Source organism: Streptomyces sp. NPDC050704 (genome assembly GCF_040654355.1).
Lineage (GTDB): Bacteria > Actinomycetota > Actinomycetes > Streptomycetales > Streptomycetaceae > Streptomyces.
On record NZ_JBFAHW010000006.1, the window covers coordinates 1 to 115,343 of the forward strand.

Here is a 115,343-nt window from a genome sequence, read left to right on the forward strand (position 1 = left end):
CGCTCATCGGCCTGAACGGCCTCGTCCTCAAACGCCGGACGGGCTGAGTGGGCCGGGACGGGCTGGGGAGGTGCGCGGGCGGGCTGGGGGTTCCTGGACGGGCTGGGTGCGCGGGCGGGCGGGTGCATGGACGGTTGGGTGCCCGAGCGGACGGGCTGGTGAGTGCGCGGGCGGGTGCCTGGACGGGTGGATACCTGGACGGGCGGGTGCGTGGACGGGCCGAGTGCACGGGCTGGCGGGTGCGCGGACGGGCGGGGGGCCTGGACGGGTGGGTGCCCGGGCGGACTGGCGGGCTGGAGGGCAGGGCGCAGCCCGCCCTCCAGGGGCGCGGGGAACTGCGCGACCAGCCACAACCCATCCGCACCCGACGACGCACCCCCTCGGGGTCTGGGGCGGAGCCCCAGGGGAAGGGCAGGAACACCGCTCCGGGGTGCGGGCACAGGCGTGCCCGCACCCCGGACACGGTCGCCATGAACCCCGCTCGGGTCCACGGCTACCGACCGAGGGCCGTCCCCCTCAGCCGGAGCTCTTCACCTGCTCAGGCCAGCGCAGCGAGGCGCTGAGCCTCATCCCGCGTGGAGCGGGCGATGGCGTCCTCGTCGGCGCGCAGCAGCCGGCCGTTCTCGACGATCTGCTCGCCGCCCACGAAGGACGCGGTGACCGGCGCCGCGGCGCCGAAGACGAGGGCGGTGACCGGGTCGGCGATCGACGCGTGGGCCAGGGTGTCCAACTTCCACAGCACCAGGTCGGCGAGCTTGCCCGGCTCAAGGGAGCCGATCTCGCTTGCCCGGCCCAGGACTTGGGCACCGCCGTACGTACCGAGCCGCAGCGCCTGACGGGCGTTCAGCGCGGCCTCGCGATGGGCGCCGAGTCGGTTGATGAGCAGGGCGTTGCGCAGCTCGGTGTGCAGCTCGCCCGACTCGTTCGACGCCGTGCCGTCGACGCCGAGGCCGACCGGGACGCCGGCCGCGAGCATGTCGGGGACGCGCGCGATCCCGGCCGCCAGGCGGGCGTTGGAGGACGGACAGTGGGCCACCCCCGTCTTCGTACGGGCGAACGCGGCGATGTCGGAGTCGTTCATGTGCACGCAGTGCGCCATCCACACGTCCTCGCCGAGCCAGCCGGTCGACTCGAAGTAGTCGGTCGGGCCCATCCCGAACAGCTCCTTGCAGAACTGCTCCTCCTCCACGGTCTCCGAGCCGTGCGTGTGCAGCCGTACGCCCTTGCGGCGGGCCAACTCGGCACCCTGCTTCATCAGTTCGGTCGACACCGAGAAGGGTGAGCAGGGGGCCACGGCCACCTGCGTCATGGCACCGAAGGACGGGTCGTGGTGCTCGTCGACGGTCGCCTCGGTGGCGGCGAGCGCGCCTTCGAGGGTCTCGACGGCGAAGTCCGGCGGCAGCCCGCCGTCCTTCTCGCTGCGGTCCATGGAACCGCGGGCGAGCGTGAAGCGGACGCCCATCTCACGCGCGGCCCGGATGATCGAACCCGACAGGTCGCCGGTGCCCTTCGGGAAGACGTAGTGGTGGTCCATGGCGGTGGTGACACCCCCGCGGGCCATCATGCCGAGGGAGCCCTGGGCCGCCGCGTACGTCATGCGCTCGTCGATGCGCGCCCAGGTCGGGTAGAGCGCGACCAGCCAGTTGAACAGGTTGTGGTCCGTGGCGAGGCCGCGGGTGATCCACTGGTAGAAGTGGTGGTGGGTGTTGACCAGGCCGGGGGTCACCAGATGACCGGTCGCGTCGATACGGCGTACGACGTTCGCCAGGCCCTCCGGGGCCCGGCCCGCACCCAGGGACTCGACGCGGTTGTCCGCCACGACCACGTGACCCGACGCGTACTCGGTGTCGTCGGCGTCCACGGTCGCGATCGCACAGTTCTCGATGACGATGCGCTGAGTCACCGTTGCCATCGTTCGTCCTCTACTTTCCATATCCTCGACGGTGATCAGAGATTGGTGAGGTCCACCGGGATGTGCGGCTCGCAGCCGTCCCGCAGGACGGTGGCCTCGATCAGGCCGTACGGGCGGTCGGCGGCGAAGTACACGGCTCCGTCGGCGGTCTCGTTCTTGAGGCCGAACGGCTCCAGATCCACGAGGAAGTGGTGTTTGTTCGGCAGGGAGAAGCGGACCTCGTCGATCTCGTCGCGGTGGTCGATGATCCGCGACCCCATCTGGTACAGCGTCTGCTGGAGCGACAGCGAGTACGTCTCCGCGAAGGCCTGGAGCATGTGCTTCCTGACCTGCTCGTAGGAGTCCTCCCAGTCGGGCATCCGCTGCTCGTCGTCGGTCCAGTTGAACCGCCAGCGCGCGGAGACGGAGGTCGCGAGGATGCGGTCGTAGGCCTCCGGAAGGGTCGTGTACTTGTCCTTCACATAGCCCCAGAACTCGGAGTCGGTCGAGTTCAGCACGGTCAGGTCCGTGAGGCCGGAGACGACCTCCCACGACGAGCCGTCGTACGTGACCTGGGTCAGCCGGGTCTCCTGCCCCTTGCGGACGAAGGAGTGCGCGCCCGCACCGGCGTTCTCGATCCGCTCCCAGGCGTACTCCTCGATGCGGATACGCGCCGTGCCGATCGGCTCCTGCGAGGTCACGAAGTGCCGGGCGAGGTGGATGCCGAACTGCTCGGCGGACTCGATGCCGTGCTCCTTGGCGAAGGCGTACACCGTGTTCTTGGTGGTGTCCGTCGGCAGGACGTTCGCGTTGGAGCCCGAGTAGTGGACGTCGTCCATGTCGCCGCTCAGCGACACGGAGACGTTGAGGTCCTTGATGTGGTGGGTGGCGCCGTCCCGCGTGATCTTGACGACTCGGTTCTCGGCCTTGCCGTACTGGTTCTGGCCGAGAAGGGCCGGGCGGCCGGGACGGGAAGTGGGGGTCATGTCTGCTAGCTCCCTCGGTAAACGGAGTAGCCGAACGGGTTGAGCAGCAGCGGTACGTGGTAGTGCTCGCCGGGCCGGACGGCGAACGTGATCGCCACCTCCGGGAAGAACACCCCAGGACCGCTGTCCCGATGCGCGGGGGCGTCCTGCTGCGGATCGGCTTGCTTCTTCTCGAAGTCCTGCTTCTTCTCGAAGTACGGCTCCACGGCGAAGTCGAGCCGTACGTGTGCGGTGCCCTCCGGCAGCGCCGGCAGGTCCTTGCACCGCCCGTCCGCGTCGGTCGCGGAACCCCCGAGCGGCTGCCAGTCCGCATCGCGCCCGGAGCGGGCGGACAGCTGGACGGCGACTCCTTCGGCGGGGCGGCCGACGGAGGTGTCCAGGATGTGCGTGGACACCGAGGCGGTGGTGCTGGTGCTCATGCTCGGGCTTCCTCTTCGACGAGTCGGGCCAGCCGGATGCGGTTGATCTTGCCCAACTCTGTGCGCACGATCGCGCGTTCCTGCTCGGGCGAGTTGCCGATCCGCTCCTTGACCGCGTCACGCATCTGCTCACCGGTGCGGCCGGTCGCGCAGATCAGGAAGACGTGGCCGAACCTCTCCTGGTACGCCAGGTTCAGTTCGAGCATCTCCGACCTGAGTCGGTCGGAGGCACCGGCCATGCCGCGCTGCTCGCGCGAGGAGGTCGGATCGCCGGGCTTCGGGCGCCCGATCGGCGGGTGCCCGGCCATCGCCTCCGCCAGGTCGGCAGAGGTCAGCCCGGCCATGGCCGTGTCGCTCGCGGCGAACAGGTCGTCGGTCGTGGCGTACGGGCGATGGGCGAGCAGCCTCCGCGCCCATGCCGAGGAGGCGCACACCTCGTGGAGGGCGGCATAGGCCGCGTGCTCCTCCAGGGCGTTGAACCGGGCGAGGCCCGGCGGCGTGGAAGTCGAAGTCACGGGAGCCTCCGTGGCCTTGTCACTGATCTGGCTGCGACCAGCTAACGCCCTCGAAAACATCGCGTCAACAGTTTGTTGAAAATTCCGGGTACCGGAAGCCGCCGCCCGGTGCTGGGCGGCGGCGCGTCAGACGGGACCCGAGAGGGCGCGTTTCCCCTGGTCAGGAGCTCTTCTCGCGGTTCAGGTAGTTGTAGACCGTGAACCGGCTGACGCCGAGCGCGCTCGCCACGGTCTCCACGCCATGGCGCACGGAGAAGGCCCCGCGCGCCTCGAGTATCCGTACGACCTCCTGCTTCGCCTTGCGGTCGAGCTCCGCGAGGGGCTTGCCGCGCTTGCGCTCCAGGGCGGCGAGGATGTGGTCCAGCGAGTCGGCGAGCTGCGGCAGGCGTACGGCGACGACGTCGGCGCCCGCCCAGGAGAGCACGACGTCGTCGGGGCCGGCCTGATCGGGCGGGAGCATCTCGCCGCCCATGGCGTCGACCAGCGGCTTGACGGCCGTGACGAAGGGGTCGTCCCCGAAAGCGGTCACTTATCCGCCTCCCCGATCACGTTGACCTGGAGCGACACCCGGGTGGCGCCCGCCTCCAGCGCCTTGCGCAACAGGGCGTCGACCGCGGTGAGCACCGAGTCCGCGCCGCCCTCCGCGGTGTTGCCGAACGGACCGACGTCCACGGCGTCCAACTCGGCCCCTTCGATGACCTCGCGGGCGACCAGCGCGTGCGGCGGTGCCTCGTCGAGGTCGAAGGGCTCCGTCGTGAACTCGACTCTCAATCGCACTGTGCCCCCATGGCATCGGCTCCGACCTGTGCGTTTCCCCGGCCCACCGGAAACGAGGGCGGCTCGGGCGCTCAAGCGACCCTAGCCCGGACCCTAGCCCACCGGTCCTCGACCCTGTGAGGAACGGCCGGCCGAACAGCCGGATCGAATATCCGGGCGACCCGTGGGACACACGTTCGGCCGCGTGGGCGCGCGCGGACGGTCGGCAGCGCATAACGATTCGTCCATGAACATCCGCACACGCACCCTTGTGCCGCTGACCGCCCTCGCGGCGTCAGCCCTGGTGCCACTGATGCCGGCGACGGCTTCGGCACGCACCATGCCCACCACGACCATGGTCAAGCTCCCCGCGGGCTACTGCTGTCACGAGATCGCCCCGGCGGGCGACAGCCACATCGCGCCGGTGCTCGATCACGCGCGGCTCAGCGTCCCGTCGGACGTCTCCGTCGGCATCGGCTGCCATCGGCACAACTTCACCCCCGAGGAGCACGTCGACGAGTGCGACGGCGGTGTCGCCCTGGAGTGCGTGTCCGACTCCGAGGCCGGCCGGTGGGGCCTGATCGCGCTGGGCTGCGTCCCCGCGGGCTCCTCGCACACCATCGACCCCCACCACCTGCGGAAGGGACGGTGAAGGGCGCCATGAGGCGACTTCGTCCGCTGCTCGGTGCCGCCCTCGCACTGGCCGCCGCGTTGAACACCGTCACCCTGGTCGCCGGGCCCTCTCCGGCCGCGGCCGCCGACTGGCCGGCCGCCAAGCGCGTTCAGAAGGTGACCGCCACCATCAAGGTCACCGGCACCAGGAACTACGACTTCACCCGCTTCGTGGGTGCCGGCGCCCTCGGCGGCGGTGACCAGGCCGAGAACCAGCCGCCCGTCCTGGAACTCGCCGACGGCGCCACGGTCTCCAACGTCATCATCGGCGCCCCGGCCGCCGACGGCATCCACTGCCGGGGCACCTGCACGCTGAAGAACGTGTGGTGGGAGGACGTCGGCGAGGACGCGGCCACCTTCAAGGGCACCCGCGGCTCGCAGACGATGACGATCGACGGCGGCGGCGCCCGCAAGGCGGCCGACAAGGTGTTCCAGCACAACGGCCCCGGCACGTTCGTCATCCGCAACGTCCAGGTGGAGGGCTTCGGCAAGCTCTACCGCTCCTGCGGCGTCTGCAAGACCCAGTACCAGCGCCATGTCGTCCTGGACAACGTCACCGTGAAGTCCCCCGGGCACGACGTCGTCGGCATCAACCCCACGCCGTACGGGGACACCGCGCGGCTGACGCGGATCACCGTCCTGGGCGACCCGGGGCGCAAGATCGTGATCTGCCAGAAGTTCCGCGGAGTGACCGTCGGGGAGCCCACCAAGACCGGTTCCGGGCCGGACGGCAGGAACTGCCTCTACCGGACGTCGGACATCACCTACAGGTAAGACCCACAGGTAAGGGAGAGACACCGTGGTCCCCACCGGAAGCCGACGCCGGCTCCGCACCCCGCTCACCGCACTGGTGGGCGCGACCGCCCTGGCGGTCCCCCTGCTCCTCGCCCCGGAGGCCGCGGCCCGCGCCGCGGACACCTGCGCCGCCTTCAGCACGGTCAGCATCTCGCCGTACTACCTCAACAACAACGTCTGGGGGGCGAAGAACGCCAGCGGCAAGCAGTGCACCTGGCTCAACTCCTACCGGGGCGGCAAGGCCAACTGGGAGACGTCCTTCGACTGGACCGGCGACAGGACCAGCGTCAAGGCGTACGGCAGCGTCGTCCTCGGCTGGCACTGGGGCTGGAAGGAGAAGAACACCAGGCTCCCGGTCCGGCTCAACAGCGGCCGCAAGGTGACGTCGAGCTGGAACTTCAACATCACCCAGAACACGCCGACGGTCATGAACGTCTCGTACGACCTCTGGTTCCACCAGAAACCCAACCCCGACTGGAAGGACCAGCCCCACGACGAGGTGATGGTCTGGCTCAACCGCCAGAACGGCGCCGGACCCCTGGGCACCAAGCGCGAGCGCCTGACGGTCGCGGGCACGGCCTGGGACCTGTACGTCGGCAAGATCGTCAACAAGGACAGCGGCGGCCGGGTGACGAGCAGCTGGAACGTCTACTCGTACGTCCGTGCCGTCAACACCAACGCGGCGACCACCGACCTCACGGCACTGACGAACGCCCTGGTACAGCGGCGCCTCCTCGCGTCCACCTCCTATCTGACCAGCGTCGAGGCGGGCACCGAGGTGTTCACGGGCAAGGGCAAGCTGAGCACCAGCAGTTACTCCGTGAACGTCGGCTGACCACCATCACGGCGAAGGCTCCGGGCGATTCCGCCCGGAGCCTTCCGCGTGCCCGGCGCATTTCGGGCGGCACCCCTTGACAAGGTCCGCCGACGCGGGCAGCCTTTCCATAAAGCAGAAAGAAGATTCCACAATACGGAACTTGATAGGGAAGGGAGCGCCGACACCCATGCCGGGTTTCTCGATGGACGCAGCCGCGGACCAGCGCTTCAACGTCAACCTGTCGATCCTCTTCACGGAACTCCCGCTCCTGGAGCGCCCGGCGGCCGCCGCCGCGGCGGGCTTCACCGCGGTCGAGCTGTGGTGGCCCTGGATCGACTCCCCCACTCCTGAGGGCGCCGAGCTCGACGCGCTGAAGAAGGCGATCGAGGACGCCGGGGTCCGGCTGACGGGCCTGAACCTCTACGCCGGGCAACTGCCGGGCCCGGACCGGGGCGCACTGTCGATTCCCGGTGCGGAGTCCCAGCGGTTCCGCGCGAACATCGACGTGGCGGCGGACTTCGCGCAGTCGCTGGGCTGCGGGGCCCTGAACGCCCTGTACGGCAACCGCGTCGAGGGCGTGGAGCCGGCCGAGCAGGACGAACTCGCCCTGGAGAACCTGGTGTTGGCGGCCCGCGCGGCCGACCGCATCGGCGCGGTTCTGCTGATCGAGACGCTCAACAAGCCGGAGTCACCGCGCTATCCGCTGGTGTCCGCCCCGGCCGGTGTCGCCGTCGTCGACAGGATCAACGCGGCTACCGGCCTGGGCAACGCCAAGTTCCTGATGGACCTGTACCACCTGTCCATGAACGGCGAGGACCTGCCGTCGGTGATCGAGCGGTACGCCGCGAAGACCGGCCACGTACAGATCGCCGACAACCCTGGCCGCGGCGCCCCGGGCACGGGCACGCTCCCGCTGGAGGACCTCCTCATCCAGCTGAGGAAGGCCGGCTACGACGGCTGGGTCGGCCTGGAGTACAAGCCGGGCGACCGTCCGAGTGACGAGTCCTTCGACTGGCTGCCCGCCGAGGCGCGCGCGGCACGCTGAGCGCCAACTCATCGACGTATCAAGGCTTTTGGACAGTAAGGCTTTCAGAGAGGCACCCTCATGAGCAGCACACTCAGCAATTCCTCCCGCCCAACCCGACCGGCGGTCGCCTGGATCGGGCTCGGCATCATGGGCTCTCCCATGTCCGAGAACCTGATCAAGGCCGGATACGACGTCACCGGCTTCACCCTGGAACAGGACAAGCTGGACCGGCTGACCGCCGCGGGCGGCACGGCGGCGGGCTCGATCGCCGAGGCCGTCCGGGACGCCGACGTCGTGATCACGATGGTGCCCGCCTCCCCGCAGGTCGCGGCCATCGCGTACGGCCCCGACGGCATCCTGGAGAACGCCAGGTCCGGCGCCCTGCTGATCGACATGTCCTCCATCACCCCGCAGACCTCCGTGGACCTGGCGAAGGCGGCGCGGGACAAGGGCATACGCGTCCTGGACGCCCCGGTGTCCGGCGGCGAGGCCGGGGCCGTCGAGGCCGTGCTGTCCATCATGGTCGGCGGCGAGCAGGCCGACTTCGACGCGGCCGAGCCGATCTTCGAGGCGCTGGGCAAGACCATCGTGCTGTGCGGGCCGCACGGCTCCGGCCAGACCGTGAAGGCCGCGAACCAGCTGATCGTCGCCGTGAACATCCAGGCGTGCGCCGAGGCCGTGGTCTTCCTGGAGAAGTCGGGCGTCGACCTCAAGGCGGCCCTCGACGTCCTGAACGGCGGCCTGGCCGGCTCCACCGTGCTGACGCGCAAGAAGGACAACTTCCTGAACCGCGACTTCAGGCCGGGCTTCCGCATCGACCTGCACCACAAGGACATGGGCATCGTCACGGACGCCGCCCGCAACGTCGGCGCGGCGCTGCCGGTCGGCGCCGTGGTAGCCCAACTCGTCGCCTCCCTGCGTACGCAGGGCGACGGCGGCCTGGACCACTCCGCGCTGCTGCGCGCCGTCGAGCGCCTTTCCGGCGCGCAACTCTGAACCCGGGCCCGCGACGCCGGGCCCGCACAGACCTCCGGGCGGCGCCGCCGCTGACAATTGTCCTGTCGCGCCCAAGCGGCGGCGCCGCCCGGAACCGAACGGGACCGCGGTGGTGTGCGAGCCAGTGCGGTGGTGAAGGTCCCGAGGCCCCCTTCTCGACCTGAGGGAACGGGCTGCCCCGGGTCCGTCGCGGCCACCGCGGTCCCAGCCTGAACCACCTGAACCAAGAGCGCCGAGTACGGACGGTCCCGTACTCGGCGCTCTTGGTTCAGGAGAGACCGCGTACATGCGGCGTACGCATCCGGGCGTACCCCGGCTACGGAACCCTCAAATCAACCTCTGAACATGGCCCCGGGGGCTTCAACTCACTGTGCTTCAGGGCACATTCTCAGCATGTGAGGCCCGCCGGCACGGGGGCGGCGGGCCTCATAACGGGGAAACAGCGGGCTTGGCCGGAATCGGAGGTGAGACGCATGAGCGGTGTGATGACCACACCTCGGCGCGAGCAGTTCGCGGAGGCGCTGCTCCACGGCGTCGCCAGCTCCGGCCGGTCCGGCACGGTACTGCGGACGTCGGGGGTGTCCGCGGTTCGGGGGAAGCACGGGGGCGTCGGGTTCGGTCCGGACTGCGGGGGTTGCTCGGACTGAACGCGCCGCGAGGCCCCCGTCCTGGTCCTCAGGACGGGGGCCTCGGCTTGCCCTTCAGTACCTGGCCGGTCAGACCTTCAAGGGTTTGACGGACGTCGGTGCGTGGGCCGGCTCCGTCGCGATCTCCTCGAACTCCACGACGTTGCCGATGTCGTTGGTCGTGGACATCGAGATGTTGGTGACGCGCTCCAGGACGGCCTCGACGACGACCGGCACCTGGAACTCGGCCGCGAGCTTCTTCGCCTGTTCGAAGGCCGCGCCCAGCTCCCTGGGGTCGGTGACGCGGATCGCCTTGCAGCCGAGTCCCTCGACGACCTTGACATGGTCGACTCCGTAGACGCCCAGCTCGGGAGAGTTGAGGTTCTCGAACTCCAGATTGACCTGGAAGTCGATGTCGAACGCCCGCTGGGCCTGCCGGATCAGACCCAGGTAGGCGTTGTTCACCAGGACGTGCACGTACGGGATCCGGTGCTGGGCCCCGACGGCCAGCTCCTCGATCATGAACTGGAAGTCGTAGTCACCGGACAGCGCGACCACCTGCGCCTGAGGGGCGGCCTTGGCGACTCCGAGTGCGGCGGGGACGGTCCAGCCGAGGGGGCCCGCCTGACCGCAGTTGATCCAGTGGCGCGGCCGGTAGACGTGCAGCATCTGGGCGCCGGCGATCTGTGAGAGGCCGATGGTGGTGACGTACCGGGTCTCGGGGCCGAAGGCCCTGTTCATCTCCTCGTAGACGCGCTGCGGCTTGATGGGGATGTCGTCGAAGTGCGTACGGCGCTGGAGTGTCGCCTTCTTCTCCTGGGCCGCCTGCGCCCACCCGGACCGGTCCGGCAGGGCGCCCCGCCCCTTGAGTTCGCGCGCCACCTCGACGAACAGCTTCAGCGCGGCCTTCGCGTCGGACGCGATCCCGTAGTCCGGGGCGAAGATCCTGCCGATCTGGGTGGGCTCGATGTCCACGTGCACGAACTTCCGGCCGGCCGTGTACACGTCCAGCTTGCCGGTGTGACGGTTGGCCCAGCGGTTGCCGATACCGAGGACGAAGTCGGACTCCAGGAAGGTCGCGTTGCCGTAGCGGTGCGAGGTCTGGAGGCCCACCATGCCGGCGTTCAGCTCGTGGTCGTCGGGCAGGATGCCCCAGCCCATCAGGGTCGGGACGACCGGAACACCCGTCAACTCGGCGAATTCCACCAGGAGTTCGGAGGCGTCGGCGTTGATGACACCGCCACCGGCGACGATCAGCGGCCGCTCCGACTCACCCAGGAGCCCGATGGCCTTCTCGATCTGGGCACGGGTCGCGGAGGGTTTGTAGACCGGCAGCGGCTCGTACGTCTCCGGGTCGAACTCGATCTCCGTCAGCTGGACGTCGATGGGCAGGTCGATGAGGACGGGTCCCGGACGGGCCGAGCGCATCAGGTGGAAGGCCTGCTGGAAGACGCCCGGGACCTGGGCGGCTTCGAGGACGGTGACGGCCATTTTCGCCACCGGCCTGGCGATCGAGGCGATGTCGACGGCCTGGAAGTCCTCCTTGTGGATCACCGCGGTCGGGGCCTGCCCGGTGATGCACAGGATCGGGATCGAGTCGCCGGTCGCCGAGTACAGGCCGGTGATCATGTCGGTACCGGCGGGGCCCGACGTACCGATGCAGACACCGATGTTGCCGGCGGCGGTACGGGTGTACCCCTCCGCCATGTGCGAGGCGCCCTCGACGTGCCGGGCCAGGGTGTGGCTGATGCCGCCGGACGCCCTGAGGGCCGCGTAGAACGGGTTGATCGCCGCGCCCGGAACACCGAACGCATCGGTGACGCCCTCACGCTTGAGGATCTCAACTGCCGCGCGGGCAGCGGTCATACGAGCCATTGCGTACTCCTGCTTCGGCCGTCGGATTCGGGCTCCCGTCGCGCCCCGCGGAGAGCTTCAAATTCCGTAATACGGAAAGTAACTTCTACTATCTGGAAGCAATGTATGCGGGGGTCCGTGCAGCGTCAAGGGAGGGCGGACGGCTCGGCGATGGCCGGAATCCCCGGGCGTCCGATCGTTTCGCTGTCGGAGGGCGGGGTTCCGGAGGACGATGGAGTGGCTGTCCCGATGTGGTGTTCTGGAGTGGTTCATGGCCGAGAGCGTGCCGGTACGGTGTCCGGCCTGTCGGCGCGAGCATGTCTATGCGGCGCCGTCGTATCCGTGTGCGTGCGGTACGCCCGTGGCGCCCGTGCTCGACCGGCGCGCGCACCCGGAGCCCGTCACGCACCACACCTGGGACGGCGGCTGGGTGACGGTGCGCTGCGCGGCCTGCGGGCGTGCGGACCAGTGGCCGCGGCCTGAACTGGGGTGCTCCTGCGGGACGGTGCTGCGGATACCGGTGGTGAACGCGGGGACGGAAGCAGCGTTGGGCGCCGGTCCCCATACCGACGCGCACATAGCAGGCGCAGCGGCAGACCCAGACGAAGACCAAGACGAAAACGACGGTTTCAAAACGCGCGCGGGCTCCCACAACAAGCCGAACTCGGACGCGGACGCCGGGCTGACTACGGAGACGGGCGCGGACGACGGTCCGAGCTCGGGCCACGAGCCGGATACGGGCCCGGGCGACGGACCGGAAGCCAACCCGGGCGGCGAGTCCGAGGCCCCGCGCACCGACACCGGCACCGGCACCGGCACCGGCACCCAGCACCCGACGCCGGCCCCGCCCCCGACCTCACCCCACGGCTCCGGCCGCCCCGCCCGCATCCCCCTTCCCCGCACCGCCCCGGCCCCGCGTCCCGCGTTCCAGCCGGTGGCCATCCGTACGGCCCGGGACGCCGTCACCGCCGCCGCCCTCTACCTGCGCTGGCTCGGCTACCGGGACATCCGGCGGGCCGACCAGCGGCCGCCCTCCGGGATAGGCCTGGCGGCCCGCGGGATCGTCGCCCAGGTCGACCCGACCGTGCGCCCCGCGTCCCTGCGTGACGTGGAGTGCCTGTGGCTCACGGCGATGACGGAGTCGGCCGGCTGCGTCTACTTCTCGCTGGCCGGGTACGACGAGGACGCCCGCTCCCGTGCCGACTCCCTCGGCGTCCCGCTCTTCGTGCTGGACCTCACCGGCACCCCGCAACCGGTGAACAGCCTCGCCGACGAACTCATCGCCACCGGAGCCTGACCACCCCCGACTCCCCAACTGCCGGATGCGGTCACATACTTGACCCATGACCATCAGACCCGCGACCGCCACCGACCTCCCGCTGCTCCAGGACATCGAACGCGCCGCGGGCGAACCCTTCCGGGCCCTCGGCATGCCGGAGGTCGCCGACGACGAGCCGCCCGCGCTCGACCTGCTGGAGCGCTTCCGCGAGGCGGGCCACGCCTGGGTCGCCGAGACCGAGGAGGACGGCCGGGTCATCGCGTACCTGATCGGCGAGCCCCTGGACGCCGCGTTCCACATCGAGCAGGTCTCGGTCCACCCGGACGCCGCCCGCCGTGGCGTGGGCCGGGACCTGATCGCGTACGCTGCCGACCGCGCACGCGACCAGGGTCTGGCCGGTCTCACCCTGACCACCTTCGCGGAGGTCCCCTGGAACGCGCCCTATTACGAGCGCCTCGGCTTCCACGTGCTGGCCGAGCCCGAACTCACCCCGGGCCTGCGGAAGATCCGCGCGGCGGAGGCCGACCACGGCCTCGACCGCTGGCCCCGGGTGTGCATGTACAGGGCCACCACCGACCCCGCCCAGGGCCTGGACCCAGGGCGCTAGACGGCGTATTTCTCCCGCAGCTCGATCTTCCGCACCTTCCCCGACACCGTCATCGGAAAGGCCTCCATGATCCGCAACCGGCTGGGCACCTTGTAGTGCGCCAACCGCCCATCGCAGAAGGCCCGTAGCTCCTCCAGCGTCAGCGGGTCGCCGGCGTCGCGCGGGATGACACAGGCGAGTACCTCCTCGCCGTACCGCTCATGGGGTACACCCACCACCTGCACGTCGGCGATCTTCGGGTGTGCGTACAGGAACTCCTCGATCTCGCGGGGGTAGATGTTCTCGCCGCCCCGGATGATCATGTCCTTGATCCGGCCGACGATCTGTACGTATCCGTCGTCGAGCATCACGGCCAGGTCCCCGGTGTGCATCCAGCGCCCGGCGTCGACGGCCTCCGCGGTCTTCTCGGCCTCGTCCCAGTAGCCGAGCATCACGCAGTAACCGCGGGTGCACAGCTCCCCCGCCGAGCCGCGGGGCACCGTCACCCCGGTCGCCGGGTCGACGACCTTGACCTCGATGTGCGGCAGGACGCGGCCGACCGTGCCGGTGCGGTGTTCCAGGTCGTCGTCGCGGCGGGTCTGGAGGGACACCGGCGAGGTCTCGGTCATGCCGTAGCAGATGGAGACCTCTTCCATGTGCATCTCGGCGACCACCCGTTTCATGACCTCGACGGGGCAGGGCGAGCCCGCCATGATGCCGGTCCGCAGGGAGGAGAGGTCGTACGTGGCGAAGTCCGGGAGGTTCAACTCCGCGATGAACATGGTCGGTACGCCGTAGAGAGACGTACACCGCTCCCGCTCGACCGCCTGCAGTGTCGCCGCCGGGTCGAAGGACGGAGCGGGGATGACCACGCACGCGCCGTGCGAGGTGGCCGCGAGGTTGCCCATCACCATGCCGAAGCAGTGGTAGAAGGGCACCGGGACGCAGATCCGGTCCTGCTCGCTGTAGGCGATCAACTCACCGACGAAATAGCCGTTGTTGAGGATGTTGTGGTGCGAGAGGGTCGCGCCCTTGGGGAACCCCGTCGTGCCCGAGGTGTACTGGATGTTGATCGGGTCGTCGCAGGACAACTCGCCACCGCGCGACCGGAACTCCTCGCGCAGATCGGGTGTCCCGCGCCTGACCAGCGCGTCCCAGGTGGGATCGCCGATGTACACGGTCTCCCGCAACTGCGGGCATTTTCCCCGTACTTGCTCGACCATCGCCCGGTAGTCGCTCGACTTGTGGCTGATCGAGGCGAACAGCACGGAGATCCCGGCCTGCTTGAAGACGTACTCGGCCTCGTGGGTGCGGTAGGCCGGGTTGATGTTCACCATGATCGCGCCGATGCGGGCGGTGGCGTACTGGACGAGCACCCACTCGGGGCAGTTGACCGCCCAGATGCCCACCCGGTCACCCTTCGCGACCCCGGTGGCGAGCAGCGCGCACGCCAACTGTTCGACGTCCGCGGCGAATTGGGCGTACGTCCAGCGCCTCCTGGACGGTACGTCGACGAGCGCCTCCCGGTCCGGCCAGGCCGCGACGGCCCGGTCCAGGTTGGCTCCGATCGTGTCTCCGAGCAGGACCGTGCGGCTCGTCCCGTGCGTGTACGACAGTTCGGTCGACAGTTCGGTCGATTCAGACGATTCGGTCACCGGAAGTCCTCCTCGCGGTACTCGGCGGCCGAGCCCGCGGCCGTGGCCTCGCGCAGCTCGATCCGCCGGATCTTCCCCGACACGGTCTTGGGCAGCTCGCCGAACTCCAGGCGGCGGATGCGCTTGTACGGGGCGAGGACGCTGCGCGAGTGCTCGAAGAGCACCTTCGCGGTGTCCGGTCCGGGCTCCCACCCCTCGGCCGGCACGACGTACGCCTTCGGGACCGCGAGCCGCAGCTCGTCCGGGGCGGGCACGACGGCCGCCTCCGCGACGGCCTCGTGTTCCAGCAGCGCGCTCTCCAGCTCGAACGGCGAGATCTTGTAGTCGGACGCCTTGAAGACATCATCGGCGCGCCCGACGTAAGTGATGTATCCGTCGTCATCCCGCGAACCGATGTCACCCGTCCGGTAGTAGCCGTCCGCCATCGCCTCGGCCGTGCGGGCGGCGTCGCCGTGGTAGCCGGTCATCAGGCCCACCGGGTGTGCCGACAGGTCGAGTGCGATCTCGCCCTCCGCCGCGCCCGGCGCGCCCGACACCGGGTCGAGCAGTTCGACCCGGAAACCCGGGCTCGGCCGCCCCATGGACCCGGTCTTCAGCTGCTGACCTGGGCTGTTGGACACCTGCACAGCCGTCTCGGTCTGCCCGAAGCCGTCCCGGACCGTGACACCCCAGGCCCGCCGCACCTGCTCGATGACCTCGGGGTTCAGCGGCTCTCCGGCGGCGACGGCCTCACGCGGCGGCGTCCTCAGCCGGCTCAGGTCGGACTGGATGAGCATGCGCCACACGGTGGGCGGAGCGCAGAACGTCGTCACTCCCGCCCGGTCCATCTCCGCCATCAGCCGGCCCGCGTCGAAGCGCGTGTAGTTGTGGAGGAAGACGGTCGCCTCGGCGTTCCAGGGCGCGAAGAGGTTCGACCAGGCGTGCTTGGCCCAGCCGGGCGAGGAGATGTTCAGGTGTACGTCGCCGGGCTTGAGACCGATCCAGTACATGGTCGCCAAGTGGCCGACCGGGTACGACACATGGGTGTGCTCGACGAGCTTGGGGCGGGCGGTGGTGCCCGAGGTGAAGTACAGCATCAGCGGGTCGTCGGCCCGGGTCGGGCCGTCCGGCCGGAAGCCCGCGGAGGAGGTGCGGCGGTACACGTCCTCGTACGACTGCCAGCCCCGGTGCTCACCGCCGACGGCGATACGTGTGTAGTCGCCGGGCACCTCGTCGAACTTGCCGGTGTCCTCGGCGCGCACGAGCACGTGCCGGACCCGGCCCCGGTCGACGCGGTCCCGCAGGTCGGCGGGGCCCAGCAGCGGGGTGGCCGGGATGACCACGGCGCGCAGCTTCATCGCGGCGAGCGCCGTCACCCACAGCTCGGCCTGGTTGCCGAGCATGACCAGGATCCGGTCCCCGGCCCGGACGCCGAGCTCGCGCAGCCACTCCGCGACCTGGTCGGAGCGCACGGACAGCTCGCCGAAGGACAGGCGGGTCTCGCGGCCGTCCTCCTCGACGATGTGCAGTGCGGTCCGGCCGTTGCCGTCCGCGATCACGTCGAACCAGTCGAGCGCCCAGTTGAAAAACTGCGGGCGGGGCCAGCTGAAACCCCCGTAGGCCGTGGCATAGTCCTCGCGATGCTCCAGCAGGAAGTCCCGCGCGCTGCGGAAGCGCTCCGTCGACGTCATCGTCGTCGTCATCTGTCCTCCTCGGCTCCGGCACCATTGCCGGGTGGCTCAATGACATCGTGTAATCCGTGATGCGGGTCTCACCACCCCCGGACGGGGGTGCGTGGCGGCGAAGGGACGGTCACGTGGCGACAGGCGCAGCCGAAGCGGTGGAGATGCGCGGCGCGCTGATGCGGCTGCGCCGGACGACGGGGCTGCCGGTCGCCTTCGGCGGGCTGGTCGAGCCGGGCCGGCAGCAGGTCCGTATCAGCGAGCTGAACGGCACGGCGACGGCGGCGCTCAGCGCGCTCGCGGTGTCGTCGGGCAACGGACTCGGCGGCAAGGCGGTCGCCCTGGCCAGGCCGTGCGCCGTCACGGACTACTCCGCCTCGCGGCGGATCAGCCACGAGTACGACGCGGCGGTCGCCGCGGAGGGCCTGCGGTCCGTGCTCGCGGTGCCGGTCGTCGTACGCCGCCAGGTGCGCGGTGTCCTGTACGGCGCGCTGCGCACGGCCCAGCCGCTGGGTGACCGGACGCTGGCCGCGGCGGTCGAGGCGGCGCGGGACGTCGAGCAGTCGCTGGTCGTACGGGACGAGGCGCACGGCCTGCTGGCGGTGGCGCACGAGTCGGAGCCGACCGCGGGCGTGCCGTCGGGACGGGTGTGGGAGCAGGTCCGGGAGGCGCACGAGGCACTGCGGGCGCTGGCACCGCGCGTCGTGGACCCGGCGCTGCGGGCGGAGCTCCTCGCGGTCTGCGACACGCTGGCCACGGCACCCGCCCCGCCGCCGACGGCCCGGCGGGTCCGGCTCACCCCGCGTGAGCTGGACGTTCTGACCTGTGTGGCGGCCGGCCGGACCAACGCGGCCGCCGCGGACCGGCTCGGACTGCGGCCCGAGACGGTGAAGGCCTATCTGCGTTCGGCGATGCGCAAGCTGGGCGCGCACACGAGGCTGGAGGCGGTGGTGGCGGCACGGAGGGCGGGGCTGCTGCCCTGAGACCCGTCCCGTCCGTCACGTTTCCATTCATGCGCGAGCACTCTGAAACCGCCTATACCAAGACTCTGTTATTTCCCTCACGGCGCAACCCTCATAAATTCAGAGGCTCTTTGCTTAATATTGAACCGGACACGACATGAGAGGAGCGGTGCGCGTGCGACGGGATTTCGAAGAGCCTGTCAGACCCCGTTCCGACCAGGTCGTCGGGCGGGACGAACTGCTCGGACGAGCAGGTGAGCAGCTCGTCCGAGGGAGCAGCGTTCTCCTGCACGGTCCGCCCGGAATAGGAAAGTCGACCGTCCTGCGGGCACTGGCCGCGGAATATGCCGAATCGGCCCGAACCGTGTTGCGCTGCTCGGCCACCGAGTCGGAATCCCATCTCCCCTTCCTCGCCCTGGTCGATCTGCTCGGCCTGGTCGCCGACGAGGTCGCGGACACGCTGCCCGCCCCCCAGCAGGCCGCGCTCGAAGCCGCGCTCACCGGCCGTGCCGAATCGTCCCTGACCCGGGACGCGCTGGCCCTGCGTCTCGCGGTGCTGTCGGTGCTGCGCGCGCTGGCGGCCAAGGGTCCCGTCCTCCTCGTCGCCGACGACCTGCAGTGGCTGGACGCGCCCAGCGCCGAGCTGCTCGGCTTCGCGGCCCGCAGGCTCGGCGGGATGCCGGTACGGATGCTCGGCGCGGTGCGTACCGGCACCGAACCGAAGGAGCAGGAGCACGACCCGTATCTACGCGCGTATCCACCGGAGGCGCTTGCCCTGCGGCTGACTCCGCTGACCCGGCCGCAGGTGTCCGAGCTGCTCGCCGCCCGCGGTTACACCGGGCTGCGCCGCTCGACGTTGCGGGACATCCACCACACCAGCGGCGGCAACCCGCTGTTCGCGCTGGAGCTCGGCCGCGCCCTGGCCGAGAGCCCGACACCGCCCCGCCCCGGCGAACCGCTGCCGGTGCCGACCTCGCTACGGGCCCTCGTCCTCAGCCGTCTCGAACTGCTGTGCGCCGACGCCCGGCAGACCCTGCTCGTCGCGAGCGCGGGAGCCCGCCCCACTCTGGCGCTGCTGCACGCCGCGGGCCGTACGAACGCGGAGTCGGAGACGGCGCTCGCGGCCTCGCTCGGCCTGTTGGCGTCGCACGGCCCCGACGCCCAGGGGCCTGACGGCCAGGAGGGCGCCGTGCGTTTCGCGCATCCGCTCGTCTCGGCCGCGCTGTACGCCCAGGCGACACCCCAGGAGCGGCGGGCCGCCCATGCCGCGCTGTCCACGGCGGCCTCGGACCCGATCGAGCGGGCCCGGCATCTCGCGCTGGCCACCAGCGGCACGGACGAGCGGGTGGCGGCACGGCTCTCCGAGGCCGCGGCGCTGGCCCGGGACCGCGGCGCACCCTCGGTGGCGGCCCACCTCGGCCTGCTCGCCGCCCGGCACACTCCCCCGGACGGCGGACCCGGCGCGGACGAACGGCGGTTGCGGTCCGCCGAGGACGCGCTCACCTCCGGTGAGATCGACCTCGCCCGCGAGGTGGCCCGCGACGTCCTGGACCGGGCGACCGACGCGGCGGTCCGGGTACGCGCCTGGATGGTCGTGATCGACTCGGCGGGGCAGGCGATGGCCGAGGTCGACTCCGTCTTCCCGCAGGCCCTCGCGGACGCGGGCGACGATCCGCGGCTGCTCGCGCTGGTCCGCTACCAACTGGCGTGGCGGGCGCTGCTCGTGGGGGGCGAGATGGAGAAGGGCCGCGAGGAGGCGGCCGAGGCCGCACGGCTCGCCGCCACGGCCGCCGACCGGAGCACCGAGTTGCTGGCGCTGTCCTTCCAGGCCCAGATGGAGACGCTGATGGGTCACCCGGAGGCCCCGGCGACCCTCGAACGGGCGCTGCGGGAACCGCAGGACCCGAAGGTGGCCTGCGACCACAACGGTGCGGGCGCCACCCGCTTCCGCTGGCAGATCATGAGCGACCAGCTCACCGACGCACGCGCGACGATCACCCGGCTCCTCGGCGAGGTGCGCCGGCGCGGCATGGTCGAGAGCGAGGTGCACTTCCTGCGCGGGCTCGCCGACACCGAACTGCGTTCCGGGCACTGCGGCCGGGCGCTCGACCTCGCCCACGAGAGCCTGCGGCTCGCCCGGGACACCGGCATCGGCGAGGCCGCGGGCAACATGTTCACCTCGCTCGCCGAGGCCGCGGGCGGCGATGTGCACCGGGCGCTCGTGCTGGCCGACGACGCGGTGCGGCGGGCCGAGGACGACGGCGACCTGATCTACCTCTCGCGTGCGCTGGGCGCGCTCGGGCATGCCCAGCTGGTGGGCGGGGACGCGGCCGGGACCGTCCGGTCACTGCGCCGGGCAAGGGAGTTGGAGCAGGGCCTCGGCATCTTCGACCCCGCGCGCGGCCGTTGGCACGGCGACCTCGCCGAGGCGCTCGTACAGGTCGGTGAACCGGCGGAGGCGCAGGACGTCATCACCGCCACGCCTGAGCACGCGGTACGGCTCCGGCGGGCGAGCGTCCTCGCCGTACTGGACCGCGCGGAGGCCCTCGTGAAGGCGGCGGGCGGCCAACACGACGCGGCCGCAGAGCAGTTGACCTCGGCTCAGGACCAACTGGCCCGTCTCGGCTACGGACTCGAAGAGGCCCGGGCGGCCCTCGCGCTGGCCCGGCTGCGGGCGGAGCGGCCGGGGCGGGCCGCGCGGGGCTCGTACGACGAGGCCGCGCGGCTGTTCCGGCGCTGCAAGGCCGTGCCCTGGCTGCGCCAGCTGGACGCGTTCGCCGCGGCCGTGCCCTCGGCGACCGCCGCGCCGGCCTCCGTCTCCGCTCCGGCGGTCGCCGAGTCGGCCCTGTCCCAACTCGACCGGCTGGCCGCGACGGAACGCCAGGTCGCGGCGCTCGTCCTGGAGGGCGCCACGAACCGCGAGATCGCCGCACGCCTGTTCATCAGCGTGAAAACGGTCGAGGCAACGCTGACACGCGTGTACCGCAAGCTGGGAATCCGGTCGCGGGTCGACATCGTCCGGTTGGCGGCGGGGCAGCAACGGGCGGAGTGAGCCGAGGGGGACCGAGCCGAGGGGGACCGAGCCGAGGGCGGTGAGCGGGGACGAGGGACGGCACCCCGGGCGGTCGGTGGGGCCGGTGCTCGGTGGGTCCGACGCTCGGCGAACGGTGCTCTGCCGGCGGGTGACGCACGGCCGGAAGCCAGAAGCCGGTGCCGGTCGAGGGCTGGGGATCGGAGGCCGAAGGGCGGGGTGAGCCCGAGCGGGGCCGGTGCTCGTGTCCGCCCGGAGGCCCCGCCGCAGGGACCGAGGGTTATCCCTCGTCAACTCCCGCAGGGAGTTCCCTCATTGGGGAAAGGGTCGGTCCGCTTCTAGCGTGGGACCCGCCCCGCAGGCTGTCGTTCCACCCCCACAGTGCACCCCCCACCGGCACACCTGAGGAGAACCATGTTCGGGCTCACCTTTGCCAAGAAGGCCGCCGCCGTGACCGCGGCGATCGCCGCCGCCGCGACGACCTGCCTGCTCGGCACGTCCACCGCGAGTGCCGCTCCGCAGCCCATCGTCGGTGGTTCGACGACCACGGCGGCCGCGTACCCGTACGTCATGCAGATCACCAACGCCTCGCAGTCCCAGTTCTGCGGCGGCACCCTGGTGTCGGCCACGAAGGTCGTCACGGCCGCCCACTGCATGGTCGGGAGAACCACGAGCAGTACCCGTGTGGTCGGCGGCCGCACCTACCGCAACGGCACCAACGGCACCGTCAGCCAGGTCAGCAAGATATGGATCCACCCCGACTACTCGGACGCCGAGAACGGTGACGACATCGCCGTCCTGACCCTGTCGACCGCCATGCCGTACACGCCCATCGGCTACGTCTCCGCCTCCGAGACCAGCGTGTACGCGGCCGGCACCACCGCCCGCATCACCGGCTGGGGCACCACCAGCTCGGGCGGTTCGTCCTCCAACCAGCTGCGTACGGCCACGGTCCCGACCGTGTCGAACGCCACCTGCTCCTCGTCGTACGGCTCGTCGTACATCTCCTCCGACATGGTCTGTGCGGGCTTCGCCTCCGGCGGCGTGGACACCTGCCAGGGCGACAGCGGCGGCCCGTTCGTCATCGGCGGCAAGCTCGCCGGCATCACGTCGTGGGGCTACGGCTGCGCGGACGCCGCGTACCCGGGCGTCTACACCCGGCTGACCACGTTCTCCAGCCTCGTGACGACGCAGGTCAACTCCTAGTACGCAGGTCAACTCCTAGTACGTCCTGCAGTACGTCCCGTCCCAAGACTTCCTGAGCACGACTCAGGTAGTGCCAGGGGGCGTTGCGGGCCTCCACGAGCGGCCCGCAACGCCCCCTTTCCATCTGCCGTGACATGCCTGGGCGCATTGTCAGTGCCGCCTGTTTCAATGGATTCTGGTGCGGGTGATGGATTCCGGTGCGGGTGATGGGCTGAACTACGGGGGGTGACGGCATGGTGTCGACAGACCGGTTCCTGGCCTTCGCGGCGATGTCGCTGCTGGTGGTCATGATCCCGGGTCCGAGCGTGCTGTTCGTGATCGGCCGGGCGCTCGCCCACGGCCGGCGCACGGCGGTGGCGACGGCGGTCGGGAACGTCTTCGGCTCGTATCTGCTGGTCGTGGCGGTCGCGGTGGGGCTCGGCTCGATAGTGGAGCGCTCGGTCGTCGTCTACATGACGGTGAAGCTGGCGGGAGCCGCGTATCTGGTCTTCCTCGGCGTGCAGGCGGTCCGGCACCGCAAGGACGTGCGGGCGTCGGCCATCGAGCGGCACACCGACCGGTCGCCCGCCCGCAGCGATCTGCGAACGGTCCTGGACGGCGCCCTGGTCGGTGTCACGAACCCGAAGGGCATCGTCTTCTTCGCCGCCGTGCTCCCCCAGTTCGTGGACCACTCCGCCGGTCAACTCCCGCTGCAGATGCTCGTGTTGGGCCTGATCCCGATATCCATCGGCCTGGTCACGGACACCCTGTGGGGCCTGACGGCGGCCACGGCCCGCGGCTGGTTCGCCCGCTCGGACCGGCGGCTGTCGCTGATCGGCGGCGCGGGCGGCTTCACGATGATCGGGCTCGGCGTGACGGTGGCGGCGACGGGCCGGGCGGACTGAGCGCCGCGCTCCAGTCCTGCCCCCTTGCCGGGCCGACCGACCGCCGCTCTCCAGTCCCGCCCCCTTGTCCGTCGGCTGCCATCAGCTTGTCGTCGGCCGCTGTCAGCCTCGTACGACGGTCCCGAACCGAATGTCGTTCGAGGACGCCTCACTCAGCACCGACAGCATCCGTTGCCCTTCCTCGACCACCTCGTCGCGCTGCCCCTTGGTGAGCGTGCTGAACGGCTCGACCGTGAGCACGGCCTGGTCGCGGGACTCCTCCAGCTGCCATACGCCCCGGAGGAAGCCGTCGACGAGCAGCGTGCGGTAGGCCTGGTTGCCCTGCCAGCTGCGCCCCCGGTACTCGGCTGGGACGACCCGGGAGCGGTCGGCGTGTGAGAGGAGCAGGTTGTCGAACTCGGGGAGCAGGCGCGGCGGAGCCGGGGTGTCCGCGTCCGGGCGGGACGCGTCCGGCAGATCGAAGAGCTCGACTCCGCGCTCGTCCTGGAAGGTGATCAGCTGGGGCCGGAGCCGCTCGAAGGCCTCGCGCAGCCGGGTCAGGCCCGCCCAGGCCTGCATGTCCCTGACGGAGGCGGGGCCGAACGCGGCGAGATAGCGCAGGACGGTGGCGTCCGGGGCCGGGGCCGGCTCTGCCGGGCGGCCGAGCCAGTGCTCGGCGGTAGTGAGAGCGACCTGGCCGCTCCTGCCCCACAGGCCGCGCGGGGTGACCTGGACGAGGGGCAGCCGGCAACGGGCCGCGACGGAGAGCGCGAGCGGGTCGGCGTCCGGCCACTCGGTGAGCAGCGCCTCGCGGAGCTGCTTCATGGTGCGCGGCTCGGCCTCGACCAGCTCCCGGCTGATCTCGGTGAGCCGGTCGAGATCCACGCCGACGAGCCCTTTGCGGAAGCCGTGCAGCTCCCGCTCGCGCGCGTCCTGCACGAGCGGCCGCAGGGTGAGGCAGTCGTCGGCGGTGTGGGTGTGGATGGTGGACCGCATGGTCACGATGCGGACGACCTCGCGGGCCTCCATCGCGGCCGACAACTCCTGCGGCACGAAGCCTTCCAGGCGGGCGGCGAGCGCGTAGTACGGGGGCTTCACGTTCTGTGCCTGGAGGCCGACGAGGTGTTCGACGGCGTCCGTCGCGGACCGGGCGGCCCGGCGCAGGAGCAACTGCCGGTCGAGGGTCGCACGGTTCAGCGCGCGGGCGCTCAGCACGGGGGCGGTCGAGGTCTTCGTCATGCTCCGCACGCTAGCGGGCCTTGCGGACACCTTCTGTCCGCAACCCTTGACGATCTCCTACCCACCCCGCGCACTCACGCCATTTGACCCGTATATCCTGCTCCGTGATCAGAAAGACAGCTGTTCGACACGGGAGGCAGCCGCGATGCCGGAGCGCCGAGTCCGCCCCGTACCCGCTTCGAAGGCCGATGCGAAGGGCAACGCGAAGCCGGTCACGAAGGGCAACCGGAAGTCGATGTGGCGACGCGCCATGACCTCGACGGCGCCACCGCCCACGGAACCCCCGGAGCCCAGCCCGGCCCCCGCCGAGACCACTCCCCCGGAGCCCGGCAGCGTCGTACAGGCAGCCCTCTACCGCGACGGCGTGCGCGTCGCGGCCCCCGCCTCCCTCGCGGACACCTTCCGCGAGCTGCGCGACCAGCCGGACGGCATGGCCTGGATCGGCCTGGCCCGCCCGACGGAGGACGAAATCCTCTCCCTGGCCGCCGAGTTCGACCTCCACCCGCTCGCCATCGAGGACGCGATGGAGGCCCACCAGCGCCCGAAGCTGGAGCGCTACGGCGACACGCTCTTCGTCGTCCTGAGCGCCGCCCGCTACCTCGACGCGCCCGAGGAGGTCGACTTCGGCGAACTGCACGTCTTCATCGGCCCCGACTTCCTGATCACGGTCCGGCACGGCGCCGCACCGGACCTCACCGCCGTGCGCCGACGCATGGAGGAAACCCCGGAGCTGCTGAAACTCGGACCCGAGGCGGTCCTCTACGCCATTCTCGACGCGGTGGTGGACGGTTACGCCCCGGTCGTCGCCGGCGTCCAGAACGACATCGACGAGATCGAGACCGAGGTCTTCCGCGGCGACCCCAAGGTCTCCCGCCGCATCTACGAACTCTCCCGCGAAATGGTCGAGTTCCAGCGCGCCACCCGCCCCTTGGTCGGCATGCTGCACGGCCTGATGGCCGGCTTCGCCAAGTACGGCACCGACGAGGAACTCCAGCGCTACCTCCGCGACGTCGCCGACCACGTCACCCACACCAGCGAACGCGTGGACGGCTTCCGCCAGGCCCTCGCGGACATCCTCACGGTCAACGCGACCCTGGTCACCCAACAGCAGAACGCCGAGATGCGCGCCCTCGCCGAGGCGGGCTTCGAACAGAACGAGGAAATCAAGAAGATCTCGTCATGGGCGGCGATTCTCTTCGCTCCCACACTCGTCGGGACGATCTACGGCATGAACTTCGACGACATGCCGGAGCTGGGCTGGCACTTCGGATACCCCTTCGCGATCGGCCTGATGGGGATTGTCTGCGCCAGTTTGTACGTGATCTTCAAGCGGCGGGACTGGCTCTGAACACCTCGCATGACCTGGCCTTTTGGGTGTCGGCGAGCGCCTGGGAGGACCCAGGGAGAAACGATTGACATCCATGCGGCACCCGGAAGGAGACAGGTCGGGCATTCGACGACTACTGGCAGGCCACGCACTGAGCAGGATGCGGCCCTGAACTCCCAGGATGTACTCAAGCCTTGTCCACCGCGAGGACGTCCGACACGAGGGACTTCAGCAACTCGCCACAGGCCGCGCCGCGCCCCCAGAACGGGCAACAGGGCAGGTTCCTTCTCGAGCGAGCAGTTCCGTACCCGGCTCGGTCACGTCAGCGGCCACAAGGTGTAAAGCACTCGCCGAACGGGCGCTGTCTGCACGAAGACGCCGGAGCGAGAGAGAAGACCGGCCTCTTGCGGTGAACCCGCGCCGGCCGCCCGCGCTCCAGTGCGGGCCTCACCCTCTGTCAGCGCGCGGTACGGCCCCCTCCCGGCAGCGGCAAGCCCGCGCGGCAGAAGGGTCACCCGGCGCTACGAGGTTCACGGCGCCGGTAGGGCACCGATCTGCTGCATCACCCCGAGGAGATCAGGCTGGCCCCGTTCGCCGACGATCCGGCCGTCGGCCAGGTAGTAGAAGTTCATGGCCTGCACCGAGATCTTGTTGCCGCTCGCCGGGATCCCGAAGAATTCACCGTCGTGGGTTCCCCGCATGGTGAACCGCGCTGCCACGGTGTCGCCTTCGGAGACCGTCTCCTCCAGCGTCCACTGGACGTCCGGGAAGCCGCCGCGCATCATCCCGATGACTTCCATGTACCCATCGGGTCCCCGCAGTGGTTCCGGGTGGCTTGGTGCGTGGAACACCGCGTCCGGAGAAATGACCTCGCGGGCGATGTCCTCGTTGCCCGTGTTGATGAACTCGACGAAGCGGTTCATCACTGACTCGGTGGACTGCGATGGCATCTTGCTGTGCCTCTCCAGAGACGTTTGGGCGGGTACCTACGAGCGTAACATCGAATCGATGTTCACATCGATCCGATGCTCGCGTGGGAGGATAGACTCATGCTGGAACTCGCGATACTCGGCTTCCTCGCCGAGGGGCCCCTGCCCGGACACGAACTGCGCCGCCGCGTCTCACAGCTGACCGGCTATACGCGGCCGGTCAGTGACGGCAGCCTGTATCCGGCGATCAACCGTCTGACCAGGGCGGGCCTGATCGAGCGGCGCGCCGACCCGGCCGCGGGGGCGGCCCGGTACGTGCTCAGCCTGACCGCGGCCGGACGGGCCGACATGCTTCAGCGCCTGCGCAAGCCCGCCGACCACGAGATCACCGACTTCACACGGTTCTACGTCGTCCTGGCATTCCTCTCCCACCTGCCCGACCTGGCCGAACGGCACGCGGTGCTGCGCAGACGGCTGGAGTTCCTGGAAGAACCGGCGAGTTTCTTCTACGACAACGAGCGACCCCTGCGTGCCGAGGAGGTCGCCGACCCCTACCGGCGGGGCATGCTGTTCACCGCCCGCGCCACCAGCCGCGCCGAACGGACCTGGCTGCGCGAGACCCTCGGGGAGGAACCGCCCGCATTCGACACCGCATGCACCGACAGCGATCCGCATGCGCCCGCCGCTCCCCCGAGCTGACCACCCACGGAGGTACCCCCATGCTTGCTTCCTGGTACGACGCCCAGGGACCCGCCGCCGATGTCCTGCACGTCGGTGAACTCCCTGATCCCGTCCCCGGCCCCGGCGAGGTCCGCGTCCGCGTCACCGTCTCGGGCGTCAACCCCGGCGACACCAAGAAACGGCGCGGCTGGCTCGGCTCGTCCATGCCCTTCCCACGGGTGATCCCGCACAGCGACGCCGCCGGAGTCATCGACGCCGTGGGCGCCCAAGTCGACGCCCGCCGCGTCGGACAGCGGGTCTGGGTATACGGCGCCCAGTCCTACCGCCCCTTCGGCACCGCCGCCCAGTACACCGTCGTACCCGACCACCAGGCCCCACCCCTGCCCGACCACCTCAGTGACGAGCTGGGCGCGAGCCTCGGCATCCCCGGCATCACCGCCCACCGCACCGTCTTCGCCGACGGCCCGGTCGACGGCCAACTGGTCCTGGTCCACGGAGTTCTCGGCGGCGTCGGCTCCCTGGCCGCCCAGCTCGCCCACTGGGCCGGCGCGACTGTGATCGCGACCGTCCGCCGCACCGCGGACCTCGACCGCGTCGACCCTGCCGTCGTCTCCCACGCCGTCGCCCTGGACACCGGCGACCCCGCTGCGGCCATCCGCTCGTACGCGCCACGGGGCGTCGACCGGATCATCGAGGTCGCGCTGTCCGACAACGCCGATCTCGACAACGCCGTCGCCGCCAACAACGCCGTCATCGCCGCCTACGCCACCCGCACGGACCGCACCGAGATCCCCTTCTGGCCGCTGTTGTTCAACAACGTGACCCTGCGGCTGCTCGGCAGCGACGACTTCACCGCCGAGGCCAAGCGCCAGGCCGCCCGCGACCTCACCTCCGCCGCCGCCGTCGGCACCCTCACCGTCGCCGTCGGCGACCGTCACCCGCTGGACGACATCGCCAAGGCCCACGACCACGTCGACGCCGGCGGTGGCCACGGCCGAATCCTGCTCACCATCCCCCAATAGCGCGGACTCGGAACACTGCCCCTGCTCAACTGCCCAGCGCTACGGGGCGGCCCGTCGCGCTGCCAAGTAATCGGACCAGTTCCCGCAGGCGAGGGTGGCCCAGCGTTCGGCTGTCTTGGGGGGATGCCGAGCTGGCAAGCGATGACCATGGGCGGCGGGTCCGGTGGCACCTCGACCGCATGGTGCGATGCCGGCGCGACCGTGTCGAGTGAACATTTCGACGAGGATCGAACTCATGGCCGCCCCAACAGGCGTGTGCCACTGTCCTTGCGACCGCTGAACGAACAGGGCGGAACGCATGAGACATGCCATCAAGGACTGACCGACTCTGAATAAGCACAAGCCAACAACCACGGCCGGCTGACGGCCCGTCCGTCCGGGACGTCTGTGCAGCGGGTGCTTTCGCGCCGGCACGACGAGCGAAGGAGCTCCAGATGCTCAACATCGAACCGCAACAGGCCGCCGGCAAGGTCCTCCTTCACTTCAGCATGTCGCTGGACGGGTTCGTGGCGGGGCCGAACCACACCATGGACTGGCTGACCGGGGTCACCGGCCGCGACGGCGTGGAAGAGGAGTACATCGAGACAACCGGCGCGGTCCTGGGCGGGCGGAACGGCTGGGACCACGACCCGAGCGCCCGGCCCTACAGCGAGGACTGGAAGGGCCGGATCTTCGTCCTCACCCACCACCCCGAAGACGCCACGCCCGCCGACGGTGTCACGTTCCTGAACTGCGACGTGGCCGAGGCGGTACGCATCGGCCTGGAGGCCGCCGACGGCAAGAACCTCGAAGTCCTCTCCCCGACGATCGGCCGCCAACTGCTCGAACGCGGCCTGATCGACGAAATCAACCTGCACATCGCACCCGTCCTGCTCGGTGACGGCATCCGGCTCTTCGACAATCCCGGCGGCCGGCCGATCCGGCTGCGACATGCCCACGGCTCACAGCCCTTTGCCGAAGTCGATGTGCGCTACCACCCCGTCGCGGAAGCGTAGGAACCGCGGCGGCCCCGTCCGGGCCGTTCAGGTTCGGACGCCGCCGGGCCGCCTCCACCGTGTGTCGAGCGTGCCGGTCACAGCCACTCGTTTCGGACGCCAAGGCATCAGGAGGTGAGGCCCGCGTCGCGGGCCGCCAGGGCGGCCTGGACGCGGTTGGTGACTTCCAGTGCGGTCAGGACTCGGCTGACGTGGGCTTTGACGGTGCTCTCGCGCATGGCGAGGCGGGTGGCGATGTCGGCGTTGGTGTCGCCGTGGGCGAGCAGGGTGAGCACGTCGCGTTCGCGCGGGGTGAGCCGGTCCAGCCGGGCCTTGGCAGCGGTTGCTTCGGGCTGGTTGGCCGCGTGGTAGCGGTCGATGAGACGGCGGGCCGCGGTGGGGTGGAGCATGGCCGAGCCGGCGGCCACCAGGTGGACGGCGCGCAGTATTTCGGCGGGGTCGGTGTCCTTGAGCAGGAAGCCGTCGGCTCCGGCGGCGAGCGCGTTGTAGACGTACTCGTCGAGGTCGAAGGTGGTCAGGGTGATCACCTTCGGCGGGTGCGGGAGGGCTCGTAGTCGGGCGGTGGCGGTGATGCCGTCCATGCGGGGCATGCGTACGTCGACGAGGGCGACGTCGATGCGGTGGGCGGTGGCCTGTTCGATGGCCTTCAGGCCGTCGGGGGCCTGGGCGACGACCTCGATGCCGGGGTCGCCGTCCAGGAGGTCGGTCAGGCCGAGGCGTACCAGGGCGTCGTCGTCCACGATCATGGTGCGGATCATGTGCGGGTGCCGTTCTGTTCGATGCCGGCGGGGTGGGGGATGCGGGCGACCAGTCGCCAGGCGCCCGCGCCGGCCGGTCCGGCGTTCAGGTGGCCGCCGAGGGCGGTGACGCGTTCGCGCAGGCCGACGAGGCCGTAGCCGCTGCCGACGGTGTCCGTGCGGGGAGTGCCGGGGGCGTTCGTGACCTCGACGAGGGTGGCGGGCGGCCCGTAGTCGATGCGTACGGTCACCTGGGCTCCGTCGGCGTGCTTGCGGGCGTTGGTCAGCGCTTCCTGGACGATGCGGTACACCGCCAGCCGGTGGGTGGTGGGAGCCCGGTCGGGACGCCCCTCGACGGTCAGCTCGATGCGTTGACCGGCGGCACGAGCCTCCTCGACCAGTTCACCCGCTTCCCTCATCACCGGCGTGAGCGCGGCGCCGGCCGGCGTGGCGTCGGGGTCGGCGTCGGGGTCGCGCAGCACACCGAGGACGTCGCGCAGATCGGTGAGGGCTTCGACGGACGCCGTGCGCAGCAGACCGAGGCGTTCGGCGACCGGTGCGGGCAATGTGTCGTTCTTGGTGGTCAGGACACCGGTGTGCAGGGCGATCAGGCTCAGACGGTGGGCCAGGACGTCGTGCATCTCGGCGGCGATACGGGACCGTTCCGCGATGCGGGCCGCCTCCTCGCGCAGCCGCGCCTCGATACGCAGATGTTCCATGTCGGCGGTCAGCGCCTGAAGCAGACGTCGGCGGTTGCCGAGCCACAGTCCGACGATGACGGCGAAGAGCAGGAAGAACAGCGCGGACACATACCGCTGTTCCACCCACACGCGGGTTGCCGGGTAGCCGAGCAGGTTGGCGCCCAGCGCAACGGCGGCGCAGCCCACCGCCGGCCGCACCCGGCGGGCCACGGCCAGATCGAACACGACGATCCCCAGCAAGGGCACCGTGAGCCATCCCCACCATGCCGTGACGGCGGTGACGACAAAGGGGGCGAGAGGCCATCGCAGCCGCGGCACAAGCAGGCTCACAGCGCACAGAACCGCCGACAGGACAACCGGGATCAGATACGGGAAACCGCTGGTCGAGGCACCGTTCATCACAACGACCAGCGCGAGAAACGCCACCAGCCCCGCACGCCCGAAGGCCGCTGCCCACTTCGGGGCCCTCCGCCTGATCACCTTTGTGATCCTACGCAGACCCGATTCCCCTGCCGTCCGACGATCGACGATGTCCACCCCCTACTTTCGTAGGGGAACGCCGTCGCAGAACGGCTGATCCGATGCCGGTCGCGGCTTTCTAACGTCAATTCCATGAACGACTGGACCACCTCCCACGACCGTGTCCTGGCTCAGCGCAACGCCGAAGGCTGGATGTTCCTGATCGAGGCAGCCCGTGATCTGCGTGCCACGGGTGCCATAGCCCCCAGCGGCAAGGCCCTGGCCCGCGCTCTGACCGATCCCGTACGGGTTCACGCGCCCCGTCCGCTGGCGGTCCTGGAAGCCGGTGCCGGGACCGGCGCGGTCACCCGCACCCTGATACCCGAACTGCCCCGAGCCAGCCGCCTGGACATTGTCGAGGCGAACCCGCGTTTCGCCGCGCGACTGCGCCATCTCGTCAGCACGCATCCAGACCTGGCTGCCAGGCCCGTGCAGGTGAACGTGCACCAGACCTACGTCGAGCGGCTCGACACCGACCAGCGCTACGACGTCATCGTCTCGGGGCTGCCGCTGACCAACTTCACGCCTGCGCAGGTCGAGCGCATCATGGCCCGCTACCTGGAGCTGCTCCACCCCGGCGGCACGCTGACCTACTTCGCCTACCTCGGCACGCGCAGGGCCCGGGCCCTGACGGCATCCCGAGCCGAAGCCCGCCGTCACGCCGCCGTGGACGAGATCATGGCCACCTATCAGCGCACCTGTGCCACGGGCCGCTGGACGGTGTGGGCCAACGTTCCCCCCGCCTACGTCTGGCACCTGCGACGCCCCCTCGTCTCCGCGGAAACGGACCACCCCGAGCAGCGGTCCGTCGAGGCGCGGTCCGTCGAGGCGCGGCGGTGAACGCGCTCTCCGACATCCTCGGCCACATCTCCCCGGCCGCGGCGTACGCGGTGGTGGCCGCCGCGGTCCTGGCCGAGTCGATCCTTCTCGTCGGGGCCTTCATCCCCACGCTCACCCTGCTCCTGACCGCCGGCGCGCTGGCCCGCACCGGCCACATCAGCCTTCCCCTCGTGATCGCCGCCGCGGCCGGAGCCGTGGTGGCGGGTGACCTCCTCGCCCATCGCACCGGCAGACTCCTCGGTGATCAGCTGCGCGCAGGCCGCATAGGCCGTCGGATACCGGGTGCCGCCTGGCACCAGGCCGAGACGCTGATGACTCGCCACGGCGGCCGGGCGGTCTTCCTGACCCGTTTCCTGCCGGTGGTACGCACCCTCGCCCCGCACTTCGCGGGCGCCACCCGCCTGCCCTACCGGCGCATCGCTCCGTACAGCGTCGTCGCCGCCTGTGTGTGGGCCACCGCGGAAGCGGGTGTCGGATACGCCGCCGCGACCTCTCTCCGGCGGGTCCTCACGCTGGGCGGCCCTGCCCTCGCCCTGGTCGCTCTGACGGCGATCGGGGGCGCGCTGCTGTGGCGAAGAAGGCACCGCCCCTCTCCTCCGGCCCTGGAACCGGAGCCCGAGCCCGCCACGAAGTCCGCCGGCCATGCTCAGGCAGGCCTGACGAGGCCGGCGTCGTAGGCGAAGATCACGGCTTGGACCCGGTCCCGGACCCCGATCTTGGTGAGGATGCTGCCCACGTGGGACTTGACGGTGGACTCGGCGAGGGAGAGGCGTTCGGCGATCTCGGTGTTGCTCCAGCCGGTCGCGATGGCGGTGAGTACTTCACGTTCGCGGTTGGTGAGGCGGGCCAGCTGCCGTTGCTGTTCGGGCGTGTGGCCCGGCAGACGGCTGCTGAAGGCGTCGATGAGCTTGCGGGTCAGACCGGGCGAGATGACAGCGTCTCCGGCGGCCACCGCGCGGATGCCGGCGACGAGTTCGTCGGGCAGGGCGTCTTTGAGCAGGAACCCGGACGCTCCGGCGCGCAGGGCGTCGTAGGCGTATTCGTCGAGGTCGAAGGTGGTCAGGACCAGGATGCGGGAGCGGCCGCCGGACTTGATGATGCGTCTGGTGGCCTCGATGCCGTCCATGCCGGGCATGCGGACGTCCATGAGGACGACGTCGGGCTTCAGCTCGGCGGCCTTGCGGACGGCTTCGGCGCCGTGGGTGGCTTCACCGATGAGGGTGAGGTCGGGGTGCTGTTCCAGGAGCATGCTGAAGCCGAGGCGTTGCAGGGCCTGGTCGTCGACGATGAGCACGGTGGTCATGTGCGGGGGTTTTCCGTTCTGGTCGTGGACGCGGGTACGTCCCTGCTCAGGGGTGGATCGGAGAGCCAGGAGGAGGGCAGGGTGGTCAGGAGACGGGCGTGGACGCTCCAGCCGCCTTCGCGGTTGGGTCCGGCGGTGACCTGGCCCTGGTAGATGGCCGCGCGCTCGCGCATGCCGATCAGACCGCGGCCGTTTCCGGTGCTCCGCCTCCGGGAGCGGGGTGCGCGGAGGGGGCCGGTGTCCTCGACGTCGACGTGGACCGTGCCCGGCCCGACGGTTACCCGGACGCTGCTGGAGGTGTCGGCGGCGGCGTACTTGAGGGTGTTGGTGAGGGCTTCCTGGACGATGCGGTACACGGCGAGCTGAAGGCCGGGGGCCAGCGCGGTGAGGTCGCCGTCGGTGTCGAGGGTGACGCTCGGGCCCGCGGCGCGGACGCGTTCGATCAGCGGATCGAGGTCGGCCAGGCCGGGCTGCGGGGTGAGCGGGGCATGGTCCGGCCGATCGTTGTCGTCGCCGATGACGGCGAGCAGGCGGCGCAGTTCGGCGAGGGCGCCGCGGCCGCTGTCAGCGATGATCCGTAGGGTCTCGGCACCGCGCTTGGGCTTCGTCTCGGTCAGGCCCGCGGCGCCGTCGGCGAGGCCGACGATGACGGCGAGGGTGTGGCCGAGGATGTCGTGCATCTCCTTGGAGACGCGGGCACGTTCCTGGGCGACGGCGAGGCGGGCCTGCTGGTCCTTCTCCTTCTGCAGGGCGGCGATGACGACGTTCACCAGGCGGGTGGCGAGGCCGAGGCCGGCGATGGCCGTCACCGTCACCACCCCCAGCAACAGGAGGATTTCCGGCCGTCTCGCGTACTCCAGCCGACCGTCGCTCCACAGCCTGGCGGCCCAGGCGACCAGCTGCGTCAGGGAGATGGTGACGGCGATGAGCAGCTGGCGGGGGGTGCCGAAGCGGCCGACGTTGAACAGGGCCACGGTGCGGGCGACGTCCGCACTGGCGTTGGCATCACGGAGGGACCCTGTGGAGGCCATCAGCACGGCGGCGGCAGTGACGAGCACGAAGACCAGCATGGGCCTGCGCTCCCGCCACAGCAGCGGAACGGCCACGGCGACGGGGAGGACCAGCGCTTCGGCGACCCCGGTTTCGCCGGCGGGGTTGAGTATGGACGGCAGTCCCAGGACGACACAGAGCAGCGGTACGCCCCACCGCCGGACCCAGGGGTGGGTCCGGTCCGCCCACCGCCAGGAAGACAGCCGAGCGATGATCGACACAATCACACGTTGCTCGGCGTCGTTCGTCAGTGCCTCGGGCAGCTCGGGTCGGCCGGGGACGTGTCGACCGGGCCGGGAATCCTGTGGGGGCGTGGGGGTCAAGGTCTGGGCCCTTCGCGGTGCAGGCGATCCGCTCGCCGGTCCCGGGGGAACGGACGGGCGAGGGGCGACTCGGGAAGAACGCCGACCGGGGCCGACCGCTCTTCCGCGATCGTACGGCTGACAACGGCTCGCGGTCTGCGTCCTCCTGGCCTGGTCAGCGCCCGCGCCGCCGGGCGCGACTTCTCACCCTCGAACACGGCAAAGGGGAGGCGGAGTCCGTTGCCACGGCGGGTCTCAGGGCGAGCGTGGGCATGTGCGGGTCCAGGGGTGAGGGGAAGGCCGGCAGAAGCAGCATCGTGGCCGGTCCGGCCGCCACGAGTGAGTGAAACGCCGGCCGACTCGAGTCGGTGCAGGATGGTGGCCACGGATTTGGTCCCGCCAGTAAAGAGGTCTGTGCACGGACGGGCCTGACCAGACCCGGGTTTCAACCTAGAAGCGGTATCGACCGGCGCCACGGCACTGTGGGCGGGAATACGGCGACGCCGGCTGGTACCGGGGTACTAGGGCCCCCTCCTCGCGACCGCGGACCGCCTCGGCACCGCCGGCCGCACCGTCGGCCGCCTCACCGACCGGGCTCAGGTCCGGCTCGGAAGCCGGCAGGAGGCGGTAGCAGAGGGGTCGCAGCTCCTGGTCGTTGACGATGAGAACGGTGGGCATGCTGCCTGGGTTCTTCCTGTGGGTGGGACCATGCCGGCGACGAGGGCGGTGCGGCGGGGTGGACCGGACGGGCCGGTCGCCGGCGGCTGGAAGTCCCCTGTTTTCTGCGGGCGTTCAGCCTTCTGCGGGCGTTCAGTCGCCGATCGCGCGGAGCACGGCGTCGGCCATGCCTTTCTCGCCTTGCGCGTTCGGGTGGACGGCGGCGGCCGGGCTGCTGGGCCGCAGGGGCTCGATCCAGCGCGTGTTCTCGGCGGAGCAGGCGTCGTGGCCGACGGACGGGGAGTAGGTGTCGACGTACGTCGCTCCGGCGGCCTCGGCCTGCCCGCGCAGCATGGTGTTGAGCTGCTTCCCCTTGTCGTGCAGGTAGGTCGCGTCACCGGGCGCGAGGGGGAGTTCCCTCCCGCAGCCTTTGCCCTCGGCGGGCAGGATCGACGGATAGCCGACGACGTAGACCCGGGCCTTCGGCGCACGCCGTTCGATCTCGGCCAGCGCCGCGGACAGCTGTCGGCCGGTCGCCCGGATCTTCTGTGCCACTTCGTCGGTGCCGCCGTCGGCGTACTGCTTCTTGCAGGGCGCATCGTCGGAGAAGAGGCGGTCGCTGCCGATCGCACCGTACATCGCGCCCATCGTGACGCATTTCGTGACCGTCGAGCCGAAGCCGATGTCGTTGCCGCCGATGCCAAGGGTCACCAGCCGCGTCCGCGTCGAGAGGGCCGAAAGCTGGGCGGGGTTGGTGCCGTTGGACGTCTTCTGCGGCGCGGTGAGGTCGGTGATGGTGGCACCACTGCAGCTGACATCACGGAAGTCGGCAGCCGTGACGCCGAGTTGGCGTGCCACCACCGCGGGATAGTTGCGGTCGGAACGGTCGCAGCCGGCCGGTGTCCCGGACTGTCGGGGGATCTTCGGGCCGGAGGTGTAGGAGTCGCCGAGAGCGACGTAGGGCCCCGGCCGCGGTCGCTCGTTCTTGGCGTTGTCGTTGGCGTTGGCGTTGGCGCCGGTGCCGTCCGGCCGCCCGATGAGGACGGCGGTGAGCAGAACGCCGCAGCTCACGATCCCGGCCAGACCTGTGCGTGCGTACGGTCCCATGGGTTTCTCCTGTCGTCGTCACGGATGGCCAACTGCTGGGCGGGCACCGCGGCACGGGCGGCTGCGTGTGTGACCCTGCCGTCGAACCAGGCGGGGAAACGCGCACGTCATCGGCACCGCGGGACCGAATACGGCGGTGCCGGTCGGACGTGGGTCGGGGCGATGTCGAGCCGGGAGACGACCGAGACGATCACCCGGGTCGCCCGCTGCTCGGGATCGCTCGTCGGGGGCTGAAGGAACTGGCGCTCGTCCGGGTGTGTAGGAGCGGGAGCGGGGGCGCTCGGTACGGGCACGGGATGGACCCCTCGCGATGTCAGGCCGCCCGCCGGCCCCGGGGGAATGGGCCGACGGGCGGGGCAGGGGAGACGGCCGGTGAGAGTCGGCCGCCAGGTCAGGAGGCAGTGTGGAAGCCGGTGCTGCGGCTCGCTCTCGTCAACGCCTGCGCCTCGGGTTCTTCAGCAGCTTCCTGCGTACCGGTGCCTTCGACTCGGTGGTGTCGGCGGGGACGGTGGCGTCACCGCCCCGTGCCAGGCGCTGCTTGAGCCTGGACAGTCCTCGTGTCTTCGCCGGGGCCTGCGGGGCAGGTGTCGGCGCGTCCGTGACACCGGAAGCGTGGACGCCGGTGAGGACGTGGGTGGCACTGTGGTCGTCCGAGCCCGCATAGGCTCCGGCGGCGACACCGGCGAGTACGGGCTCGGGCATGGGGTCCGTCGGTTCGGCTTCCTGCTCGGCTTCGAGCGCGTGGCGCAGCTTCTCGCCCTCGACGTCCACGTTCGGCAGGATGCGGTCCAGCCACTGCGGCAGGGTCCAGGAGCGGTGGCCGAGCAGGGCCATCACCGCGGGGACGATGGTCATCCGGACGACGAAGGCGTCCAGGAACACGGCGGCGGCGAGCCCCAGGCCGATCGATTTGATCAGAGCCGCGTCGTCGAGGAGGAATCCGGAGAAGACCGAGACCATGATGACCGCGGCCGCGGTGACCACCCGGCCGCTGTGCCGGAAGCCCTCCACGACGGCCTGCGTGGGTTCGGCGCCGTGGACGTACTCCTCCCGCATCCGGGAGACGAGGAAGACCTCGTAGTCCATGGCGAGTCCGAACACCACGCCGATCAGCAGGATGGGCAGCAGGCTGACGATGGGTCCGGTCTGGTCGACGCCGAAGAGATCCTTCAGCCAGCCCCACTGGAAGACCGCGACCAGGACCCCGAGGGTGGAGACCACGCTGAGCAGGAAGCCCAGGGCGGCCTTGAGCGGGATCACGATCGACCGGAAGACCAGCAGGAGCAGGACCAGCGCCAGGCCCACGACGATGGCCAGGTAGGGGATGAGTGCGTCGGAGAGCTTGGTGCTGACGTCGATGTTGACGGCGGTCAGGCCGGTGACCATCAGGTCGGCGCCGGTGTCCTGGTGCAGGGCGCCGCCGTGGCCGCGGATCTCGCCCACCAGGTCCTTGGTGGCCTCACTGGTGGCGGCGCTCTTGGGGACGGCGCCGATCAGGGCCACGTCGCCCGCCTCGTTGAAGGAGGGAGGACGGACGGCCGCGACATCGTCCAGCTCGCCCAGCATGGTGTACGCGTCCTCGGCGGCTGCCTTCGGATTCTCGCTGTCCCGGGCGTCGACGACCACGGTGAGCGGGCCGTTGAAGCCCGGCCCGAAGCCCTTGCTGAGGGTGTCGTAGGCGATGCGCTGGGTGCTGCCGGGAGGCTTTCCGGAGTCGTCGTTCAGGGCCATCTTCAGGGACATCGTGGGGATGGCCAGCAGGGCCAGGCCGGCCACCGAGACCGCGAGCACCTTGACCGGGTTGCGGGTGACGAACCTCGCCCAGCGCACGCCCATCGACTCGCCCTCGCCGCGCTCCAGCGCCTTCATACGGCGGGTGAGCAGCTTGTCCTTCATGATCCGCGTACCGGCGAAGCCGAGCATGGCGGGCAGCAGGGTCAGCGCGATGACCACGGCGACGGCCACGGCGAAGGCGGAGGCCAGGCCCATGGAGGTGAGCATGCCGATACCGATGACGCTCAGGCCGCTCAGCGCGACGATCACGGTCAGCCCGGCGAAGACGACCGCCGACCCGGCGGTGCCGAGGGCGCGTCCGCACGCTTCCTCGGGTTCGTGGCCGTCGCGGATCTCGTTGCGGTAGCGGGAGACGATGAACAGGGCGTAGTCGATGGCCACGGCCAGGCCCAGCATCAGTGCCAGGGTCGTGGCGGACGAGGCCAGGTCGAAGAAGTGCGTGGCGAGCATGACCGACAGGACGGCCGCGGCCACCCCGAGGATCGCGGTGAGCAGCGGCAGTCCGGCCGCGATCATCGAGCCGAAGGTGATCACCAGGACGACGGCGGCGACCCCGACGCCGATCAGCTCGGCCGCCTTGCTCGCGGCCTTGTCCTTGACGGCGTTGCCGCCCAGGCTCACCTTCAGGCCGGCCTTCTCGCCCTGCTGGACGACGTCGGTCTGGACGGCGTGGGCCGCGCCGCTGACGTCGGCCTGGGCGACCTTGTAGGACACCTGGGCGTAGGCGATGGTGCCGGACTCGCTGACCAGGCCGCTGGTGAAGGGATCGGAGACGCCCGACACCTGCGGCGACTTCTCCAGCTTCGCCACCAGGGACTCGACCTCGGCCTTGTTGGCGGCGGAGGTGAGCCGCTGCCCGCTGGGCGCCTCGAACACCACACGCGCGGTGGCGCCGTCGGCGGACGCCTGCGGGAACTCCTTCTGCAGCAGGTCGATCGCCCGCTGCGACTGCGTACCCGGAACGCTCAGGGCCCCCGAGGAGGTGCCGGGCGCACTCATGGCGCCGATGCCGATGGCGGCCAGTACGGCGACCCACAGCATCACGACGATGCGTCGTCGCCGGAACGACAGCCGGCCGAGCCGATAGAGGAAGGTGGCCACGGAATTACTCCCACCAGGAGAAGAGATCATTGGGTGAGGGGTGAGCCGGTCCTGACTGACCCGTGATCTCAACGTAGGAGCGGTACCGGGCGACCATCACGTACCGCGGAACCGAATCCGGCGGGGCCCGCTAGTACCCCAGTACCAATGCCTGTCCTTCGCCCGAGCGCTCACCGGTCCTGATGGCCGGAGGGGTAACCGGTGGGCGCGGCGTTTTCGGTGGCGGCCCAGGTGGCGAGGAGCCGCAGGGCGTCGTGCTCGGGTGTGCCGGGGGCAGCGCTGTAGGCGGTGAGGGTCAGACCGGGCTGGGCCGGCAGTTCCATGGCGTCGAAGTCGAGGGTGAGAACGCCGACGGCCGGGTGCCGGAATGCCTTGCGGCCGGTGTGGTGCAGGCGCACGTTGTGCCTGGCCCAGGCGGTGCGGAACTCCTCGCTGCGGGTGACGAGTTCGCCGATGAGTCCGGTCAGCCCGCCGTCGTGCGGAGCGCGGCCGGCCTCGGTGCGCAGCAGGGCGACGGTGGTGTTCACCGACTGGTCCCAGTCGGGGAAGAAGTCGCGGCCGTTCGGATCGAGGAACTGGAAGCGGGCGATGTTGGCCGTCGCGGTGGTGGGGTCGGGGAAGAGCGGGGAGTACAGGGCGCGGCCGAGGCGGTTGGCGGCGAGGATGTCCAGGCGGCCGTTGCGGATGAAGGCCGGGGAGTCGGTCATGGCGTGCAGGACGCGCAGGACGCTGTCGGGCAGCGGGCCGGTCGCCGGCTTGCGCCGGGCGGGGCGTTTGGCGGCGGCGCGGGCCAGGTCGTAGAGGTGGGCGCGTTCGGCGTCGTCGAGTTGGAGGGCGTTCGCGACGCCGTCGAGGACTTCCTCCGAGGCACCCGCGAGGTTCCCGCGCTCCAGGCGTACGTAGTAGTCGACACTGACGCCGGAGAGCATGGCGACCTCTTCGCGGCGCAGGCCCGGCACGCGCCGGTTGCCGCCGTAAGCGGGCAGGCCGGCCTGCTGGGGGGTGATCCTGGCGCGGCGGGAGCCCAGGAACTCGCGGATGTCGCGCTCGGTACTCACGCGATCCAGGCTAAGCCGGACGCCACAGGCGTGGGGGGTCCTGTCAGTACCTGTGACGACAGGCCCTTCTTCACTTCACCGAGCTGCGGTTTCATCGAATGGCGGCGGCCGGGGACGCCGGACACCGTCGCCGCCGCCCTGTTGAAGGTCGCATGCCTGCGCCGGCCCCCGCTGCGGTTCGTCGCCGGTGATGACTGCCTTTCCGCTGTCGGGGCCAGGGCCGAGGAACTCCTCGCGCGGGTCGACGCCTCCCGCGCGCCGGGCTCGGGCCTCGCCCACCCGACGCCGCCTGACACACCCCGCACACACGTACAGCCCAGACCAGACAGCCCGCACACACGTACAGCTGAGAGAGACACCATGGAATTCGTCAAGCAGCAGGCCACCACCAAGGCTCCCGCGGACTGGTTCACCGGCGACGTCTGGTTCGACGTGCTCTACGCGGGCCAGGAGCCGTCCCGGATGCGTGCCAACCTGGTCCGCTTCTCCCCCGGTGCCCGTACCCACTGGCATTCCCATGTGCTGGGCCAGACGCTGCACGTCGTCTCCGGCATCGCCCTGATCGGCACCCGCGACGGCACCGTCTTCGAGGCGCACCCCGGTGAGACGGTCACCTGCCCGCCGGACGAGGAGCACTGGCACGGCGCCACCCCCGATCGCTTCATGGAGCACATCGCCATGTGGGAGGGCAAGGGTGACGGCAGCACCGAAACCACCTGGAACGAGCCGGTCACCGACGAGCAGTACAACCGCGCCCGCAGCCGCTGACAACACAACGGTCCCCGCTTCAGCACGAGTTCGAGCGACTGTGCCCGCGGACCGACGAAAGGACTTCGATGACCGACCAGCCCCAGCAGACCGGCGGTGGACGCCGCATGATCGGCGACTTCGCTCCGAAGCTCGCCGAGCTGACCGACGACGTCCTGTTCGAGGACGTGTGGAATCGCACCGAACTGGCCGCCCGCGACCGCAGCCTGATCACCGTGGCCGTCCTCATAGCGGGCGGCGACACCGACCAACTGCGCTTCCACCTCGGACGAGCCAAGGAGAACGGCGTCACCGAGACCGAACTCACCGAGGCCATCACCCACCTCGCCTTCTACGCCGGCTGGCCCAAGGCCATGACGGCGATCACGGTCGCGAAGCAGGTCTTCTCGGCCTGAGCACCGGGGAGGAGCCGTCGAGCCCGTCCCGTCGTCTCCCCCTGCGCGGCTCACTTCAGCCCCCTGCGCGGCTCACTTCAGCCAGGAATCGACCAGCGTCCTGTTCTCGCCGATCCACTCCTTCGCGGCCTCCTGCTCATGGCCCGAGCCCTTCTTCTGGAGCAGCAGTTCGAGGCTGCCCAGCTGGGCCGAGGTGAGCTTGAAGTTCTTGAGCCAGCCGGCCAGTTCGGGGTGGTCCGCGGCGAAGCCCTTGGGGGCGATGGCCTGGACCTTGTCGGGGGCTCCGTATGCGCCCTTGGGGTCCTTGAGGACCTTCAACGGCAGCTTGGCGTACGCCCAGTGGGGGCGCCACAGGGTGACCACGACCGGCTTCTTCTTCGCGATCGCGCTCTGCAGTGCGGAGAGCATGGCGGAGCTGCTGCTCTCGGTGAGCTCGTAGTCGTCCTTGAGACCGTAGGCGGGTATGACGCTCTCTCGCGTGAGCCGCATCAGGCCGGAGCCCGCCTCGATGCCGACGATCCGGCCGCCGAACTCGGAGGCGTGCGTCTTGAGGTCGGCGAGCGAGTCGACGTCCTTGACGTACGTGGGGACGGACAGGTTGAGGTCGGCCGGTTCGTACCAGGTGGAGGTGACCTCCAGCTTGGAGCCGAGCTTCTTCCAGTACGACTCGTGGGTGCTGGGCAGCCAGGCGTCGAGGTAGAGGTCGACCTGTTTGTTCGCGACGCCGGTGAAGGTGCTGGCGATGTCCAGCGACTGAACGTCGACCTTGTAGCCGCGGTCTTCGAGGATCTCCTTCCACAGGTAGGTGGCGGAGGTGCCCTCGTCCCAGCCCTCGACGACGGCGATCCTCACCGATTTCGAGTCTCCGTTCCCTCCGCCGGAGCCGGGGTCCACACTCGCCGTCTCGCCGCTGCACGCGGTGGTGACCAGGGTGAGTACGGCGGCGGTACAGCCGAGGAGAAGCGCGCCGCGGGAACGGCGTGAGGTGCGGTTCATGAGCGGTTTCCTGTTCTTGGGCGGTCTTCACGCCGAAGCGGCGACGGCGGGTTCGGGGGCGGCGACGGGAGCGGATGCGGTGTCGGCGGCCGGGGTGGGCCGGGTCCCGTTCTTGCGGCGTCGGCGTCGCTTCGGCGTGGCCAGGGCGCCGGTGACGCGGTCGAGGAAGATGGCGAGGAAGACGACGGCGAGTCCGCCCTGGAAGCCGACGCCCACGTCGAGTTGGCTGATGCCGCGGACGACGACGGTGCCGAGGCCGGCGGCGCCGACCATGCCGGCGATGACCACCATGGACAGTGCCAGCATGATCACCTGGTTGACGCCGGCCATGATCGAGGGCAGGGCGAGCGGGAGTTGGACCTCGCGCAGGATCTGGCGGGGCTTGGCGCCGAAGGCGTGCGCGGCCTCGACGACCTCCTTGTCGACCTGCCGGATGCCCAGTTCGGTGAGGCGGACGGCGGGCGGGACGGCGAAGACGGTGGTCGCGACGACTCCGGGGACGAGGCCGATACCGAAGAAGGAGACGGCCGGGATGAGGTAGACGAACACCGGCAGGGTCTGCATGAAGTCGAGCACGGGGCGGACCACGGCGCTGGCCAGCTGGTCACGGGCGGCCCGGACGCCGATCGGCACTCCGATGGCCACGGCCAGGACGGAGGCGACGAGTACGACTGCCAGTGACTGCATCGCCTCGGTCCACAGGCCCATGCCCTGGATGAGGAGGAAGGCGACGGCGGTGAAGGCGGCGAAGCCCCACTTGCGGGCGAGGAACGCGAGTGCCGTGAACACCGCTGTCACGACGAGCGGATGCGGTGCGGTGAGGACGAAGAGCACGGCGTTGACCAGCTCGGTCATCACCGAGGAGATGGCGTCGAAGACGCCGCCCAGATGCTGGGTGAGCCAGTCGACGGCGGAACTGACCGGCGTACCGAGGTCGACGGTGAACAAGGGGCTAGACATGGGCCGTCTCCTTCCGGGGGTCGGTCGCGTCCGGCTTCCGGGGATCGGACAGCGCCGCGAGGAGTGCCGCACGGGGGACGACGCCGAGGAGCCGGCCGTCGTCGTCGGTGACGGCAAGGGGCACGGCGTGCCGTCCGACCCGCGGGCACAGGTCGACGAGCAGGGTGTCGGGGCCGGTCCGTTCGTACGCGTCGACCAGGCATTCGCGCAAGGAGGTACGGCCGTCCCGGACCGCCTGGGCGAGCAGGTCGTCGCGCGCCACGCCGACGATGTGCCCGTCGGAGTCCCGTACGTAGACCGCCGCGGCCTCGATGTCCGACAGCCTCCGCAGGACGTCCTGGGGATCGTCGTCCGCGCTCGCCGTCATGAGCGGCTCGCGCATGACGGCGCTCGCGGTCAGCACGCGTGAACGGTCGACGTCGGAGACGAAGTCGCGGACGTAGTCGTCGGCGGGCGAGTGGAGGATGTCGGTCGCGGTTCCGAGCTGTACGACGCGTCCGTCCCGCATGACCATGATCCGGTCGCCCAGCCGCATCGCCTCGTTGAGGTCGTGGGTGACGAAGACGATCGTGCGGCGCAGGTCCCGCTGCAGTGTCAGCAGCAGGTCCTGCATGTCGCGGCGGATCAGGGGGTCGAGCGCGCTGAACGGCTCGTCCATCAGCAGGATCTCGGCGTCCGTGGCCAGCGCGCGGGCCAGCCCCACACGCTGGCGCTGACCACCGGACAGTTCACCCGGATAGGCGTCGCTTCGGTCGCCGAGGCCTACGGTCCGCAGCGCCCAGTCGGCGCGATCGAACCGCTCGGACTCGGCGACTCCCCGTAGCCGCATGCCGTAGGCGGCGTTCTCGCGGACCGTGCGGTGCGGGAACAGCGCGAAGTGCTGGAAGACCATGTTGACCTTGCGGTTGCGCAGTTCCCGAAGGTCCGCGTCGCCCATCGTCAGCACATCGCGTCCTTCGACGCGCAGTTCACCGGAGGTCGGCTCCACCAGCCGGTTGAGCATGCGGAGCAGGGTCGACTTGCCGGAACCCGACAGCCCCATGACCACGAAAAGCTCTCCCGGCGCCACGTCGAACGTCACGCCGTCGACCGCGCGCACTCCGTCGGATGCCGAGCCGTACACCTTTTTCAGCCGAGCTGCCTCAATCACCGTGCCCCACCTCCGGGGGTCCGCGCAGGGCGGAAAGGTCGAGGTTCTTGTTTCGCAATACGAAACAGCTGTGCAATGCGGTACGAACGATGTCCCCGCGTCGGCCGACCCGTCAAGGCCCCTGAAGGAAGGAAACGGCGAATTAACCCCGGACGACCGTCACGGGAAGGCGCACCACGCGGCCGCGACTCCGGGGTGAAACCAGGCGGCCGGGAGCTCGCCGGCAGGATCTGCCGCTCGACTACTCTTCCGCCATGACCAGCAACGGCAGCCGCCCACGTGATCACTCGGTGCAGTCCGTCGACCGGGCGGTGTCGATCCTGCAGGTGCTGGCCAAGCGGGGCCCCAGCGGCGTGACCGAGATCGCCGAGGAACTGGCCATCCACAAGTCGACCGTGTTCCGGCTGCTGGCGACCCTGGAGTCGCGGGGCATGGTCGAGCAGGACACCGAGCGCGGGCGGTACCGCATCGGGTACACGATGGTCGAACTCGCGGGCGGCGCGAGCAAGGTGAACGACCTGGCCGTGCTGAGCCACCCCGTCTGCCAGGAGCTGGCCGCGGCCGTGGGCGACACCGTGAACGTCGCGATCCGGGACGGCGACGACGTGATCAGCGTCGACCAGGCGATCGGTTCGGCGATCATGAGCATCGACTGGGTCGGTCAGCGCTCCCCGATGCACGCCACGACGGCGGGCAAGCTCTTCATGGCACAGATGACGCCCGACGAGATCGCGGAGATCTTCGCGAAGCGGCCGACGCGATACACCCCCCACACCATCGTCGACCCGGTGCGTCTCGCGGCGGAGCTCGAAGCGGTGCGCGAGCGCGGTTACGCCACCACCAGCGAGGAGCACGAGATCGGCCTTGCCGCCATCGGCGCCCCTATCCACTCCCTGAACGGCCAGGTCATCGCGGCCGTGACGCTGTCCGGGCCGACCTTCCGGATCAACGAGGACACCATTCCCGACCTCGCGGAACAGGTGATGAAGGCCGGCGCGAAGATCTCCTGGCGCCGGGGGTCCGTGAAGCGCGGCTGAACCCGGCACCGATCCGGCCAAGCAGCGAGACGGACAAGAGGGCCGACAGGGACCCCTTGACGGCCAGGGATTCCCAGCTTCACTATCTGTCTCGTATCACGGTTTAGTTTCGCATAGCGAAACCGCCGTCCGGCGCGTCCCTGAGGAGCGGCTGTGCCCTCAACCACCCTGGATCCCCTGCTCCAGCCCTTCCAGCTCAAGCACCTCACCCTGCGCAACCGCGTGGTCAGCACCTCCCACGAGCCCGCGTTCGGCGAAGAGGGCATGCCCAAGGACCGCTACCGCGCCTACCACCTGGAGAAGGCGCGGGGCGGGGTCGGCCTGACGATGATCGGCGGCTCGGCGGTGGTCTCCCCCGACAGCCCGCCCGCGTTCGGCAATCTGCTCCTGTACCGCGACGACATCGTGCCGTGGCTGCGCCTGCTCGCCGACGACGTGCACGAAGCAGGGGCGGCGGTGATGTGCCAGGTCACCCATCTCGGCCGCCGCACCAGCAACTTCACCGGTGACTGGCTGCCGGTGGTGTCCGCCTCACCGCTGCGCGAGCCCGCGCACCGTGCCTTCCCGAAAGCCGCCGAGGCCTGGGACCTGGACCGGATCGTCGCCGACTACGCCGCCGCGGCGGTGCGCTGCCGGGAGGGCGGCCTCGACGGCATCGAGCTGATGGCGTACGGCCACTTCCTGGACAGCTTCCTGTCCCCCGCGACCAACCACCGCGACGACGAGTGGGGCGGCAGCCTGGCGAACCGCATGGCGTTCCCGCGCCGGGTGATCAGGGCCGTCCGCGATGCCGTCGGCCCGGACTTCGTCGTCGGCATCCGGATGTCGCTCGACGAGGCGCACCCCGGCGGCCTCCCCGGTCTCACCTTCGACGAGGCACTCACCGCCGCCGAGCGGTACGCCGCCGACGGCATCGACTTCATCAGTGCCATCCACGGCTCCCTCGAAAGCGACGCCTCCCTGGCGAAGACCATCCCGTCCATCGGCACCCCGCTCGGGCCGTACCTGGACTTCACCGGCGAGGTCAGGCGCCGGCTCACCGTCCCCGTGATGCACGCGGCGCGCATCGCGGACGTCGCCACCGCGCGACACGCCCTGCGCGAAGGGCTGCTCGACCTGGTCGGCATGACCCGCGCTCAGATCGCCGACCCGTACCTGGTCGCCAAGGTGAAGGCCGGCCAGGAGGACCGCATCCGGCCCTGCGTCGGGGCGAGTTACTGCCTCGACGCGATCTACGACTCCGGCGACACCAAGTGCGTTCACAACCCGGCCGCCGGCCGCGAACTCCACGTACCGCACCTCATCTCCCCGACAATCGGCCGCCGTAGAAAGGCAGTTGTCGTCGGTGGCGGTCCGGCCGGTCTCGAAGCGGCCCGCGTGCTGGGTGAACGCGGCCACGACGTCGTCCTGTTCGAGGCGAGCGACCAGCCCGGCGGGCAGCTCAGGCTCGCCGCGTCGAACCCGCGCCGGGGCGACCTGATCCAGATCGTCGACTGGCGCCTCGCCGAGTGCAAACACCTCGGCGTCGACCTGCGCCTGGCGACGTACGCCGAGGCCGACGACGTCCTCGCCGAACACCCCGACCTCGTGATCGTCGCCACCGGCGGCATGCCCGACCGCAGCTTCCTCGGCAAGGGCGAGGGCCTGGTCGCCGACACCTGGGACGTGATGACGGGCTCACTGCGGCGCCCGCGGGGCGACATCCTCGTCTACGACGACCACGGCGGCTACCCGGCCATGGACGCCGTGGAGGTCCTCACCGCCTCGCCCGGCGTCCGGATCGAGTACGTCACCCCGGAGCGCACCCTCGCCCCCGACGTCGGCAGCATGAACTCCCCTGCCTACCTACGGGTGTTCGCCGAGCACGGCGTCACCACCACACTCGCCCGGCGGCTGCGCTCCGTACGCCGGACCGGGGACGGACGGCTCGCCGCGACCCTCTACAGCGAGTACACCGAGGCCGAGACCGAACGGATCGTGGACCACGTGATCGTGGAGCACGGCACGCTTCCCATGGACGAGCTGTACTTCGAGCTCCTCCCCGACTCGACCAACCTCGGCGAGGTCGACCACCGCGCCCTGCTGGCACACGAGGGACAAGCGGTGGTCCGCAACGAGGCGGGCCGCTATCAGCTGTTCCGCATCGGTGACGCCGTCGCCGGCCGCAACATCCACGCCGCGATCTACGACGCGCTGCGGCTGTGCCTGCCGGTCTGACCTCCCCGGCCCCATGACTGCACGTCAACTTCCCTGTCCTGTCGGAGAGATGAGATGAACCCAGTGACATCCGCCGCCGAGGTGCGCTCCCCCGCCGACCTCGTTGCCAGGCGTACTGCCGGACAGAGCCTCGAAGCCCCGTTCTACGTCGGCGAGGAGTTCTTCGGCCTCGACATGGAAGCGGTCTTCGCCCGGCACTGGCTGTTCGTCGCCGCCGAGGCGGAGCTTCCCGAGCCCGGCGACTACGTGACCATCACCATCGGGCCGTACTCGGTCATCGTCGTCCGCGACGACGACGAGGACGTACGGGCCTTCCACAACGTCTGCCGCCACCGCGGCGCGCGCATCCTGAACGAGGAGCGCGGCTCGGTGGGCAACATCGTCTGCGGGTACCACCGGTGGACGTACGGCGTGGACGGCAGACTGCTGCACGCCGAGTCCCAGGCGCCCGGCTTCGACCCGAAATGCTTCTCGCTGCGGTCCGTGCACGCGCGCACGGTGGCCGGGCTGGTCTTCATCTGCCTGGCCGAGACGCCACCCGACGACTTCGACGAGGTCGCCGCCCGCGTCGAGCCGTACCTCGCACCGCACAACCTGGCCAGGGCGAAGGTCGCCACGCAGATCGACCTGGTGGAGAACGGCAACTGGAAGCTGACCCTGGAGAACAACCGGGAGTGCTACCACTGCGTCGGCGGCCACCCCGAACTCCAGGCCTGCTACTTCCCCACCTACGGCTACCAGGAGCAGGACATCACTCCCGCGCTGCGCCCTGCCTACGAGCGCTTCCAGCGGGCCGACGCCGAGGCCCGCAGGACCTACGAATCCCTCGGCCTCCCCTACGCCGAGATCGAGGAACTGGACACCCGCACCACGGGTTTCCGTATCCAGCGCGAACCCCTCGACCTGGCCGGGGAGTCCTACACCCCGGACGGCACGGCCGCGTGCGGGCGCCTGCTGGCGGACTTCCCCACGGCCCGCCTGGGCCGGCTGTCCATGCACCTGCAGCCCAACTCCTGGTTCCACCTCATGGCCGACCACGCGGTCACGTTCACCGCGATCCCGCTGGCCCCGGACCGCACCCTCGTCCGCACCACCTGGCTCGTGCACGCCGACGCCGTCGAGGGGATCGACTACGACCTCGACACGCTGACGAAGGTGTGGAAGGCCACGAACGACCAGGACGCGGTGTTCGTCGCCCGCGCCCACCAGGGCATCAGCAGCCCCGCCTACCTGCCGGGCCCGTACAGCCCGACGGAGGAACAGGTGGAGGCGTTCGTCAACTGGTACGTGACCCGGCTCAAGGCACACCTGCCATACCTGTCACACCTGTCACACGGGGAGCCGCAGCGATGACCGAGTCCGAAGAACTGCTGGTGTGCCGTCAGGTTCACCCGCTCACGCACGACGTCACCACGTTCGTGTTCGAGTACGCCGAACCCCGGCTGTTCCGGCACGAGCCGGGCCAGTTCCTGACCCTGGCCCTCGACATCGACGGCCGGCCGGTGCAGCGCTGCTACACCATCTCCTCACCGCCCACCCGCCCCTTCCTGCTCTCGATCACGGTGAAGCGCGTACCGGGCGGCCTCGTGTCGAACTGGCTGCACGACCACCTCAAGCCCGGTGACACCGTGCGGGCGCACGGACCGCTCGGCGAGTTCTCCACGGCCCGGTATCCCGCGCCCAAGTACCTGTTCCTGTCCGGGGGCGTCGGAGTGACGCCGTCGATGGCGATGACCAGGACGCTGTACGACCTGGCCGACCCCGCCGACGTGGTGTTCGTGCACAGCGCCCGCACCCCGGCGGACATCGTCTTCCGCCATGAACTCGACCTCATCGCCGCGACAGCGCCGAACATCCGGGTGGTCCACATCTGCGAGGAGGACCGCCCGTACGCACCCTGGGGCGGATACCGCGGCCGGCTGACGATCGAGACGCTCCGGCAGGTCGCGCCGGACCTCCTCGAACGGGAGGTCTTCACCTGCGGACCCGCCCCCTACATGGCCGCCGTACGGAACATGCTGTCGGACGCCGGCCTCGACATGGACCGCTACCACGAGGAGAGCTTCACCTTCGAGGCGCCGACCGCGGCGGCCGACGCCTCGCCCGCCGCCGACACGAGTGCCGGTTTCAAGGTCGAGTTCACCCGCAGCGGACGCACCATCGAGTGCGACGCCGACACCTCGCTCCTCGCCGCCGCGTCCCGGGCCGGCCTCAGCCTGCCGGCCTCGTGCGCGCAGGGCATGTGCGGCACCTGCAAGACGACCCTGCTCTCCGGCTCCGTCGACATGCAGCACAACGGAGGCATCCGGCCACGCGAGATCACCCAGAACAAGATCCTGCTCTGCTGCTCAAAACCGCTGGAAGACCTCGCGATCGACGCGTGAGGACAACACGACGCCGCGCGGATCGACTCGCGAGTTCACCGATACCAAGGAGGAGCGATGCGGATCGGAGAGGTCGCCGAACAGGCGGGGGTGAGTGTTCGGGCGCTGCGTTACTACGAGGAGCAGCGGCTGCTCGGTTCCACCCGTACCGGTGGAGGGCAGCGGCAGTACCAGGACGGCGCGGTCGAGCGGGTCAGGATGATCCAGAAGCTGTACGCCGCCGGTCTGTCGAGCAGGCTGGTTCGCGAGGTTCTGCCGCGGTGCATGAACGAGGGCGATGTGCCCTACGGGTTCACCGAGAGCCTCGTCACCGAACGGGCCCGGATCGATCGCCGGATCAACGACCTGACGGCAGTGCGCGCCCGCCTCGACGAGATCATCGCGGTGTCGACGGACCCCAGCCACCCCCAGTACTGCCACCCCGTACGCGCCGGCCTTCCCGGTACCGCCTGAGTCGGCCCTGCCACAGCGGCCGACCCCACCCTCGCCCCGGTGGGGTCGGTGCGCGTGGTACCTCGTCCGCCTACGTGCACGGCCTCGCGCTCACTCCATGGTGAGGACGATGCGCCCCTGGAACCCACCCCTGGTCATGTGCGCGTAGGCCTGCGTGACCTCCTGCAGCGGGTAGGTCTTGGCCACGCGCAACGCCAGGTCCCCCGCCGCGGCCAGATCGGACAGCGTCGTGAGCATTGCCGCGTCCGGGCCGACCTGCGTCAGCAGCACCCGGATGTCCCGCTCGGCCTGGGGCAGGGCGTCGATCCGTGTGGTCACGAACCTGCCGCCGTCCGCCACCGCCCCGATGACTGTCTGCCCCAGCCGGGCCGTGTCCAGAACGGCGTCGACCCCTTCGGGACGCACCTTGCGGACGGTCTCGACGAGCGGCTGCGAGGCCGGTACGTACACGTCGGCCCCTGCCACCTTGATCGCGAACTCGCCCTCGGGCGACAGGTCGGTCGCGATGACCACAGCTCCCCGCCGCTTGGCCAGCTGCACCGCGTAACCGCCGACCGCCCCCTCCGCACCGGTGATGAGCACGGTCTGGCCCGCCTGGATGCCGAGCAGTTCGACGGACTGGGCCGCGGTCAGGCCGTTGAGAGGGATGGTGGCGGCGTGGACCGGGTCGACACCCGCGGGCGCCGCGGCGATCGCCTGGGAAGGAACCACGATGTACTCGGCCTGCCCCCGGTTCAGCCCCAGGGGCACGCCGTGACTGAACGCGATGACCGGCTGCCCGGGCTTCCAGTGGATCCCCGGGCCGACGGCGTCGACAATGCCGGCGACATCCCAGCCGAGGCCATAGGCGACCCCCTCCGGCGGAGCCGGGAAGAAGCCCGCGCCCCAGGCCGCCGCGTCCGCCGGATTGAGCGCGGCCGCCTGGACCTTGATACGAATCTCGCTCAAGCCCGGAACCGGCTTGTCGACCTCGGCGACCTCGACGACGTCCGGGCCGCCGAGCGAACGGTAAACAGCTGCGCGCATGAGTACTCCTGCTGTCGGTCGCACCTGCTCACAGCAGACGCGGAAGATCTTTGACGTAGGGAGGCGATGTCCGCGGGAAGCCGCGGAGCGCCAACGGCAGCCACGCTAAAACCTGACGCTAACGTCAGATGCAAGTCGAGCGGGCCTGCCGCCCGGTCCGGCTCCCGGTCGAATGGAGCACCCCGACAACCATTTTATTCGACACCTGTCGGCAAAACGACATGCGTCGTTTAGGGTAAAGTGAAGTCCATGGTCACGACACGACAGAGCACCCCGACGGGCGACCGGCGCGTGCGTCGTACGCACGCGGCCCTGCAGGGAGCGCTGATCAAGCTCGTCGAGGAACAGGAACTGGGGCAGATCAGCGTCGCGGACGTGGCCGAACAGGCCGGGGTGAACCGCACGACGTTCTACGACCACTACCGGGACGTGCACGAACTGGCCGAAGCCGCCTGCACCTCGACGATCGACACCCTGATCGAGTCGCTCCCCGTCCTCGACTCCACCTCGGCCGAGTCGGACGCGGAACCCGCCCGATCACTCGTCGCGTTCTTCGAGAACCTCGCCGACCACGCCGGCCTCTACCGCAGCCTCCTGGGACCGCAGGGCAGCGCCCGCGTCATCGACCACATCCGCAGCCGCATCGCCGCCAACGTCCACGTCACCGTGCGCCTGAACGCCGGCGCCGCCCCGGACAGCGTCTCGTCGACCGACATCCCCCACGACGTACCCGCCACGTTCACCGCCGGCGCGCTCCTCGGTGTGGCCACCGACTGGCTCCAACGCGACCGCCCCCGTACGCCGGTCGAGATGGCCGAACTCACCTGGCCGCTCCTTGTCGCCCACCACGCCGCCGACGCCGGGCCCGCCGACATGTGAGGCAGCCTCCCACCCGAGTCGCACGGCGAGGATCGCCCCACGTGAACACCGCCCAGGATTCGGTAGCTGAGAGTGCCGCTGCTCCTCGCTGTGCGCCGCCATGACCGGTAGTGGTCCGCTCCAGAGGTGCACACGCCCCGTGGCCGCTCCGAGCCATCGGCGCAGGCGGCAGGTCAGTCGGTCACAGGATCTTCCTGAGGATCCGTGCGTTGCGCCGGGGGTCCAGGGACTCCGTCCAGGACGGCGGTGCCAGGCGGGCGGTCGTGGGCGCGAATCCGTACCGGAGGAACAGGCCGCCACCGCCCGTCGTCGCCGTGAACAGGGCACCGAGCGACTGGGCGCGCGCCCTGGCCAGCACGGCGCGCAGGAGCCCCGCTCCCACGCCGCGTCCCTGCCGGTGCCCGGCCACGCAGAAGTTGTACACGACGCCTGCGAGTCCGCGGCCCTGGCCCAAGTCGTCCGGGTGCACGCACAGGCCCACGCAACCGTCGAGAGTGCCGTCGGGGGCCTCCGCCACGAGGAACTCGGGCGCCCGGGTGGCGTAGAGGGAGACGGGCCGCTCCCGCAGTGCCCCCGTGCGCACGAAGCGCTGGGACAGGTCGGCTATCGCGGCCGCGTCCTCCTGGCGGGCCGTACGCACGTAGGCCGACGGCGCGAGAAGCGCATGCTGCGGCGGGGCAGGGCGCGGCGTAGCCGTGATCAAGGCTTTCCTTCCTCGGTTCCACGGTGGAAGAACGGCTCGTCGCCGTGTCACCCCGATGAAAACAACGAAGTAAGGCTAGCCTTACCTAATCCACAAGTCCAGCGGGCCCTATCCCGCGAGGGACCGAGGGCGCAGATCCGTCCAGTGGGCCTCGATGAAGTCCAGGCATGCCCCGCGGGTGTTCTCGTCGAAGGCGATCGTCCACCCTCCGGGCACCTCTGCGAAGGACGGCCAGAGCGAGTGCTGGCCCTCGTCGTTCACCAGGACCAGGAAACGGCCTTCGGTGTCGTCGAAGGGGTTGGTGCTCATGCTCAGTGGCTCCTCGGGTCGGTCGGCGGTCCGCGCGTGATGCTCACACAGGAGGCGGATCAGGGATGGAAGAGAGTGCCGCGATTAGGTTAGGCTCGCCTAATTAACGTGAGCTTAGCCTCTCCCCTTTCCCTCTCACAAGGAGACGTGCATGCGCCGGGTGATCGAACGGGTCCGCGCCCAGGACGGCAGTCGGCCATGACCGATCCCGTCTCCGGCCTCGCAGCCGACAGCACCGACAGGGTCGACAGCACCGACACAGCTGAAAGGGCCGATACGGAGAACGTCTTCACCGCGTTCGGGCTTCCCGGCGAGCCCGGCACCGACGAGTTCTGGGCTGCGGCGGGGACACCCGCGTCGGTACCGGCCGACGATGGCGGCGGCGGTTGGGTGACCTTGTTCCTGTGGCGTGGATCCCCGGCGAGCATCGGCTTCGAGAGCTGGTCGGAGCCGGTGCCCCTGCGCCGATGGGGCGATACGGACTGCTGGTACGCCGAGGTGCGCATGCCCGCGCGGCTCCGGGTGAGCTACCAGTTCCTCGCGGACGACGCGGCGTACGCCGACCCGTTCAACCCGGTCGGTGCGGGCGGTGACCGGTCCATCGCCGCGACCCCGGACGCCCCGGACCAGCCCCACTGGCCTGTCCTCGGCGTCGGCACAGACCTGGTACTGCCCGTCCCGCGCACCCGGATCCGCTGGAACAGCGAACGGCTCGGCGGGCGGCGCACTGTGCGGGTCCATCCGTCGGGCGGCGGTGGGCCGGTGGTCCTGCTGCTCGACGGGGACGACTGGCTGTACCTGCACCCGGCCATGACCGCGTTCGACTCGTCCGTCGCCAGTGGCGAGATGCCGCCGGTCACCCTCGTCTTCCTGCCGGCCAAGGACCGGGAGGCCGAGTTCGCGTGCCGGCCCGAGCTGTGGGAGGCGATCCGGGACGAGCTGCTGCCGCTGGTGGCGGAGTCCGGCGTGGCCGCCGACCCGGACCGGCTGGTGGTCGCCGGGCAGAGTCTCGGGGGGCTGAGTGCGGTGTACGCGGCGCTGGAGTTCCCGGAGCTGGTGTCCCGCGTCGCCTGCCAGTCGGGGTCGTTCTGGTGGACGCCGGACGCCTTGGACCTGGCGGACCCCTTGGGCGGCCCGGCCGGTGGGGCCGTCGCCGCGCGGCTGCGGGCCCGTACGCCCGACCTGTCCGGACTGCGCGTCGCGTTCGACGTGGGGGAGCACGAGACGCGGATGCTGCCCCACTGTGAGCCGGTCGAGGCCCTGTCCGAGCAGGCCGGTGCGACTGTGCGGGTTTCGCGGTCGGCATCCGGCCACGACCGGGCGGGGTGGCGGCAGGCCCTGCTCAGGGATGTGGCCTGGGCCCTCGCGTAGCGCTCCGCGGGGGCCAGGTGATTGTCTGCGGGTCCGGTGGGGGCTGGTCGCGCCCCCGCGGCGGAGCCGCAAATCGACACAGCCCCGCGCCCCTAAAAGATTGCGCCGTTCCCCGCGCCCTCCAAGAAGGCCGCGGGGTCCCCCGCGCCCCCAAGAAGATCGCGGCGTCCCCGCACCCGCTCAAAAGACTGCGTCGCCCGGCGCCCCCAAGAAAACCGCGGTGTCCCGGCGCCCACTCCAAAGACTCCGTCGCCCCCGCGCCCCAAAAAGCCACGGCAGTCGCCCTCGCCCGCGAGAAGCCCCCGGGGGGTCCCGGAGCCCCCTCAAAAAGACTCCGTCGCCCCCCGTGCCCCTAAGAAGGCCACGGCAGTCACCCTCCCCTTCAAGAAGACCGCGGGGGCCCAGGCGTCTTCTCGACGAAGGGGCGCGTCAGCGCGCCACCGCTGCGCAGTAGGCCTCGTCCGTGGCGAGGAGGTTGCGGTGGGTGTCCTCGGCTGTGATTACGCCGTCGTCGACTACGAGGACGCGGTCGGCGGCGTCCAGGAGGGCCGGGCTGCTGGTGATCACGATGGTGGTGCGGCCGCGGCGCAGCTTCGCGATGTTGCGGGCGATGAGCTGTTCGGTGACCGCGTCGACGGCTGTGGTCGGGTCGCGCAGGACGAGGACGTCGGTGTCGGCGGCGAGGGCGCGGGCCAGGGACAGCCGTTGGCGCTGCCCGCCGGAGAGGTTCGCGCCTCGGTCGCGGACGGTGTAGTCGAGCCCTTCGCGGTGCAGGGCCACGACGTCCGTCAGCATGGAGGCCTCGACGGCCTCGGGGATCGTCCGGCTGGTGCCCGACGGGTCGATGTTCGTGCGGAGGGTACCCGCGAAGATCTCCCCGTCGTACGGGTTCACCAGCATGTGCTCGCGCACCGCCTCGACCGACAGGTCCGCGATCTCCTGCCCGCTGACCCGCACCACTCCCTCGTACGCGCCGGGCGGGACGTTCACCGCCAGGATCGACGCGAGGTCGGCCGCCGCGCGCGGCTGGTAGGCGGCGACCGCCACGAACTCGCCGGCCGGGACGTGGAACTTCAGCTCGCGCAGGGACCCGTACCGGACGCCGTCGATCTCGAGGTCCCCGCCCGCGGCCGGGCGCTCCGGGCCCGGGGTCGTCACCGGCGGCGCGGTCAGCACCAGCGCCATCCGCTCGGCCGACGCGCGCGCCATCATCACGTACTTCGGCATGTCCGAGAACAGCTTGAGCGGCTCCATGATGAACTGCGCGAGGCCTACGGCCATGACGAGTTCGCCGATGTTGATCTGGCCGTCGAACGCCAGCCAGCCGGCCGTCAGGGTCACGGCGGCGGCGAGCACGGCGTTGAGGGCAAGCGCGGTGCCCGCGTACACGCCGTTCACCCTGGCGACGGTGATCGCCTGGTGTTTCGCCTCCGTGCTGACCGTCCGGTAGGACCGGAACGCGGCGTGGTTGCCGCCGAAACCGTGCAGCGGGCGCAGGCCGATGATCAGGTCGGCGACCTTCGCGCCCGCCCTCGCCACCCGGGCCTGCTGTTCGCGGGTGCTGGCGCCGATCCGCTTGGACATCACGCTCAGGATCGACAGGATCGCGACGGTTCCCACCATCACCAGCAGGCCGAGCCGGATGTCGGCCAGGCCCAGCGCGACCGCCGCGATCACCACCGCGACCAGCGAGCTGATCAGCAGCGGGACCACTTCGATGATGTCGGCGGTCTGGTCGGCGTCCTCGGTGGCGATGGTCAGCACCTCGCCGGACTTGAGGTCGACGTCCATGGCCACCGGCTGGAGTCCGCGGGCCGCGACCCGCACCCGCCAGCGGTGCGCCTCGGTCGTGTTGGCCTTCTGCAGGGTGCGCATCCCGAACCGCCACGACAGCGACACGGTCGTGATGATCACGGCCAGCGCGGCGATCGACAGGCCGAGCGAACCGAGGCTCCGGTCCTGCATCGTGTGCTCGACGATCAGGCCGAGCGCGATGGGGAAGGCCGTCTCACCGGCCTGGTACAGGCCCATGAGGACGGTGCCCCAGACCATGGCGCCGACATTGCGGCGCAGTGCGGTCCGGAGGATGTCGGACCCCGGGTGGGGCCGCTTCGGGTCAGGAGTTGTCATCGAGGTGGTCATCGAGGTGGCGGGCTATCGCTTCCGGGGTTCGCAGGGTGAACAGATCACGGATCGTGATCACAGGACCGTACTCTCGGCGGAGCAGCCCGTTCAGCCGCACCGCCAGCATGGAGTGTCCCCCGAGGGACACGAAGTCGCTCACCGCGCTCACCTCGTCGTCGTCCAGGTCCAGTGCCTCGGCGAAGAACTCGCACACCGTGGTCTCGGTCTCGGTCTCCGGGCCGCGCTCGACCGCCGTGGTCAGCGCGCCCAGCGGCTTGGGCTCGGGCAGTGCCTTCGTGTCAGCCTTCCCGTTCACCGTCAGCGGGATGCCGTCGACCTGGGCGTAGTGCGTCGGGCGCAGGAAGTCCGGCAGCCCGGCGCCCACTTCGGCGGCGACCGCCGCCAGGTCGGCCGAACCGTCGAGGACGAGATAGGCGGCCAGCCGGTACGCACCGTCCACCTGCGGGTCGGGCTGGGCGACCGCGGCGACGAACCGCACCGCCGGGTGCGCCGCGAACACCGCCTCGACTTCGCCCAGTTCGACCCGGTGCCCCCGGATCTTGACCTGCTGGTCGGTGCGGCCCAGGTACGTCAGATTGCCGTCGGGCCGCCGGACCACCAGGTCCCCGGTGCGGTACATGCGTTCGCCGGGTTCGCCGAACGGGCACGCCACGAACCGGTGCGCGGTCTGGGCGGGCTGTCCGAGATAGCCGCGCGCGATGCCGATGCCGGACACGTACAGCTCGCCGGGAACGCCGTCCGGCAACGGCCGCAGCCATGGGTCCAGTACGTACACGTCGGTGTTGTCGATCGCCACACCCACCACCGGGTCCTGGCACTCGAAGGTGCCGACGCCGAGGGTGTTGATGGTGTACTCGGTGGGTCCGTACAGGTTGTAGCCGACCGTGCCCTCGGTCTCGGCGAGCCGCTGCCACAGCGTCGGGGTGACGGCCTCGCCGCCGAGCAGCACCAGTGCCGGGCGCCGTGCCGGGTTGTCCAACAGCCCCTCGGCGACCAGCTGTTGCGCGTACGTCGGAGTCACGTTGATGACGTCGATGCCGTGTTCGAGGCAGTACTCGACCAACCGGGGCGCGTCGCGCCGCAGTTCCTCGTCGCAGATGTGCACCTCGTGGCCGTCGGCGAGCCACAGCAGCTCCTCCCACGACATGTCGAAGGCGAACGACACGGTGTGCGCGATCCGGAAGACCCGGTGCTCGTGCTCCGCCAACACCGGCTCGAAGATGCGTCGCTGATGGTTGATCAGCATGTTGGTGAGCCCGGCGTACTCGGTCACCACACCCTTGGGCTTCCCGGTCGATCCGGAGGTGTAGATCGTGTACGCGGGGTGCCGCAGCCGGTCCGGGTCGTCCGGCGCGAACGTCACGAACGGCTCGGCCTCCGGCAGCGGGCGGTCCAGCTCGATCAGATCGGTCAGGCCGCCGGTCAGCCGGGGCGATACGGCGCTCACGGTGAGGACGACCGCTGGACGGGCGTCCGCGACGATGGCGGCGATCCGCTCGTCCGGGTGGTCCAGCTCCAGCGGCACGTACGCGGCGCCGACGCGCAGCACCGCGAACAGCGCCACGATCGAGTCGAGGGAGCGGGGAATCGCGAGGCCCACGGTCGTCTCGGGGCCGATACCGCGCCCGGCGAGCACACCCGCCACCGCGCGGCTGCGGTCCCGGAGCCCCGCGAAGGTCATGGTCTCGCCGTCGGCCACGAGCGCGACCCGCTGCGGGTCACGGTCCGCCGCCTGGTCGAACCGGTCGACGACGGTGTCCGTGCCGACGTCCGTACGTTCGGCGAGCTCGGGCTCCGGCGCCAGGCCGCTCAGCGCGCCCACCGGCCCGGTCGACCGGGCCACGTCTTCGAGTACGCGCAGGTAGTCGTCGAGGAGGCGGCGGGCGCTCTCGGTGTCGCCGTCGCGGTGCTCCAGCTTGACCGTGAGCCGGTCGCCGGGCGTGACGACCCAGGTGAACGGGTAGTGGGTGGAGTCGTCGGCCTTCACCGATGTGATGCCGTGCCTGGTGTTCATCTCGGCGAACGCGTCCATGTCCAGGAAGTTCTGGAGCACGAACAGGTTGTCGAAGAGCGTGTCGTGCCCGCTGGCCCGCTGGATCTCGCCGAGGCCGAGGTGCTCGTGCTCCATCGCCTCGACCCGGGCCGCCTGCACGGCAGACAGGTAGTCGCGAACCGTGTCGGCCGGCCGTGCCCGCGTCCACATGGGCACGGTGTTGAGCAGTACGCCGACGACGTCGCCGAGGCCCTCGCCCTCACGACCGGAGACCGTCACACCGAACACGGCGTCACCGCGCCCCGTGTGTGCGCCGAGCAGGAGGCCGAACGCGCCGGTCAGCACCGAGTTCAGTGTGACACCGTGCACCCTGGCCGCTTCCCGCAGCAGGTCCGACTGCTCGGCGGACATGGTGTGCACGAGCGCGCTCGGCAGATCGTCCGAAAGGGCCGGCGCCGGTCCGGCGAGCAGGGTCGGGCCAGGGAGTCCTGCCAGGTGCTCGGCCCAGAAGCGTTCCGATACGGCGGAGTCCTTGGCGTCGAGCGCCCTGGCGTAGTCCTCGAAGCTCGGCGTGGCCGGGGCCGGGGCGGGCAACTCGCCCGCGAGAACGGCCTGGTAGGCGTCGAACAGGTCCCGCAGCACGATCTCGCGGGACCAGCCGTCCCACAGCAGCAGGTGGTAGCTCAGCAGCAGGCCGTCGCGGTCGCCGGGCAGCCGCACCACGGTCAGCCGGATCAGCGGCGGCTCCCCCGGGTCGAAGCCGGTGTCGCGGTCCCGGGCGCGCAGCGCCTCGACCTCCGCCTCTGCCGTCGCCTCCGTTGCCAACTCGACCGTACGGACGGTGACTTGACGCCCCGCGCTGAGGACCTGGACCGGGTTTCCGTCGTCGTCGGTGGTGAAGCCGGCGCCCACGACCGGGTGCCGGGCGATCACGTACGCCATCGCCTCGGCCAGCGCGCCGGTGTCCAGCCGCCGGTCGAAGGTGAACCAGCTCTGTGCGACGTAGTGTCCGGCCGTGCCCGCCATCTGGGCCTGGAAGAACAGGCCGCGCTGGAGCGGGGTGACCGGTGCCGTGCGCTCGGCCGTCGCGGAGGTGTCCGCGATGCCTTCCAGTGCGCTCAGCCAGTGCTCGGCGATCTCGTCGGGGACGCCCTCGGCGAGGGTGAAGGCCGCGTGCAGGCTTCCGGTGGCCGCGTCGGTCCACGCGTTGACCTCGACTGCGTACGGGCTGTCCTGATCGCCGCCCGTGATGTGCACGGCCTGGGACTCGCTGCCCCGGCCGAGGTAGTTGAACAGCACCTGGGGGTGGGCGGTCAGCAGCGGGGCCGTCTGCGGGTTGAGGTACCGGAGTCGGCCGTAGGCGACGTGCCCGGCCTCGTCCGGCTGGCGTTCGGCGACCTCGCGCGCGGCCGCGACGGGGTCGGTGTGCGCCGAGAGCCGTACGGGTGCGATGGAGGTGAACCAGCCGACCGTGCGGGTGTAGTCGTGGTGTTCGAGGGCCGGGACCCGGCCGTGCCGCTCCAGCTCGATCGCGAGATCGGTGGGCGACGGCTGGATGTGTGTCAGCGCGGTGCGCAGTGCGCCGCACAGCAACTCGGTGAGTCCGACGCCGAATGCGGCAGGCGCGGTACGCGTGACGCGGTCGCTCGCTTCGGGGGCGAGCACGACGGTGGTCTCGCGCAACCTCTGGGTCGCAGGCGGCCCCTCGGCCACAGACGGCTCTTCGAGCGCGGGCAGCAGTGCGGGGGCCTGGAGCGTGGTGATCCAGTGGTCGAGGTCGTCGAGGGCGTGGGCGGACTGGTTCGCCAGTGCTTCGGCGTACTCGGCGTACGACGTGGTCGGCGGCGCCAGGGCCTCGCCGCGCAGGGCGGTGGCCAGGTCGTCCAGCAGGACCAGCCAGGACACCGAGTCGACAGCGAGGTGGTGCACGGTGACCACCAGGGTCCGGCTCGCCGCCAGCCACGAGAACGCGATGACGTCCCCGGACTCGGGGTCGAGCCGTCCGGCGGCCTCGTTCGCCTCGGCTGTCGCGTCGAACGCGTCGGTCGTGTCCGGCTGTACGACGGTGATCTCGCGGGCGGGTTCGGTACGCAGTGCCCACACCCCGTGCTCGACGCGCAGCCGCAGTCGGAGGGCCGGGTGCGCGGCCACGACGGCGTTCGCGGCGCGCTCGACGTCGGCGAACCCGGTGCCCTCGGGGGCCACCAGCGTCCTGGCCTGGGCGAACCGGGCGAGCGAGCCGCCCAGTTCGCGCTGGCGCAGGATGATCGGGGTCGGCGTCAGCGGGCCGTCCTCGTGGCGGGCGGGCGCGGACGGTGCGGTCGCCTGCGGCGTGCTCGTCGCCAGGTGTTCGGCGAGTGCGCGCGGTGTCTTGAACAGGAACACGTCACGGGGCGCGATCGGCAGGCCGAGTGCCCTCGCCCGGTTGATCACGGTGATGGCGACGATGCTGTCGCCTCCGGCGTGGAAGAAGTCGGTGTCGGCGTTCACTTCGGTGCCGGGGAGTGCTTCCGCGAAGATGCCGGTCAGCTCGGCGAGCGTGGAATCGTTGACGCGGTCCGTGGGAAGTGCGTCAGCGGTGGCGTATTCGACTGCGGGTGCGTTGTGGCTGGTCGCGCCGTTCCCCGCGCCCCTTTGGGGCGCGCCTGCCCGCTCGGCAAGTGCCTTGCGGTCCAGTTTGCCGTTTACCGTCAGCGGGAGGGCGGCGACCGGCAGGACCCGGCTCGGCACCATGTGTACGGGGAGCTTCGCCGAGAGCTGCTCGGTGAAGTCGTCGGGCACCTGTCCCACCACGTGTGCGATCAGGTGGTCGCCGCTGTCCGCCACGGTGACGGCCACGTCGATCACACCGTCGAGTTCCCTGACCGCGGACTCGACCTCGCCCAACTCGATCCGGAAGCCCTTGAGTTGGACCTGGTCGTCGGCGCGCCCCGCGAACTCCAGCTCGCCGTCGAGCGTGCGGCGGGCGAGGTCGCCCGTGTGGTACATGCGGGAGCCGTCGCCGGTGAACGGGTTCGCCACGAAGCGGCCCGCGGTGAGCCCCGGCCTGCCCAGGTAGCCGAGCGACACCTGGTCGCCGGCGACGTAGATGGCGCCCACCCGGCCCGGCGGCACCGGCCGGAGCCGGTCGTCGAGCAGGTAGGTGGCCAGGCCGGGTATCGGGCCGCCGATCGGGCTGACGTCGTCGGCGGCGTCGAAGTCCTCGTCGGTCAGCACCCGGTGGGTGACATGGACGGTGGTCTCGGTGATGCCGTACATGTTGACCAGCTCGGGCGAGCCGGTGCCGTGCCGCTCGACCCAGCCGCGCAGCCGCCCGAGATCCAGCGCCTCGCCGCCGAAGATGATCCGGCGCAGTGCGGTGGCGGGCTCGCCGGCATGCCGGTCGGCCTCGATGAACTGGTAGAACGCCGACGGGGTCTGGTTGAGCACGGTCACCCCGCGCTCGCGGACCAGCCGGTGGAAGTCGACCGGCGAGCGGCTCAGCCCGTACTCGGGGACGAGGAGTTCGCCGCCATGGGCCAACGCCCCCCACAGCTCCCAGACCGCGAAGTCGAAGGAGAAGGAGTGGAACTGGACCCACACGTCCTGCGGGCCGAAGTCCATGTCGGGCCGGGTGTTCGCGAGCAGCGCCACCACGCTGGAGTGCGGGACGACGACACCCTTGGGCCGGCCGGTCGAGCCGGACGTGTAGATCACGTACGCGGGGTCGTGCCAACTCGCCTCGGGTCCAGGGATGTTGGCGGTCGACGGCGGTTCGTCCCCCTGCACAAGCACGCGGGCCGAGACACCCGCCCGGGCCAGCAGTTCCGTGAAGCGGTCCCGCTGCTCGCGGTCCACGAGAACGACCTGCGGAGCGGCGTCGGCGAGGATGTACTCCAACCGTTCGTCCGGGTACGCCAGGTCCAGCGGTACGTACGCGCCGCCCGCGGTGACGATCGCGACCAGGGCGACGACCTGTTCGAGGGAGCGCGGGACGGCGACGGCGACCCGCTTGCCCGGTCCGACCCCGGCCGCTCGCAGGGACGAGGCCAACTCGTCCTTCGCGTCCGCCAGTTCGCCGTACGTCAGGGACCGGGTACCGCCGTCGAGAGCGCACTGGGTGACGGCGGTGGCGGCCGGGTCGCGGTGCGCGGCGGCGTCGAAGAGTCCGCCCAGGGTCGTCGGAGTGATCCGCGCGGGACGCCTCTCGCTCTCGGGCGCCAGGTCGTCGACCAGGGCGTCCGGCCGGGTGAGCAGGCCGGTGACGGTCCGGGTGAACGTATCCAGGATGTCCTGGGCGCTCGCCTCCCGGATCAGCTCGCCGTCGTAGATCAGGTTGAAGCGCGGGCGTCCGTCGAGCGCGCGCTCCACCACCAGCGTCAACGGGTAGTGCGGGGCGCCCTCGTTGACGATGTCGGTGATGACCAGCTGGTCGTCGGGTCCCCGCAGAGCGTCCACATCGGTCGCCACGTCGAACACCACCAGGGTGTCGAACAGGGAGCCGGCGCCGGCCAGGCGGCCGATCCTCGCCAGCGAGACATGCTGGTGCGGCAGTACCGCGCTCTGGTGTTCCCGCATGGCGGCGAGCAGGTCGTGCGCCGTGGCCGTACCGGCCCAACGGGCGCGCACGGGGATCGTGTTGATGAACAGACCCACCATGTTCTCGATGCCGGGGACATCGGCGTCGCGGCCGGACACCGTGGAGCCGAACACCACGTCCCCGCCGGACCCGCTGTTCACGCCGTTCCCGCCGTGCAGGAGGGCGCCCAATGTCACCGCCCAGGCGCTGTGCACGGCCACGCTCAGCGGCACACCGGCGGACCGGGCGGCCGAGTCGATGTCGTCCGCCGGTTCCACCGCGGTGTCGGCGAACCGGTCGGACGGGGTGTGCCCCTCGGCGACCAGCGAGGCGCCGGGCAACTCGGCGAGCTCCTCGCGCCACACCCGGTCGCTCTCGTCGTCGTCGCGTTCGGCGAGCCAGCGTACGTAGTCGGGGAAGCCGCCGATCGCGTACACGGTCCCCGGCGCGTGGTACTCGGCCAGCAGCGCGCGGAGCATCGGCGGCACCGACCAGCCGTCGGCGATGATGTGGTGCACGGTCTGCACGAGGACGTTCCGGCCGGAGCCCGCGCGGATGAGCGTGTAGCGCATCAACGGTCCGGTGGCCAGGTCGAATCCGGCGCGGCGGTCCCGCTCGGCGTGCTCGCGTATCTCGTCGTCGGTGATGCCTGGGCGGTCCAGCGTGGTGAAGGGCGCCTCAACGCCACTCTCCAGTACGGAGACCACTCGGCCGTCGGCCAGGGCCGTGAACCGGGCGGCCAGGTTCGGGTACAGCGCGAGCAGGCGAGTGGCGGCCGCCGCGAGCCGGTCGGCGTCCACCTCGCCCTCCAGCGTGAGCAGTTGCTGCTCGACGTAGCTGCCCGCCGAGTCGTCGTCGAAGACCGAGTGGAAGTACAGGCCCTCCTGCAGCGGGGTCAGCGGCAGGATGTCCCGCAGCGTCGGTCCGTCCAGGTCGTCGACGTCGGCCTGCGTGAGCGGCACCAGGGGGAAGTCGCTGGGAGAGTGGCCGCCCTGGTCGAGCGCGGCCAGTCCGGCCAACGCCACCCGGAAGTACTCGCCGAGGGTCGTGATGTCCTCGTCGGTGAACATTCCGTCGGGCCAGGAGATGGTGGTGACCAGCTCGTACTCGCCGCCGGTGGAGGCGGGTTCGGCGATGGCGTTGAACTCCAGGGCGCGCGGCAGCCGCATCCTCGGGTCGCGCTTCTCGCCCAACTGGCCGGTGGTGTGCGCGAGTTGCCAGTCCCCGGACGCGCCCGCGTCGAAGCGGCCCAGGTAGTTGAGGAGCACCTGCGGTGCGGGTGCGTCGAACTCGGTGTGGGTCAGGTAGCGCAGGGCGCCGTAGGAGACGCCGTTGTCCGGTACCCGGGCGAGGTCTTCCTTGACCGCCTTGAGTGCGGCTGCCAGGTACTCGGGTGCGGTGGGATCGGCCGTCGCGCCGGGGTCCACGGTCACCGGGAACAGGGTGGTGAACCAGCCCACGGTCCGCGACAGTTCCGGCTCGAAGCCGGCGCTGCCCGCCACGAACTGCCCTTCGCGGCCGTGGCCTTCGAGTTCGATGTGCGCGAACGTCTGGTCCTGCCCGAGGTCGCGGCGCCACCGGGCGAGGGTGACGGCGAGCGCGGTCAGCAGTACGTCGTTGACGCCCGCGTGGAACTTCGCGGGTATCTCGCCCAGTAGGGCGGCCGTGACCTCGGGACCGACCGAGACGGTCTTGAGCCGCTCCCCCGCGACGGTGTCGGCTTCGGACAGCGCGCGCCTGCCCACCGGCTGGTCCGCTCCCGGCAGCGGACGCCAGAAGTAGGAGCTGTCCGCGTCGAACGCCGCGCGCTCCAGCAACTGCGTCCAGCGCCGGAACGACGTGCCCACCGGGGGCAGTTCGATCGGGGCGCCCGAGGTGAACTGCCGCCAGGCGGTGGCCAGGTCCTCCATCAGGACCCGCCAGGACACGCCGTCGATCACCACGTGATGGGCGACCACGACCAGCTGCCGTGCCTCGCGGCGCCAGACGGCACGCAGCATGACACCGGCCGCCGGGTCGAGCCCGTCGGTGGCGAGCGCGACGCACTCGTCGAGCGGCCGGTCGCTCTCCTGCCACCCCACGACGGCCTGCCCCGCGCCTGCTCGGTCCGCGGCTGCCTGGTCCGCGGCTGCCTGGTCCGCGGCTGCCTGGTCCGTCTCCGGGATGTCGAAGCTCCAGCCGTCGCCGCGCACCAGCTTGGCGCGCAGCATGTCGTGCCGCCCCGCCACGGCCGCGAGGATCTCGTCGAGGGCGTCGGCGGTCAGGTCCGCGGGGGTGTTCAGCACGACCGACTGTACGAAGCCGTCGATCGCGTCCGTGGTCTCACCGAGCCACTGCACGATGGGCGATCCGACGATCGAACCGGTCGCGACATCGCCGTGGTCCACGGTGGAGACGTCCTCGCGGCTCGCCACGGCGGCCAGCGCCCCCACGGTGCTGTTGCCGAAGATCTGCCGTGCCGTGACGTAGAGACCCGCGTCGCGCAGCGCGCTGAGCAGCGAGATCGCCAGGATGCTGTCGCCGCCGAGCTGGAAGAAGTCCTGGTCGACACCGACCTCATCGAGCTGAAGCAGCGCCGCGACCGCCGCGCACACCGCGCGCTCGTTGTCGGTGGTGGGCGCTATGAGCGAGCCCGTCCCGACCGTGGGCTCGGGCAGCGCGTTCCGGTCGAGCTTGCCGTTCGCGGTGAGCGGGAACTCCGTCAGCACGACGAGGTGGGCGGGCACCATGTACTCCACCATGTGCTCGACGGCCCACGCCTTGACCTCGTCTGCCCGCAGGTCCTCGCTACCGGCGGCCGGGACCACGTACCCCACGAGGTAGGTGCCGCCGGCCGCGTTCTTCTTCGCGACGACGCAGGTGTGCCGTACGCCGGGGTGCTCGGCGAGACCGACCTCGACGTCCTCGATCTCCAGCCGCATACCGCGGATCTTGATCTGGTTGTCGGCGCGGCCGAGGAAGTCCAGCGATCCGTCCGGGGCGAACCGCGCGAGGTCGCCGGTCCGGTACAGCCGGGAGCCGTCCGCGGCGAAGGGGTTCGCCACGAACCGGGACGCCGTCAGGCCGGGCGCGTTGACGTACCCGCGCCCCAGGAGGAAGCCGCCGACGTACAGTTCGCCGCCGACGCCGACCGGGACCGGGCGCAACTCGTCATCGAGGACGTACAGCTGGGTGTTCGGGTTGGCCTTGCCGATCGACGTCGACAGGCGTTCCGCCTCGCCCCGGTAGATGACGTGCGAGACGCCGATCGTCGTCTCGGCGGGGCCGTAGCCGTGGTACATGGGGATGTCGAGCCGGGTGCGGAACCGCTCGTACAGCTCCGGGGTCAGCACCTCGCCGCCGCACCACACGTGCCGCAGGCTGTCGAGGCGGCCGGAGTCGCCGGCGATCTCGAGGAGTACGTCCAGCATCGACGACACCAAGTAGGTGAAGGTGACGCGGTGTTCGGCGATGACGCTCAGCAGGTGGTGCGGGTCGCGTTCGCCGCCGGGCCGCAGGACCACCAGCCTGCCGCCGCACACCAGCGGCAGGAAGATCTCGTTGATGGAGATGTCGAAGGACAGCGGCGCCTTGAACAGCGACGCGTCGTCGTCGCCGAAGCCCAGGATCTCGTCGACCTGCCACAGCAGACGCTCGCTGATCGCCTCGTGCCGGATCATCGCGCCCTTGGGCCGCCCGGTCGAACCGGACGTGAAGATCACGTACGCCAGGGCGTTGCCGGGGACGGTGACCCCGGTCCCCTCGGCGGGGAGGGAACCGAACCGCCAGTCGCCGAGGTCGACGGCAACGGCTTCCGGTTCGCTCGGGTCGTACTCGCCCGAGTCGTTGAGCTGCACCACGACCCGGGCGTCGTCGATGACGACGGCTCGGCGCGCGGCGGGCCACTGCGGATCGAGCGGCACGAAGGCGCAGCCCGCCTGGAGCACGCCGAGCAACCCGATCACCATGTCGGCGGAGCGGCCGAGCGAGATGCCGACGACCTGCTCGGCGGTGAGCCCGCGTCCGATCAGATGGTGGGCCAACTGGCTGGACAGCTCGGCTGCCTGACGGTACGTCAGCGACCGGTGCTTGTCGACGATGGCAACGGCGTCCGGCCTGGTCCGCGCCTGCTCGCGGAACATCTCCACGATGGTCGGGCGGACCCGGTCGGCGTCGGTGTCGTTCCACTCGGCCAGGGCCGCGAGCCTCGCCGCCACACTGGACGGGGCGATGGTGGCGATGGGCCGGTCCGGGAAGTCGGCCAGGTCGTCCAGCGCGAGCTGCGCGTCGACCCGCATGACGCCGTCCGGGACGGCGATGCCCCAGCCGTCCGCGCCGGCCTCCCGGGCCGCCCAACCGCCGGGCCCCTCCCCGCCGTTGTCGACCCACCCGAGGACGTCGGCGAACAGCGTGCCCGGGGTGAGGTCGATGCCGTCGGGACTCCGGCCCGTCGCCCAGTACGACAGCCCGATGGCACACGCTTCGGCGATGGTCCGGTCGGAGAAGTCACCGGTCCGCCGGCGTACGTCCGCCAGGCGTGCGGGAGAAAGCAGTACGAGACGAGCGCTCGGTTCCAACATCGACGACTCAACGCCCCTTCAAAGGTAATGAAGTTAGCCTAACCTAAATTAGGGTTACCTAACTGCCTTCTCGCCAGGCCCTCCAGAGCCGTGCGTAACGGCCGCCCAGAGCCACCAGCTCCGCGTGCGTTCCCTGCTCCACCACGCGTCCCGCGTCCAGTACGGCGATCCGGTCCGCCGCCATCGCCTGGGTCAGCCGGTGCGCCACGAACAACGTGGTCCGGCCCGCACATGCGGCCAGCACGGCCCGCTCCAGTTCGGCGGCGCCCTCGCTGCCCGCCTCGGCGGTCGACTCGTCGAGCACCACGACCGGCGCCCTGCCCAGCACCAGCCGGGCCAGCGCGATCTGGGCGACCTTGGTGACGTCCAGGCGCTCGCCGCCCTCGCCGACCATGGTGTTCAGCCCGTCGGGCAGCGCGTCGACCCATCCGTCGGCCCCGACCGTGCGCAACGCGTCCGCCAGTTCGGCGTCGGTCGCCTCCGGCGCGGCCAGCCGCAGGTCGTCGGCGAGCGGACCGGAGAACACGTGCGTCTCCTGCGTCAGGATGCTCACCAAGGCCCGCGCCCCGGCCTCGTCCAGACCGGCGAGGTCGGTCGACCCGACACGTACCGACCCGGCTTGCGGGGTGCCGATGCCCGCGATCAGCGCGGCCAGGGTCGTCTTGCCAGCACCCGTCGCCCCGACCAGCGCGAGCGAGCCGCCGGCCGGGATCGTCAGGTGGACGTCCCGCAGGACCGGCTCCTCGGTGTCGGGATAGCTGAACGTCAGTCCCTCCACCGTCACCGGGTACGGCGCGGTGTCCGCCGGCGCGACGGCCTCGTCGCCCACCAGCCGGTCCTCCGCCTCCTCCGCCAGCACCCCGACCAGCCGGGTCAGGCTCGCACCCGACTTCTGCGCCTCGTCGAAGGTGAACATGATGGCGCCCAGCGGGGTGAACAGCCGGTGGAACATCAGCGGGGCCGCCGAGACCTCGCCCAGGCTGGCGGCGTCGGCCTCCAGCAGGGCGTATCCCACGACGAGGATCAGGACCAGGCCGATGAACTCGGCGCGGTTCTCCCTGCCGACGAACCGGCCGAAGAACCGGAACACCTCGATGCCTAGATCGCGCACCCGCCACGACTCGGTGGTGACGTTCTCGCGGACGGCGCCCTCAAGGCGGTACGCCCGGACCGTGTCGATGCCGTTCAAACCACTGATCAGCGCCTGCGCGCGGTCGGCCTGGGCCACCCGCTGCTTCCGGTAGAGCGGGGCGGACCTGGGCAGATACCAGCGCAGGGCCAGCGCGTACGCGGGCAGGGCGCAGGCGCCGGCCAGGCCGAGCCGCCAGTCGAGGCCGAACATGCCGGCCGTGGCGATGGCGACCAGCACGCCCGCCGAGAACACCGTGGGGACCGCTGTCCGGATGCCCTTGGAGATCACGGCCACGTCGTCGCCGACCCGGGAGAGCACGTCTCCCCGGCCGACCTGCTCGATCCGTGCGCTGGGCATGCCCAGCACCGCGCGGACGGCGCCTTCCCGCAGCCGGGCGAGCAGATCCGCGCCCAGCCGTCCGATCAGGTAGGTCGACACCGCGGTGGCCGCCGCGCCGAGCAGCGCGGCGGCCACCATCACCACCCCGAGCGTGACCAGGATCGAGCGCGATTCGCCCTCGACCACCCCGTCGACCACCCGGCCGAGCAGGAGCACCGGGAGTACCTGGAGCGCCGCCCCGGCCACCGTGGTGAGCACGGTGGCGACCGTCAGCCAGGGCACTTCGCGGCAGTGCGCCGCGACCCATCGGGTGGCCTCGCGTCCGGTCGCCGTGCGCAGGGTCGCCGGGGCGACGCGCGTGTCCGTAGTGCTCACACCGGGACCTGGGCGGACCGGGGACGGGAAGTGTTGATCGACATCTTTAGCCGGCCGCCGACTTCACGAGCTCGTCGATCGCGTACGGCATGGACAGCAGGGTGCCCTGGGAGATGGCCGCGCCGATCGCCGGGCCCTCACTGTCCAGCAGGTACTCCACCTTTCCGCCCTTCACGGCGTCCAGGTTGGTGAACAGCTTGAACTTCTTCAGCGCGTCCGTGTCCGCCTTGTCGTTGATGACGAAGACGCGGTCGACGTCGACCAGGTCGGTGCGCTCGGGGGACAGCGCGGTGGAGAAGCCGCCGTCCGCGATCTTGTCGATCTCGGTCTGGTACTGGAAGCCGAGGCCCGTCAGCAGCTGTCCGCGCACGTCGGTGGAGGTGAAGGGGTTGATCGCGTCCTTGTACCAGGAGAGCGCGACGGCCTTCTGGTCCGCGAACTCCGGGTGCTCCTTCTTGGCGGTGTCCAGCTGGGCCTGGATGTCCGCCACCATCTTCTCGCCCTCGTCGGCCTTGCCGACGGCCTTGGCGATCTGGAGGGTGTTGTCCTGCCACGGAGCGCTGAACGGCTCCTTCTCGGCCTTGGTACGGCCCACCGTCGGGGCGATCTTGGAGAGCTTGTCGTAGGCGGCCTTGTCGACCTCGGAGTAGACCGCGATGATCAGGTCGGGCCGCAGGGCCGCGATCTTCTCGTAGTTCGGGCCGGAGTCACCGTTCTTCATGATGACCTCGGGCTTGGTGTCGCCCCACTTGTCCTTCACCCAGGGCCACTGGGTGTTGATGTCGGGGGACTGGCCCGCCGGGTTCGGGTACTGGTCGACCATGCCGACCGGCTTGATGCCGAACGCCAGGACACTCTGGTCGTCCGTGTAGCCGACGGTGACCACCCGCTTGGGGGCCTCCTCGACCTTCGTGGATCCGAACGCGTGCTCCACGGTGACCGGGAACGCACCGGTGGCGGCCGCCGGGGTGTTGTCGCTCGGCTCGTCCGACGAGTCGTCGGAGCCGCATCCCGCGAGGAGGCCGACACCGATGGTCGTCGCGGACAAGACCGCCGCCACCCGCCGCCAGGGCTTCATGACCGTCGTTCGATGGAGGAGCATCCGAGATCCCTTGCTTTCGCGCTGTCCGCTTCACCCCCGTATAAGGGCAGGCAAACCTTATCCTGTTGAAGTGAGGTTAGCCTAGCCTAACTTCTTCACTTTTATCGGCATCCGGCCGGAGCCGGCGATCCCGGTCGGGCCGGACCTGGGTGCGGCCGATCGGCACGATGAGCGGCCGGTCCCCCACCGGGTCGTCGATCACCATCGCGCGCAGCCCGAACGCCTCCTGCAGCAGCTCGGCGGTGATCACGTCACGCGGGTGCCCCTGCGCCAGGATCGACCCCTCCCTCATCACGATGAGGTTGTCGCTGTACCGCGCGGCCAGGTTGAGGTCGTGCAGCACCATGACCACGGTGCACCCGGACTCGTGCAGGTCGTCCACCAGGTCGAGTACGTCGATCGCGTGCGCCAGGTCCAGGTAGGTGGTCGGCTCGTCGAGGAGCAGCAGGTCGGTGCCCTGGGCCAGGGTCATCGAGATCCAGACGCGCTGACGCTGTCCGCCGGACAGCGAGTCGACGGGACGGTCGGCGAGGTCGGACACCTCGGTCATGGCCAGCGCGCGCTCCACGACGGCGGCGTCGTCCGACGACCACTGCCGCAGCCAGCTCTGGTGCGGGTGCCGGCCCCTGGCGACCAGGTCGGACACCGTAAGACCCTCCGGCGCGACCGGTGACTGCGGCAGCAGGCCGAGCTTCTTCGCCACGTCCCTGGTCCTGAGCCTGCCGATGTCGTCGCCGTCGAGCACGACCGTCCCCCTGGTCGGCTTGAGCAGCCGCGACAGGGTTCGCAACAGGGTGGACTTCCCGCAGCCGTTGGGGCCGATGACCGTGGTGATCACCCCTGGCGGTATCGCCACGTCGAGCTCGTCGATGACGATCCGGTCGCCGTACCCGACCGTGACGCCCCTGGCTGCCAGCCGCGAGGCGTCCTTGACCCCGGTCTTGATCTCGGTGATGGACTTAGCGACCACGAGGCCCCCTCTGCTTAGGTTTGCCTAACCTTTTGTACCAGCTACTTGAGGTTCGCCCGCACCAGCAGGTAGACGAGGAAGGGGCCGCCGATCGCGGCGGTGACCACGCCGACCGGGAGAGTGATCGGCAGTGCCGTACGGGCGACCAGGTCCGAGCCGATCAGCAGCAGCGCTCCCACCAGGGCGGAGGCCACCATCGGCGGTGTCGGGCACCTCACCAGACGCATCGCCACCTGCGGCGCCACCAGCGCGACGAACGGGACCGGGCCGGCCGCGCTCACCGCCACCGCGGCCAGCAGGACCGCGCACAGCAGCAGGACGGCCCGCACCACCGAGTACCGGACGCCCAGGCCCGCGGCGACCTCGTCGCCGAAGTGCATCGGCTTGAACTGGAACGCGACGCACGACACGACGACCAGGAGGCCGAGCGTGCCCCAGAGCGCGATCCAGACCTCGTCCCACGACCGGTTGTCCAGCGAGCCGACCAGCCACGCCTGGGCCCGGGCCACGTCCCGGATGTCGGCCGTGACCAGCAGCCAGGTCGTGATCGCCTCCATCACGGCGCTCACCGAGATGCCGATGAGGATGAGCCGGAAGCCGTCGATCCCGCGCCGCCAGGCCATGAAGTACACCAGCAGACCCGTGCCGAGACCGCCGACGAGCGCCGCCACGGACAGGCCCACGGAGTTGACGATCGCCGCGGAGGTTCCGCCCGACACCGTCACCAGGAACACCGAGACGGCGCTGGCACCTCCGGTGACCCCCAGAATGTCCGGGCTGGCCAGCGGGTTGCGCGCGATGGACTGCGTGATCGCGCCGGACACCCCCAGTGCGATCCCCACGACGAGACCGGCCAGGGCGCGCGGCATCCGCAGGTCCATGATCACGAACTCGTCGACCCGCTCACCCCCGCCGAAGAGCGTGGCGATCACCCGGGAGAGGCCGATGGGGAAGTCCCCGACGGCGATGGACAGGCAGAACACCAGGAAGGTCGCCGCCGCGAGGAGCAGCGTGACGAACACCATCCAGGGCCGCCATACGAACGACACCCGGCCGAGCCGCACGCCCGGTGTCATCGATGGCTTCGTGTCTGTCCCGTCCGGCTTCACGTCTGTCCCGTTCATGTGTTCTTGAACTTTCCGCGCCACACCAGAACCGCGAAGAACGGGGCGCCGAGGAGAGCCACGACGACACCCGTCTCCAGCTCGCCCGGCCGCACCACCAGGCGCCCCACGATGTCACAGACCAGCAGGACGACGGCTCCGAGCAGACCCGCGTACGGCACCAGCCAGCGGTAGTCGGGACCGGTCAGATACCGGGCCACGTGGGCCACCATGAGCCCGAGGAACGCGATGGGGCCGCATGCCGCCGTGGCCGCGCCCGCGAGCAGCGTGATCGCGATGATGCCGACGGTCCGGCTCAGCGCGATGTTCACTCCGAGTCCCCGCGCCACGTCGTCACCGAGGTTGAGCAGGTTGAGCGAGGGCAGCATGGACAGCGCCAGCACGAGACCGACCGCGATGAACGCGGTCACCGGCCAGATGACGTCGAATCCGACACCGGCCACGGAGCCCGCGTTCCAGAACCGCAGCGCGTTCAGCGACTCCTTGTCCGACAGCGCGACCGCCGTGGTCATCGCCATGAGGAACACCGTGATCCCCTGCCCGGCCAGTGCGAGCGTCAGGGGGTTGCCGGCCCCCCTGCCGATGCTCGCGAGACCGAACACGACGACACCGGCGACCGCCGCCCCCAGGAAGGCGAACCAGACGTACTGGAGCGGGCTGGAGAACCCGAACACGGCGACCACCGACACCACCGCGAACGAGGCGCCGGTGTTGATCCCCAGCAGGCCCGTGTCGGCGATCGGGTTGCGCGTGTACCCCTGGATCAGCGCCCCGGCGACCCCCAGGGCCATCCCCGCCACGATCCCGAGCACCGTTCGGGGCACCCGCACGGTCTCCACGATGAGCCTGATCTCGGTGAGCCGCTGGTCGGAGTCCGGCGCCGCGAACAACCCGTGCCACACCTCGGCGGGGGTCAACGCGCGCGCACCGACGGCCAACGACACCGCCGCCGTGACCACGAGGACCACCACAAGCGTGCCCAGACCCACAACCCGCCGCCGACGGGCCTCCGTTACGCCCTTGACGGCGGGACGCTCAACCACAGTCGTGCCCATGTCGATGTACGTTATCCCTTTGCTTTCACGGGGTTGCACGCTGCTGCGGTGCCGGCGGCGGCGCGGGGACTCGTGCCCCGTAAGGGGCGCGGGGCTGTGACATTGTGCGGCTCCGCCGCGTGGGCGCGACCAGCCACGTACGGCCCGCAGCTTCAGTACCGCATCTCCAGCGGAGCGGCCTCGGCGGAGTTAAGGCCCTGGTCGAGAACCGAGTCCAGGATCTCGCCAACCCTGATCGCGGTGTTGGACAGCAGGGACGACGTGATGCCGTGCGTGTGCTCCGTGCCGCCCTGCAGGTAGATGCCGCAGCGCAGTGCGGGGTCCGTCGCTATGCGGTAGTCGCGCTCGACGCGGACGCGTCCCTCGTCGTCGCGCAGGCAGCTGTCCGCGACCTCGCCGAGGAGGGCGAGCGGGTCGACGGGGCTGTAGCCGGTGGCGCAGACCACGACATCCGCGTCCAGCGGGGTCTCCTCGCCGGTGACGAGGGACTTCACGGTGGCGCGGGCCTTGTCCGGGGTCTCCTCGACGTCGGTGAGCCGGGACACGTTGAGGAAGCGCAGCCGCTCGGTGCCGAGCACCTTCTCCTGGTACATCTGCCCGTACAGGTCGTCGATCAGGTCGATGTCCACCACGGAGTAGTTGGTGTTGCCGTGGTAGTCCATCAGCCGGCGCTTGACCTCCTCGGGCGCGGCGTAGTACTCGTCGACCGCCGCGGGATCGAAGATCCGGTTGGCGAAGCTGCTGTCGTCGGCGGGGCTGTAGCCGTAGCGGGAGAAGACCGCGCAGACCTCGGCCTGGGGGAAGCGCCGGTGCAGGTAGGCGACGTTCTCGGCGGCGCTCTGCCCGGCGCCCACGACGACGAACCGGGAGGGCGAGGTGCCCTCCAACTCATCGACCTTCGCGAGCAGTTCGGAGTTGTGCCAGACGCGGTCGCCGCGCTCCACGCCTTCCGGCATGAGGGGCCGCAGCCCGGTACCGATGACGAGGTTGCGGGCCCGGTGGACCGAGAGGCCCTCCGCCGACCGGACCGTCACGTCCAGGTACTCCACGGCTCCGTCGCGGACGACGGGTGCGACGCCGACGACCTCGTGGCCGTAGGAGACCCCGTCCTCGACCTTGGCGGCGGCCCACTCGAAGTAGTCGTGGAACTCCACCCGCAGCGGGAAGAGGTTCTTGTGGTTGAGGAAGTCGATCAGCCGTCCCTTGCTCTTCAGGTAGCAGAGGAAGCTGAACTCGCTGGCCGGGTTCCGGAGCGTCACCAGGTCCTTGAGGAAGGACACCTGCATGGTCGCGTCGTCGATCAACATGCCACGGTGCCAGCCGAAGCGCGGCTGCTGCTCGAAGAAGTGAGCGGTGACCGCCTCCTGCCCGCCGACGCGTGCGTTGTGCTCGCTGAGTGCGATCGCCATGGCCACATTGGACGGCCCGAAGCCGATACCGATGAGGTCGTGGACCGGTGATGCGTCACCAGGAAGGACCTGTGACATGTCACTCCTATCGTGCGGGGCAGCCGCCTGTCAGGCGTGGGGGAAAGGTGGGGCACATACAAAAGGCGGGCGCGCCGACAGAGCGACCCACCCCATGGAACTTAGGTGAGCCTAAGCTAAACTTGTGAAGGTGTCGACAGGGCAAAACGGACGACTGAGCACCAGCACCCGCCAACTGGGGCAGGTTGCATGCGTGTTGCACGCTAAGGTAAGCCTTGCTTTACTTGCCGCCGGTCAGTCCCTGTCTAGAGGAGGAACCCCATGCGGGTCGCCATGCTCGGTTACCAGACCTGGGGGCATCGCACCCTGCAGGCCCTCCTGGACTCCCGGCACGACGTCGTACTGGTCGTGACGCACCCCAAGAGCGAGCACGCGTACGAGAAGATCTGGAGCGACTCCGTCGCCGACCTCGCCGAGGAGCACGGCGTCCCGGTGCTGATCCGCAACCGCCCTGACGACGACGAGCTGTTCGAGCGCCTCAAGGAGGCCGACCCGGACATCATCGTGGCCAACAACTGGCGGACGTGGATTCCCCCGCGCATCTTCGGCCTGCCGCGCCACGGCACACTGAACGTGCACGACTCGCTGCTGCCGAAGTACGCCGGCTTCTCCCCGCTGATCTGGGCCCTGATCAACGGCGAGCCCGAAGTGGGCGTCACCGCGCACATGATGAACGACGAGCTCGACGCCGGCGACATCGTCCGGCAGGAGGCGGTACCGGTCGGACCGACGGACACCGCCACCGACCTCTTCCACAAGACCGTCGACCTCATCGCCCCCGTCACCATCGGCGCGCTCGACCTCATCGCCGCCGGGCAGACGGAGTTCACCAAGCAGGACCGGTCGCAGGCGAGCTTCTTCCACAAGCGGTCCATCGAGGACAGCCGCATCGACTGGACCTGGCCGGCGGCGGACCTCGAACGCCTGGTCCGCGCCCAGTCCGAGCCGTACCCCAGCACCTTCACCTTCCACAAGGGCAAGCGACTCGAAGTCCTCGCCGCCGTGGTGTCCGAGGAGAACTACGGCGGTACGCCCGGCCGGATCTTCTACCGCGAGGGCGAGGGCGTGGTGATCGTCGCCGGCGCCGACGCCCGCACGGGCCGCAACAAGGGCCTGGCCATCACCCGCGTACGGACCGAGGACGGCCGGGAGCTGCCCGCGACGGAGTACTTCACCTCCATGGGCGGCTACCTGACCAGCCGCCCCTGAGGCACCGGCCCCGCACGAGCCGGTCGCACTCAGCCCCTCAGCTTGTCTGCCCCCAGTACGGTCCCAGGGGCCGACAGGACATCGCCGCCGCACGGACTCCGGTCCGCGCGGCGGCGATCGTCTTTCGCCGCTCCCCTGCCGTCGGCGTCAGCCCAGCGTCAGCCGGTACGTGACCGGGGAGCGGCCGGTGATCAGGACGCGGACGCCGTCCGGTGTGAGCGAGCCGTTCATCCAGGAGTAGCGCTCCCCCGCGTCCACCACCGGCGGCTGCTTGCCGCCCTTGCCGTTGCCGGGGCCGAAGGTGATGCGGTCGTCGCCGACGGCGTACGTGGCTTCCCCGCTCACGAGGTGGTAGGTGTCCGGGGAGTCCGTGACCGGCTCCAGGCCGTCGCCGGTGAGTGTGCCGCCCCGGCGGAAGCAGAGCTCCAGGGCGAACGGCACTTCGGCGCCGGTCAGTTGGAAGTCCAGGGTCCAGGAGCCGCCTTTCGCCTCCTTGGCCTCCTTCTCCTTCGCTTCCCTCACCAGGACTTCGGTGCGGAGTGTGCGGTACTCCTTCGGGCGGTGCGGGAAGTCCATCGCCGACCAGAAGCGGCCGTCGTCCGTGAGCGCGTAGAGGCCGTCGGGGCGGCGGTGCCGGCGTGGCAGCGGGTGGTGCCAGGCGGCGCGGACCTCGGCGGTCAGGCGCCAGCCGTCGGCCGTGCGCTCCAGGTTCTCCGCCCGGAAGTGGCCGAGCGAGAAGAACCGCGGGGCCAGCCGGAGGGAGTCGAGGATCGCGGCTCCCTTGCGCGTCTTGAAGAACGTGGGGTTCGTCGACAGGCCCGAGGAGATGGCGTGTACGTCCGGGAAGTCGGTGCCGCCGAAGATGCTCGCGGTGCGGTCGCCACGCCGTACTCGCACCAGGGAGCAGGCGGTGTCGTGGTGCTCGAAGTCCGTGGGCAGGCCGGTCACTCGGGGAAGTTCCCAGGACAGCTCGGGCCGGTCGAGGACCTCGGCGAGCCGGTCGCCCGGCGGCGTCTCGCCGAAGGTCTGGGAGGACCCCCGCTCCTCGATGAGCGCGGCCACCGCCGCGAACCGTCCGTCCCCGTCCCGGATCGCCAACTCCCTGTACTGGAGCCAGAATTCGGGCAGGTGGCGCAGGGTGGTCTGGTCCTGGCGCCGCGAATGGACCATCTCCACCTCGCCGTTGGGCTCGATGACGTAGAGGGAGGCTTCGAGGTTGTCCCGCACGTTGGCGTACAGGTCCGGGCGGTCGTGGAAGCGGGCGATCGTCAGCAGGGCCGGATTCGACACGACCGCCGCGTAGGTGGGGCTGCGCTCGCTGTACTCGCCGCCGGGCAGCTGGTCGATGCCCTCCGCGAGCCAGGCGTCGATACGGCGCGGGTACGCCGGGTCGGGCCAGCGTCGGTGGATACGGGACAGCGCCGAGCACACCAGCCAGCGGTGGTTCGCCGTGTGCAGCCCGCCGGTGGCCAGCGCCGGGCCCGCCGCGCGCAGGATTCGCTCGACGGTGGCCCGTAGCGGCCGTGTCGACGCGTGGCCGTCCTCGTCCAGCAGGCTGTACGCCAGGTTCAGGTCGACGATCGAGAAGGCGGTGTCCGGCGGTGAGTGGGCCGCGCCCTGGTCCCAGAGCCCGTCGTCGAACTGCTCCTCCTCCAGCGTGTCCGCGAGCTCGCCGAGCGGGCCCAGCAGCGCGCCGTCGTGGTGGTACGCCGATCCGCCGTGCACGAAGACCGAGGTCAGGGTGCGCAGTGCGCGGGCCGAGGGGCGCGCCTGGCCCCTGTCCCGCAGTTCGGTGAGGTATGCGGCGTATCCGTCGAGGACCGACTTGGCGCGGTCGTCGGCCGCCGTGGTGAGGAAGTCGAGGAAGTCGGTGTCCTGCCGTCCCCCGCCTTCATCCACCTTCGCGCCCTCGCCCTCGCCCTCGCCCTCGTCAACTCCCGTGTCGGCTGCGGCAGTTTCCTGTCCGGCGGCAGCCGCTGCCGCGGCCGCACCGGTGGCGAGAAAGGTCCTGCGGGCCATCATGCGGACTCCTTGTCAAAAGCGGCGGCCCCCTCCTGAAGGGCGTCCGCCCTCGCCGCGCGCGGCGACAACCGTACGTCGACCGCCGTCAGCGCCAGCGCCAGCGGCCCCGGCGCCAGGAACGCCAGCGGCGTCATCATCCACCCGCACAGCACGGCCGCCGCCAGGGCCAGCAGGACGAGACCGCTGCCGCCCACATCCCGTACGGAGTCCCGGGCGGCCCCGCCCACCGCCGCACGCCAGTCGGTGAGCGACTCGGGGCGCCCGCAGGACCGCAGGCCGACGACAGCCGCATACGCGCCGATGGCAGCCGCGACGACGGCGAAGAGCGACGCCCCCGGCAGCCCGGCCCGAGCCAGCGCCAGATCCGCCCACAGCAACAGCACGCCGACCAGGAACAGCACTCCGGCCGCGAGGTCCCCGGCCCGCAGACGCCGCCGCAGGACCGCCAAGTACCGCCCTGCCGTGGCCGGTCGGTCCTCGCCCGCGCCGCGCAGGACCGCGCACGCGGTGGACAGCGCGGCCGGCAGCGTGACGACCGGCAGCGACGCCAGCGCCGTACACACGCCCACGCTCAGCACGTCCGCGAACAGCGTCATCCGCGGCCCGAAGATCTCGCCCGGCTCGCGGGCCTGCCCGGCGCTCATCCCTTGATCCCGGAGTTCGCCATGCCCTCGACCAGGAACCGCTGGAAGGCGAGGAAGAACAGCACGATCGGCAGCAGGGCGATCACCGACATGGCGAACATCGGCCCGAACGACGACTGGCTCGACGCGTCCACGAACTGCCGCAACGCCAGCGTGAGCGTGAACTTCTCCGGAGAGAACAGGTAGATCAGCTGGGTGAAGAAGTCGTTCCAGGTCCAGATGAAGGTGAAGATCGCCGTGGTGATCAGCGCCGGGCGGGTGAGCGGGAGGATCACCAGGAAGAAGCTCCTGAAAGGCCCGCAGCCGTCGATCCGCGCCGCCTCCTCCAGCTCGCGCGGCAGCCCCCGCATGAACTGCACGATGAGGAAGACGAAGAACGCCTCCGTGGCAAGGAACTTGGGCAGGATCAGCGGCCAGTAGGTGTTCACCATGCCGAGCTGGTTGAAGATGATGTACTGCGGGATCAGCACGGCGTGGTGCGGCAGCATGATCGTCGCGATCATGAAGGCGAACAGCGGCCCGCGGAAGCGGAACCGCAGCCGGGCGAAGGCGTACGCGGCCAGCGAACACGACAGTACGTTGCCGATGACGGCGCCGCCCGCGATGAACAGGGAGTTGCCGAGCAGCCGCCACACGGAGACGTCGTTCACGCCGTCGAGGGCGGTCGAGTAGTTGGACCACTCCAGGCTGCTGGGCAGCAGGTCGAGGCTGGCGATCACCTCGTCGGCCGGCTTCAGCGAGGTCGCGAGGAGCCAGGCCAGCGGATACAGCATCACCAGGAGCGCGGCGAGGCAGCTGACGTGCAGGGCGATGCGACGCCGGTTGACCGGCTTGCGGACAGCGGGAGTTACGGCGGTCGAGCTGGTCATCGGTCCCCCTCGGACGCGTAGAAGACCCAGGAGCGCGAGGTCCGGAAGAGCACGGCGGTGACGGCGCCGATGACGATCAGCAGCGCCCAGGCCATCGCGGAGGCGTAGCCCATGTGCGAGGCGACGAAGCCGCGGTCGTAGAGGTAGAGCGTGTAGAAGAGCGTCGAGTCGGCGGGACCACCTTTGCCCGCGCTGATCGCGAACGCGGGGGTGAAGACCTGGAAGGCCTGGATGGTCTGGAGCACCAGGTTGAAGAAGATCACCGGGGAGAGCATGGGCACGGTGATGGACAGGAACTGCCGCCACCTGCTCGCCCCGTCCACGGATGCCGCCTCGTACAGCTCCGAGGGGATCTGCTGGAGTCCGGCGAGGAAGATGACCATGGGGGCGCCGAACTGCCACACCGTCAGCAGCGCGACGGCGAGCAGCGCCCAGCCCGGCTGGTTGACCCAGCCTCCGGTGCCCAGCAGGTTGTCGACCGTGCCGCCGTCGTTGAAGACCGCCCGCCACACCAGAGCGATGGACATCGAGGCGCCGAGCAGGGACGGCGCGTAGAAGGCCGAGCGGTAGAAGCCCCGGCCGCGCCGCATGGACTTCAGGGCGAGCGCGACGACCAGGGCGAGGCCGAGTTGGAGGGGCACGGCGATGATGACGTACGTGAGGGTCGCGACGACCGAGCGCCAGTACCGCGGGTCCTCGGTGAACATCTGCGTGTAGTTGCGCAGGCCCACCCACTTCGGCGGGTTGAACAAGTCGTAGTCGGTGAAGGAGAGATAGAGCGACACGGCCATCGGGAGCAGGGTCAGCACGGCCGCGCCGAGCACCCACGGGGAGAGGAACACCCAGGCGGCGCCCTCCCGTTGGCGCTTGGGCCGCTTCGCGGGGGTGGTCTTCGCGGTACGGGCAGGGGTCGGTATCTCGGTGGTGGTCATGACCTCAGCTCCGCCTTCGCCTCGGTGACGTAGTCCTCGGCCGCCTCACGGGGCGACATCCGCTCGAACGACACCTGGTCGTAGTCGCGCTGGAAGGTGGTCTGCAGGGCGCTGTCGCCCGAAGGGGGCGCCTGGGGCGGGTCCTTGAGGTCGCCGTCCAGGGACGCCTGGAAGTCGGCGATCGTCTTGTCGAAGTCCTTCAGCTCGGGCGCGAGGTCCGCACGGATGGTCTCGTTGACGGGGATGCCGCGGGTGGCACCGAGGATCTTCGCGGCCTCGGGGTCGTTCAGCATGAAGTCGATGAGCCGGGCCGACTCCTTGGGATGGCCGGAGCTGTCCGCGACACCCATGAACATCGAGGGCTTGAAGTACTGGCCGGGCGTGCCGTCCTCGCCGGACGGCATGGGGCCGAGGGTGACTCCGGTCGGGACGAGGGCCAGGAAGCCGCTGGACGGCGCGTCCCAGTTGTTGTCCGAGAGGGCCCTGCCGCCGCGCCCGAGCGGGGTGTTCTCGACGGTGCCGTCGAGCTGGGTGGTCTCCTCGGCCGGCGAGACGGCGCCCTCCCGGCGCAGTCGGTCCGTGAAGGTCCAGTAGCGCGTCAGGTCGTCGGCGGTGAACCCGAGTTTCCCGTCCTTGGTGTACAGGGACTTGCCCTGGCCGCGCAGCCAGACCTCGAAGGCGTCCTCGCTCCATCCCGGATCGGTGCCGCCCGGCTTGCCCGTCTTCTCGGCGAGGGCGCGCATGGAGTCGGCCCAGTCGTTCCAGGTCCAGCCCTTACGGGGCAGCTCGACTCCGGCGTCCTTCCACTGCTTGGTGTCGTACACGATGGTCTCGGTGCCGCGCGCCTGCGGGACCGCGTACTGCTTGCCGTCCACCACACCCGTGGCCAGCAGCCCCGCGTCGATGTCCGCCGTGCGCAGCGTGGACCGCTGCTTCGCGAGGTCCAGCAGCACGCCCCCGGACGCGTACTGGTCGATCATGCGGTAGTCGAGCTGCATCACGTCGGGAGCGTCGCCGCCGGCCGCCTGGGTGGCGAGCTTCTGCTTGTAGGCGTCGTATCCGGAGAACGACGTCTGTATGTCGATGCCCGGGTTCCGTTTCTCGAAGAGATCCACGGCCTCCTGCGTGCGGGCCGCCCGGTCCGGATTGCCCCACCAGGTGTAGCGCAGCACGACGTCGCCGCCCGCGCTGCTCGACTCGCCGCCACCGGAGCAGCCGGTGAGTACCGCGCAGAGCGCGAGGATCGCGGCCGACGTGCGGGACGGCCAGGACTTCCTTGTCCTGTTTCCGGGCATGAGTGGGTCACCTCGTTCAACTAGAAAGCGCTTCCACCCCCGTACGACCCTAAGGAAGGTCCTGATGTCAGAACAAGACCCCTGCACCGCATCCACCTCATCCTCACCTGGAGTTCGCCGCCGCTGTGCCGTGGTGGGCCTGGGCGCCCGCGCCCGGTTCTTCACCGAGGCACTGGCCGGTCCCTACGCCGACCGGATCGACCTGGTGGGTTTCTGCGACGTCAACGCCCACCGGATGTCCGTCCACAACGGCTGGATCACGGCCGAACACCCCGGCCGGGAGCCCGTACCGGCGTACGCGGCCGAGGACTTCGGGCTGATGCTGCGCCGCGAGAACGTGGACCTCGTCGTGGTGTGCAGCGTCGACCGCACCCACGACGACTACCTCGTCCAGGCGCTGGAGGCGGGCTGTGACGTGGTCACCGAGAAGCCGATGACCACCGACGCGGAGCGCGCCCGCCGCATCCTGGACGCCCAGCGGCGCACCGGACGCGAAGTGCGGGTCGCCTTCAACTACCGCTACAACCCGGTGCATTCGGCCGTACGGGAACTCATCGCGGCCGGCGAGATCGGCGAGGTCGGCTCGGTGCACTTCGAGTGGCTGCTCGATCTGCGGCACGGCGCGGACTACTTCCGGCGCTGGCACCGGGACAAGGCCAACTCCGGCGGACTCATGGTCCACAAGTCGACGCACCACTTCGACCTGGTGAACTGGTGGCTCGGTACTCGGCCGGAGACGGTCTACGCACAGGGCGGCCTCTTCTTCTACGGCGACGAGGCAGGCCGGCGCCGCGGTCTCGCCCGCCCCTACACCCGCGCCCACGGCTCGCCCGCGGCTGACGGCGACCCCTTCGCCGTACGCCTGGCCGACTCCCCCGTACTCAGCGCGCTGTATCTCGATGCCGAGGGGGAGGACGGGTACCACCGGGACCAGAACGTGTTCGGGCCCGGCGTGACCATCGAGGACGACATGGCGGTGCTCGTGCGGTACGCGTCCGGCGCGTCCCTGACCTACCACCTCACCGCGTACGCCCCCTGGGAGGGCTACCGCGTCTGCTTCAACGGCAGCGAGGGGCGGCTCGAACTGCTCGTCGAGGAGACGACGTGGGTCCGGCCGGACGTCAAGGCCGCGGCCGAGGGTGCCGCCGGACCGGTCATGCACGGCGACGCGGTCGGTGCGGAGGCCGGCCGCACCGAACTGCTGCTGCGGCGCTTCTGGGAACGGCCGCGCGAGGTGAAGGTCGCGAGCGGCGAGGGCGGGCACGGGGGTGGGGACATCCGGATGCTGGCGGATCTGTTCGGTCCGCCCGCGGGTGAGGGTGCGGATGCGCTGGGGCGGGCGGCGGACGCGGTGGACGGGGCGCGGTCGTTGGTCACCGGGCTCGCGGCCAACGAGTCGTTCGAGACCGGGTTGCCGGTTCGGGTGCGGGATGTGCTGGACGTGTGAGGTCACCCGTCACCCGTCTCCGGTCTCCGGTCTCCGGGGCCGGCTCACCAGGTGACGTGCAGGCTCTGCGGCGAGCGGTGGATCAGGGTCGGACGCATCGTGACCGCCCGGCCGTCGGCCAGGCGCAGTCCGGGCAGACGGCTCGTCAACAGCTCCAAGGTGATGCGGAGTTGTTCACGGGCCAGTTGGGAACCGGGGCACGCGTGGACGCCCAGGCCGAAGGCCAGGTGGCGGCCCGGGGTGCGGGTGATGTCGAACTCGTCGGGGCGGGGATGCCGGGCGGGATCACGGTTGGCCGCGCCGAACGCGACGAACACGCTTGATCCGGCGGGGAGTTCGGTGCCCGCGAGCACGATCGTGCGGGTCGTGACGCGGCGGAAGCCCTGGAGGGCGGTGTCATGGCGGGCCGCTTCCTCTATCGCTGCCGGGATGCGGTCCGGTTCCGCGCACAGGAGGTCCCACTGGCCCGGATGGCGGAGGAGGTGAAGGACGGTCGTGCCGATCAGGGCGGTGGTGGTGAGGTGACCGGCCAGCAGGAAGTTCTGCAGGTGGGCGACCATTTCGTGGCGCTGATCGAGCGTCAGATCGCCTTCCGCGTCCGGGACGAGTGACTTGATGAGTTCGGTGCAGAGGTCGTCCCGGGGGTTGGCCCGGCGGTCGCGTACATACGTGTCGAGCAGGTGCTGCAGTGCCACGACGTCCTGGGCCGCGGCCACTTGTCCCGCTTCCTCCATCGGGCGGAAGAGCAGTTCCTCGGCTCGGTAGCCGCCGTGTACGGCCGCCGGGACGTCGGCGGGGTCCAGGCCCACGATCCTGCCGACGACGTCACCGGGCAGGCGCCGGGCGTACGCCGTCATCAGTTCGGCGTGGCCGTTCTTGGCGAAGCCGTCGACGAGGGTGGTCGCTCGTTCCGCGGCGTAGGGGAGGACTGCCGCGACCTTTGCCGGAGACAGGCCTCGTACGATCGGGGCGCGTAGGTGCTGGTGGCGGGAGCCGTCGGCGGTGACGACCACCGGGCGGCCGCCGAAGCCGCCGCCGAGGACCGCGAGGGCGGTGGGGGCCGGGAGGACGTCCGGGCGCAGGGCGTTCGCCGACGAGAAGTCGTGCGGGCGGCGCAGTACTTCGCGTACGTCCGCGTCCCGGGTCACCAGCCAGGCGTCGAGCTCCGGGAGGAAGCTCAGGCCCTTGGTCTGCCTTGCCCTTTCGTAGTGCGGATACGGGTTCCGCTGCAAGTCGTCGAGCCTGCCGTGCGGGTCGGGGTTCACGGGGCTCCTTCTTGTGCGGGGTGTGGGGGCGGGGGCGGGGTGGTCCGGGTCATGGTGCCGTACGGGTGGGCGGGGCGGTAGGTCGCTTCTGGCCCCTGGGCGTCGGTGGGTGGGGGTTTCCTTTCCCCCACCCCGCACCTTCCCGAAACCGGAGGCTCCGCCCCCGGGCCCCGGGCCCGAAGGGGCGGCTTGGGGTGGTGTGTTGGGTGCGGGTGGGTGGGGGCTTGTCGCGCAGTTCCCCGCGCCCCTGAAAGACGGGGCTGCGCCCCTGTCAATCCTCCTTGCGGGCGCGTAGGCGGCGCAGCATGCGGGGGTCCTCGAAGCCGACTGAGCGGGCGGCGGCGTCGATCGTCGCGCCGTGGTTGATGAAGTGCTGGGCGCGTTCGAGGCGGAGCGTCTGCTGGTAGCGCAGGGGGGTGAGCCCGGTGGCACGGCTGAAGAGGCGGGTGAGGGTTCGTTCGCTCACGCCGACGGCCGAGGCCAGGGTGGGCAGCGGGAGCGGTTGGTCGAAGCGGGCGTCGATGAGGTCCTGGGCGCGGTGCACGGTGTCGTCGAGGTGGGACCGGTGCCGGAGCATCGCGCTGGACTGCGGCTCATGGCCGTTGCGGCGGGCGTAGACGACCATGTCCCGGGCCACCCGGGCGGCGGCAGCCGGGCCGTGCCGGGTCGCGACCAGGTGCAGGGCCAGGTCGATGCCGCTGGCGATGCCGGCCGAGGTGATCACGCGGTCGTCGGCGGTGAACAGGACGTCGCGGACGACCACCGCCCTGGGGTGGCGAAGGGCAAGCTCGTCCTGCACGTCGTGGTGGGTGGTGCAGTGGCGGCCGTCGAGCAGGCCGGCCCGGCCGAGCGCCTCGGCTCCGGCGCAGACGCTGGCCACCGTCCCGCCCCCGGCATGGTGGTCCCGGAGGACCTGCAGGGAGGCGGCGCCGATGGCGGGGCCGTCGGCCAGGGTGACCGTCCGCCAGCCGGGCACCATGATCAGATCCTCGGGCCCGAGACGGGGCCAGTCGAGCCCGGCCACCAGCGGCAGCCCCTGGGCGGTGGGCACCTGCGGCTGCTCGGCGACGTAGGAGAGCGTGTAGGGGTGCCCGAAGTCGGCGGCCGTGGAGAAGACCTGCGCGGGGCCGGCCAGGTCCAGCAGGTGGACTCCGGGCACCAGGAAGAAGACGACGTGGCTCACGATCCGGTCATCATGCCCGAACTCCTGCCGCGGCCTCCAGCTGATCGACCGTCGCGATGGTGGCGAAGCGTCCGGCGAGGGCGTACTCGGTGCGCCTGATGACTTCCTCGGCAGGCAGCGTGCGGGGGTCGGCCAGCAGCTCGGCGACGCTCTGGTCGGCGGGGGCGTCGCGGTGCGGGATGGGGTTGGTCGCGGTCGCGTCGGTGACGAAGGTGACCTGGTAGCCGAGGTCGGCGGCGACGCGCGTGGTGGTCTCCACGCACTGCTCGGTGCGGATGCCGCAGACGGTGAGCTCGCGGATACCGCGCTCGGTGAGGAGTTGCTGCAGGTTGGTGGTGGTGAAGGCGTTGTGCGAGGTCTTGTGGATCAGCGGTTCCCCGTCCGCTCGCTCCAGCTCCTCCATCAGCCGGACATGGCCGAGGGCGGGGTCGAAGACATCGCCGGTGCCCGGCTCGGAGTGCAGTACCCACACCACCAGGTCCCCGGCCCGCCGGCAGAGCCGGACCAGGCGGTTCACCCGGTCGGCGATCTTCAGGTCGGAGGTGGTTTCCCACAGCGGACGGGCCCGGAAGGACTCCTGGACATCGATGACGATCAGCGCTCGGGTCATGCCCCCAAGCCTGCGCCGCCGGGGCGGGGCGGCGACAGGCCGCATCGGGTCCGGCAGCGGACCGATCCGGTCATCAGTGGGTCAGGCGGTCGAGCAGCCGCGACAGGGCGCGAGGAACCGAGCGACCGGCCCCCACCGCATCCGTACACGCATCCGCGTACGAACAGCCGGCGCATACCATCACGTCGTGGCCCTCTTCCTCGTCCGTCGCGAATCACCGCTCGCGCCGGCGGAGGCATGGCGGCGGGTCACCGCGTGGCAGCGGCACGCGGAGGTCGTGCCGCTGACCCGGGTCTCCGTTCTCACGGAACCGCCCACCGGCACCGGCGCCGGCACTGTGTTCGTGGCCCGCTCCGGCCTCGGCCCCCTGGCGTTCGACGACGTCATGGAAGTGGTCGTCTGGCGACCACCGCCGCCGCACGGCGAGGGCCCCGGCATGTGCCGCCTCGTCAAGCGGGGCACGTTCGTCACCGGATGGGCCGAGATCGAGGTGCATCCGGCTGCTGATACGGGTGATACGGGCTCGCGGGTGGTGTGGCGTGAGGAGTTGGCGGTGCGGTTGGTGCCCCGGGCTCTTGATCCCCTGGTGAGGTGGGCGGCCCGGTGGATGTTCGGGCGGGCCTTGGACCGATTGTTGCGGCATCCCTGAAGCCAGGGTCCGCCAGGTGCGGAGGGGGCGAGGGTGACGTCGTGGCCGAGAGCCTTGAGCTGAGAGCCTGTGTCTGAAACCCCCGCCTGCGCCCTGACGGACCGGATCGCGGCAGATCCGTGCACGACCGATGAGATCGGCGGCGCGGTCCGGTCGTACCGACGACGACTCCGGCGCGAAGGGAACCCCGGCCATGAAACTGACGACCGTCACAAACGTCTCCGTCGACGGAGTGACGCAGGGACATCGACGCATTGACGCAGGGATCCCACGCGAAGCCGGCGCGCAGGACGAGGACGCCCGGGGCGGCTTCGAGCGCTTCGGATGGGCCCCGCCACTGCTCGACGACGAGGCCTCGACGTTCATCGGCCAGACCTTCCGGCGTGCCGACGCGTTCCTGTTCGGCCGGCGGACCTACGAGATCTTCGCCGGCTCCTGGGGAGCGGGCATGGACCCGGGAAACCCCGTCGGAGAGGCGCTGAACACGCGGCCCAAGTACGTCGCCTCGACCACGCTGACCGACCTGAAATGGGCGAACACGACCGTCCTGTCCGGTGACGTCGCGCGCGCCATCGGCGAGCTGAGGGCCGAGCCGGGCGGTGAGCTGCAGGTGTGGGGCAGTGGCACCCTGATCCGCTGGCTGCTCGACCACCGGCTGGTCGACGAGATGGTCCTGCTCATCTATCCCGTGATCGTCGGCCAGGGCACGCGGCTCTTCCCCGCCACCGGCCCGGACACAGGACTCGAACTCGTCGACCTGCGGTCCACCCCGAAGGGCCTGACGATCCAGACCTACCGCACCACCGGCCGCCCGCGGTACGAGACAGCCACGACCACCTGAAGCATGTGACGCAGGTCTGCCGGCCGTCCTGTTACGGGAGTTCCGGTGGGCGGGTCCCGGGCAGTGCGGCGTACTTCATGAACGCCTCCCGGCTGTCGGGGACGAACGGCCACTGCCACAGCGCCTGCCGGAAGTCGGTCTCGGGCAGCCAGTCGTGCCAGGCGATCTCCGAGGGGTCCGGCGTGACGTCACCGGCTATGACGGCCTCATGGACAGCCATCCAGTAGGGGCTGATCGCTCCCCGGCAGAGGTACTTGAAGACGAACCGCACCGTGGCCCGGACACCGAGCTCCTCCGCCAGTTCCCGGGCGGCGGCCTCCTCGTAGGACTCCCCCACCTCCGCGGCTCCGCCGAGCAGCCAGTTGTACTGCCCGGGGAACCTGGAGGTGTCCTCCGGCCTCCGGTGCACAAGCACCCGCCCCTCCGCATCGCGGCAGACCACGGTCGCGACCCGGTGCAGCCAGCCGCGGCGGATCGCCTCGCCCCGGTCCACCACGTTCAGCACCCGGTCCTGCTCGTCCACGCGCTCCACCAGCTCGGTCATGGCGCCCACGATGTCAAAAGGGTTGGAGTGACTACGCCCGGAGTTGCGAGACTGGGCCGCATGAAGGACATGGGGCGGTTCCGTCGGACGGTCGTCGAGTGGGCGGCCGGCGGTGCGGGTGCTTCGGCAGCCGCCGCGGCCGCGCGGGAACTGGCGGCCGGCGCCGGCGTGCGTACGGTCGTGCTCGTCGAAGGGGGCAGTGATCAGGTCGCGGTCGAAGCACTGGCCGCGCGCCGAGGTCGCGACCTGGACGCGGAGGGCGTCTCGGTCGTGCCGCTCGGGGGTGCGACGAGTATCGGCAGGTTCGTGGAACTCTGCGGTCCCCAGGGGCTCGACGTACGACTGGCGGGCCTGTGCGACGTCGGTGAGGAGCGCTTCTTCCGGCGCGCCCTGGAGCGGGCGGGCCTCGGCTCCGACCTCACACCCGACGACCTGGAGCCACTCGGCTTCTACGTGTGCGACGCGGACCTGGAGGACGAGCTGATCCGCTCCCTCGGCGCCGCAGCCGTTCAGCAAGTCGTCGTCGACCAGGGCGAGTTGCGCCCGTTCCGCACCTTCCAGAACCAGCCCGCCCAGCGCGAACGCACCGTGGAGCAGCAGCTGCGCCGCTTCATGGGAACCCACAGCGGCCGCAAGGCCCAGTACGCCCACTCGCTCGTCGAGAGCCTGGACCTCGCCCGCACACCAGAGCCCTTGGACCGCCTGCTGGCACATATCTGAGCACCTGCCTCAGCGGACCGAGGGAGTCAGGCCACCGACCCGATCCGCCCCACCGGCGCCCCCTCGAAGGCCGTCGCCGACGACACGTCATGGTGGATCGGCGTGTGCGCCCCGGTCAGCGAAACCCCGCTCCCCCCGCGCCTGTTGGCGACGATCTCCGACGCGATGGACAGGGCGGTCTCCTCGGGCGTACGGGCACCGAGGTCCAGTCCGATCGGGGACCTGAGCCGTGCCAACTCCAGCTCTGTCACGCCGACTTCACGCAGCCGCTCGTTGCGGTCCAGGTGGGTGCGCCGGGAGCCCATCGCGCCCACGTACGCGACCGGGAGCTTCAGCGCGAGTCGCAGCAGCGGTACGTCGAACTTGGCGTCGTGGGTCAGGACGCACAGGACGGTCCGCGCGTCGACCTCAGTGCGCTCCAGGTAGGTGTGCGGCCACTCGACGACGACCTCGTCCGCGTCCGGGAAGCGGGCGGCCGTCGCGAAGACGGGGCGCGCGTCGCACACCGTCACGTGGTAGCCGAGGAACTTGCCGATGCGGACGAGCGCCGACGCGAAGTCGATCGCGCCGAACACGATCATGCGGGGCGGCGGAACCGACGACTCGATCAGCAGCGTGAGCGGTGCTCCACAGCGAGAGCCCTGCTCTCCGATCTCCAGGGTGCCGGTGCGACCGGCGTCCAGGAAGGCACGGGCCTCGGCCGCCACCGTCCGGTCCAGCTCGGGATGCGCGCCGAACCCACCCTCGTACGAGCCCTCATACAAGCCCTCGTACGACCGCGCCCCCTTGCGCACGCCCTCGTACGCCCCCTCGTACGAACTCTCGCCCGCGCCGTCGGGACGTACGAGCAGGGCGCGGCCGAGCAGTTCGCGGGGCCCGGAGACGATGCGTGCGACCGCCGCCGCCTCCCCGCGGGCGGCGGCGGACAGCGCCGACGCGAACACCTCCCGTACCTCCCGCACTTCCCGGCCGGGGCCCGCCGCCCGCACCGGCGTCACCAGGATGTCGATGACTCCGCCGCACGTCAGACCCACCGCGAAGGCGTCGTCGTCGCTGTACCCGAAGCGTTCGAGGACCGACTCGCCGTCGGCCAACGCCTGTTGGCACAGTTCGTACACCGCGCCCTCCACGCAGCCGCCGGAGACCGAGCCGATCGCCGTGCCGTCGGCGTCCACCGCGAGGGCGGCGCCCGGTCGGCGGGGTGCGCTGCCGCCGACGGCCACCACGGTGGCCACGGCGAAGTCGCGTCCCTGCTCGACCCACCGGTGCAACTCTTCGGCGATGTCCAGCATGTCTCGGTCTCCTAACAGCGGTTGGGCGGCGGCTGCCTGGGCGCCTGGGCCTGGGGTCCTAGTGGACGCCCAGCCAGCTCTCGATCGGGTTCAGGGCGAAGAAGACGAGGAAGATCGCCGCCAGGCCCCACATGAACGCCCCGATCTCCCGGGCCTTGCCCTGGGCGATCTTGATGGCGACGTAACTGATGACTCCGGCCGCGACACCGGCGGTGATGGAGTACGTGAACGGCATGATCACGACGGTCAGGAAGACCGGGATCTCGGTGGCGCGGTCCGCCCAGTCCACGTGCCGGGCGTTCGTCATCATCATGGCGCCGATGACGACCAGGGCGGCCGCGGCGACCTCGCCGGGGACGATCGCCGTCAGTGGCGTGAAGAACAGACACGCCGCGAAGAACAGGCCGGTGACCACCGAGGAGAGGCCCGTGCGCGCACCCTCGCCCACCCCCGTCGCCGACTCCACGAACACCGTCTGCCCCGAGGCACCCGAGACGCCGCCGATCGCGCCGCCCGCGCCGTCGATGAACAGCGCCTTCGACAGACCCGGCATCCGGCCCTTCTCGTCGGCCAGTCCGGCCTCGGTGCCGACGCCGATGATGGTGGCCATCGCGTCGAAGAAGCCCGCCAGGACGAGGGTGAAGACGATCATGCCGACCGTCATCGCACCGACCTGGCCCCAGCCGCCGAACTCGACGTCTCCGAAGATCGAGAAGTCCGGCATGGACACCGCGCCGCCGTGCAGTTCGGGTGCGCCGCTCGCCCACTGCCTGGGGTCGATGACGTCGAGGGCGTTGAGGACGACGGCGAGCACGGTACCGCCGACGATGCCGATGAGGATCGCGCCGGGGACGCCCCGCGCCTGGAGCATGAAGATCGCGAGCAGGGTGACGGCGAAGAGCAGCACCGGCCAGCCGGCGAGTTCGCCCGTCGGGCCGAGCGAGACCGGCGTCGCCTTGCCCTGGTGGACGAAGCCCGCCTTCACCAGGCCGATCAGGGCGATGAACAGGCCGATGCCCATGGTGATCGCGTGCTTCAGCGCCAGCGGGATCGCGTTCATGATCATCTCGCGCAGCCCGGTGACCACGAGCAGCATGATCACGACGCCGTACATCACGCACATGCCCATCGCCTGCGGCCAGGTCATCTGCGGCGCGACCTGTGACGAGAGGACGCCGGAGACGGAGAGCCCGGCGGCGAGGGCCAGCGGCACCTTGCCGAAGAAGCCCATCAGGAGCGTGGTGAAGGCTGCCGCGAACGCGGTCGCGGTGATCAGGGCGTTCTGGCCGAGCGTGTTCCCCGCCGCGTCCTTGCCGGACAGGATGAGGGGGTTGAGCAGCAGGATGTACGCCATCGCCATGAAGGTCGTGACGCCGCCGCGCACCTCACGCGCGACCGTGCTTCCTCGCTGGGATATGTGAAAGTACCGGTCGAGCCAGGACCGGCCGGCCGGGACGCGGCTACCCGCGCCCGCGTCCGCCGCGACGGTCTTCGGCTCCAGAGACTGCTGGGTCATGTGGGCCTTCTCCCAAGGTTCAAAGGGGTTTGGGAAGGTGCTTCGGCCGCACGACCCGGGGGACGGCCCGAGACGAACGATCAGGAAACCGGGGGCGGGGAGACGGAGTCCGCCAGGAAGAACCCGGGCGGAACCCGGGAAGAGCCTCTGAGGAAAGCTCTCTCCCGGCCCCCGGAACTACTACGCCATGCCGGTCAGGTGTTCAGGCCGTACCGGCGTCCGGTTGAGCTCGAGACCCGTCGCGTTCCGGATCGCCGCGAGGACGGCCGGGGTCGACGACAGGGTCGGTGCCTCGCCCACGCCACGGAGCCCGTACGGGGCGTGGTCGTCGGCGAGTTCGAGCACGTCGACCGGGATGGTCGGCGTGTCGAGGATGGTGGGGATCAGGTAGTCCGTGAAGGAGGGGTTCTTCACCTTCGCCGTCTTCGGGTCGACGATGATCTCCTCCATGACCGCCATGCCCAGGCCCTGGACCGTGCCGCCCTGGATCTGGCCGATGACGGACAGCGGGTTGAGCGCCTTGCCGACGTCCTGGGCGCAGGCCAGTTCGATGACCTTCACCAGGCCGAGCTCGGTGTCCACCTCGACGACGGCGCGGTGCGCGGCGAAAGAGTACTGGACGTGGCCGAAGCCCTGTCCCGTACGGAGGTCGAACGGCTCGGTCGGCCGGTGCCGCCACTCCGCCTCGACCTCGACGGACTCGTCCTCCAGTACGTCCACCAGGTCGGCCAGCACTTCGCCGCCGTCGGTGACGACCTTGCCGCCCTCCAGGAGCAGCTCGGCGGTGGCCCAAGCGGGGTGGTACGTACCGAACTTACGGCGCCCGATCTCCAGGACCTTCTCGCGGACGAGCTCGCAGGAGTTCCTGACGGCGCCACCGGTGACGTACGTCTGACGCGACGCCGAGGTCGATCCGGCGGACCCCACCTGGGTGTCGGCCGGGCTGATCGTCACCTGGGTGACGCCCAGCTCGGTGCGGGCGATCTGCGCGTGGACGGTGACGCCGCCCTGGCCGACCTCCGCCATCGCGGTGTGGACGGTCGCGACGGGCTCGCCGCCGACAACCTCCATACGCACCTTGGCGGTTGAGTAGTCGTCGAAGCCCTCGGAGAAGCCGACGTTCTTGATGCCGACCGCGTAGCCGACCCCGCGTACGACGCCCTCGCCGTGCGTGGTGTTGGACAGGCCGCCCGGCAACTGGCGGACGTCCGCCGCCTCGCCGGCCGCGAGCCACTGCTGCTCGGGCGGCAGCGGCATCGCCTTGACGCGGCGCAGGAGTTCGGCGACGGGGGCCGGGGAGTCGACGGCCTGGCCGGTCGGCAGGAGCGTGCCCTGCTCCATCGCGTTGAGCTGACGGAACTCGACCCGGTCCATGCCCACCTTGTCGGCGAGCTTGTCCATCTGGGCCTCGTACGCGAAGCACGCCTGGACCGCGCCGAAGCCGCGCATGGCGCCGCAGGGCGGGTTGTTGGAGTAGAGCGCGATGGCCTCGATGTCGACGTCCTCGACCACGTACGGGCCGACCGACAGGGACGCCGCGTTGCCGACGACCGCCGGGGACGCGGAGGCGTACGCGCCGCCGTCCAGGACGATGCGACACTTCATGTGGGTGAGCTTGCCGTCCTTGGTCGCCCCGTGCTCGTAGGAGAGCTTCGCGGGGTGGCGGTGGACGTGCCCGAAGAAGGACTCGAAGCGGTTGTAGACGATCTTGACCGGTTTGCCGGTGCGCAGTGCCAGCAGGCAGGCGTGGATCTGCATCGACAGGTCCTCGCGGCCGCCGAACGCGCCGCCGACGCCGGAGAGCGTCATACGGACCTTGTCCTCGGGCAGCCCGAGGACCGGGGCGATCTGGCGCAGGTCGGAGTGCAGCCACTGGGTGGCGATGTAGAGGTCGACGCCGCCGTCCTCGGCGGGGACGGCCAGACCGGACTCCGGGCCGAGGAAGGCCTGGTCCTGCATGCCGAAGGTGTACTCGCCCTTGACGATGAAGTCGGCCCTCTTGGCGGCCTCGTCGGCGTTGCCGCGGATGACCGGCTGGCGATGCAGGATGTTCGGGTGCGGTACGTGGCCGATGTGGTGGTCGGTGCGGCCCTCGTGGATCAGCGGCGCGTCCGGGGCGGTGGCGCTCAACTCGTCGGTGACGACCGGCAGTTCGCGGTACTCGACCTTGATCTTGGCGGCGGCGCGGCGCGCGGTCTCGGGGTGGTCGGCGGCCACGATCGCGACCGGTTCGCCGTGGTGGCGGACCCGGCCGTGGGCAAGTACGGGAGTGTCCTGGATCTCCAGGCCGTAGTTCTTCACGTTGGTCGGCAGGTCGTCGTAGGTCATGACGGCGTAGACGCCGGCCTGCGCGAGGGCCTCGGAGGTGTCGATCGACACGATCTCCGCGTGGGCCACCGGGGAGCGCAGGATCTGGCCCCACAGCATGTCCTCGTGCCACATGTCGGAGGAGTACGCGAACTCGCCGGTGACCTTGAGCGTGCCGTCCGGGCGGAGCGTGGACTCGCCGATGCCGCCCTTGGTCTTGGAACCCTGGGTGACCTTGGTGGGAGTGCCGATGGGGGCGCTGTTGCCTGCCACGTCAGACCACCTCTCCCTGCCGGGCGGCCGCCAGGCGTACCGCGTCCATGATCTTCTCGTAGCCGGTGCAGCGGCAGAGGTTGCCCGACAGCGCCTCGCGGATGTCCGCGTCGGTCGGGGTCGGGTTGTGCTCCAGCATCTCGTCGGCGGCGACCAGCAGACCCGGGGTGCAGAAGCCGCACTGGACGGCCCCGGCGTCGATGAACGCCTGCTGGATGGGGGCGAGTTCGGTGCCCTCGCCGGTCTGGGAGTCCTGGGGCCTGGCCTGCCACTGTTTGGCGGCGTCCAGCGGCGTCCCGGACGCACCGTCGGCCGAACCGGCCGAACCAGCCGCACCGGACGAACCGCAGGCTCCGGTCGCACAACCCCCGTGCTCCTGCTCGGCACGCTGCTTGGCGTAGTCCGCCAGCCCCTCCACCGTGACGACCTCGCGCCCCTCGACCTGACCGGCCGCGACCAGGCAGGAACACACCGGCACACCGTCGAGCCGTACGGTGCACGACCCGCACTCGCCCTGCTCGCAGGCGTTCTTCGAACCGGGCAGGCCCATGCGCTCCCTCAGCACGTACAGCAGGGACTCGCCCTCCCACACGTCGTCGGCTTCCTGCGGACGCCCGTTGACCGTGAAATTGACTCGCATCACGCGACTCCCTCCGTGGCGCGGGCGCTGCCGCGGTACGACTCCCAGGTCCAGGTCAGCGTGCGGCGGGCCATGATGCCGACCGCGTGGCGGCGGTAGCTCGCCGTGCCCCGGACGTCGTCGATCGGGTTGCAGGCGGCGGAGCAGAGGTCCGCGAACTGCTTGGCGACCGAGGGGGTGATGATCCTGCCGTTGTCCCAGAAGCCGCCCTCGTCGAGCGCCGCGTTCAGGAACTCCTCGGCGGTCCTGGCGCGGACGGGCGTGGGCGCGGCCGAACCGATGCCCGTGCGGACCGTGCGGGTCTCGGGGTGCAGGGCCAGGCCGAAGGCGCAGACCGCGATCACCATGGCGTTGCGGGTGCCGACCTTCGAGAACTGCTGCGGGCCGTCGGCCTTCTTGATGTGGACGGCCCTGATGAGTTCGTCGGCGGCCAGCGCGTTGCGCTTCACTCCGGTGTAGAACTCGTCGATCGGGATGAGCCGCGAGCCCCGTACGGACTCGGCCTCGACCTCGGCACCCGCGGCGAGCAGCGCCGGGTGGGCGTCTCCGGCCGGGGAGGCGGTGCCGAGGTTGCCGCCGACGCCGCCGCGGTTGCGGATCTGCGGGGAGGCCACGGTGTGGGAGGCCAGCGCCAGGCCGGGCAGTTCGCCGCGCAGGTTCTCCATGATCGCGGTGTACGGGACCGAGGCGCCCAGGCGGACGGACTCCTCGCCGACCTCCCACTCGCTCAGCTCGCCGATGCGGTTGAGGTCGAGGAGGTACTCGGGCCGACGGTGGTCGAAGTTGATCTCGACCATCACGTCGGTGCCACCCGCAATCGGCACAGCGGTGGGGTGCTCTGCCTTGGCGGCGAGCGCCTCCTCCCAACTGGCTGGGCGAAGGAAGTCCATGACCGGCTCTCTTCATTCGTTTCGTGGGTCGGTCTGTTCAAGCCAGATCGTGTGCGGCGAGCCCGGCTCGTTCATGAGTTGTTCACGTGGATCAGGCCCAGTACACAGCGCCGCCCCACACCGGGGTCAGTCACCGAAACCATGAAGGAGTTGGCTGGCCAGGGCGGCCATCTTGTAGATTCGTATGAACGGAGGTCATCAGTAACCTCCCTGCTTTCCTCTGGAAACACCACACACAGGCCTCCGGGGTCCGGAGAGCCCGCACAGCGGGTTCTCGCCTCCTGATCCATCCTGACGCACCCAGACCCATCGTAGATTTCGAGACAAGAACGGCGGCGACGAGAATGCGGCTGCGCGCACTGCTGGACACCGACGCGCTGGGCCTGCGGCTGCTCGGCGGCGAGGACGAGCTGGACCGCACCGTACGCGGGGTGATGACCACGGACCTGCGGGACCCCAGCCGCTATCTCTCGGGCGGCGAGCTGGTCCTCACCGGGCTGGCCTGGCGCCGCGACGCCGCGGACTCCGAACCCTTCGTACGGATCCTCACGGGCGCCGGAGTCACCGCGCTGGCCGCCGGCGAGGCCGAGCTCGGCGCGGTCCCGGAGGACCTGATGGTGGCCTGCGCCCGGCACCGGCTGCCGCTGTTCGCGGTCAACGAGTCGGTGGCCTTCGCGACGATCACCGAGCATGTCGTACGGCAGGTCTCGGGCGAGCGGGCCGGGGACCTGGCGGCCGTGGTGGACCGGCACCGCCGCATGATGACCTCGGGGCCCGCGGGCGGCGGCCCGGACGTGGTCCTGGACCTGCTCGGCTCCGACCTTGACCTGCGGGCCTGGGTGCTCTCCCCCGCCGGTCGCCTCATCGCGGGCCCGCACCCCTCGGATCGCTCGCACCCCTTGGATCGCTCAGATCGCTCGGATCTCCCAGGGCTCGCCGAGCCGAGCCTGCCCGCCGACGTGTGCGCGGCACTGGCCGCCGAGCACCTCGCGGCGGTCCGCACCGGGCGCCGGGGGCCGTACCGGGTGGCGGTGGGCGGCACGACGTACTCGCTCTTCCCGATCCGCAGCAGCGGCGGCCGGGGTACGGCGGGGGCCCGCGACGTACGCGAGACCGTGCTGTCGGACTGGCTGCTCGCGGTCGAGGCGGACGCGGGCGACTGGCCGGCGGAGCGGCTGGACCTGCTGGAGGGCGTGACGCAGCTGATCTCGGTGGAGCGGGACCGGCGGGACGCGGCGCGCACCGTGCGGCGGCGGCTCGCGCAGGAGGTCCTGGAGCTGGTGCAGACCGGTGCCGCGCCCGCCGAGATCGCGGCCCGGCTGCGGGTCGCGGCGCCGGTGCTGCTGCCGGGGCTCGGTGCGGCCCCGCACTGGCAGGTCGTGGTCGCCCGGGTCGAGTGGGCGGGCGGGGAGATCGAGGGCGGGCCGGTGGCCCAGGCGCTCCTTGAGGAGATCCTGGTCGACCCGCTGTCGTCGGGCCCCGAGCCGTCCGACCGGATCGCGGTCGCCCACACGGGGGACGAGGCCATCGCGCTCGTACCGCTGCCGGCGGTCTCCGCGGAGCACGACGGCTCGGAGGCCGGGCTGCTCGCCGACACGCTCCTGGCGTCCGTACGCGCCCCGCTGACCGCGGGCCTGCACGACGACGGGCGGCTCACGCTCGGCGTCAGCGCCGCCGTGCACTCCGCGGAGGGGCTGCGCGGCGCCCTGGAGGAGGCCCGGCACGGGCGCCGGGTCGCCGCGGCGCGGCCCGGGCGGGTCTGCGCGGCGGGCCACGAGGAGCTGGCCTCGCACGTCCTGCTGCTGCCCTTCGTACCGGACGACGTGCGCCGCGCCTTCACGGCCCGGCTCCTCGATCCGCTGCGCGACTACGACAGACGTCACCGCGCCGAACTGATCCCCACCCTCGAAGCGTTCCTCGACTGCGACGGCTCCTGGACCCGCTGCGCCGCCCGGCTGCACCTGCACGTCAACACGCTGCGCTACCGGGTGGGACGCATCGAGCAGTTGACGAGTCGCGATCTTTCGCGCCTCGAGGACAAGCTCGACTTCTTCCTCGCTTTGCGGATGAGCTGAGGTCACGAGGCCGTGGGTCGGGTGGCACCAGGTGCCTTCCGCGCCCCATGACTTTGTGAAATCCTTCACCCACCCCCTTGGCCGGGCACGCCGATCCATGCTGAGATGCGGCCACCACTCAACAGCTCAATGGCGTGCTCGGGGAGGGCAACGTGGCGCATTCCGCCATGTCTGGTTACGGAACGGCTGCAGGGGACGATCCACTCCAGACCGCGGTGTGGCGGTTGCGCTCGCGCGCCTGCTGGGCCGACGCGGCCGCGCTCCTGGAACCGCGCACGGCGGGAGCGTCTCTGCAACGGGCCTCACTGCTCGTCGAGCGGTGCCTCTACACCGAGCACGGCTGGGCGGAGGCGGAGGACGCGCTGCGCACGGCGGAGGCGCTGGCGCAGAGCAACGACGAGCGGGGCGCCGCGGCCTGTGAGCGCGGGCAACTGGCGTACGCGAGCACGCTGCTCGGCGTGCGCGACCGGGCCGACGAGGCGCGGGCCGCCCTCGGCCGGTCGGCGGCGCTGATCGAGCCGGGCGCTCCCGGGCGGGCCCTGCTCGACTTCCGGCGCGGGCTGCTGGCCGAGAACCTGGCCCGCGCACCGCAGGCGGCCCGCGCCGCCTACCGCCGCGCCCACGCCGGTGCCACCGCCCAGGGCGACGAGCTCCTGCTCTCCTTCACCTGGCGCCACCTCGCCGGACTCGCCCTGCGGGAGGGCGAGTTGGCGGAGGCCCGGCACGGCTTCGGTGAATCCCTGCGCATCCGCGAGGAGTTGGGCTACCTCGTCGGTACGGCCCCGGCCCTCGCCTCGCTCGCCGACGCGGAGACCGAGCCGGAGGCGTCCCGGCTACGGGCGGAGGCGGGGCGGTTGTTCCGGCTCCTCGGCGGTGTACCCACGTGGCTGGCGGGGCAGTTGGCACCACCGGCGGCCACGGCCTCCGGCTAACCGTTCTCGGCGTCCGCCCACAGGGTCTGGACGTCCGCCCACACGTTCTGGGCGAACGTCCCGATCTCGGCGCGGAGTTCGGGGTTCTGGACGAGGAACACGACGACGCCCACCAGGAGCAGCAGTTTCAGCAGCCCGGCGAGTCCGGAGCCCGACCGGCCCGACCTCCGACGGCGGCGATACGCGTCGTACGACGCGTCATTCATCTGGCGCGCACGCTGCAAAGCCTGCGGTCCGTCGTTCTGGCCGGGATTGGGATACATCGTCGGTCACCCCCGAGAGGTTCGGCCAACCGCGTGGTCAGCCGTACGAAGGGGGACACCCGCACCACCGCAGGCCGGGTTCCCGGTTGGCGCGAACCGTGGCCGCGGCCCGACGGAACCGTGACGGACCAGAGATGAACGGTACGTACCGGCGACGTACGTACCGGCGACGCGCCCGCCGGTCAGAACCCGCCCGCGAAGTGCTCCCGTACGAGGCACTGCACGGTCGGCAGGTCCTGGGCGATCAACGCGTCGAGGAGAGCCTTGTGTTCGGCGGCGTCGGCCAGCAGTTCGGCGCGGGTGCGGCAGGCGTGGGTGCCGGCGAGGGGCCACTGGGCGCGGCGGTGCAGGTCGTCCGTGAGCTGTACGAGCTGCCGGTTGCCGGAGAGGGCGAGGAGCCCGGCATGGAAGGCGCGGTCGGACTCGGCGTAGCGCGCCGGGTCACCGGTGGACGCGGCGGCCGTCGTCGCCTCGGCGAGCGGGCGCACCTCCGCCCAGCAGGAGGCGGACACCGTACGGGCCAGCCGCAGCAGCACGGGCACCTCGATGAGCGCCCGTATCTCGGCGAGCTCCGCCAGCTCGCGGGTGCCGCGCCGCACGACACGGAAGCCCCGGTTCGGTACGACCTCCACGGCGCCCTCGACGGCGAGTTGCTGCATGGCCTCGCGCACGGGGGTCGCGGAGACGCCGAAGCGTTCGCCGAGCGCGGGCGCGGAGTAGACCTCACCGGGGGCGAGTTCGCCGCCCACCAGGGCGGCCCGGAGGGCGTCGAGGATCTGGCCCCGGACGGACGACCGCTGGATCACCGGACGGGGCGGAAGGGGCGGACGGGGGGACACGGAGGGCGTACGGGCCGCGGGGACGCCGCGTTCACCGGATACGCCGGGGCTCCCGGGAGCGCCGAGGCCTCCCGGGGCCGAGGTTCGGCGTCCGGCCGGGGCGCCGGGCGCGCCCGGCGGGGCCCCGCGCGTGCCGGTTCCCGGGACGTTCGTCGAGAATCCGCGCGCCTCGACGCCCGGGAGGCCGGCCGAAACCCCGCGCAGGTCGGCGCCGGCCGCACCCGGGAGCCCGTCCCCAGTCGCGGCCCCGGCGCCCCGCGCGACCTCGCGAGCCGCTCGCGGCTGCGGGATCGGCGTCTCGCTGTGGGTGTGCTCGCCGCGGGCCGCGGGCTCGGCGGGGGCGGCCGGAGCGGCGGGACCCGTACCGTTGCGGGGGTCGCCTGCGCGGCTCGCCCCTCGGTCCCGGTCCACATCCGCCGCCCGCGCCTGCGGAGGCACTCGAACGCCGGAATCGGGACGGGAGCCGGAATCGGGACCGGAAGGATCTCCTGCGGAGCCGTACGCCTCGCGCGGACCGGCCTTCTCCACGGGAGCCTCCTCCGGGGTCGGTGGTGATGGTGAGTATTTCGGGCGGGGTCCGGAGCGACCCCGACAGAACAGGGTAAACCTCGATCCTATCGGGTAAGGTAAGCCTTACTTGCAGATGATCGTGAAACGGGGTCCTTGCATGTCCGCTCCCGCCCCGGCCGAGACCTCCACCGGCGCCGGCGCACACCCGGCAGGCCCGGCCCCCTCGGCCCTCACGGAGGCGTACACCCGCCTGACCGAGGTGCTCCCGGGCCTGGCCGTCATGGAACTCGGCCCCGGGGAAGCGGCCCCGACGGGCGGCGGACGAGTCGCCGTCGAGAAGCTCGCGGCGGGCGGCGCCGAACTGGACGCGTTCCTCGCGTGGGACGACGCGCAGGTACTCAGGGACCATGGGCAGCGGGCCCGTCCGGATGTCGTCGCCACCTTCGGCCTGCACCGGTACGCCTGGTCGGCCTGTCTGCTGTTCACGGTGCCGTGGTTCCTGCTGCGCCGCGTGCCTCGTTTTCCCGTGGAGCACGTCACCTTCCAGCGCATGCCCGGCCGGATCGCGGTACGGGTCGGCGAGTTCGCCTGCCTGCCGGACGACCCGGCGGCCCGGTCGCCCGGCGCCCGCGTCGTCCCCGACGAAGAGGCACTGCGCGCCGAGGTGCGGTCCGCCGTGGCCGAGCACCTGGAGCCGGTCCTCGGCGCGTTCGGCCCCCGGATGCGACGCCGCGGCCGCGCCCTGTGGGGCATGGCGACCGACGAGGTCGTCGAGGGACTCTGGTACGTCGCCGGACTCCTCGGCGAGAAGCGGCGCGCGACGGACGAACTGGCGCGGCTGCTTCCCGGAGCGACCCGGCCGTACGTCGGAGCGGCCGCGTTCCGCGAGCTGACCGGTCCGAACGGGGAGTGCCTGGCCGCCCGCGACCGGGCCGGCTGCTGCTTCTTCTACACCCTGGACCCCGAGGACACCTGCGCCAACTGCCCGCGCAACTCCGAAGAGGTCCGCATCGCGAAGCTGACGGCGGAGGCGGCCACGGAGAAGGCCGCGGAGACGGCGGAGGCCGTGGCGGGCTGAGCCCCCGTCATCCCGTAAGATCAACTCGGCTGAGAACCGAGGGTCTTGGTTACAGTCAATTCACAGAACCCTCACTTGCCGCAAGAACTTTCCGTGGAACCACCCGTACGGGTAATCTAACTCGAACTCAAGTCCCGCTCCTCATGCGGCAGTTCGAGCAGAATGCTGTCTTCACGCCTCCCCTTGCACTTCCTTGGCGGCCTCTTGCCCCGAAACCCCCTGAGGACCCACGGGATTGGGCCACTATGGCGGGCGTTACGCCCTATCCCAATGCAAGGGACCCCAGATGAGACTGACCGACATATCGCTGAACTGGCTGCTTCCCGGCGCCGTACTGCTCCTGGGCTTGCTGGCGGCGGTTGCGGTGCTCGCGCGCGGCAAGCGCGCCGGGGAGAAAACCCGCGCCGACGATTCGTGGGAGCGCACGGAAGAGCGCCGAAGGCGCAAGGAAGCCGTCTACGGCACCGCTTCCTACGTACTGTTGTTCTGCTGTGCCGCGGTCGCCGCCGCCCTCTCCTTCCACGGTCTGGTCGGCTTCGGCGAGCAGAACCTGAATCTCTCCGGTGGCTGGCAGTACCTGGTCCCGTTCGGACTGGACGGGGCGGCCATGTTCTGCTCCGTGCTCGCGGTGCGCGAGGCCAGCCACGGTGACGCGGCGCTCGGCTCCCGGATACTCGTGTGGACGTTCGCGGCCGCGGCCGCCTGGTTCAACTGGGTGCACGCCCCCCGGGGCCTCGGCCACGCGGGCGCCCCGCACTTCTTCGCCGGCATGTCCCTGTCGGCCGCCGTCCTGTTCGACCGCGCGCTGAAGCAGACCCGCCGCGCCGCACTGCGCGAGCAGGGCCTGGTGCCCCGTCCGCTGCCGCAGATCCGGATCGTACGGTGGCTGCGTGCCCCGCGTGAGACCTACGGCGCCTGGTCGCTGATGCTGCTCGAGAACGTGCGCAGCCTGGACGAGGCGGTCGAGGAAGTGCGCGAGGACAAGCGCGAGAAGGAGCAGAACCGGCTGCGCCGGCGCGACCAGGAGAAGCTGGACCGTGCCCGCATCAAGGCGATCGCCCGCGGCCACCGGGGAATCCCCGGCCGCGGCGGCCGTCAGGCGGAACTCGAACCGGCCCCAGCGGCCTCTCAGGTCGCCTCGGAGCCTGCCATAGCAACGCCGGAGCTACCCGTACGCGCCCGGCCCTCGCTGCAGCCCGTTCGTCGGAGCACCGAGTCGTCGACGGTCGACCTCACCGCGGAGGACGACACAATGGCCCTTCCCCGGCTCGACTCCCTTGAGCGGAAGCTGAAGGACCTGGAGCAGCAGTTCGGCTGATCGGCTGACCGGGATCCAGGCCCTTCGAGGCCTCACCTGTGGATGGGGGCGCGGCATTTCATGCCGCGCCCCCATCCAGTTCGAACCACACCACCTTGCCCACCCCGTGCGCCCGTACACCCCACGCGTCCGCGAGCGACTGCACCAGGATCAGGCCTCTGCCGTGCGTACCGTCGTCGGCGTTCGGTACGCGCAGTCTGGGCCTGCGTCCCACGAAGTCCCTCACCTCCACCCGCAGTCCGCGCGGGCCGACGGTGGCGGTCAGCAGCGCTTCGCGGTCGGTGTGGATGAGCGCGTTGGTGACGAGTTCACTGGTCAGTAGTTCCGCTATCTCGGATCTGCCGGGCCGCCCCCAGTGGGTGAGCAGCTCCCGCAGCGCCCTGCGGACCTCGGGCACCGCCCGGAGGTCGGCGCATCCGAGCCTGCGCCTCAGGTGCCCGAAGCCGTGCTGATCGGTCGCGCTGTCCGCCGATTCCTCCGCCGTCTCGGTCATCTTCACTGTCTTCGCCGAGAAGGCCCCGGTTACGACGGGACCGCCTCCTCGCGCCTGCCTCTTCATGACCCCCGCCCGAACGCCGATGTCGGATCCCCTCCTGCTCGAACACGTTCACGGGAATGCATGCCCCGCGGGGAACACGACAGTCATGTCGAATCGTCAACCACCTATCGAGACGGCGGTCGTACGCGCACGGGTGCCTCGCGGCCGCCCGGGGAAGTCAAGGGGTGAACCACCGGTCAGGGCCTTCGCGGGAGCCGCCGGGCGCGCGACGAACGACCACAGGTGGCGGGACGACCGAGGGCGCCCTGAAGGCGGTTCGTCCGCCCCGCCGAGTGCGCGGCGCGGTCGCCGTCGGCCCTGCCCGCATGCCATGTGCCCGGCGGGCCGGTGCCCGTGGGACGGGCGCGGCAGTCCGCGTACGAGCCCTTCGCCACCGGCGCGGTCCGGGGAAATACCTGGTCGACGAGTTGGTTCCGGTTGGCGGGGCGGTGTCCCGGGTGAGGCAGGGGCCGGCTCATGGAGGTGATCGTCGACCGCGGCTTCAGTGGCGAGGGCCCCGGTTTCCCGGTCGAGAACCTGCTGTACGGCGCTCAGGGTGTCCCGCTCAAGGGCGTTCGCTCCCGGCAACCGGCAACCGGCATCCGGCCTCGGCGAGCCGGGCGAGGGGAGGTGAGCCGGTGCATCTGCTGCTGGCGGCCGCGGCGAACCCGGCGGTGCGGAACCACTGCGAGCCGATCTGCCCGGGTGGCGTGCTGACCGCGGGCGATCGGCCCATCTGCCCATGCCTGGCTGCCGATCTGACCGTACGCGACGAGGACGTCCGGTGGTGGGGGTGGCTTCTCCGGCGAGGCCGACGACCGGGGCGGCGCGGCGGCGCCCGTTTTCCGTCGGTGCGAAGGTGTTCTCCGGTGCGAGGAGCCGCCCTCTCGACCCCCGTGGCGGGAGGGCGGCTCCGGCTTTTTGTGCGGTCCGCTCAGTAGAGCTTGTTGACCGCGGTGGTGGTCGTCTTCTTGAACGCCTTCACCGGCGCGTCCGCGAAGTCGCCCATCTGCCCCCACTCCACGACGGTGACGGCCCGCCCGTCCCGGCCGACCGAGAGGAGGCTGATGTCGGTGGCGCCCCAGGACGTGGCGGTGTGCAGGCCGTAGACGTGGGCGCCCTCCTCGACCGGCAGCGTGCCGTACTTCCTCAGCTCGGCCTCGATCTCCGGGTCGGACTTCTCGATCCGCGCCGCGCACGACCGGATCTCCTTGTTCAGCCGCGTGGCAAGGGCCTCGGCCTTCGCCTTGCTGCCGACGACGAAGGTGAGCTGGCGGGCGCTGGTTTCGAGTTCGGTCCGGAACTCGCGGTACCGGGAGTCGTAACCCGGCAGCGCCTTCTTCAGGCAGAACCGCAGCTCCTCGGGTACGCCGTCCTTGACCTTGTCCGCCGTCCAGGCGGACGTGGGGTGCGGCGGCAGCTGGCCGGCCGACAGGAAGGCGGGCGAGCCGCTGCTCCTCACCGTGGCGCCGGCCGGACCGGCGAGCGCCGTGCCGAGGGTGAGGCTCGCGGCGGCGAGTGCGGTGAGCGCCAGGGCTCGGTTGCGCTTGGGCATGGGTGTCCCCCGTAACTGAGTGCGTGAATGAGGTGATGTCGCCACGAGGGCTCGTCGTGAGCTGCCGTCGGATGGTCGGTCCGGCGGCGGTCGGTGCGACACCAAGAGCATCAGCCGTCACTCGGGGCCTGCGCAACAGTTACCCGCCGATCCGCCACGGTGGAACCATCCCAGGCCTTCTGACGTGCACATATATAGGGTGCCTGGGATGCCGTCCAGGGACGGGACACGCCCCTGCGGCCAAGGGGCGACGAGAAGTGCGGGGGAACGGTGTCGACTGGGGACGACGTCGAGGAGTTCGCGGCGCTGCTGAGGCGCCTCAAAGCACGTACGGACCGCAGTTACGGCGCCCTGGCGCGCCGCCTGAACATGAACACCTCGACGCTGCACCGCTACTGCGCCGGTGACGCGGTGCCGCTCGACTTCGCACCCCTGGAGCGGTTCGCCGCGATGTGCGGGGCGACGCCTGCCGAGCGGCTCGAACTGCACCGCCTCTGGATCCTGGCCGTGGCGGCACGGCAGCGACCGCGCGCCTCCGATACGCCGGAGAGCCCGGAGCCGGATCCCGCTGAAACGGAACAGTCGGAAGACAACGACTCGTCGGACGGCACGACCGAATCCGGCCTGAGTTCCGGCCTGAGTGCTCCTCAGGAACCCCTGAGTGCTCCCCGGCAACCCCCGACTGTTCCCCGGGAACCCGCCCTGAGCGCATCGAGCGGGCCCGTTCCCGGCCCGCTGCCACCCCCACGGCCGCGAAGCGTCTGGTACCGGCGGCGCGCCACGGTCACCGTGGCCGTGGCGTCCGCGCTGCTCGCCACGCTGGGCAGCCTGTCCGCCCTGTCGCAGGCCGACCGTCCCTCGTCCGACGCCGTCCGGGACTCCGGCCGGACCCCGACCCCCACCTCGACGAAGGCACCGGGCGCACGTGACCGCACGACCCCGAGCCCCTCCCCCGACACCACCCGGCCCTCGCCCTCGGGCAGCCCCACCGCGAAGGCACCGGCGCCCTCTTCCTCCGCCAAGAGCGGCGGCCCCTCGGACGAGGGGAAGGAAAAACGCCCCGGATCCACCGCCGTGCCGCTCACCTGGACCGCCAACTCGCAGGTCTGGAAGAGCGGTTGCGGCCACGACTACGTCGTCGACAGGCCGCCGCAGGAGGTTCCGCCGCCTCCGGCCCCGCAGGACGCCGGGGTCTGGGCGGGGTCGCAGGACGCGGTGCACGGGCGCGAGACGATCGTGCAGATCTCGGTGCAGGGGCGGACGTCCACGGCCGTCGTCCTGGAGGCGCTCCGGGTACGCGTCGTCGGGCGTACCGCACCCGCGAAGGGCAACGCCTTCTCCATGGACCAGGGCTGCGGCGGGGCGCTCACCCCGCGCTCCTTCGCGGTCGATCTGGACGTCGACCGGCCCATCGCACGCTCGCTCCCCGGCAACGACACCGGTACGCCGATCCCCGCGATGCGCATGCCCTACCAGGTGTCCGCGCAGGACTCGGGAGTGCTGCTGGTGACCGCCGAGACCCAGACCTGCGACTGCCGCTGGTACCTCGAACTCGACTGGTCCTCGCAGGGCCGCACCGGCACCATCCGCATCGACGACCACGGCCGGCCGTTCCGCACCAGCGGCATCACAGGCCTGCCGCGCTACACGTACGACACGGCCGAGCGCCGCTGGACGCCCAGGATCGACTGAACGAACCGATGGTACGGCTACGCCTCCCAAACGGCGGCGGCCGTGCGGTCGTCGGCGTATCCCTTCACCCTGACCTGGGTGTCCGCGAGGAACGCGGCGAGGCCGGGCGGGTCGCCGTCCGACCAGCGGGCGGTGAGGTGTTCCGCCAGCCGGGGTTCGCCGCGCAGGGGCTCGGCGAGACCGCCGCTGCACAGCAGGAGGGTGTCGCCCGGGCGGGCGACGGAGGCCCGGAAGCGGAAGGGGTCGCGGGGCGACGGTTCGGGGGCCGGTTCGTACGGGCTCGGGGGTGTGGTGATCCCCAGGTCCATGGTGAGCCGGTCGCCGTCGGGGGTCTCGTGGGGCAGCGATCCGAAGCCGACGACGGGCTCGCCGGTGGTGTCGCCCACCTGCGGCTCGATGTCCTGCCACTCCCCGTCACGCAGCCGGAAGAGGCCGCCGGCGCCGACTCCGAAGAAGACCCGCGTACGGCACTCCGGGTCGGCCGGGAGCAGCAGGCAGCGCAGACTGGCGCTGTACTCCTCCGGTTCGATGCCCTGCTCGGCGGCGCTGGCCCGCAGTTTGCCGAGGCTGCGGTCGGTGAGCCGGTGCAGGCCCGACTTCAGGTCCCCGCGCCGGGCGGCCCGGATGTCCTCGGCCAGCCGTGCGTGGCTGCGGCCCACGGCCCGGCCGATCCACTGGCACGCCTCGGCGGCGGCCCGGTGCGCGCCGGGCGTCGCGCGGGCGCCGGTCGCCATGGCGACCAGGAGCAGCGCGCTGTCGCCCACCCCGAAGCGGGCGGTCAGCAGGGAGTCCCTGCGCGGCTCCCCCCGGTACCGCGCCGAGTCCCCCCGCACGGACGCGGCCCGCAGCGTGCACATCCCGTACGACGCCCCGTCCAGCACGGTGTCGGCCACAAGGTCGTCGAGGTCGTTCGGGTCGGCGGGCGGCAGGGCGGTGGGTTCGGCTTCATAGGTGGGCGGCCCGGAGCCCACGTAGTCGAGGAGGGTGGGGGTTTGGGGGACTTGCAGGGGGGATTCGACGGCTGGGGCATCGTCGACCGGGTTGGCGGGCGTACCGGTCGGGCCGGTGGACAGCTGAGGGCTCTCGAGTGTGGCGGCGCCGGACGGCGGAGCCGCGTCGGAGGGGCTCACGGACGGCGGCCCCGTATCAGCGTGCGCCGACGGCGAAGGACCGTCGGCAGGTACCCGTGAGGCGGGCGCCGCCGCTCCGGGCACCTCCGTGGAGGCACCGCTCGGCCCCGCCATGTCGAACCCCGGTGGCCTGGGGTCGGGCGGGAAAGAGACCGGCCCCGGTGGTTCGGCCGGCGGGGCCTCCCAAGGAGCCCGCTGCCGCCGAAGCCCACTACGCCGCAACACCTCCGCCTCCGACCCACGGCCCGGGAGCTCGCCTGCACCGGCCCCGGAAACACTGGAGCCGGGCCCACGCGGGGCGCCTGCCGCCGGTCCACCGGCCACCCAACCGGTCCCAGGCCCTACAACCCCGCCGGCACCTGACCGGCCGGACCCGTCCGCATCCCGCCCACCGGCCTCCCACTCGGGCAGGGGCTCCCTGGCCCCTGATCCGGCGCTCGAAGGCCCGTCGTCGGCCACATCACTGCTCTTCGCCCCGCCGGAATCCCGGCCACCCGCGGCCTCTCCGGTCGCAGGCCCTCCTCTCCCGTGCGGGTCGGTTTCAGCCTCTCCGGCCAGGGGTGAGCCCGCCGCGGGGCCGCGCGGCGCACCTGCCGTAGGTCCTCTGGAACCCCACCCGGAGACGGATCCCCACCCCCCGGGCCCGCCGTCCGCGTCGGCTCCAGGCCCTCCTGATTCCGTTCCGCTCTCAGGCAAGCGCCGACGCTCGGGCGGTGTGCTCGTTCGCGGAGGCGGGACGCCGGGCCCCGCGGTGGGCGGGAGGCCCTGTTCCGGCGGAGGCGGAGGCGGAGGCGGGGCCGAGGTCGCGTCGCTGAGCGCCGCCACCGTGTCCGCCGCCGAGGCGAAGCGGTCGTCGAGGGAGTCGGCCGCGGCCGCGGGCCCCGTGTCTCCCGTGGAGTCGTCGTACAGCTGCCGCCACCAGTCGTCCTCGTGACCGGTGGGCGTCTCCCCCTGCTGGCTCATGCCCCTAATTGTCCACCGCGAGGGCCGGATGAAAACGGTGCATCCGGAAAAACCGGCCATGGGGTTGGAGGTCGAACGGCGAAGCGAAACCGCCGGGCGGTCCCACCCCCCACGGGAGAACCGCCCGGCGGCGCCGGTGTGACCAGGCCCTACGGCACGTCGTGGGCCCGGGTCACGGTCTGGACGGCCGGGTCTTGGCCGGAGTCGGTCGGTCGGGCCCCGAGTGTGGCCTGTTTCCCTGGGCCCGAGCTGTGTTTCACGGTCGTGGCCCATTCTCCGCCCCGCGCGTCCACCACCTGCCTCCGGGTCCCGGCATCGGAATCGCATCGGATCGCAACGGCATACGAGTAGGCCGATTTCCCGTAGTCCAAAACACCGGACAACCATCTGGCATCAGGACTGACCTGCGGTTTCGCCCGCGCTCCGGCACGCTGGACAGATGGGAGCGTGGGAACTCCTGCTGGTCGGCGTGGTGATACTGCTCGGCCTGGGCGGAGTGCTGGTACCCGGCGTGCCGGGGTCGTGGCTCGTATGGGCCGCGGTCCTGTGGTGGGCGTTCGAGGACCCCCGGGGGCTCTCGTGGGCCGTGCTCGTGGGCGCCACCGCAGTGCTCTTCCTCGCCCAGGTGATCCGCTGGCAACTGCCCCCGCGTCGGCTGCGTACGAGCGGCACCATCCCCCGAACGGCGGTGTACGCGGGAGTCGGGGCGCTGCTCGGCTTCTTCCTCCTGCCGGTGGTCGGCGCGGTTCCCGGCTTCCTCGGCGGCGGCTACCTCGCCGAACGGCTGCGGCTCGGCGGACACCGGGCGGCCGTGGCATCGATCCGCTCGCTGATGCGCAGAGGCGGGACGAGCATTCTGGTGGAGCTGTTCGCGTGCTTGCTGATCATGGGCGCTTGGCTGGGTGCCGTGATCTGGGGCTGACCGTCACCCTCCCACACATCGGATCTCTCCCTTCTTATTGACGAGCTCGCGCACCTTCTCTACGTTGCGTCCCGGGATAGCTCCGATGAATCTTCTCGCGCACGCAGTCGTACGAGCCGCCAGGAGGCGCGATGCCCAGCCCGTCCAGCCGTCCGTCCAGCAGCCCCTCCAGACGTACCGTGCTCGCCACGGGTTCCGCCCTCGGCGGGACGCTCCTCGCCGGCGCCGGCGGCCTCCCCGCACAGGCGGCGAGCGCGGCCGACCGGGAGAACGCCCCCGCCGATCCCTGGCGCACCGTCCTCGACGACGCCGACCTCGTCTGGCAGCGGATACCGAAGACCTGGTACGAGGGCCCGTATCTGGGCAACGGCTTCCTCGGCTCCGGGATCTACGCCGAGCCCGGCACGGACGGCACCGACACGGTCAAGGCCATCCGCTTCAACATCCAGCACTCCGAAGTGCAGGACCACCGCCCGCAGTTCGGCTCGCTCTTCGGGCTCGCGCGGCTGCCGATCGGCTACTTCACGCTGGAGCCGGCGGGCGCGATCACCGGCATCGACTGGCGGCTCGGGCTGCGCGAGGCCGAGCTGACCGGCACGCTCACCACGGACCGGGGCACCCTCACGATCCGTGCCCTGGTGCACACCTCCCGCTCCGTGCTCGCGATCGAGGTGACACCGAGCGAGGGCGAGCGCGATTTCCGGTGGGTGTTCCACCCGGCGGAGGCGATCAGCCCGCGCGCCGCCTTCCGGCCGCTGCCGGAGGGATACGCGGCCAACCCGCCCGCCGAGATCCAGCGACACGACGGCATCTCCGCCGCCGTACAACCGCTGCTGTCCGGCGGTCAGCACGTCACCGCGTGGCGGGAGCGGTCCCGGGGGTCCGCGCGAACGCTGTACGTCCATGTCGCGCACTCGTATCCGAAGAACACGGCGCTGGGGCGGGCGCTCGGGGCCGTCCGCGACGCGGCCCGGCTGCCGTACGACCTCCTCGCCGCCCCGCACCGGGCCTGGTGGCACGCCTTCTACCGCAAGAGCTTCCTGTCCCTGCCCGACGCGCGCATCCAGCGCTTTTACTGGATCCAGCTGTACAAGACGGCGTCGGCGGGCCGGCGCGACGCACCGGTGATGGCCACGAGCGGCCCCTGGCTGGAGTCCACCCCCTGGCCGGCGACCTGGTGGAACCTGAACGTGCAGTTGGAGTACTGGCTGATCCACGGCTCCAACCATCTCGAACTCGACGCGGTGACAAGGGCGTTGAGCGAGTTCCGGGACAACCTCACCGCCGAGATGGCGACCGCGTACCGCGCCGACTCGCTCGGCATCCCGCGCACCACCGACGCGAATCTGGTGAACGGCGGCGCGACGAGCAACGCCCAGGGATACGGCGTCGGCATCCCGGGCCAGGACCCGCCGACTCCCGAGGTCGGCAACCTCACCTGGGCCCTGCACAACGTCTGGCTCAGCTACCGGCACACCATGGACGAGTCGATCCTCCGCGACGTCCTCTTCCCCCTCCTCCGCAAGGCGGTCAACTACTACCTGCACTTCCTGGAGCCGGGCACGGACGGCAGGTTGCATCTCCCGGCGACGTTCTCGCCCGAGTACGGCGGCAACAGCCGTGACTGCAACTACGACCTGATGCTGCTGACCTGGGGTTGCCGGACCCTCCTTGAGAGCGCCGAACTGCTCAGCATCGAGGATGAGTTGGCGCCGCGCTGGCGCGAGGTGCTGGCCAAACGGGTCGCGTATCCGACCGACACGAACGGCTTCATGATCGGCGCGGACATCCCCTTCGCGAAGTCGCACCGCCACTACTCACACCTGCTGGCGGTGTACCCCCTGTACGAGCTGACGGGCCGGACAGCAGACGAAAAGGCCCTGATAGAGCGGTCGTTGGCCCACTGGGTCGGCTTCGAGGGTGCCCTCCAGGGCTATACGTTCACGGGCGCGGCCTCGATGTCGGCGCTGCTCGGCAAGGGCGAGGACGCGCTCACGTACCTGGGCCAGCTGATGACCCGCTTCATCCAGCCCAACACGATGTACAAGGAGTCGGGCCCGGTCATCGAGACGCCGCTGTCCGCCGCCCAGTCGCTGCACGACATGGTCTGCCAGTCCTGGGGCGGCATCGTGCGGGTCTTCCCCGCGCTGCCCGCCGCCTGGTCGGAGCTGACGGTGCACGACTTCCGTACGCAGGGCGCGTTCCTGCTCAGCGCGGTACGGAAGGACGGGGCGACCCGCTGGGTGCGACTGGTCAGCGAGGCGGGCGCCCCCTGTGTCGTACGGCATGGCATCGCGGGGGCGATCGACGTACGGGACGGCCGCGGTCGGCCGCTGCGGTACACGGACGCGGGCGACGGGTCGATCCAAGTCGCCCTGAAGAAGGGCGAGTCGGTGCTGATCACCGCCAAGGGCGACCGGCCGGACCTGCGCATCACGCCCGTGGAACCGAACGAGGCGGCTCCTCGCTGGGGGCTGCCCGCGCGGTGAGTCAGCCGGCGGCACCCGCGGTACCGGCCGCACCGGTGAGATCGGCGAGGTCGATGCTGTCGGCCATGGCCCGCATGCCCGCGTCGTTGAAGTGGAGGTGGTCGCCGGGGTCGTAGGCGCTCTGCATGCGGTGCGGCCGGGACGGGTCGCGGACCACGGCGTCGAAGTCCGCGACCGCGTCGAACAGGCCGCCCGTGCGGATGAGTTGGTTGACCGCACGGCGTACGCGCTCGCGTGCCTCCGTGTAGGCGCCGTGGCCGCCGAACGGCGTGAGCGTGACGCCGACGACACGGATGCCGCGAGCGTGGGCGCGCCTCACGATCTCGCGGTACGCGGCCATGAGAGCGGCCGGATCGGTCTGGTTCGGCGCGCTCTTGATGTCGTTGATGCCCTCCATCACGATCAGCGTGCGCACACCGGTGCGGGAGAGCACGTCGGCGTCGAGCCGGGCCAGGGCGCTGGGGCCGCGGCCTTCGCGCAGCAGCCGGTTCCCGGCGACCCCCGCGTTCAGGACGCCCCGGCGGCCGTTCGGCGGCAGGGCGCGCAGGCGTTCGGCGAGCCGGTCGGGCCAGCGGCGGTTGGCGCTGTGCGTCGAACCGGAGCCGTCGGTGAGCGAGTCGCCGAACGCGACGACACTGCCGGCGGCGTACGAGCCGCGTACGTCGACACCGGTCACGTAGTACCAGGAGCCGGTCGTGGCGGTGTACGCGACGCCGTTCTCATCGGCGGTTCGATTGCCCTCCCGGGCAAGGAAGTTGGTCTGCAGCGCCGAGCGGTGGTAGGTCGCCGGGCCCGAGTCGACGGGGGTGTGGAGGGTGACGAGGAGGTTGGCGGCGGCGGGCACGCTCAGCGTGACGGGATCGGTGACGACGTCCTTGCCCGCCGGCACGGTGACCTTCTTCCTGCCGCCGAAGGTGAGCGTGCGCATCGTGCCGGGCAGGGCGTTCGGGCTCTTGGGGGCATTCGCCTGCTGCCGGGCCAGGGTGGCTCCGCCGAGGGTGAGCGGTCGGGTGCCGAGCCGGTTGGAGATGCGTACGCGGACCTCCGTACCACCGACGCTCGTGTGGACGACGTTGCGGATCGAGGTGCCGGGGAGGGCGGCGGCGGTGCCGGCGGCGGCGGCTTCCCAGGTGCCGGTCCAGAGAGCGGGGGCGGCGGAGGAGGGCGTGCGCGGGGACGCGTGGGCGACCGCCGTTCCCGTCAAGGTGAGCGCCAACGCTCCGGCCAGGGCACCCATCGTCCGTCTGATCTCTCCCTGTCCGAGCCGGCTCCGTCTGACCTCGACCATGCGTTCCTGCCTTCCGCCGGCGGAGCCTGACCCTGTGCAGGTCTCCGGACCTAGGGCCAGGATCCGATGCGGACGGCACGAATATCGTGTTTGGCTGCTGACATGACCGCATTCAGTGAAGCCGAACGGGTGTACCTAAAGTCCCAGCGGCTGGGGCGCCTGGCCACCGTCGACCAGCACGGGCAGCCGCAGGCGAACCCCGTCGGCTTCTATCCGCAGGACGACGGGACAATCCTCATCGGCGGATACGCCCTGGGGAGCACCAAGAAGTGGCGCAACCTCCAGAAGAACCCCAAGGTCGCCCTCGTCATCGACGACATCGTCAGCTTCCGTCCCTGGAAGGTGCGCGGCGTGGACATCCGCGGTGAGGCCGAACTCCTCACCGGACCGCACGAGTTGGGCCCGCACTTCAGCGAGGAGCTGATCCGCGTCCATCCGCGGCGGATCCACAGCTGGGGCCTGGAGGAGTAGCCCGCACCCCCGCCCCGAAACCTCACCCTTCTGCGTGATGGACCCGGCCCCTGTGCAGGTCAATGCTGTCGGCATGGCAGAGACGGTGGAGATTCGCGTCCACGGCGTCAGCGGCACAGTCCCGCAGAGCCTTCTGGAGATCGAGAGCATCCGGCAGGTCGACGGTGACGACACGGCACGGTTCTTCCGCCACTCGCCCATGCCGTCGGCGTCGGGGACGCGCTGCGAGGCGTTCCACTGGGGGACGATGACCTCCGGTTCGGTATCCAAGGCGCTGTGGCTTCTGATGGCTCCGTTCGGGGTGATCAACCTGGCACGGTACACACTGCCGATGGAGTCGAGGCCGAAGACCCCGGACGCCCCCGACGCCCCGGACACTCCAGATGCCCTGGCGATTCGGGCCCGGCAGGTCGCCGATGTCGTGCTGCGGCTGCTCGGGCTGGTGATGACGGTGCTCCTGGTGACCGCCGTGGCCTTCGTCTCGATCGACCTGATCGCCTGGCAGTGCGGCGGCGCGAGGGAGTGCGCGAGGCGGGTACCCCTCATCGGCCGTCACGAGGTCGGCTGGTCGTGGCGGCTGGCTCTCGGCGCGGCGGTTCCGGCGGCCGCGGTGTGGCTGCTCGGCTCCATCAGCACCAAGGTGTACCTCCACCCGGCCCCCCTCGCCGAACCGCCCGAGCCTGGAC

General features: G+C 70.8%; 92 protein-coding genes and 1 pseudogene (1 of these 93 running past the window's edge). 41 read left to right on the top strand and 52 right to left on the bottom strand.

All coding sequences use genetic code 11. The annotated features are described in order from the left end of the window. Positions 1-538: 538 nt before the first annotated feature. From AB0I18_RS04540 to AB0I18_RS04565, 6 genes are all read right to left on the bottom strand, one after another. Positions 539-1,912, bottom strand: coding sequence for an 8-oxoguanine deaminase (locus tag AB0I18_RS04540; RefSeq protein ID WP_363103870.1), 1,374 nt, complete (start codon positions 1,910-1,912; stop codon positions 539-541). A 35-nt stretch (positions 1,913-1,947) separates the two neighbouring features. Then, positions 1,948-2,877 carry a factor-independent urate hydroxylase gene (gene pucL / locus AB0I18_RS04545; RefSeq protein ID WP_363103871.1) on the bottom strand — a complete coding sequence of 310 codons (930 nt, stop codon included), beginning with the start codon at positions 2,875-2,877 and terminating at the stop codon, positions 1,948-1,950. Positions 2,878-2,882: 5 nt separating this feature from the next. Further along, positions 2,883-3,296: a hydroxyisourate hydrolase gene (uraH, locus tag AB0I18_RS04550; RefSeq protein ID WP_363103872.1), complete on the bottom strand. Its 414-nt coding sequence runs from the start codon at positions 3,294-3,296 to the stop codon at positions 2,883-2,885. Beyond that, positions 3,293-3,811: a 2-oxo-4-hydroxy-4-carboxy-5-ureidoimidazoline decarboxylase gene (gene uraD, locus AB0I18_RS04555; protein WP_363103873.1), complete on the bottom strand. Its 519-nt coding sequence runs from the start codon at positions 3,809-3,811 to the stop codon at positions 3,293-3,295. The genes uraH and uraD overlap by 4 nt, the downstream gene beginning before the upstream one ends. Positions 3,812-3,971: 160 nt before the next feature. Next, the gene (locus AB0I18_RS04560) at positions 3,972-4,340 is read right to left on the bottom strand and encodes a helix-turn-helix domain-containing protein (protein WP_363103874.1); all 369 of its coding nucleotides are present in this window, start codon (positions 4,338-4,340) and stop codon (positions 3,972-3,974) included. Next, on the bottom strand, positions 4,337-4,588 hold the full coding sequence (locus tag AB0I18_RS04565; RefSeq protein WP_363103875.1) for a hypothetical protein: 252 nt from the start codon (positions 4,586-4,588) through the stop codon (positions 4,337-4,339). The genes AB0I18_RS04560 and AB0I18_RS04565 overlap by 4 nt, the downstream gene beginning before the upstream one ends. A gap of 226 nt (positions 4,589-4,814) precedes the next feature. On the opposite strand from AB0I18_RS04565, the gene AB0I18_RS04570 reads away from it, so the two are divergent. The 6 genes from AB0I18_RS04570 to AB0I18_RS04595 all read left to right on the top strand — a co-directional run bounded on the left by AB0I18_RS04570 (position 4,815) and on the right by AB0I18_RS04595 (position 9,521). Further along, entirely contained in the window at positions 4,815-5,219 is a 405-nt protein-coding gene (locus AB0I18_RS04570; RefSeq protein ID WP_363103876.1) for a hydrophobin family protein, read from the top strand. Positions 5,220-5,227: 8 nt separating this feature from the next. After that, a complete protein-coding gene (locus AB0I18_RS04575; RefSeq protein ID WP_363103877.1) occupies positions 5,228-6,013 on the top strand; it encodes a pectate lyase in 786 nt (261 codons plus the stop codon). Between the two features lie 25 nt (positions 6,014-6,038). After that, positions 6,039-6,869: an endo-1,4-beta-glucanase gene (locus AB0I18_RS04580; protein ID WP_363103878.1), complete on the top strand. Its 831-nt coding sequence runs from the start codon at positions 6,039-6,041 to the stop codon at positions 6,867-6,869. A 169-nt stretch (positions 6,870-7,038) separates the two neighbouring features. Next, positions 7,039-7,896 carry a TIM barrel protein gene (locus tag AB0I18_RS04585; protein ID WP_363103879.1) on the top strand — a complete coding sequence of 286 codons (858 nt, stop codon included), beginning with the start codon at positions 7,039-7,041 and terminating at the stop codon, positions 7,894-7,896. Positions 7,897-7,956: 60 nt separating this feature from the next. After that, positions 7,957-8,874: a 2-hydroxy-3-oxopropionate reductase gene (locus AB0I18_RS04590; protein ID WP_363103880.1), complete on the top strand. Its 918-nt coding sequence runs from the start codon at positions 7,957-7,959 to the stop codon at positions 8,872-8,874. Positions 8,875-9,347: 473 nt separating this feature from the next. Further along, on the top strand, positions 9,348-9,521 hold the full coding sequence (locus AB0I18_RS04595) for a hypothetical protein (RefSeq protein WP_363103881.1): 174 nt from the start codon (positions 9,348-9,350) through the stop codon (positions 9,519-9,521). Between the two features lie 69 nt (positions 9,522-9,590). Here AB0I18_RS04595 and gcl read toward each other — a convergent pair whose 3' ends face one another. Next, the gene (gene gcl, locus AB0I18_RS04600; RefSeq protein ID WP_363103882.1) at positions 9,591-11,375 is read right to left on the bottom strand and encodes a glyoxylate carboligase; all 1,785 of its coding nucleotides are present in this window, start codon (positions 11,373-11,375) and stop codon (positions 9,591-9,593) included. A 340-nt stretch (positions 11,376-11,715) separates the two neighbouring features. On the opposite strand from gcl, the gene AB0I18_RS04605 reads away from it, so the two are divergent. Continuing rightward, entirely contained in the window at positions 11,716-12,651 is a 936-nt protein-coding gene (locus tag AB0I18_RS04605; protein ID WP_363103883.1) for a hypothetical protein, read from the top strand. Positions 12,652-12,697: 46 nt separating this feature from the next. Further along, entirely contained in the window at positions 12,698-13,240 is a 543-nt protein-coding gene (locus AB0I18_RS04610) for a GNAT family N-acetyltransferase (RefSeq protein ID WP_363103884.1), read from the top strand. Here AB0I18_RS04610 and AB0I18_RS04615 read toward each other — a convergent pair. After that, positions 13,237-14,847 (bottom strand): AMP-binding protein, encoded by a 1,611-nt coding sequence (locus AB0I18_RS04615; RefSeq protein ID WP_363103997.1) that lies wholly within the window; start codon positions 14,845-14,847, stop codon positions 13,237-13,239. The two genes, AB0I18_RS04610 and AB0I18_RS04615, sit on opposite strands and share 4 nt — an antisense overlap. 23 nt (positions 14,848-14,870) lie before the next feature. Continuing rightward, positions 14,871-16,544: an AMP-binding protein gene (locus AB0I18_RS04620; protein WP_363103998.1), complete on the bottom strand. Its 1,674-nt coding sequence runs from the start codon at positions 16,542-16,544 to the stop codon at positions 14,871-14,873. Between the two features lie 125 nt (positions 16,545-16,669). Between AB0I18_RS04620 and AB0I18_RS04625 the strand changes: the two genes are divergently transcribed. The 4 genes from AB0I18_RS04625 (at position 16,670) to AB0I18_RS04640 (ending at position 22,618) form a co-directional block, all read left to right on the top strand. Beyond that, positions 16,670-17,518 (top strand): LuxR C-terminal-related transcriptional regulator, encoded by an 849-nt coding sequence (locus AB0I18_RS04625; RefSeq protein WP_363103885.1) that lies wholly within the window; start codon positions 16,670-16,672, stop codon positions 17,516-17,518. Between the two features lie 154 nt (positions 17,519-17,672). Continuing rightward, positions 17,673-20,549: an AAA family ATPase gene (locus AB0I18_RS04630; protein WP_363103886.1), complete on the top strand. Its 2,877-nt coding sequence runs from the start codon at positions 17,673-17,675 to the stop codon at positions 20,547-20,549. A gap of 393 nt (positions 20,550-20,942) precedes the next feature. Then, complete coding sequence (locus AB0I18_RS04635; protein ID WP_363103887.1) at positions 20,943-21,734, top strand: serine protease; 792 nt, start codon at positions 20,943-20,945, stop codon at positions 21,732-21,734. A 233-nt stretch (positions 21,735-21,967) separates the two neighbouring features. Beyond that, the gene (locus tag AB0I18_RS04640) at positions 21,968-22,618 is read left to right on the top strand and encodes a LysE family translocator (protein ID WP_363103888.1); all 651 of its coding nucleotides are present in this window, start codon (positions 21,968-21,970) and stop codon (positions 22,616-22,618) included. A 102-nt stretch (positions 22,619-22,720) separates the two neighbouring features. Here the strand turns inward: AB0I18_RS04640 and AB0I18_RS04645 are convergent, their stop codons facing one another. Continuing rightward, a complete protein-coding gene (locus AB0I18_RS04645) occupies positions 22,721-23,836 on the bottom strand; it encodes a winged helix DNA-binding domain-containing protein (protein WP_363103889.1) in 1,116 nt (371 codons plus the stop codon). A 145-nt stretch (positions 23,837-23,981) separates the two neighbouring features. On the opposite strand from AB0I18_RS04645, the gene AB0I18_RS04650 reads away from it, so the two are divergent. After that, positions 23,982-25,184 (top strand): magnesium and cobalt transport protein CorA, encoded by a 1,203-nt coding sequence (locus tag AB0I18_RS04650; protein ID WP_363103890.1) that lies wholly within the window; start codon positions 23,982-23,984, stop codon positions 25,182-25,184. 509 nt (positions 25,185-25,693) lie between these two features. On the opposite strand, the gene AB0I18_RS04655 is transcribed toward AB0I18_RS04650, so the two are convergent. Continuing rightward, complete coding sequence (locus tag AB0I18_RS04655; protein ID WP_363103891.1) at positions 25,694-26,086, bottom strand: ester cyclase; 393 nt, start codon at positions 26,084-26,086, stop codon at positions 25,694-25,696. 126 nt (positions 26,087-26,212) lie between these two features. On the opposite strand from AB0I18_RS04655, the gene AB0I18_RS04660 reads away from it, so the two are divergent. From AB0I18_RS04660 to AB0I18_RS04670, 3 genes are all read left to right on the top strand, one after another. Further along, positions 26,213-26,791 (top strand): PadR family transcriptional regulator, encoded by a 579-nt coding sequence (locus tag AB0I18_RS04660; protein WP_363103892.1) that lies wholly within the window; start codon positions 26,213-26,215, stop codon positions 26,789-26,791. Positions 26,792-26,811: 20 nt separating this feature from the next. Next, entirely contained in the window at positions 26,812-27,795 is a 984-nt protein-coding gene (locus tag AB0I18_RS04665; RefSeq protein WP_363103893.1) for an NADPH:quinone reductase, read from the top strand. Positions 27,796-28,229: 434 nt separating this feature from the next. Beyond that, complete coding sequence (locus AB0I18_RS04670; protein WP_363103894.1) at positions 28,230-28,790, top strand: dihydrofolate reductase family protein; 561 nt, start codon at positions 28,230-28,232, stop codon at positions 28,788-28,790. 107 nt (positions 28,791-28,897) lie between these two features. Here the strand turns inward: AB0I18_RS04670 and AB0I18_RS04675 are convergent, their stop codons facing one another. Both AB0I18_RS04675 and AB0I18_RS04680 read right to left on the bottom strand, forming a co-directional pair. Beyond that, entirely contained in the window at positions 28,898-29,548 is a 651-nt protein-coding gene (locus AB0I18_RS04675; protein ID WP_363103895.1) for a response regulator transcription factor, read from the bottom strand. Beyond that, complete coding sequence (locus AB0I18_RS04680) at positions 29,545-30,627, bottom strand: histidine kinase (RefSeq protein ID WP_363103999.1); 1,083 nt, start codon at positions 30,625-30,627, stop codon at positions 29,545-29,547. The genes AB0I18_RS04675 and AB0I18_RS04680 overlap by 4 nt, the downstream gene beginning before the upstream one ends. Positions 30,628-30,840: 213 nt before the next feature. Here AB0I18_RS04680 and AB0I18_RS04685 point away from each other — a divergent pair, with 213 nt between their 5' ends. Next, entirely contained in the window at positions 30,841-31,587 is a 747-nt protein-coding gene (locus AB0I18_RS04685) for a methyltransferase domain-containing protein (protein ID WP_363103896.1), read from the top strand. Then, on the top strand, positions 31,584-32,264 hold the full coding sequence (locus tag AB0I18_RS04690; protein ID WP_363103897.1) for a VTT domain-containing protein: 681 nt from the start codon (positions 31,584-31,586) through the stop codon (positions 32,262-32,264). The genes AB0I18_RS04685 and AB0I18_RS04690 overlap by 4 nt, the downstream gene beginning before the upstream one ends. Here AB0I18_RS04690 and AB0I18_RS04695 read toward each other — a convergent pair. The 5 genes from AB0I18_RS04695 to AB0I18_RS04715 form a co-directional block, all read right to left on the bottom strand. Then, a complete protein-coding gene (locus AB0I18_RS04695) occupies positions 32,234-32,890 on the bottom strand; it encodes a response regulator transcription factor (protein ID WP_363103898.1) in 657 nt (218 codons plus the stop codon). The genes AB0I18_RS04690 and AB0I18_RS04695 overlap by 31 nt on opposite strands. Beyond that, the gene (locus AB0I18_RS04700) at positions 32,887-34,161 is read right to left on the bottom strand and encodes a histidine kinase (RefSeq protein WP_363103899.1); all 1,275 of its coding nucleotides are present in this window, start codon (positions 34,159-34,161) and stop codon (positions 32,887-32,889) included. The genes AB0I18_RS04695 and AB0I18_RS04700 overlap by 4 nt, the downstream gene beginning before the upstream one ends. A gap of 891 nt (positions 34,162-35,052) precedes the next feature. Beyond that, positions 35,053-36,006, bottom strand: a complete 954-nt coding sequence (locus AB0I18_RS04705; protein WP_363103900.1) for an SGNH/GDSL hydrolase family protein — start codon at positions 36,004-36,006, stop codon at positions 35,053-35,055. 432 nt (positions 36,007-36,438) lie between these two features. Then, the gene (locus AB0I18_RS04710; RefSeq protein WP_363103901.1) at positions 36,439-38,901 is read right to left on the bottom strand and encodes an MMPL family transporter; all 2,463 of its coding nucleotides are present in this window, start codon (positions 38,899-38,901) and stop codon (positions 36,439-36,441) included. A 170-nt stretch (positions 38,902-39,071) separates the two neighbouring features. Further along, entirely contained in the window at positions 39,072-39,959 is an 888-nt protein-coding gene (locus AB0I18_RS04715; protein ID WP_363103902.1) for a helix-turn-helix transcriptional regulator, read from the bottom strand. 360 nt (positions 39,960-40,319) lie between these two features. Between AB0I18_RS04715 and AB0I18_RS04720 the strand changes: the two genes are divergently transcribed. Together AB0I18_RS04720 and AB0I18_RS04725 are read left to right on the top strand one after the other, a co-directional pair. Then, positions 40,320-40,727: a cupin domain-containing protein gene (locus AB0I18_RS04720; RefSeq protein ID WP_363103903.1), complete on the top strand. Its 408-nt coding sequence runs from the start codon at positions 40,320-40,322 to the stop codon at positions 40,725-40,727. Positions 40,728-40,795: 68 nt separating this feature from the next. After that, a complete protein-coding gene (locus AB0I18_RS04725) occupies positions 40,796-41,122 on the top strand; it encodes a carboxymuconolactone decarboxylase family protein (RefSeq protein ID WP_363103904.1) in 327 nt (108 codons plus the stop codon). Between the two features lie 72 nt (positions 41,123-41,194). Here the strand turns inward: AB0I18_RS04725 and AB0I18_RS04730 are convergent, their stop codons facing one another. From AB0I18_RS04730 to AB0I18_RS04740, 3 genes are read right to left on the bottom strand one after another with little or no spacing between them, the layout of a single operon-like run. Further along, the gene (locus tag AB0I18_RS04730; RefSeq protein ID WP_363103905.1) at positions 41,195-42,118 is read right to left on the bottom strand and encodes a glycine betaine ABC transporter substrate-binding protein; all 924 of its coding nucleotides are present in this window, start codon (positions 42,116-42,118) and stop codon (positions 41,195-41,197) included. A 27-nt stretch (positions 42,119-42,145) separates the two neighbouring features. Next, positions 42,146-43,078 carry a proline/glycine betaine ABC transporter permease gene (locus AB0I18_RS04735; protein WP_363103906.1) on the bottom strand — a complete coding sequence of 311 codons (933 nt, stop codon included), beginning with the start codon at positions 43,076-43,078 and terminating at the stop codon, positions 42,146-42,148. Further along, entirely contained in the window at positions 43,071-44,210 is a 1,140-nt protein-coding gene (locus AB0I18_RS04740; RefSeq protein WP_363104000.1) for a betaine/proline/choline family ABC transporter ATP-binding protein, read from the bottom strand. The genes AB0I18_RS04735 and AB0I18_RS04740 overlap by 8 nt, the downstream gene beginning before the upstream one ends. A gap of 272 nt (positions 44,211-44,482) precedes the next feature. On the opposite strand from AB0I18_RS04740, the gene AB0I18_RS04745 reads away from it, so the two are divergent. From AB0I18_RS04745 to AB0I18_RS04765, 5 genes are all read left to right on the top strand, one after another. Further along, complete coding sequence (locus tag AB0I18_RS04745) at positions 44,483-45,265, top strand: IclR family transcriptional regulator (RefSeq protein WP_363103907.1); 783 nt, start codon at positions 44,483-44,485, stop codon at positions 45,263-45,265. Positions 45,266-45,418: 153 nt separating this feature from the next. Beyond that, positions 45,419-47,482, top strand: a complete 2,064-nt coding sequence (locus tag AB0I18_RS04750; RefSeq protein WP_363103908.1) for an NADH:flavin oxidoreductase — start codon at positions 45,419-45,421, stop codon at positions 47,480-47,482. Between the two features lie 54 nt (positions 47,483-47,536). Next, positions 47,537-48,835 carry an aromatic ring-hydroxylating dioxygenase subunit alpha gene (locus tag AB0I18_RS04755; protein ID WP_363103909.1) on the top strand — a complete coding sequence of 433 codons (1,299 nt, stop codon included), beginning with the start codon at positions 47,537-47,539 and terminating at the stop codon, positions 48,833-48,835. After that, complete coding sequence (locus AB0I18_RS04760) at positions 48,832-49,866, top strand: hybrid-cluster NAD(P)-dependent oxidoreductase (protein WP_363103910.1); 1,035 nt, start codon at positions 48,832-48,834, stop codon at positions 49,864-49,866. The genes AB0I18_RS04755 and AB0I18_RS04760 overlap by 4 nt, the downstream gene beginning before the upstream one ends. Positions 49,867-49,923: 57 nt before the next feature. After that, positions 49,924-50,319 carry a MerR family transcriptional regulator gene (locus AB0I18_RS04765; RefSeq protein ID WP_363103911.1) on the top strand — a complete coding sequence of 132 codons (396 nt, stop codon included), beginning with the start codon at positions 49,924-49,926 and terminating at the stop codon, positions 50,317-50,319. 90 nt (positions 50,320-50,409) lie between these two features. Here AB0I18_RS04765 and AB0I18_RS04770 read toward each other — a convergent pair whose 3' ends face one another. Continuing rightward, a complete protein-coding gene (locus AB0I18_RS04770) occupies positions 50,410-51,345 on the bottom strand; it encodes an NADP-dependent oxidoreductase (RefSeq protein WP_363103912.1) in 936 nt (311 codons plus the stop codon). Positions 51,346-51,594: 249 nt separating this feature from the next. On the opposite strand from AB0I18_RS04770, the gene AB0I18_RS04775 reads away from it, so the two are divergent. Continuing rightward, positions 51,595-52,224 (top strand): TetR/AcrR family transcriptional regulator, encoded by a 630-nt coding sequence (locus tag AB0I18_RS04775; protein WP_363103913.1) that lies wholly within the window; start codon positions 51,595-51,597, stop codon positions 52,222-52,224. A 181-nt stretch (positions 52,225-52,405) separates the two neighbouring features. Here the strand turns inward: AB0I18_RS04775 and AB0I18_RS04780 are convergent, their stop codons facing one another. Together AB0I18_RS04780 and AB0I18_RS04785 are read right to left on the bottom strand one after the other, a co-directional pair. Continuing rightward, complete coding sequence (locus tag AB0I18_RS04780) at positions 52,406-52,924, bottom strand: GNAT family N-acetyltransferase (RefSeq protein ID WP_363104001.1); 519 nt, start codon at positions 52,922-52,924, stop codon at positions 52,406-52,408. Positions 52,925-53,035: 111 nt separating this feature from the next. Then, positions 53,036-53,236 (bottom strand): MbtH family protein, encoded by a 201-nt coding sequence (locus AB0I18_RS04785; protein ID WP_363103914.1) that lies wholly within the window; start codon positions 53,234-53,236, stop codon positions 53,036-53,038. 198 nt (positions 53,237-53,434) lie between these two features. On the opposite strand from AB0I18_RS04785, the gene AB0I18_RS04790 reads away from it, so the two are divergent. Then, on the top strand, positions 53,435-54,607 hold the full coding sequence (locus AB0I18_RS04790; protein ID WP_363103915.1) for an alpha/beta hydrolase-fold protein: 1,173 nt from the start codon (positions 53,435-53,437) through the stop codon (positions 54,605-54,607). Between the two features lie 429 nt (positions 54,608-55,036). Here AB0I18_RS04790 and AB0I18_RS04795 read toward each other — a convergent pair whose 3' ends face one another. The 8 genes from AB0I18_RS04795 to AB0I18_RS04830 all read right to left on the bottom strand — a co-directional run bounded on the left by AB0I18_RS04795 (position 55,037) and on the right by AB0I18_RS04830 (position 75,446). Then, positions 55,037-56,737, bottom strand: coding sequence for an ABC transporter ATP-binding protein (locus tag AB0I18_RS04795; RefSeq protein ID WP_363103916.1), 1,701 nt, complete (start codon positions 56,735-56,737; stop codon positions 55,037-55,039). After that, positions 56,724-67,862 carry an amino acid adenylation domain-containing protein gene (locus AB0I18_RS04800; protein WP_363103917.1) on the bottom strand — a complete coding sequence of 3,713 codons (11,139 nt, stop codon included), beginning with the start codon at positions 67,860-67,862 and terminating at the stop codon, positions 56,724-56,726. Before AB0I18_RS04800 ends, AB0I18_RS04795 begins: the two co-directional genes overlap by 14 nt. Positions 67,863-67,920: 58 nt before the next feature. Next, positions 67,921-69,708 carry an ABC transporter ATP-binding protein gene (locus AB0I18_RS04805; protein ID WP_363103918.1) on the bottom strand — a complete coding sequence of 596 codons (1,788 nt, stop codon included), beginning with the start codon at positions 69,706-69,708 and terminating at the stop codon, positions 67,921-67,923. 46 nt (positions 69,709-69,754) lie between these two features. Continuing rightward, positions 69,755-70,810 carry an iron-siderophore ABC transporter substrate-binding protein gene (locus tag AB0I18_RS04810; RefSeq protein ID WP_363103919.1) on the bottom strand — a complete coding sequence of 352 codons (1,056 nt, stop codon included), beginning with the start codon at positions 70,808-70,810 and terminating at the stop codon, positions 69,755-69,757. Between the two features lie 76 nt (positions 70,811-70,886). Beyond that, positions 70,887-71,780 carry an ABC transporter ATP-binding protein gene (locus tag AB0I18_RS04815; protein WP_363103920.1) on the bottom strand — a complete coding sequence of 298 codons (894 nt, stop codon included), beginning with the start codon at positions 71,778-71,780 and terminating at the stop codon, positions 70,887-70,889. A gap of 41 nt (positions 71,781-71,821) precedes the next feature. After that, entirely contained in the window at positions 71,822-72,904 is a 1,083-nt protein-coding gene (locus tag AB0I18_RS04820) for an iron chelate uptake ABC transporter family permease subunit (RefSeq protein WP_363103921.1), read from the bottom strand. Next, positions 72,901-73,959, bottom strand: a complete 1,059-nt coding sequence (locus AB0I18_RS04825; RefSeq protein WP_363103922.1) for an iron ABC transporter permease — start codon at positions 73,957-73,959, stop codon at positions 72,901-72,903. Before AB0I18_RS04825 ends, AB0I18_RS04820 begins: the two co-directional genes overlap by 4 nt. 152 nt (positions 73,960-74,111) lie before the next feature. After that, positions 74,112-75,446, bottom strand: coding sequence for a lysine N(6)-hydroxylase/L-ornithine N(5)-oxygenase family protein (locus AB0I18_RS04830; RefSeq protein WP_363103923.1), 1,335 nt, complete (start codon positions 75,444-75,446; stop codon positions 74,112-74,114). 261 nt (positions 75,447-75,707) lie between these two features. On the opposite strand from AB0I18_RS04830, the gene AB0I18_RS04835 reads away from it, so the two are divergent. Further along, on the top strand, positions 75,708-76,655 hold the full coding sequence (locus AB0I18_RS04835) for a methionyl-tRNA formyltransferase (RefSeq protein WP_363103924.1): 948 nt from the start codon (positions 75,708-75,710) through the stop codon (positions 76,653-76,655). A 147-nt stretch (positions 76,656-76,802) separates the two neighbouring features. On the opposite strand, the gene AB0I18_RS04840 is transcribed toward AB0I18_RS04835, so the two are convergent. The 5 genes from AB0I18_RS04840 to AB0I18_RS04860 are packed head-to-tail and all read right to left on the bottom strand — an operon-like array spanning position 76,803 to position 82,417. Next, positions 76,803-78,677 (bottom strand): hypothetical protein, encoded by a 1,875-nt coding sequence (locus AB0I18_RS04840; RefSeq protein ID WP_363103925.1) that lies wholly within the window; start codon positions 78,675-78,677, stop codon positions 76,803-76,805. Further along, positions 78,674-79,321, bottom strand: a complete 648-nt coding sequence (locus tag AB0I18_RS04845) for a hypothetical protein (RefSeq protein ID WP_363103926.1) — start codon at positions 79,319-79,321, stop codon at positions 78,674-78,676. Before AB0I18_RS04845 ends, AB0I18_RS04840 begins: the two co-directional genes overlap by 4 nt. Then, positions 79,318-80,190, bottom strand: a complete 873-nt coding sequence (locus AB0I18_RS04850) for a carbohydrate ABC transporter permease (RefSeq protein WP_363103927.1) — start codon at positions 80,188-80,190, stop codon at positions 79,318-79,320. Before AB0I18_RS04850 ends, AB0I18_RS04845 begins: the two co-directional genes overlap by 4 nt. Next, complete coding sequence (locus AB0I18_RS04855; protein WP_363103928.1) at positions 80,187-81,122, bottom strand: sugar ABC transporter permease; 936 nt, start codon at positions 81,120-81,122, stop codon at positions 80,187-80,189. Before AB0I18_RS04855 ends, AB0I18_RS04850 begins: the two co-directional genes overlap by 4 nt. After that, positions 81,119-82,417, bottom strand: coding sequence for an ABC transporter substrate-binding protein (locus AB0I18_RS04860; RefSeq protein WP_363103929.1), 1,299 nt, complete (start codon positions 82,415-82,417; stop codon positions 81,119-81,121). Before AB0I18_RS04860 ends, AB0I18_RS04855 begins: the two co-directional genes overlap by 4 nt. 64 nt (positions 82,418-82,481) lie before the next feature. On the opposite strand from AB0I18_RS04860, the gene AB0I18_RS04865 reads away from it, so the two are divergent. Beyond that, complete coding sequence (locus AB0I18_RS04865; protein WP_363103930.1) at positions 82,482-83,864, top strand: Gfo/Idh/MocA family oxidoreductase; 1,383 nt, start codon at positions 82,482-82,484, stop codon at positions 83,862-83,864. A gap of 44 nt (positions 83,865-83,908) precedes the next feature. Here AB0I18_RS04865 and AB0I18_RS04870 read toward each other — a convergent pair whose 3' ends face one another. The 3 genes from AB0I18_RS04870 to AB0I18_RS04880 all read right to left on the bottom strand — a co-directional run bounded on the left by AB0I18_RS04870 (position 83,909) and on the right by AB0I18_RS04880 (position 86,922). After that, positions 83,909-85,129, bottom strand: a complete 1,221-nt coding sequence (locus AB0I18_RS04870; RefSeq protein WP_363103931.1) for a cytochrome P450 — start codon at positions 85,127-85,129, stop codon at positions 83,909-83,911. A 271-nt stretch (positions 85,130-85,400) separates the two neighbouring features. Beyond that, entirely contained in the window at positions 85,401-86,312 is a 912-nt protein-coding gene (locus tag AB0I18_RS04875) for a DJ-1/PfpI family protein (RefSeq protein WP_363103932.1), read from the bottom strand. A 10-nt stretch (positions 86,313-86,322) separates the two neighbouring features. Further along, positions 86,323-86,922 carry an isochorismatase family protein gene (locus AB0I18_RS04880; RefSeq protein WP_363103933.1) on the bottom strand — a complete coding sequence of 200 codons (600 nt, stop codon included), beginning with the start codon at positions 86,920-86,922 and terminating at the stop codon, positions 86,323-86,325. A gap of 187 nt (positions 86,923-87,109) precedes the next feature. Here AB0I18_RS04880 and AB0I18_RS04885 point away from each other — a divergent pair, with 187 nt between their 5' ends. Together AB0I18_RS04885 and AB0I18_RS04890 are read left to right on the top strand one after the other, a co-directional pair. After that, positions 87,110-87,571: an SRPBCC family protein gene (locus AB0I18_RS04885; RefSeq protein WP_363103934.1), complete on the top strand. Its 462-nt coding sequence runs from the start codon at positions 87,110-87,112 to the stop codon at positions 87,569-87,571. Between the two features lie 193 nt (positions 87,572-87,764). Next, the gene (locus AB0I18_RS04890) at positions 87,765-88,412 is read left to right on the top strand and encodes a dihydrofolate reductase family protein (protein WP_363103935.1); all 648 of its coding nucleotides are present in this window, start codon (positions 87,765-87,767) and stop codon (positions 88,410-88,412) included. A 31-nt stretch (positions 88,413-88,443) separates the two neighbouring features. On the opposite strand, the gene AB0I18_RS04895 is transcribed toward AB0I18_RS04890, so the two are convergent. After that, positions 88,444-88,956: an NUDIX domain-containing protein gene (locus tag AB0I18_RS04895; RefSeq protein WP_363103936.1), complete on the bottom strand. Its 513-nt coding sequence runs from the start codon at positions 88,954-88,956 to the stop codon at positions 88,444-88,446. A 60-nt stretch (positions 88,957-89,016) separates the two neighbouring features. Between AB0I18_RS04895 and AB0I18_RS04900 the strand changes: the two genes are divergently transcribed. Continuing rightward, entirely contained in the window at positions 89,017-89,676 is a 660-nt protein-coding gene (locus AB0I18_RS04900; RefSeq protein WP_363103937.1) for an ATP-dependent endonuclease, read from the top strand. A 26-nt stretch (positions 89,677-89,702) separates the two neighbouring features. Here the strand turns inward: AB0I18_RS04900 and AB0I18_RS04905 are convergent, their stop codons facing one another. From AB0I18_RS04905 to AB0I18_RS04925, 5 genes are all read right to left on the bottom strand, one after another. Continuing rightward, a complete protein-coding gene (locus AB0I18_RS04905; protein ID WP_363103938.1) occupies positions 89,703-90,968 on the bottom strand; it encodes an XdhC/CoxI family protein in 1,266 nt (421 codons plus the stop codon). Positions 90,969-91,026: 58 nt separating this feature from the next. After that, entirely contained in the window at positions 91,027-92,484 is a 1,458-nt protein-coding gene (locus tag AB0I18_RS04910; protein WP_363103939.1) for an NCS2 family permease, read from the bottom strand. A gap of 180 nt (positions 92,485-92,664) precedes the next feature. Beyond that, positions 92,665-95,064: a molybdopterin cofactor-binding domain-containing protein gene (locus AB0I18_RS04915; RefSeq protein ID WP_363103940.1), complete on the bottom strand. Its 2,400-nt coding sequence runs from the start codon at positions 95,062-95,064 to the stop codon at positions 92,665-92,667. Position 95,065: 1 nt separating this feature from the next. Further along, positions 95,066-95,704 carry a (2Fe-2S)-binding protein gene (locus AB0I18_RS04920; protein WP_363103941.1) on the bottom strand — a complete coding sequence of 213 codons (639 nt, stop codon included), beginning with the start codon at positions 95,702-95,704 and terminating at the stop codon, positions 95,066-95,068. Next, positions 95,704-96,594 carry an FAD binding domain-containing protein gene (locus AB0I18_RS04925; RefSeq protein WP_363103942.1) on the bottom strand — a complete coding sequence of 297 codons (891 nt, stop codon included), beginning with the start codon at positions 96,592-96,594 and terminating at the stop codon, positions 95,704-95,706. Before AB0I18_RS04925 ends, AB0I18_RS04920 begins: the two co-directional genes overlap by 1 nt. A 344-nt stretch (positions 96,595-96,938) precedes the next feature. On the opposite strand from AB0I18_RS04925, the gene AB0I18_RS04930 reads away from it, so the two are divergent. Continuing rightward, on the top strand, positions 96,939-98,669 hold the full coding sequence (locus tag AB0I18_RS04930) for a PucR family transcriptional regulator ligand-binding domain-containing protein (RefSeq protein WP_363103943.1): 1,731 nt from the start codon (positions 96,939-96,941) through the stop codon (positions 98,667-98,669). A gap of 152 nt (positions 98,670-98,821) precedes the next feature. Then, a complete protein-coding gene (locus AB0I18_RS04935) occupies positions 98,822-99,601 on the top strand; it encodes a hypothetical protein (RefSeq protein ID WP_363103944.1) in 780 nt (259 codons plus the stop codon). Here AB0I18_RS04935 and AB0I18_RS04940 read toward each other — a convergent pair. Continuing rightward, positions 99,598-99,807: a hypothetical protein gene (locus tag AB0I18_RS04940; RefSeq protein ID WP_363103945.1), complete on the bottom strand. Its 210-nt coding sequence runs from the start codon at positions 99,805-99,807 to the stop codon at positions 99,598-99,600. The two genes, AB0I18_RS04935 and AB0I18_RS04940, sit on opposite strands and share 4 nt — an antisense overlap. 239 nt (positions 99,808-100,046) lie before the next feature. Beyond that, positions 100,047-100,688 (bottom strand): annotated as a pseudogene (locus AB0I18_RS04945) (GntR family transcriptional regulator); the annotation flags it as partial. A gap of 682 nt (positions 100,689-101,370) precedes the next feature. Between AB0I18_RS04945 and AB0I18_RS04950 the strand changes: the two are divergent. Beyond that, positions 101,371-102,291 (top strand): (2Fe-2S)-binding protein, encoded by a 921-nt coding sequence (locus AB0I18_RS04950; protein ID WP_363103946.1) that lies wholly within the window; start codon positions 101,371-101,373, stop codon positions 102,289-102,291. 286 nt (positions 102,292-102,577) lie between these two features. Then, positions 102,578-103,609 (top strand): DUF2637 domain-containing protein, encoded by a 1,032-nt coding sequence (locus tag AB0I18_RS04955; protein ID WP_363103947.1) that lies wholly within the window; start codon positions 102,578-102,580, stop codon positions 103,607-103,609. A 58-nt stretch (positions 103,610-103,667) separates the two neighbouring features. On the opposite strand, the gene AB0I18_RS04960 is transcribed toward AB0I18_RS04955, so the two are convergent. Next, positions 103,668-104,102, bottom strand: a complete 435-nt coding sequence (locus tag AB0I18_RS04960) for an ATP-binding protein (protein WP_363103948.1) — start codon at positions 104,100-104,102, stop codon at positions 103,668-103,670. 979 nt (positions 104,103-105,081) lie between these two features. Then, a complete protein-coding gene (locus tag AB0I18_RS04965; protein WP_363103949.1) occupies positions 105,082-105,702 on the bottom strand; it encodes a hypothetical protein in 621 nt (206 codons plus the stop codon). A 270-nt stretch (positions 105,703-105,972) separates the two neighbouring features. Here AB0I18_RS04965 and AB0I18_RS04970 point away from each other — a divergent pair, with 270 nt between their 5' ends. Beyond that, on the top strand, positions 105,973-107,394 hold the full coding sequence (locus tag AB0I18_RS04970; RefSeq protein WP_363103950.1) for a helix-turn-helix domain-containing protein: 1,422 nt from the start codon (positions 105,973-105,975) through the stop codon (positions 107,392-107,394). A 17-nt stretch (positions 107,395-107,411) separates the two neighbouring features. On the opposite strand, the gene AB0I18_RS04975 is transcribed toward AB0I18_RS04970, so the two are convergent. Then, entirely contained in the window at positions 107,412-108,401 is a 990-nt protein-coding gene (locus tag AB0I18_RS04975) for a protein phosphatase 2C domain-containing protein (protein ID WP_363104002.1), read from the bottom strand. A gap of 1,525 nt (positions 108,402-109,926) precedes the next feature. Between AB0I18_RS04975 and AB0I18_RS04980 the strand changes: the two genes are divergently transcribed. Continuing rightward, positions 109,927-110,409 (top strand): DUF456 domain-containing protein, encoded by a 483-nt coding sequence (locus tag AB0I18_RS04980; protein ID WP_363103951.1) that lies wholly within the window; start codon positions 109,927-109,929, stop codon positions 110,407-110,409. A 131-nt stretch (positions 110,410-110,540) separates the two neighbouring features. Beyond that, positions 110,541-112,898 (top strand): glycoside hydrolase family 95-like protein, encoded by a 2,358-nt coding sequence (locus tag AB0I18_RS04985; RefSeq protein ID WP_363103952.1) that lies wholly within the window; start codon positions 110,541-110,543, stop codon positions 112,896-112,898. Between the two features lies 1 nt (position 112,899). Here AB0I18_RS04985 and AB0I18_RS04990 read toward each other — a convergent pair whose 3' ends face one another. Then, entirely contained in the window at positions 112,900-114,186 is a 1,287-nt protein-coding gene (locus tag AB0I18_RS04990) for an SGNH/GDSL hydrolase family protein (protein ID WP_363103953.1), read from the bottom strand. Positions 114,187-114,288: 102 nt separating this feature from the next. Here AB0I18_RS04990 and AB0I18_RS04995 point away from each other — a divergent pair, with 102 nt between their 5' ends. Together AB0I18_RS04995 and AB0I18_RS05000 are read left to right on the top strand one after the other, a co-directional pair. Then, positions 114,289-114,657, top strand: a complete 369-nt coding sequence (locus AB0I18_RS04995; protein WP_363103954.1) for a PPOX class F420-dependent oxidoreductase — start codon at positions 114,289-114,291, stop codon at positions 114,655-114,657. Positions 114,658-114,730: 73 nt separating this feature from the next. After that, a protein-coding gene (locus tag AB0I18_RS05000) for a hypothetical protein (RefSeq protein ID WP_363103955.1) crosses the window boundary here: on the top strand, positions 114,731-115,343 show its start. 2,018 nt of this gene lie beyond the right edge of the window; 613 of the gene's 2,631 nt are visible here — the first part of the coding sequence; the start codon lies at positions 114,731-114,733; the stop codon falls past the right edge of the window.

Bases quoted from the DNA above. Each gene is read 5' to 3' on its own strand.
- AB0I18_RS04540 (WP_363103870.1), bottom strand. From the start codon at position 1,912: ATGGCAACGGTGACTCAGCGCATCGTCATCGAGAACTGTGCGATCGCG.
- pucL (WP_363103871.1), bottom strand. From the start codon at position 2,877: ATGACCCCCACTTCCCGTCCCGGCCGCCCGGCCCTTCTCGGCCAGAAC.
- uraH (WP_363103872.1), bottom strand. From the start codon at position 3,296: ATGAGCACCAGCACCACCGCCTCGGTGTCCACGCACATCCTGGACACC.
- AB0I18_RS04570 (WP_363103876.1), top strand. From the start codon at position 4,815: ATGAACATCCGCACACGCACCCTTGTGCCGCTGACCGCCCTCGCGGCG.
- AB0I18_RS04575 (WP_363103877.1), top strand. From the start codon at position 5,228: ATGAGGCGACTTCGTCCGCTGCTCGGTGCCGCCCTCGCACTGGCCGCC.
- AB0I18_RS04585 (WP_363103879.1), top strand. From the start codon at position 7,039: ATGCCGGGTTTCTCGATGGACGCAGCCGCGGACCAGCGCTTCAACGTC.
- AB0I18_RS04590 (WP_363103880.1), top strand. From the start codon at position 7,957: ATGAGCAGCACACTCAGCAATTCCTCCCGCCCAACCCGACCGGCGGTC.
- AB0I18_RS04595 (WP_363103881.1), top strand. From the start codon at position 9,348: ATGAGCGGTGTGATGACCACACCTCGGCGCGAGCAGTTCGCGGAGGCG.
- gcl (WP_363103882.1), bottom strand. From the start codon at position 11,375: ATGGCTCGTATGACCGCTGCCCGCGCGGCAGTTGAGATCCTCAAGCGT.
- AB0I18_RS04610 (WP_363103884.1), top strand. From the start codon at position 12,698: ATGACCATCAGACCCGCGACCGCCACCGACCTCCCGCTGCTCCAGGAC.
- AB0I18_RS04620 (WP_363103998.1), bottom strand. From the start codon at position 16,544: ATGACGTCGACGGAGCGCTTCCGCAGCGCGCGGGACTTCCTGCTGGAG.
- AB0I18_RS04635 (WP_363103887.1), top strand. From the start codon at position 20,943: ATGTTCGGGCTCACCTTTGCCAAGAAGGCCGCCGCCGTGACCGCGGCG.
- AB0I18_RS04640 (WP_363103888.1), top strand. From the start codon at position 21,968: ATGGTGTCGACAGACCGGTTCCTGGCCTTCGCGGCGATGTCGCTGCTG.
- AB0I18_RS04645 (WP_363103889.1), bottom strand. From the start codon at position 23,836: ATGACGAAGACCTCGACCGCCCCCGTGCTGAGCGCCCGCGCGCTGAAC.
- AB0I18_RS04650 (WP_363103890.1), top strand. From the start codon at position 23,982: ATGCCGGAGCGCCGAGTCCGCCCCGTACCCGCTTCGAAGGCCGATGCG.
- AB0I18_RS04655 (WP_363103891.1), bottom strand. From the start codon at position 26,086: ATGAACCGCTTCGTCGAGTTCATCAACACGGGCAACGAGGACATCGCC.
- AB0I18_RS04660 (WP_363103892.1), top strand. From the start codon at position 26,213: ATGCTGGAACTCGCGATACTCGGCTTCCTCGCCGAGGGGCCCCTGCCC.
- AB0I18_RS04665 (WP_363103893.1), top strand. From the start codon at position 26,812: ATGCTTGCTTCCTGGTACGACGCCCAGGGACCCGCCGCCGATGTCCTG.
- AB0I18_RS04670 (WP_363103894.1), top strand. From the start codon at position 28,230: ATGCTCAACATCGAACCGCAACAGGCCGCCGGCAAGGTCCTCCTTCAC.
- AB0I18_RS04675 (WP_363103895.1), bottom strand. From the start codon at position 29,548: ATGATCCGCACCATGATCGTGGACGACGACGCCCTGGTACGCCTCGGC.
- AB0I18_RS04680 (WP_363103999.1), bottom strand. From the start codon at position 30,627: ATGAACGGTGCCTCGACCAGCGGTTTCCCGTATCTGATCCCGGTTGTC.
- AB0I18_RS04685 (WP_363103896.1), top strand. From the start codon at position 30,841: ATGAACGACTGGACCACCTCCCACGACCGTGTCCTGGCTCAGCGCAAC.
- AB0I18_RS04695 (WP_363103898.1), bottom strand. From the start codon at position 32,890: ATGACCACCGTGCTCATCGTCGACGACCAGGCCCTGCAACGCCTCGGC.
- AB0I18_RS04705 (WP_363103900.1), bottom strand. From the start codon at position 36,006: ATGGGACCGTACGCACGCACAGGTCTGGCCGGGATCGTGAGCTGCGGC.
- AB0I18_RS04720 (WP_363103903.1), top strand. From the start codon at position 40,320: ATGGAATTCGTCAAGCAGCAGGCCACCACCAAGGCTCCCGCGGACTGG.
- AB0I18_RS04725 (WP_363103904.1), top strand. From the start codon at position 40,796: ATGACCGACCAGCCCCAGCAGACCGGCGGTGGACGCCGCATGATCGGC.
- AB0I18_RS04730 (WP_363103905.1), bottom strand. From the start codon at position 42,118: ATGAACCGCACCTCACGCCGTTCCCGCGGCGCGCTTCTCCTCGGCTGT.
- AB0I18_RS04735 (WP_363103906.1), bottom strand. From the start codon at position 43,078: ATGTCTAGCCCCTTGTTCACCGTCGACCTCGGTACGCCGGTCAGTTCC.
- AB0I18_RS04745 (WP_363103907.1), top strand. From the start codon at position 44,483: ATGACCAGCAACGGCAGCCGCCCACGTGATCACTCGGTGCAGTCCGTC.
- AB0I18_RS04755 (WP_363103909.1), top strand. From the start codon at position 47,537: ATGAACCCAGTGACATCCGCCGCCGAGGTGCGCTCCCCCGCCGACCTC.
- AB0I18_RS04760 (WP_363103910.1), top strand. From the start codon at position 48,832: ATGACCGAGTCCGAAGAACTGCTGGTGTGCCGTCAGGTTCACCCGCTC.
- AB0I18_RS04765 (WP_363103911.1), top strand. From the start codon at position 49,924: ATGCGGATCGGAGAGGTCGCCGAACAGGCGGGGGTGAGTGTTCGGGCG.
- AB0I18_RS04770 (WP_363103912.1), bottom strand. From the start codon at position 51,345: ATGCGCGCAGCTGTTTACCGTTCGCTCGGCGGCCCGGACGTCGTCGAG.
- AB0I18_RS04775 (WP_363103913.1), top strand. From the start codon at position 51,595: ATGGTCACGACACGACAGAGCACCCCGACGGGCGACCGGCGCGTGCGT.
- AB0I18_RS04785 (WP_363103914.1), bottom strand. From the start codon at position 53,236: ATGAGCACCAACCCCTTCGACGACACCGAAGGCCGTTTCCTGGTCCTG.
- AB0I18_RS04790 (WP_363103915.1), top strand. From the start codon at position 53,435: ATGACCGATCCCGTCTCCGGCCTCGCAGCCGACAGCACCGACAGGGTC.
- AB0I18_RS04795 (WP_363103916.1), bottom strand. From the start codon at position 56,737: ATGACAACTCCTGACCCGAAGCGGCCCCACCCGGGGTCCGACATCCTC.
- AB0I18_RS04800 (WP_363103917.1), bottom strand. From the start codon at position 67,862: ATGTTGGAACCGAGCGCTCGTCTCGTACTGCTTTCTCCCGCACGCCTG.
- AB0I18_RS04810 (WP_363103919.1), bottom strand. From the start codon at position 70,810: ATGCTCCTCCATCGAACGACGGTCATGAAGCCCTGGCGGCGGGTGGCG.
- AB0I18_RS04820 (WP_363103921.1), bottom strand. From the start codon at position 72,904: ATGAACGGGACAGACGTGAAGCCGGACGGGACAGACACGAAGCCATCG.
- AB0I18_RS04825 (WP_363103922.1), bottom strand. From the start codon at position 73,959: ATGGGCACGACTGTGGTTGAGCGTCCCGCCGTCAAGGGCGTAACGGAG.
- AB0I18_RS04830 (WP_363103923.1), bottom strand. From the start codon at position 75,446: ATGTCACAGGTCCTTCCTGGTGACGCATCACCGGTCCACGACCTCATC.
- AB0I18_RS04835 (WP_363103924.1), top strand. From the start codon at position 75,708: ATGCGGGTCGCCATGCTCGGTTACCAGACCTGGGGGCATCGCACCCTG.
- AB0I18_RS04840 (WP_363103925.1), bottom strand. From the start codon at position 78,677: ATGATGGCCCGCAGGACCTTTCTCGCCACCGGTGCGGCCGCGGCAGCG.
- AB0I18_RS04845 (WP_363103926.1), bottom strand. From the start codon at position 79,321: ATGAGCGCCGGGCAGGCCCGCGAGCCGGGCGAGATCTTCGGGCCGCGG.
- AB0I18_RS04850 (WP_363103927.1), bottom strand. From the start codon at position 80,190: ATGACCAGCTCGACCGCCGTAACTCCCGCTGTCCGCAAGCCGGTCAAC.
- AB0I18_RS04855 (WP_363103928.1), bottom strand. From the start codon at position 81,122: ATGACCACCACCGAGATACCGACCCCTGCCCGTACCGCGAAGACCACC.
- AB0I18_RS04860 (WP_363103929.1), bottom strand. From the start codon at position 82,417: ATGCCCGGAAACAGGACAAGGAAGTCCTGGCCGTCCCGCACGTCGGCC.
- AB0I18_RS04865 (WP_363103930.1), top strand. From the start codon at position 82,482: ATGTCAGAACAAGACCCCTGCACCGCATCCACCTCATCCTCACCTGGA.
- AB0I18_RS04880 (WP_363103933.1), bottom strand. From the start codon at position 86,922: ATGACCCGAGCGCTGATCGTCATCGATGTCCAGGAGTCCTTCCGGGCC.
- AB0I18_RS04890 (WP_363103935.1), top strand. From the start codon at position 87,765: ATGAAACTGACGACCGTCACAAACGTCTCCGTCGACGGAGTGACGCAG.
- AB0I18_RS04895 (WP_363103936.1), bottom strand. From the start codon at position 88,956: ATGACCGAGCTGGTGGAGCGCGTGGACGAGCAGGACCGGGTGCTGAAC.
- AB0I18_RS04900 (WP_363103937.1), top strand. From the start codon at position 89,017: ATGAAGGACATGGGGCGGTTCCGTCGGACGGTCGTCGAGTGGGCGGCC.
- AB0I18_RS04905 (WP_363103938.1), bottom strand. From the start codon at position 90,968: ATGCTGGACATCGCCGAAGAGTTGCACCGGTGGGTCGAGCAGGGACGC.
- AB0I18_RS04910 (WP_363103939.1), bottom strand. From the start codon at position 92,484: ATGACCCAGCAGTCTCTGGAGCCGAAGACCGTCGCGGCGGACGCGGGC.
- AB0I18_RS04920 (WP_363103941.1), bottom strand. From the start codon at position 95,704: ATGCGAGTCAATTTCACGGTCAACGGGCGTCCGCAGGAAGCCGACGAC.
- AB0I18_RS04925 (WP_363103942.1), bottom strand. From the start codon at position 96,594: ATGGACTTCCTTCGCCCAGCCAGTTGGGAGGAGGCGCTCGCCGCCAAG.
- AB0I18_RS04930 (WP_363103943.1), top strand. From the start codon at position 96,939: ATGCGGCTGCGCGCACTGCTGGACACCGACGCGCTGGGCCTGCGGCTG.
- AB0I18_RS04940 (WP_363103945.1), bottom strand. From the start codon at position 99,807: ATGAATGACGCGTCGTACGACGCGTATCGCCGCCGTCGGAGGTCGGGC.
- AB0I18_RS04950 (WP_363103946.1), top strand. From the start codon at position 101,371: ATGTCCGCTCCCGCCCCGGCCGAGACCTCCACCGGCGCCGGCGCACAC.
- AB0I18_RS04955 (WP_363103947.1), top strand. From the start codon at position 102,578: ATGAGACTGACCGACATATCGCTGAACTGGCTGCTTCCCGGCGCCGTA.
- AB0I18_RS04960 (WP_363103948.1), bottom strand. From the start codon at position 104,102: ATGACCGAGACGGCGGAGGAATCGGCGGACAGCGCGACCGATCAGCAC.
- AB0I18_RS04965 (WP_363103949.1), bottom strand. From the start codon at position 105,702: ATGCCCAAGCGCAACCGAGCCCTGGCGCTCACCGCACTCGCCGCCGCG.
- AB0I18_RS04980 (WP_363103951.1), top strand. From the start codon at position 109,927: ATGGGAGCGTGGGAACTCCTGCTGGTCGGCGTGGTGATACTGCTCGGC.
- AB0I18_RS04985 (WP_363103952.1), top strand. From the start codon at position 110,541: ATGCCCAGCCCGTCCAGCCGTCCGTCCAGCAGCCCCTCCAGACGTACC.
- AB0I18_RS04990 (WP_363103953.1), bottom strand. From the start codon at position 114,186: ATGGTCGAGGTCAGACGGAGCCGGCTCGGACAGGGAGAGATCAGACGG.
- AB0I18_RS04995 (WP_363103954.1), top strand. From the start codon at position 114,289: ATGACCGCATTCAGTGAAGCCGAACGGGTGTACCTAAAGTCCCAGCGG.